The sequence below is a fragment of the Haloferax denitrificans ATCC 35960 genome (assembly GCF_000337795.1).
Lineage (GTDB): Archaea > Halobacteriota > Halobacteria > Halobacteriales > Haloferacaceae > Haloferax > Haloferax denitrificans.
This window is the reverse complement of the sequence record NZ_AOLP01000012.1, coordinates 55309-166335: the sequence shown is the minus strand read 5'-3', so window position 1 is coordinate 166335 and position 111027 is coordinate 55309. Positions and strand designations below refer to the sequence as shown.

Annotated in this window: 108 protein-coding genes and 3 tRNA genes (2 of these 111 cut by a window edge); 59 read left to right on the top strand and 52 right to left on the bottom strand. The window is 67.1% G+C overall.

Going from position 1 to position 111027, the window contains the following annotated elements:
- The 3 genes from C438_RS12630 to C438_RS12620 all read left to right on the top strand — a co-directional run.
- Positions 1 to 78: the 3' end of a DUF447 domain-containing protein gene (locus C438_RS12630; protein WP_004969842.1), read on the top strand. The gene continues 597 nt to the left of window position 1, outside the view; only the last 78 of its 675 coding nucleotides appear in the window; its start codon lies beyond the left edge, outside the window; its stop codon occupies positions 76 to 78.
- A gap of 24 nt (positions 79 to 102) precedes the next feature.
- Positions 103 to 291 carry a 30S ribosomal protein S17e gene (locus tag C438_RS12625; RefSeq protein ID WP_004042417.1) on the top strand — a complete coding sequence of 63 codons (189 nt, stop codon included), beginning with the start codon at positions 103 to 105 and terminating at the stop codon, positions 289 to 291.
- A 201-nt stretch (positions 292 to 492) separates the two neighbouring features.
- The gene (locus C438_RS12620) at positions 493 to 1149 is read left to right on the top strand and encodes a glycerophosphodiester phosphodiesterase (protein ID WP_004969841.1); all 657 of its coding nucleotides are present in this window, start codon (positions 493 to 495) and stop codon (positions 1147 to 1149) included.
- Between the two features lies 1 nt (position 1150).
- On the opposite strand, the gene C438_RS12615 is transcribed toward C438_RS12620, so the two are convergent.
- From C438_RS12615 to C438_RS12585, 7 genes are all read right to left on the bottom strand, one after another.
- A complete protein-coding gene (locus C438_RS12615; RefSeq protein ID WP_004969840.1) occupies positions 1151 to 1453 on the bottom strand; it encodes a hypothetical protein in 303 nt (100 codons plus the stop codon).
- 63 nt (positions 1454 to 1516) lie between these two features.
- Positions 1517 to 1786 (bottom strand): hypothetical protein, encoded by a 270-nt coding sequence (locus tag C438_RS12610; RefSeq protein WP_004969839.1) that lies wholly within the window; start codon positions 1784 to 1786, stop codon positions 1517 to 1519.
- A complete protein-coding gene (locus C438_RS12605; protein WP_004969838.1) occupies positions 1783 to 3327 on the bottom strand; it encodes an acyl-CoA carboxylase subunit beta in 1545 nt (514 codons plus the stop codon). Before C438_RS12605 ends, C438_RS12610 begins: the two co-directional genes overlap by 4 nt.
- A 198-nt stretch (positions 3328 to 3525) precedes the next feature.
- A complete protein-coding gene (locus C438_RS12600; RefSeq protein ID WP_004969837.1) occupies positions 3526 to 4944 on the bottom strand; it encodes a sodium-dependent transporter in 1419 nt (472 codons plus the stop codon).
- A 172-nt stretch (positions 4945 to 5116) separates the two neighbouring features.
- On the bottom strand, positions 5117 to 6454 hold the full coding sequence (locus C438_RS12595; RefSeq protein ID WP_004969836.1) for a sodium-dependent transporter: 1338 nt from the start codon (positions 6452 to 6454) through the stop codon (positions 5117 to 5119).
- A gap of 251 nt (positions 6455 to 6705) precedes the next feature.
- A complete protein-coding gene (locus tag C438_RS12590) occupies positions 6706 to 7413 on the bottom strand; it encodes an SDR family oxidoreductase (RefSeq protein WP_004969835.1) in 708 nt (235 codons plus the stop codon).
- Between the two features lie 99 nt (positions 7414 to 7512).
- The gene (locus tag C438_RS12585; protein ID WP_004969834.1) at positions 7513 to 8478 is read right to left on the bottom strand and encodes an NADPH:quinone reductase; all 966 of its coding nucleotides are present in this window, start codon (positions 8476 to 8478) and stop codon (positions 7513 to 7515) included.
- Positions 8479 to 8522: 44 nt separating this feature from the next.
- Between C438_RS12585 and C438_RS12580 the strand changes: the two genes are divergently transcribed.
- The 3 genes from C438_RS12580 (at position 8523) to sucD (ending at position 11699) form a co-directional block, all read left to right on the top strand.
- Positions 8523 to 9251 carry a hypothetical protein gene (locus C438_RS12580; RefSeq protein ID WP_239640677.1) on the top strand — a complete coding sequence of 243 codons (729 nt, stop codon included), beginning with the start codon at positions 8523 to 8525 and terminating at the stop codon, positions 9249 to 9251.
- 436 nt (positions 9252 to 9687) lie between these two features.
- Positions 9688 to 10833, top strand: coding sequence for an ADP-forming succinate--CoA ligase subunit beta (gene sucC / locus C438_RS12575; RefSeq protein ID WP_004969832.1), 1146 nt, complete (start codon positions 9688 to 9690; stop codon positions 10831 to 10833).
- Positions 10830 to 11699 (top strand): succinate--CoA ligase subunit alpha, encoded by an 870-nt coding sequence (sucD, locus tag C438_RS12570; protein WP_004969831.1) that lies wholly within the window; start codon positions 10830 to 10832, stop codon positions 11697 to 11699. Before sucC ends, sucD begins: the two co-directional genes overlap by 4 nt.
- A 53-nt stretch (positions 11700 to 11752) precedes the next feature.
- Here the strand turns inward: sucD and C438_RS12565 are convergent, their stop codons facing one another.
- Positions 11753 to 12046, bottom strand: a complete 294-nt coding sequence (locus tag C438_RS12565; protein WP_004969830.1) for a hypothetical protein — start codon at positions 12044 to 12046, stop codon at positions 11753 to 11755.
- 175 nt (positions 12047 to 12221) lie between these two features.
- Here C438_RS12565 and C438_RS12560 point away from each other — a divergent pair, with 175 nt between their 5' ends.
- The 3 genes from C438_RS12560 to C438_RS12550 all read left to right on the top strand — a co-directional run bounded on the left by C438_RS12560 (position 12222) and on the right by C438_RS12550 (position 15565).
- A complete protein-coding gene (locus C438_RS12560) occupies positions 12222 to 14519 on the top strand; it encodes a methyl-accepting chemotaxis protein (RefSeq protein WP_049918030.1) in 2298 nt (765 codons plus the stop codon).
- A 1-nt stretch (position 14520) separates the two neighbouring features.
- Positions 14521 to 14958 (top strand): CBS domain-containing protein, encoded by a 438-nt coding sequence (locus tag C438_RS12555; RefSeq protein WP_004969828.1) that lies wholly within the window; start codon positions 14521 to 14523, stop codon positions 14956 to 14958.
- A gap of 97 nt (positions 14959 to 15055) precedes the next feature.
- Positions 15056 to 15565, top strand: coding sequence for a DUF2062 domain-containing protein (locus tag C438_RS12550; RefSeq protein ID WP_004969827.1), 510 nt, complete (start codon positions 15056 to 15058; stop codon positions 15563 to 15565).
- Between the two features lie 2 nt (positions 15566 to 15567).
- Here C438_RS12550 and C438_RS19730 read toward each other — a convergent pair whose 3' ends face one another.
- The 3 genes from C438_RS19730 to C438_RS12540 all read right to left on the bottom strand — a co-directional run bounded on the left by C438_RS19730 (position 15568) and on the right by C438_RS12540 (position 16147).
- Positions 15568 to 15717: a hypothetical protein gene (locus C438_RS19730; RefSeq protein WP_004969826.1), complete on the bottom strand. Its 150-nt coding sequence runs from the start codon at positions 15715 to 15717 to the stop codon at positions 15568 to 15570.
- A 235-nt stretch (positions 15718 to 15952) separates the two neighbouring features.
- Positions 15953 to 16027, bottom strand: a tRNA-Val gene (locus tag C438_RS12545).
- Between the two features lie 45 nt (positions 16028 to 16072).
- A tRNA-Val gene (locus C438_RS12540) sits at positions 16073 to 16147 on the bottom strand.
- Positions 16148 to 16387: 240 nt separating this feature from the next.
- Between C438_RS12540 and trpD the strand changes: the two genes are divergently transcribed.
- From trpD to trpG, 4 genes are read left to right on the top strand one after another with little or no spacing between them, the layout of a single operon-like run.
- Complete coding sequence (gene trpD / locus C438_RS12535; protein ID WP_049918029.1) at positions 16388 to 17383, top strand: anthranilate phosphoribosyltransferase; 996 nt, start codon at positions 16388 to 16390, stop codon at positions 17381 to 17383.
- 1 nt (position 17384) lies between these two features.
- Complete coding sequence (trpF, locus tag C438_RS12530; protein WP_004969824.1) at positions 17385 to 18050, top strand: phosphoribosylanthranilate isomerase; 666 nt, start codon at positions 17385 to 17387, stop codon at positions 18048 to 18050.
- Complete coding sequence (gene trpE, locus C438_RS12525) at positions 18047 to 19621, top strand: anthranilate synthase component I (protein WP_004969823.1); 1575 nt, start codon at positions 18047 to 18049, stop codon at positions 19619 to 19621. Before trpF ends, trpE begins: the two co-directional genes overlap by 4 nt.
- Positions 19618 to 20232 carry an anthranilate synthase component II gene (gene trpG / locus C438_RS12520; RefSeq protein ID WP_004969821.1) on the top strand — a complete coding sequence of 205 codons (615 nt, stop codon included), beginning with the start codon at positions 19618 to 19620 and terminating at the stop codon, positions 20230 to 20232. The genes trpE and trpG overlap by 4 nt, the downstream gene beginning before the upstream one ends.
- 97 nt (positions 20233 to 20329) lie before the next feature.
- On the opposite strand, the gene C438_RS12515 is transcribed toward trpG, so the two are convergent.
- The gene (locus C438_RS12515; protein WP_004969819.1) at positions 20330 to 20542 is read right to left on the bottom strand and encodes a hypothetical protein; all 213 of its coding nucleotides are present in this window, start codon (positions 20540 to 20542) and stop codon (positions 20330 to 20332) included.
- A 536-nt stretch (positions 20543 to 21078) separates the two neighbouring features.
- On the opposite strand from C438_RS12515, the gene C438_RS12510 reads away from it, so the two are divergent.
- The 3 genes from C438_RS12510 to C438_RS12500 all read left to right on the top strand — a co-directional run bounded on the left by C438_RS12510 (position 21079) and on the right by C438_RS12500 (position 25473).
- The gene (locus C438_RS12510; RefSeq protein WP_004969817.1) at positions 21079 to 24171 is read left to right on the top strand and encodes an adenosylcobalamin-dependent ribonucleoside-diphosphate reductase; all 3093 of its coding nucleotides are present in this window, start codon (positions 21079 to 21081) and stop codon (positions 24169 to 24171) included.
- Between the two features lie 399 nt (positions 24172 to 24570).
- The gene (locus C438_RS12505; RefSeq protein ID WP_004969815.1) at positions 24571 to 25002 is read left to right on the top strand and encodes a type IV pilin; all 432 of its coding nucleotides are present in this window, start codon (positions 24571 to 24573) and stop codon (positions 25000 to 25002) included.
- Positions 25003 to 25473 (top strand): type IV pilin, encoded by a 471-nt coding sequence (locus C438_RS12500; protein WP_004969814.1) that lies wholly within the window; start codon positions 25003 to 25005, stop codon positions 25471 to 25473.
- Between the two features lie 176 nt (positions 25474 to 25649).
- Here the strand turns inward: C438_RS12500 and C438_RS12495 are convergent, their stop codons facing one another.
- The 4 genes from C438_RS12495 to C438_RS12480 form a co-directional block, all read right to left on the bottom strand.
- Positions 25650 to 25838, bottom strand: coding sequence for a hypothetical protein (locus tag C438_RS12495; RefSeq protein WP_004969811.1), 189 nt, complete (start codon positions 25836 to 25838; stop codon positions 25650 to 25652).
- Positions 25839 to 25888: 50 nt separating this feature from the next.
- The gene (locus C438_RS12490) at positions 25889 to 26449 is read right to left on the bottom strand and encodes a DUF1684 domain-containing protein (RefSeq protein WP_004969810.1); all 561 of its coding nucleotides are present in this window, start codon (positions 26447 to 26449) and stop codon (positions 25889 to 25891) included.
- 62 nt (positions 26450 to 26511) lie between these two features.
- Positions 26512 to 27495 (bottom strand): aldo/keto reductase, encoded by a 984-nt coding sequence (locus tag C438_RS12485; protein WP_004969808.1) that lies wholly within the window; start codon positions 27493 to 27495, stop codon positions 26512 to 26514.
- 270 nt (positions 27496 to 27765) lie between these two features.
- The gene (locus C438_RS12480) at positions 27766 to 28032 is read right to left on the bottom strand and encodes a hypothetical protein (RefSeq protein WP_004969806.1); all 267 of its coding nucleotides are present in this window, start codon (positions 28030 to 28032) and stop codon (positions 27766 to 27768) included.
- A 346-nt stretch (positions 28033 to 28378) separates the two neighbouring features.
- On the opposite strand from C438_RS12480, the gene C438_RS12475 reads away from it, so the two are divergent.
- Positions 28379 to 28696, top strand: a complete 318-nt coding sequence (locus tag C438_RS12475) for a hypothetical protein (protein ID WP_004969804.1) — start codon at positions 28379 to 28381, stop codon at positions 28694 to 28696.
- 19 nt (positions 28697 to 28715) lie between these two features.
- Here the strand turns inward: C438_RS12475 and C438_RS12470 are convergent, their stop codons facing one another.
- Complete coding sequence (locus C438_RS12470; protein WP_004969801.1) at positions 28716 to 29651, bottom strand: DMT family transporter; 936 nt, start codon at positions 29649 to 29651, stop codon at positions 28716 to 28718.
- 115 nt (positions 29652 to 29766) lie between these two features.
- Here C438_RS12470 and C438_RS12465 point away from each other — a divergent pair, with 115 nt between their 5' ends.
- Together C438_RS12465 and C438_RS12460 are read left to right on the top strand one after the other, a co-directional pair.
- Positions 29767 to 30405, top strand: a complete 639-nt coding sequence (locus C438_RS12465; RefSeq protein WP_004969798.1) for a hypothetical protein — start codon at positions 29767 to 29769, stop codon at positions 30403 to 30405.
- A 176-nt stretch (positions 30406 to 30581) separates the two neighbouring features.
- The gene (locus C438_RS12460) at positions 30582 to 31307 is read left to right on the top strand and encodes a hypothetical protein (RefSeq protein ID WP_004969797.1); all 726 of its coding nucleotides are present in this window, start codon (positions 30582 to 30584) and stop codon (positions 31305 to 31307) included.
- Between the two features lie 163 nt (positions 31308 to 31470).
- Here C438_RS12460 and C438_RS12455 read toward each other — a convergent pair whose 3' ends face one another.
- Together C438_RS12455 and C438_RS12450 are read right to left on the bottom strand one after the other, a co-directional pair.
- Positions 31471 to 33729 (bottom strand): NADP-dependent malic enzyme, encoded by a 2259-nt coding sequence (locus C438_RS12455; protein ID WP_004969795.1) that lies wholly within the window; start codon positions 33727 to 33729, stop codon positions 31471 to 31473.
- A gap of 131 nt (positions 33730 to 33860) precedes the next feature.
- Complete coding sequence (locus tag C438_RS12450) at positions 33861 to 34967, bottom strand: M24 family metallopeptidase (protein ID WP_004969792.1); 1107 nt, start codon at positions 34965 to 34967, stop codon at positions 33861 to 33863.
- A gap of 234 nt (positions 34968 to 35201) precedes the next feature.
- On the opposite strand from C438_RS12450, the gene C438_RS12445 reads away from it, so the two are divergent.
- The 5 genes from C438_RS12445 (at position 35202) to C438_RS12425 (ending at position 38979) form a co-directional block, all read left to right on the top strand.
- Positions 35202 to 35993: a COX15/CtaA family protein gene (locus C438_RS12445; protein ID WP_004969790.1), complete on the top strand. Its 792-nt coding sequence runs from the start codon at positions 35202 to 35204 to the stop codon at positions 35991 to 35993.
- A gap of 264 nt (positions 35994 to 36257) precedes the next feature.
- On the top strand, positions 36258 to 37067 hold the full coding sequence (locus tag C438_RS12440) for a basic amino acid ABC transporter substrate-binding protein (RefSeq protein WP_004969788.1): 810 nt from the start codon (positions 36258 to 36260) through the stop codon (positions 37065 to 37067).
- A gap of 49 nt (positions 37068 to 37116) precedes the next feature.
- Positions 37117 to 37950: an amino acid ABC transporter permease gene (locus C438_RS12435; protein ID WP_004969786.1), complete on the top strand. Its 834-nt coding sequence runs from the start codon at positions 37117 to 37119 to the stop codon at positions 37948 to 37950.
- Entirely contained in the window at positions 37947 to 38675 is a 729-nt protein-coding gene (locus tag C438_RS12430; RefSeq protein ID WP_004969783.1) for an amino acid ABC transporter ATP-binding protein, read from the top strand. Before C438_RS12435 ends, C438_RS12430 begins: the two co-directional genes overlap by 4 nt.
- 70 nt (positions 38676 to 38745) lie before the next feature.
- Positions 38746 to 38979 (top strand): hypothetical protein, encoded by a 234-nt coding sequence (locus C438_RS12425; RefSeq protein WP_004969781.1) that lies wholly within the window; start codon positions 38746 to 38748, stop codon positions 38977 to 38979.
- 44 nt (positions 38980 to 39023) lie between these two features.
- Here C438_RS12425 and C438_RS12420 read toward each other — a convergent pair whose 3' ends face one another.
- From C438_RS12420 to C438_RS12410, 3 genes are all read right to left on the bottom strand, one after another.
- The gene (locus C438_RS12420) at positions 39024 to 40085 is read right to left on the bottom strand and encodes a zinc-dependent alcohol dehydrogenase family protein (protein ID WP_004969780.1); all 1062 of its coding nucleotides are present in this window, start codon (positions 40083 to 40085) and stop codon (positions 39024 to 39026) included.
- A 111-nt stretch (positions 40086 to 40196) separates the two neighbouring features.
- Positions 40197 to 41666: a replication factor C large subunit gene (locus C438_RS12415; protein WP_004969778.1), complete on the bottom strand. Its 1470-nt coding sequence runs from the start codon at positions 41664 to 41666 to the stop codon at positions 40197 to 40199.
- Positions 41667 to 41790: 124 nt separating this feature from the next.
- Positions 41791 to 42183: a hypothetical protein gene (locus C438_RS12410; protein ID WP_004969776.1), complete on the bottom strand. Its 393-nt coding sequence runs from the start codon at positions 42181 to 42183 to the stop codon at positions 41791 to 41793.
- Positions 42184 to 42396: 213 nt separating this feature from the next.
- On the opposite strand from C438_RS12410, the gene C438_RS12405 reads away from it, so the two are divergent.
- The 4 genes from C438_RS12405 to C438_RS12390 all read left to right on the top strand — a co-directional run bounded on the left by C438_RS12405 (position 42397) and on the right by C438_RS12390 (position 45831).
- Positions 42397 to 43701, top strand: a complete 1305-nt coding sequence (locus tag C438_RS12405) for an MFS transporter (RefSeq protein WP_004969774.1) — start codon at positions 42397 to 42399, stop codon at positions 43699 to 43701.
- Positions 43702 to 43783: 82 nt separating this feature from the next.
- Entirely contained in the window at positions 43784 to 44422 is a 639-nt protein-coding gene (locus C438_RS12400; RefSeq protein WP_004969772.1) for a GNAT family N-acetyltransferase, read from the top strand.
- The gene (locus tag C438_RS12395; RefSeq protein WP_004969770.1) at positions 44419 to 45066 is read left to right on the top strand and encodes a GNAT family N-acetyltransferase; all 648 of its coding nucleotides are present in this window, start codon (positions 44419 to 44421) and stop codon (positions 45064 to 45066) included. Before C438_RS12400 ends, C438_RS12395 begins: the two co-directional genes overlap by 4 nt.
- Positions 45067 to 45249: 183 nt before the next feature.
- A complete protein-coding gene (locus C438_RS12390; protein ID WP_004969768.1) occupies positions 45250 to 45831 on the top strand; it encodes a hypothetical protein in 582 nt (193 codons plus the stop codon).
- 48 nt (positions 45832 to 45879) lie between these two features.
- On the opposite strand, the gene C438_RS12385 is transcribed toward C438_RS12390, so the two are convergent.
- Both C438_RS12385 and C438_RS12380 read right to left on the bottom strand, forming a co-directional pair.
- The gene (locus C438_RS12385; RefSeq protein WP_004969766.1) at positions 45880 to 46401 is read right to left on the bottom strand and encodes a GNAT family N-acetyltransferase; all 522 of its coding nucleotides are present in this window, start codon (positions 46399 to 46401) and stop codon (positions 45880 to 45882) included.
- A gap of 86 nt (positions 46402 to 46487) precedes the next feature.
- Positions 46488 to 47132: a metal-dependent hydrolase gene (locus C438_RS12380; RefSeq protein ID WP_004969765.1), complete on the bottom strand. Its 645-nt coding sequence runs from the start codon at positions 47130 to 47132 to the stop codon at positions 46488 to 46490.
- 140 nt (positions 47133 to 47272) lie between these two features.
- Between C438_RS12380 and C438_RS12375 the strand changes: the two genes are divergently transcribed.
- Positions 47273 to 47980: a helix-turn-helix domain-containing protein gene (locus C438_RS12375; protein ID WP_004969763.1), complete on the top strand. Its 708-nt coding sequence runs from the start codon at positions 47273 to 47275 to the stop codon at positions 47978 to 47980.
- Positions 47981 to 48106: 126 nt separating this feature from the next.
- A complete protein-coding gene (locus C438_RS12370) occupies positions 48107 to 48409 on the top strand; it encodes a DUF5789 family protein (protein ID WP_004969762.1) in 303 nt (100 codons plus the stop codon).
- Positions 48410 to 48463: 54 nt separating this feature from the next.
- Here the strand turns inward: C438_RS12370 and hmgB are convergent, their stop codons facing one another.
- Together hmgB and C438_RS12360 are read right to left on the bottom strand one after the other, a co-directional pair.
- Entirely contained in the window at positions 48464 to 49801 is a 1338-nt protein-coding gene (gene hmgB / locus C438_RS12365; RefSeq protein ID WP_004969760.1) for a hydroxymethylglutaryl-CoA synthase, read from the bottom strand.
- A gap of 79 nt (positions 49802 to 49880) precedes the next feature.
- A complete protein-coding gene (locus C438_RS12360) occupies positions 49881 to 51752 on the bottom strand; it encodes a type IV pilin (protein ID WP_004969758.1) in 1872 nt (623 codons plus the stop codon).
- 77 nt (positions 51753 to 51829) lie between these two features.
- Here C438_RS12360 and C438_RS12355 point away from each other — a divergent pair, with 77 nt between their 5' ends.
- Positions 51830 to 53458, top strand: a complete 1629-nt coding sequence (locus C438_RS12355) for an Ig-like domain-containing protein (RefSeq protein ID WP_004969756.1) — start codon at positions 51830 to 51832, stop codon at positions 53456 to 53458.
- A 101-nt stretch (positions 53459 to 53559) separates the two neighbouring features.
- On the opposite strand, the gene C438_RS12350 is transcribed toward C438_RS12355, so the two are convergent.
- From C438_RS12350 to C438_RS12340, 3 genes are all read right to left on the bottom strand, one after another.
- Complete coding sequence (locus C438_RS12350) at positions 53560 to 54150, bottom strand: DUF2150 family protein (RefSeq protein ID WP_004969751.1); 591 nt, start codon at positions 54148 to 54150, stop codon at positions 53560 to 53562.
- Between the two features lie 149 nt (positions 54151 to 54299).
- Positions 54300 to 55148: a TatD family hydrolase gene (locus C438_RS12345; protein WP_004969749.1), complete on the bottom strand. Its 849-nt coding sequence runs from the start codon at positions 55146 to 55148 to the stop codon at positions 54300 to 54302.
- A gap of 86 nt (positions 55149 to 55234) precedes the next feature.
- Positions 55235 to 55711 carry an NYN domain-containing protein gene (locus C438_RS12340; protein WP_004969747.1) on the bottom strand — a complete coding sequence of 159 codons (477 nt, stop codon included), beginning with the start codon at positions 55709 to 55711 and terminating at the stop codon, positions 55235 to 55237.
- Between the two features lie 144 nt (positions 55712 to 55855).
- Between C438_RS12340 and C438_RS12335 the strand changes: the two genes are divergently transcribed.
- Together C438_RS12335 and C438_RS12330 are read left to right on the top strand one after the other, a co-directional pair.
- The gene (locus C438_RS12335) at positions 55856 to 57148 is read left to right on the top strand and encodes an ATP-grasp domain-containing protein (RefSeq protein ID WP_004969745.1); all 1293 of its coding nucleotides are present in this window, start codon (positions 55856 to 55858) and stop codon (positions 57146 to 57148) included.
- Between the two features lie 338 nt (positions 57149 to 57486).
- Positions 57487 to 57738 carry a hypothetical protein gene (locus C438_RS12330; RefSeq protein WP_004969743.1) on the top strand — a complete coding sequence of 84 codons (252 nt, stop codon included), beginning with the start codon at positions 57487 to 57489 and terminating at the stop codon, positions 57736 to 57738.
- A gap of 120 nt (positions 57739 to 57858) precedes the next feature.
- On the opposite strand, the gene tuf is transcribed toward C438_RS12330, so the two are convergent.
- The gene (gene tuf / locus C438_RS12325) at positions 57859 to 59121 is read right to left on the bottom strand and encodes a translation elongation factor EF-1 subunit alpha (RefSeq protein ID WP_004969741.1); all 1263 of its coding nucleotides are present in this window, start codon (positions 59119 to 59121) and stop codon (positions 57859 to 57861) included.
- Between the two features lie 425 nt (positions 59122 to 59546).
- On the opposite strand from tuf, the gene C438_RS12320 reads away from it, so the two are divergent.
- The 3 genes from C438_RS12320 (at position 59547) to C438_RS12310 (ending at position 64322) form a co-directional block, all read left to right on the top strand.
- Complete coding sequence (locus C438_RS12320) at positions 59547 to 60032, top strand: Lrp/AsnC family transcriptional regulator (RefSeq protein ID WP_004969739.1); 486 nt, start codon at positions 59547 to 59549, stop codon at positions 60030 to 60032.
- A 395-nt stretch (positions 60033 to 60427) separates the two neighbouring features.
- A complete protein-coding gene (locus C438_RS12315; protein ID WP_004969737.1) occupies positions 60428 to 61912 on the top strand; it encodes a proton-conducting transporter transmembrane domain-containing protein in 1485 nt (494 codons plus the stop codon).
- On the top strand, positions 61902 to 64322 hold the full coding sequence (locus tag C438_RS12310; RefSeq protein WP_004969736.1) for a DUF2309 domain-containing protein: 2421 nt from the start codon (positions 61902 to 61904) through the stop codon (positions 64320 to 64322). The genes C438_RS12315 and C438_RS12310 overlap by 11 nt, the downstream gene beginning before the upstream one ends.
- Positions 64323 to 64430: 108 nt before the next feature.
- On the opposite strand, the gene C438_RS12305 is transcribed toward C438_RS12310, so the two are convergent.
- Entirely contained in the window at positions 64431 to 64847 is a 417-nt protein-coding gene (locus tag C438_RS12305) for a CopG family ribbon-helix-helix protein (RefSeq protein ID WP_004969735.1), read from the bottom strand.
- Positions 64848 to 64974: 127 nt separating this feature from the next.
- On the opposite strand from C438_RS12305, the gene C438_RS12300 reads away from it, so the two are divergent.
- From C438_RS12300 to gcvPB, 8 genes are all read left to right on the top strand, one after another.
- Entirely contained in the window at positions 64975 to 65631 is a 657-nt protein-coding gene (locus C438_RS12300) for an energy-coupling factor ABC transporter permease (protein WP_004969734.1), read from the top strand.
- The gene (locus C438_RS12295) at positions 65628 to 65927 is read left to right on the top strand and encodes a PDGLE domain-containing protein (RefSeq protein WP_004969733.1); all 300 of its coding nucleotides are present in this window, start codon (positions 65628 to 65630) and stop codon (positions 65925 to 65927) included. The genes C438_RS12300 and C438_RS12295 overlap by 4 nt, the downstream gene beginning before the upstream one ends.
- The gene (cbiQ, locus tag C438_RS12290) at positions 65924 to 66736 is read left to right on the top strand and encodes a cobalt ECF transporter T component CbiQ (RefSeq protein WP_004969732.1); all 813 of its coding nucleotides are present in this window, start codon (positions 65924 to 65926) and stop codon (positions 66734 to 66736) included. The genes C438_RS12295 and cbiQ overlap by 4 nt, the downstream gene beginning before the upstream one ends.
- Complete coding sequence (locus tag C438_RS12285) at positions 66724 to 67524, top strand: energy-coupling factor ABC transporter ATP-binding protein (RefSeq protein ID WP_004969730.1); 801 nt, start codon at positions 66724 to 66726, stop codon at positions 67522 to 67524. Before cbiQ ends, C438_RS12285 begins: the two co-directional genes overlap by 13 nt.
- Positions 67525 to 67753: 229 nt before the next feature.
- Entirely contained in the window at positions 67754 to 68845 is a 1092-nt protein-coding gene (gene gcvT, locus C438_RS12280) for a glycine cleavage system aminomethyltransferase GcvT (protein ID WP_004969729.1), read from the top strand.
- Between the two features lie 2 nt (positions 68846 to 68847).
- Positions 68848 to 69228 (top strand): glycine cleavage system protein GcvH, encoded by a 381-nt coding sequence (gcvH, locus tag C438_RS12275; protein ID WP_004969728.1) that lies wholly within the window; start codon positions 68848 to 68850, stop codon positions 69226 to 69228.
- 1 nt (position 69229) lies between these two features.
- Positions 69230 to 70573 (top strand): aminomethyl-transferring glycine dehydrogenase subunit GcvPA, encoded by a 1344-nt coding sequence (gcvPA, locus tag C438_RS12270; protein WP_004969727.1) that lies wholly within the window; start codon positions 69230 to 69232, stop codon positions 70571 to 70573.
- Positions 70573 to 71994, top strand: coding sequence for an aminomethyl-transferring glycine dehydrogenase subunit GcvPB (gcvPB, locus tag C438_RS12265; protein WP_004969726.1), 1422 nt, complete (start codon positions 70573 to 70575; stop codon positions 71992 to 71994). Before gcvPA ends, gcvPB begins: the two co-directional genes overlap by 1 nt.
- 22 nt (positions 71995 to 72016) lie before the next feature.
- Here the strand turns inward: gcvPB and C438_RS19725 are convergent, their stop codons facing one another.
- The 4 genes from C438_RS19725 to C438_RS12250 all read right to left on the bottom strand — a co-directional run bounded on the left by C438_RS19725 (position 72017) and on the right by C438_RS12250 (position 75323).
- Positions 72017 to 72193 (bottom strand): DUF7838 family putative zinc beta-ribbon protein, encoded by a 177-nt coding sequence (locus tag C438_RS19725; protein WP_004969725.1) that lies wholly within the window; start codon positions 72191 to 72193, stop codon positions 72017 to 72019.
- 189 nt (positions 72194 to 72382) lie between these two features.
- Positions 72383 to 73378, bottom strand: coding sequence for a metal ABC transporter permease (locus tag C438_RS12260; RefSeq protein WP_004969724.1), 996 nt, complete (start codon positions 73376 to 73378; stop codon positions 72383 to 72385).
- The gene (locus C438_RS12255; RefSeq protein ID WP_004969723.1) at positions 73378 to 74220 is read right to left on the bottom strand and encodes a metal ABC transporter ATP-binding protein; all 843 of its coding nucleotides are present in this window, start codon (positions 74218 to 74220) and stop codon (positions 73378 to 73380) included. Before C438_RS12255 ends, C438_RS12260 begins: the two co-directional genes overlap by 1 nt.
- Complete coding sequence (locus C438_RS12250) at positions 74217 to 75323, bottom strand: metal ABC transporter substrate-binding protein (protein ID WP_004969722.1); 1107 nt, start codon at positions 75321 to 75323, stop codon at positions 74217 to 74219. The genes C438_RS12255 and C438_RS12250 overlap by 4 nt, the downstream gene beginning before the upstream one ends.
- A gap of 192 nt (positions 75324 to 75515) precedes the next feature.
- Between C438_RS12250 and C438_RS12245 the strand changes: the two genes are divergently transcribed.
- From C438_RS12245 to C438_RS19380, 5 genes are all read left to right on the top strand, one after another.
- Positions 75516 to 75755, top strand: a complete 240-nt coding sequence (locus C438_RS12245) for a glutaredoxin family protein (protein WP_004969721.1) — start codon at positions 75516 to 75518, stop codon at positions 75753 to 75755.
- On the top strand, positions 75752 to 76285 hold the full coding sequence (locus C438_RS12240; RefSeq protein ID WP_004969720.1) for a cob(I)yrinic acid a,c-diamide adenosyltransferase: 534 nt from the start codon (positions 75752 to 75754) through the stop codon (positions 76283 to 76285). The genes C438_RS12245 and C438_RS12240 overlap by 4 nt, the downstream gene beginning before the upstream one ends.
- A gap of 262 nt (positions 76286 to 76547) precedes the next feature.
- Positions 76548 to 76799 carry a hypothetical protein gene (locus C438_RS12235; protein WP_004969719.1) on the top strand — a complete coding sequence of 84 codons (252 nt, stop codon included), beginning with the start codon at positions 76548 to 76550 and terminating at the stop codon, positions 76797 to 76799.
- A gap of 73 nt (positions 76800 to 76872) precedes the next feature.
- A tRNA-Val gene (locus tag C438_RS12230) sits at positions 76873 to 76947 on the top strand.
- Between the two features lie 399 nt (positions 76948 to 77346).
- Entirely contained in the window at positions 77347 to 78303 is a 957-nt protein-coding gene (locus C438_RS19380) for a hypothetical protein (RefSeq protein WP_152421771.1), read from the top strand.
- Between the two features lie 333 nt (positions 78304 to 78636).
- Here C438_RS19380 and C438_RS12225 read toward each other — a convergent pair whose 3' ends face one another.
- Positions 78637 to 78825, bottom strand: coding sequence for a DUF7511 domain-containing protein (locus C438_RS12225; protein WP_004969718.1), 189 nt, complete (start codon positions 78823 to 78825; stop codon positions 78637 to 78639).
- 649 nt (positions 78826 to 79474) lie between these two features.
- On the opposite strand from C438_RS12225, the gene C438_RS12215 reads away from it, so the two are divergent.
- On the top strand, positions 79475 to 80638 hold the full coding sequence (locus tag C438_RS12215; RefSeq protein WP_004969716.1) for a DUF7282 domain-containing protein: 1164 nt from the start codon (positions 79475 to 79477) through the stop codon (positions 80636 to 80638).
- A gap of 90 nt (positions 80639 to 80728) precedes the next feature.
- Here the strand turns inward: C438_RS12215 and C438_RS12210 are convergent, their stop codons facing one another.
- From C438_RS12210 to C438_RS12185, 6 genes are all read right to left on the bottom strand, one after another.
- On the bottom strand, positions 80729 to 81100 hold the full coding sequence (locus C438_RS12210; protein WP_004969715.1) for a hypothetical protein: 372 nt from the start codon (positions 81098 to 81100) through the stop codon (positions 80729 to 80731).
- 78 nt (positions 81101 to 81178) lie between these two features.
- Positions 81179 to 81883: a haloacid dehalogenase type II gene (locus tag C438_RS12205; protein ID WP_004969714.1), complete on the bottom strand. Its 705-nt coding sequence runs from the start codon at positions 81881 to 81883 to the stop codon at positions 81179 to 81181.
- Between the two features lie 120 nt (positions 81884 to 82003).
- Positions 82004 to 83731 (bottom strand): Ig-like domain-containing protein, encoded by a 1728-nt coding sequence (locus C438_RS12200; protein ID WP_004969713.1) that lies wholly within the window; start codon positions 83729 to 83731, stop codon positions 82004 to 82006.
- A gap of 3 nt (positions 83732 to 83734) precedes the next feature.
- The gene (locus C438_RS12195; RefSeq protein WP_004969712.1) at positions 83735 to 85912 is read right to left on the bottom strand and encodes a hypothetical protein; all 2178 of its coding nucleotides are present in this window, start codon (positions 85910 to 85912) and stop codon (positions 83735 to 83737) included.
- A gap of 4 nt (positions 85913 to 85916) precedes the next feature.
- Positions 85917 to 88043, bottom strand: coding sequence for a type II secretion system F family protein (locus C438_RS12190; RefSeq protein WP_004969711.1), 2127 nt, complete (start codon positions 88041 to 88043; stop codon positions 85917 to 85919).
- Positions 88033 to 90309 (bottom strand): type II/IV secretion system ATPase subunit, encoded by a 2277-nt coding sequence (locus C438_RS12185; RefSeq protein WP_049918021.1) that lies wholly within the window; start codon positions 90307 to 90309, stop codon positions 88033 to 88035. Before C438_RS12185 ends, C438_RS12190 begins: the two co-directional genes overlap by 11 nt.
- A gap of 390 nt (positions 90310 to 90699) precedes the next feature.
- On the opposite strand from C438_RS12185, the gene C438_RS12180 reads away from it, so the two are divergent.
- Positions 90700 to 91842: a CBS domain-containing protein gene (locus tag C438_RS12180; protein WP_004969709.1), complete on the top strand. Its 1143-nt coding sequence runs from the start codon at positions 90700 to 90702 to the stop codon at positions 91840 to 91842.
- Between the two features lie 101 nt (positions 91843 to 91943).
- On the opposite strand, the gene radB is transcribed toward C438_RS12180, so the two are convergent.
- Positions 91944 to 92633: a DNA repair and recombination protein RadB gene (gene radB / locus C438_RS12175; protein WP_004969708.1), complete on the bottom strand. Its 690-nt coding sequence runs from the start codon at positions 92631 to 92633 to the stop codon at positions 91944 to 91946.
- 84 nt (positions 92634 to 92717) lie between these two features.
- Here radB and C438_RS12170 point away from each other — a divergent pair, with 84 nt between their 5' ends.
- Together C438_RS12170 and C438_RS12165 are read left to right on the top strand one after the other, a co-directional pair.
- Positions 92718 to 93458, top strand: coding sequence for a hypothetical protein (locus C438_RS12170; protein ID WP_004969707.1), 741 nt, complete (start codon positions 92718 to 92720; stop codon positions 93456 to 93458).
- Between the two features lie 193 nt (positions 93459 to 93651).
- Complete coding sequence (locus tag C438_RS12165; protein ID WP_004969706.1) at positions 93652 to 94191, top strand: hypothetical protein; 540 nt, start codon at positions 93652 to 93654, stop codon at positions 94189 to 94191.
- Between the two features lie 66 nt (positions 94192 to 94257).
- Here C438_RS12165 and larC read toward each other — a convergent pair whose 3' ends face one another.
- Positions 94258 to 95769 (bottom strand): nickel pincer cofactor biosynthesis protein LarC, encoded by a 1512-nt coding sequence (gene larC, locus C438_RS12160; RefSeq protein ID WP_004969705.1) that lies wholly within the window; start codon positions 95767 to 95769, stop codon positions 94258 to 94260.
- Between the two features lie 193 nt (positions 95770 to 95962).
- Between larC and C438_RS12155 the strand changes: the two genes are divergently transcribed.
- Positions 95963 to 98194: a CDC48 family AAA ATPase gene (locus C438_RS12155; RefSeq protein ID WP_004969704.1), complete on the top strand. Its 2232-nt coding sequence runs from the start codon at positions 95963 to 95965 to the stop codon at positions 98192 to 98194.
- 99 nt (positions 98195 to 98293) lie between these two features.
- Here the strand turns inward: C438_RS12155 and phoU are convergent, their stop codons facing one another.
- The 5 genes from phoU to C438_RS12130 all read right to left on the bottom strand — a co-directional run bounded on the left by phoU (position 98294) and on the right by C438_RS12130 (position 103759).
- Entirely contained in the window at positions 98294 to 98974 is a 681-nt protein-coding gene (gene phoU, locus C438_RS12150) for a phosphate signaling complex protein PhoU (RefSeq protein WP_004969703.1), read from the bottom strand.
- A gap of 176 nt (positions 98975 to 99150) precedes the next feature.
- Positions 99151 to 99999 carry a phosphate ABC transporter ATP-binding protein PstB gene (gene pstB, locus C438_RS12145; RefSeq protein ID WP_004969702.1) on the bottom strand — a complete coding sequence of 283 codons (849 nt, stop codon included), beginning with the start codon at positions 99997 to 99999 and terminating at the stop codon, positions 99151 to 99153.
- Between the two features lie 51 nt (positions 100000 to 100050).
- Positions 100051 to 101679: a phosphate ABC transporter permease PstA gene (gene pstA, locus C438_RS12140; protein WP_004969701.1), complete on the bottom strand. Its 1629-nt coding sequence runs from the start codon at positions 101677 to 101679 to the stop codon at positions 100051 to 100053.
- Between the two features lies 1 nt (position 101680).
- Entirely contained in the window at positions 101681 to 102640 is a 960-nt protein-coding gene (gene pstC, locus C438_RS12135) for a phosphate ABC transporter permease subunit PstC (RefSeq protein ID WP_004969700.1), read from the bottom strand.
- Between the two features lie 63 nt (positions 102641 to 102703).
- Positions 102704 to 103759 (bottom strand): PstS family phosphate ABC transporter substrate-binding protein, encoded by a 1056-nt coding sequence (locus C438_RS12130; protein ID WP_004969699.1) that lies wholly within the window; start codon positions 103757 to 103759, stop codon positions 102704 to 102706.
- 346 nt (positions 103760 to 104105) lie between these two features.
- On the opposite strand from C438_RS12130, the gene C438_RS12125 reads away from it, so the two are divergent.
- Positions 104106 to 105107 carry a phosphate uptake regulator PhoU gene (locus tag C438_RS12125; RefSeq protein ID WP_004969697.1) on the top strand — a complete coding sequence of 334 codons (1002 nt, stop codon included), beginning with the start codon at positions 104106 to 104108 and terminating at the stop codon, positions 105105 to 105107.
- A gap of 159 nt (positions 105108 to 105266) precedes the next feature.
- On the opposite strand, the gene C438_RS12120 is transcribed toward C438_RS12125, so the two are convergent.
- A complete protein-coding gene (locus C438_RS12120) occupies positions 105267 to 105644 on the bottom strand; it encodes a 30S ribosomal protein S8e (protein WP_004969695.1) in 378 nt (125 codons plus the stop codon).
- 129 nt (positions 105645 to 105773) lie between these two features.
- On the opposite strand from C438_RS12120, the gene C438_RS12115 reads away from it, so the two are divergent.
- Together C438_RS12115 and C438_RS12110 are read left to right on the top strand one after the other, a co-directional pair.
- On the top strand, positions 105774 to 106220 hold the full coding sequence (locus C438_RS12115; protein ID WP_004969694.1) for a DUF2240 family protein: 447 nt from the start codon (positions 105774 to 105776) through the stop codon (positions 106218 to 106220).
- Positions 106221 to 106296: 76 nt separating this feature from the next.
- The gene (locus tag C438_RS12110) at positions 106297 to 106701 is read left to right on the top strand and encodes a hypothetical protein (RefSeq protein ID WP_004969692.1); all 405 of its coding nucleotides are present in this window, start codon (positions 106297 to 106299) and stop codon (positions 106699 to 106701) included.
- A gap of 20 nt (positions 106702 to 106721) precedes the next feature.
- On the opposite strand, the gene C438_RS12105 is transcribed toward C438_RS12110, so the two are convergent.
- Positions 106722 to 107381: an HAD family hydrolase gene (locus tag C438_RS12105; protein WP_004969691.1), complete on the bottom strand. Its 660-nt coding sequence runs from the start codon at positions 107379 to 107381 to the stop codon at positions 106722 to 106724.
- 149 nt (positions 107382 to 107530) lie between these two features.
- Between C438_RS12105 and C438_RS12100 the strand changes: the two genes are divergently transcribed.
- Positions 107531 to 108805: a DNA double-strand break repair nuclease NurA gene (locus C438_RS12100; protein WP_004969690.1), complete on the top strand. Its 1275-nt coding sequence runs from the start codon at positions 107531 to 107533 to the stop codon at positions 108803 to 108805.
- 39 nt (positions 108806 to 108844) lie between these two features.
- On the opposite strand, the gene C438_RS12095 is transcribed toward C438_RS12100, so the two are convergent.
- A complete protein-coding gene (locus C438_RS12095; protein WP_004969689.1) occupies positions 108845 to 109267 on the bottom strand; it encodes a DUF7113 family protein in 423 nt (140 codons plus the stop codon).
- 134 nt (positions 109268 to 109401) lie between these two features.
- On the opposite strand from C438_RS12095, the gene C438_RS12090 reads away from it, so the two are divergent.
- Positions 109402 to 111027, top strand: the 5' portion of a protein-coding gene (locus tag C438_RS12090) for an ATP-binding protein (RefSeq protein WP_004969688.1). It continues 360 nt past the right edge of the window; only the first 1626 of its 1986 coding nucleotides appear in the window; its start codon is at positions 109402 to 109404; the stop codon falls past the right edge of the window.

Genomic DNA, 111027 nt, shown 5'->3' with positions numbered 1-111027 from the left:
CGCGAGGCGTTCGCGCGAATCGACGAGTTGGCGGGCTGGCGCGAGCGGGCGGCCGCGAGACGGAACGAATCGTTTTAGTGTTCGTCCGGGGAATCTTCCGACATGGCAATCAAGCCCAAGTACGTCAAGCAGCTTGGTAACATCCTGCTGGAGCGATACCCGCAGGCGTTCAACACGGACTTCGAGACGAACAAGGACAGCGTCGAGGAACTGACCACGGTCGAGTCGAAGGGCGTCCGCAACCGCATCGCCGGCTACATCACGCGCAAGAAGGGCGGCCAGGGCGCGTAAGTTCGAGTCAGTCGATTCTCTCTGCGAACACATCTTCTCCAGCCCGCGCGGAGCGGCCGCGCCGGTCCGCGCGCCGGGGACCGCGGGCGCGTGGCCCCGCACGCGTCGGTCCCCAGTACACTATACCCGAACGAACCCCTCCCGAGCGCTTTCGACCGGTCCGGAGGAAGCGTTTAGGCCGCCCTCCCGCGACGTACCGACATGCGCGTCATCGGTCACCGCGGCTGTCCCGCCCTCGCCCCCGAGAACACGCTCGCCGCCTTCGACGCGGCCGCGACGCGACTCGACTGGGTCGAACTCGACGTCCGACGCTGTGGCTCCGGCGAACTCGTCGTCTTCCACGACGAGACGCTCGACCGCCTGACCGACGCGGCCGGCCGCGTCGCCGAGACGAGCCTCGCGGACCTCCAAGAACTCACAATCGGCGACTCCGAGGAGTCGGTTCCGACGCTCGCCGCGGTGTTCGACGCCCTCCCCGCCCGCGTCGCGGTCAACGTCGAACTGAAGGAACGCGGCCTCGCAGACGACCTCGCGGCCGTGGTCGGCGACGCGGGAAACGAGATACTCGTCTCGTCGTTCGACGCCGAGGCGCTCCGCGAGGTGCGCGAGACGAGCGCGCTCCCGGTCGCGTTCCTCTTCGCGTCCGACTGGGCGGAGTCGCTGTCGGTCGCTTCCGACCTCGACTGCGCGGCCGTCCACCCGCACTACGACCTCCTCTCGTCGGCGCGGGTCGAGGAGGCCCACGACCGCGGCTTCGAGGTCAACGCGTGGACGGTTCCCGACCGCGAGATAGTTCGGCGACTCCGGGAGTACGGCGTCGACGGCGTCGTCGTCGACGACCCGGCGCTCGCGGAGTGAACTACCGAGCCCGACGCTCGCCGCGGAACGCCTGAAACGCCGTCTGGTCGCGTTTCACGCCGAGCGCGACCGAGACGAGGGCGACGGCGATGCAGACGCCGACGGCGACAGTCGGGAGGACGCCGTCGGGGAGGTAGCCGTTCGCCATTCCGAGTTCGATGCAGGTCCCCGCGAAGACGGCGGTGAGCGCCGCGGAGACGAAGTCGGGTTCGCCCTCGTCGGCGTAGTGTGCCGCGACCGCGACGGCGGCGAAGCCGGCGAGAACGGCGTTGAGAAACAGCCAGACGAGCGCGGATTGGACCATATCGGACGAACGAACGTCGGAAGAGAATGTGAATTTTCTGCCGTGAAATCCCAGCGCCCGGACTCAGAACCGGTCGACGCGGCCCGAGGCGGCCCACCCGTCGGTCGGCGCGCCGGCGGGGACGCGGCGGCCACAGCCCGTGACCGATTCGAGGCGGCCGGCGTACCGCCAGCGCTTTTCGTTCCACGTCTCCTCGCCGTCGTCTGCGGCCGCGGCGGCCGCGGCGACCGACTGGTCGTGGAGATGCGCGCCGACGGCGGCGGCGATGGCCGCGGCCTCCTCGGCGTCGGCGTCGTCCGGAATCGACAGCCCCGACAGCAGTTCGCCGCTCATAGCGGGATGTTGCCGTGTTTCTTGTCGGGTTGGGACTTGCGCTTGGAGTTCAGCATCCGGAGGTCGGAGATGAGGCGCTCGCGGGTCTCGCCGGGTTCGATGACGTCGTCGATGAAGCCGCGGTCCGCGGCGGTGTAGGGGTTGGCGAACTCCTCGCGGTACTCCTCGATGAGTTCGTCGCGGCGGGCGTCGGGGTCGTCCGCGGCGTCGAGTTCGTCGCGGTAGAGGATGTTGACCGCGCCCTGCGGGCCCATCACGGCGATTTCGGCGGTCGGCCACGCGTAGTTCACGTCCGCGCCGAGGTGCTTCGAGGCCATCACGTCGTACGCGCCGCCGTAGGCCTTGCGCGTGATGACGGTCATGAGGGGGACCGTCGCCTCGGAGTAGGCATAGAGGAGCTTCGCGCCGTGGCGGATGATGCCGTTGTGTTCTTGGTCGGTGCCGGGCAGGAAGCCGGGCACGTCCACGAACGAGAGGATGGGGATGTTGAAGGAGTCGCAAAAGCGGATGAAGCGCGCGCCCTTCTCGGAGGCCTCGATGTTGAGGGTGCCGGCGTTCACGCGGGGCTGGTTGGCGACGATGCCGACCGAGCGGCCGTCGAGGCGGCCGAAGCCGACGACGATGTTCTTCGCGAAGTCCTCCTGGACGCCGAAGAAGGAGCCCTCGTCGAGGACGCCGTCGAGCACGTCGTGGATGTCGTAGGGCTTGCGGGGCTGGTCGGGCACGACCTCGGCGAGGCCGTCGTCGACGCGCTCGGGGTCGTCCCACGGCTCGACGCGCGGCGGGTCCTCGACGTTGTTCTGCGGGAGATACGAAAGCAGGTGGCGGATGTCGTCGAGCGCCTGTTCCTCGGTGTCGGTGGCGAAGTGGGCGACCCCGCTGGTCGAGGTGTGGGTCGTCGCGCCGCCGAGCTCGTCGAAGGTGACCTCCTCGCCCGTGACCGTCTTGATGACGTCCGGGCCGGTGATGAACATGTGGCTCGTGTCGCGGACCATGAAGGTGAAGTCCGTCAGCGCGGGGGAGTACACCGCGCCGCCCGCGCAGGGGCCCATGATGGCCGAAATCTGCGGGATGACGCCCGACGCCTCGGTGTTGCGGCGGAAGATTTCGCCGAAGCCGCCGAGCGACTGGACGCCCTCCTGAATCCGCGCGCCGGCGGAGTCGTTGAGGCCGACGACGGGCGCGCCGACCTCCATCGCCTTGTCCATCACCTTACAGACCTTCTCGGCGAACACCTCGCCGAGCGAGCCGCCGAAGACGGTGAAGTCGTGGGCGAAGACGAAGACGGTTCGGCCGTCGACCTCGCCGTAGCCGGTGATGACGCCGTCGCCGGGGAGCTTCGTCTCCTCCATGCCGAACTTGTGGTTGCGGTGGGTCCGGAACTGGTCGAACTCGCGGAAGGTGCCGTCGTCGAGGAAGTAGTCGATGCGCTCGCGGGCGGTCATCTTGCCCTTGTCGTGCTGGGAGGCGATTCGGTCCTCGCCGCCGCCCTTCAGGGCTTCCTCGCGCTTCTCGCGGAGTTCGTCGATCCGGTCTTCCATCGTCATGCCAGACCACCTTCGCTCATTGAAACATCGGTCCGCAGTCCTCGGTCAAAGGAGTTCCGCAATCCGGCAACCCTTACTTCGACAGTTGTCGAATAATAGATGGAACAATCATCACAGTTGGTGGCGCGGGGACGGGCCGCTCCTCGCGGTTTCGTCGGTGGAAAACAAGGAGTTCGGGGGTCGAGTCGCCGCTCAGACGACCGAGTCGGGCTGTCGAAGCCCGAAGAAGGCGGCGGCGGACGCGACGACGGCGACCGCGACGGTCGGCCAGAAGCCGATGGTCGTGTCCACGCCGAAGTGCGTGAGGAGCGTGAAGACGAGGAACAGCGGGAGGACGACGCCGACGGCGAAGAGCCACGGCGTGCCGAGGGACTTCCCGAAGTCGCCCGCGCCCGCGGCGAACTCTTCGAGCGCCTCGCGGCCCATGACCCAGCCGACGAACAGGAGGAACGCGGCGAGGCCGGCGGTCAGGAGGACGTTCACGAGCGGCCCGGCGACGAAGCCGAAGATGCTCGGGTTGAACGCGCAGACGGTCCCGGTGACGGCGACGAGCGCGGTCATCCCGGAAACGGCGCGTCTTCGGGAGACGCCGTACTCGTCGACGAGGAACGCGACGGGGATTTCGAGCATGCTGATGGAGCTCGACAGCGCCGCGAGCGTCACGACGGCGAAGAACGCGGTGGCGATGAGCGTCCCCGCGGGGAGTTGCGAGAACGCCCCGGCGAGGCCGACGAACAGCGCGCCCGGCCCGGTGCCGGTCTCGGTCGGGTTGATGCCCTGCGAGAACAGAAGCGGGAAGACGACGAGGCCGGTGACGACCCCGACCGCCGTGTTGAGGATGGCGATGGCGCTCCCGTCGAAGGGGAGAGAGCGGTCCTCGCCGAGGTACGAGGAGTACGTTATCATCGTGCCCGCGCCGAGCGAGAGAGTGAAAAGCGCCTGCCCGGCGGCGGGACCGAGGATGGCGAAGAAGTTCTCGGAGATGACCGAGGGGTCGAATCGGAGGAAGAAGGCGTAGCCCGCGGCCGCGTTGGGCTGGGTCGCGGCCCAGCCGGCGAGGCCGACGAGGAGGACGAGCACGGCGGGCATCATGACCTTCGTGCCGAGTTCGATGCCCTTGCGGACGCCCGCGAAGACGATGAGCGCGGTCAGGCCGAGAAACAGGAGATGGTAGAGCGCCGCGTCGACGCCGGCGGAGACGCCGCCGAAGTACTGGCCCGGATTCGTGAAGTACGCGGGACTCCCGCCGACGACCGCGGCCCCGCTTTCGAGGAGATAGCGGATAATCCACCCGCCGACGACGCTGTAGAACGAGAGCAACGAGATGCCGGTGACGACCGAGAACGCGCCGACGATACCCCACTTGTTCGACCCCGAGAGGTCCCGGAGCGCGCCGACCGGCGACTTCTTCGCGCGGCGGCCGATGACGAACTCGCCGAGCAGTCCGGGGACGCCGACGAGGAGGACGATACCGAGGTACACGACGAGGAACGCACTGCCGCCGTTTTCGGCGGTCTGCCACGGGAACCGCCAGATGTTCCCGAGGCCGACCGCGCTACCGACGGCCGCGAGGATGAACCCGAGCCGTGTTGCCCATGTTTCTCGTGTCATTGCCACCCATTGCCAGTCCACCGGTAAAAGGGCTTTCGGACCGACGATACGTCATCGGAGAAATTTAACGGTTTTGAGTGGTCTACGCGTGAAAATTGCCGTCGAATAGTCGGAGAATACGCGTCGCTACCGATGATTCCTAACCGCTCGAAAAGCGGGACCGTCAGCCGCCTCAGAGGGGCGGGATGATAGCCGGGCTCTCGCCGAGGAACAGCGTCTGGAGGCCGAGGGCGAGCGTCGCCACGACGGCGACGATAACGAGCGTGCGGGCGAGCCAGAGCCACGTCAGGCCGACGCCCTCGCCGAGTCCGCTCCCCTTCATCAGTTCGTCGATGGCGGGCGCGCCGTAGACCCACGCCGCGAAGACGAGGATGCCGAGGACCGAAAGCGGGAGGAGAAGCTGGTAGGCGAGCGTGTCGAACCAGCCGAGCCACGCGGTGTCGATGGCCGAGGGGACGCCGAGCAGGAAGATGACGCCGCCGAGGCCGACGGCCATCTGCGGGCGGGACACGTCGTAGTTGTCGATGGCCCACGAGACGACGACTTCGAGCAGGCTAATCGCCGACGAGAGCGCCGCGATGAGCACGACCGCGAAGAAGACGAGGCCGACTATCTGGCCGCCGGGGATGTCGCCGAACGCGCCGGCGACGCTGATGAACACCGCGCCCGCCCCGCTCGTGTTGGGGTCGATGCCCTGCGCGAACAGGAGCGGGAGGACGACGAGCCCGGCGAGGATGCCGACGAAGCTGTTCAGGAAGACGATGGTGATACCGTCGCCGAACAGGCTCTGGTCGCCGTCGATGTAGGAGGCGTAGGTAATCATCGCGCCCATGCCGAGCGACAGCGAGAAGAACGCCTGGCCGACGGCGAAGGGGACGATTTCGGCGAAGTTCTCCGACAGCGCGTTGAAGTCGGGCGAGAGGAAGTACGCGTAGCCCGCCGACGCGCCGGGGAGCGTGAAGGCGAAGACGGCGAGCGCGGCGAGGATGACGACGATGCTCGGCACCATCAGCTTCGTCGCCTTCTCGATGCCGTCTTCGATGCCCGCGGCGACGATGCCGACGACGAGCGCCATGAAGACGGCGTGGAGCGCGAGCGCGTCCATCCCGGCGGACACCTGACCGAAGTACTCCGCGGGAGCGGCGAAGTACGCGCCCGTCAGGCTCCCGCCGATGTACCGGAGGACCCAGCCGCCGACGACGCTGTAGTACGACAGAATCCAGAAGCCGGTGAACAGGCCGACGGCACCGACGACGCGCCACTCCTTGTAGCCGAGTTTCTCGAAGGCGCTGATGGTGTTCAGGTTGGCTTTGCGTCCGATGACGAACTCGGCGAGGATGGCCGGGAGGCCGATGCCGAGCGCCGCGACGAGGTAGACGATCAGGAAGGAGGCACCGCCGAACTCGGCGGTCTTGAACGGGAACTGCCAGATGTTCCCGAGGCCGACCGCACTGCCGACGGCCGCGAGGATGAACCCTGCCCTGGTTGCCCACGTTTCACGTTCGGTCATGTCTATCACCCTGTTGCCGATGTGGGCCTGATAAATGACGCGGTATGCCGTCGCATATCGGAGCGAAAATCAACATAATTCTCCAACCAACTATAGTCTGTGTCGCGTTCGTCCGAATTTATCCCCTAAGTATCCTCATTTTTCTAACGAGTGTCGTGTTCGTGAATCCCTTGCGTACCGCGTAAAAATTCGTGCGCACCGAAACGAATGCCATACCCTCTCGTGGCGAATGTTGCCACGAGTCAGGCGACTCAGGCCTCGCCGTACACCGGGACGGCCGCGCCGCTCGTCACGGGAGTCGCGTCCGAACAGAGCGCGAGAACGGTTCGGGCGATTTCCTCGGGTTTCACCCACGCGTCGAAGTCGGCGTCGGCCATCATCTCGCGGTTCATCGGCGTGTCGATGACGCTCGGCATGACCGCGTTCGCGCGCACGATCCCGCGGTTCTCCTCGGCGATGGTTTCGGTGAGCAGGCGCACGCCGGCCTTCGACGCCCGGTAGACGCCGTCGCCCTCGCCGCCCGAAAGCGACGAGCGGGCCGAGACGCTCACGACGGACCCCTCGGTCTCGCGGAGGTGCGGAATCGCGTGTTTCGACGCGAGGAACATCGTCTTGAGGTTCACGTCGAACAGGAAGTCGAAGGTGTCCGCGTCCGTCTCGTCGACCGGCGTCCCGCCGCGCCACGTCCCGGCGATGTTGGCGAGGTGGTCGAGGCGGCCGAAGTCGGAGACGACGCTGTCGACGACGCGTGCCACGTCGTCCTCGTCGGTGAAATCGCCCTCGTAGAACCGAACCTCCTCGGACTCGAAGAAGCCGTCCTCGTCGTCGGGTTCGACCACGTCCGCGGCCGCGACCGACGCGCCCGCTTCGTAGAACGCGCGGGCGACCGCGCCACCGAGCGCGCCGCTCGCACCGGTCACGAGAGCTACGGTTCCGTCGAAATCGAATACCACGTCCATGTCCGTGCGGTAAGTGCGCACGGAACATAATTCGGTCGCGGCTGTGCGCCCGCAGGCGACCGGCCGCCACCGACCGCAGTAGTGCGGGGAGACGGCCCGTCAGGGCGTGATGACCAACTTGCCGAGGAAGCTGTCTTCCATGACGGCGCGGTGGGCCTCGGCGGCCTCGTCGAGGTCGTAGGTCCGCGCCACGTCGATTTCGAACTCGCCCGCGCCCATTTGCCCGGCGAGTTCGCGCAGGGGCGCGGAGAGGTCGGGCGTGTTGAACATGCTCATCATCGTCAGCGAGAGGTCCTTCCCCCGGGCCGACGACGACAGGTCGAAGCCGACTTCGGGGTCGTTCTCGCCGATGCCGACGATGCGACCGCCGTGAGCGGCCACGTCGGCGTCGAACTGGAGGTAGTCGTCCAGCCGGTGGTCGAGCGTCAGGTCCACGCCGTCGCCCGTCGCGGCCTCCAGGACGGCGTCCGCGAGGTCGTCGCGGTCGTAGTCGAGGACCACGTCCGCGCCGAGTTCGGCCACCCGGTCGTGGTAGTCGGGCGCGGCGGTGGCGATGACGCGGGCCCCGGACGCCGCGGCGAGCTGGACCGCGGCGTGGCCGACGCCGCCGGAGCCGCCGTGAATCAGCACCGTGTCGCCGAGTTGCATCCCGCCGTGGTCGACGAGGGCGCGCCACGCGGTGACGCCGGCGACGCCCGCGCCGCCGGCCGCGACGAGGTCCACGTCGTCCGAGAGGACCGCGAGCCGGTCGGTCGGGACGGCCGCGAACTCGGCGTAGCCGCCGTAGTGGTCCTTGCCGATGCCGGTGCCGACGACGTGGTCGCCCTCCGCGAATCCCGTCACGTCGGCCCCGACCGCCGCGACCGTTCCGGCCACGTCGACGCCGGGAATCATCGGCATCGCAAACGGCTGGTACGAGCCCTCGCGGAAGTACGTGTCAACCGGGTTGACGCCCGCGGCCGCGACGTCGACGAGGACCTCGCCCGCCGCCGGCTCGGGCGTGTCGATGTCGTCTACCTGAAGCACGTCGCGTCCGCCGTGGTCGTGGAATCTGACAGCGCGCATAGTTACACAGAAGTTCTTATCCTATTACGTATTTTCCCTACACCATGGACCGAAACCTCGCGCCGTGGCAGAAACGAGGCGGTCCGATGTACCTCTCTGAGAAACAACTCTTGAGCCGGCTAGTAGAGCGTGGGGTTTCCACGCCCGAGGACCTCGCGGAGGACCGGTTTCGAGAGAACGTAATTCGGCTTCAATGCCGCTTGCTCGCCCGTGTGGGGGCAGTCGTGGAAGTCGCTGAAGATACATTCGAAGCGACCGCATCTGGCGAGGCCGTCTTCGCCGAGGAGGGTTGTTCTCCCTGGTTCTCTGGGGAGGATCTCGTCATCGATGAGGGACTCTGTGTCTCCGACTGGCGTCTCACCGACTTTTCGAAGTTAGACCCGACAGACATCAAGCAGATTAACCTCCAGTTCTTCAGAGATCCGGAGAACGACTATCGAATCCTCAACGAGTCGCCAACATACACCCAACAAAAGATTCTCGGAGCTACCGATTGGAAACTAAACCGCTTGCTCCGCGAGTTCCCACGGACAGAATCACTCTCACAGCAGTGTACTCATTGGATGCGTGCGTTTGCTGGAATTCACACGTTTCCGGATGCGAACCACCGAACAGGCATGGCCTCTTTGTACGGTTTACTGAAGCAGAACGATGTCGATTTCCCCGACGAGGAGTGGCCCGGAGATCACATCGAGCGTGCCGTACTGCATTCCAAGATAATTCGTGGCCTCCATTCGGATGTGAAATACAATTCTCTGTGGCTGAAAGACTAACTATACGTTAGTTGGCATCGATATTTCAGAAATTTCCTCTTGGACTGCGAGAATCGCCTGCCGATGAAGCCGACGCTCGAACAGTTACGAAGCGTGATCAATCACGGCCGGGAGAACGGGTTTTAGCTCAGGCTTTGTCCTCGGTGACCTCACCGGGAGAACCCATCGCCACGTATTTATCGTGGTTTCTCTCGATGTTCTTGCTGATTAGATCCAGCGTATCTGGGTTCATCTCTGTGTACCATAGAGGGTTGCATATATGCAAAAGTGTTTTCCTATCCAGAGCTTCGGGTTCATTTGACCCTACGCGTACCGTTCAGCCCTCATAGAACGCATATATGCAAAACGAGTTATCTATTAGGAGAGTCTGACACCGTCGACCCTGAACGTAGATGAATGGGATTTAAGCGCGTGCCTTCCCCTCCCACGCATGGTAATGAAGCTTCACGAATACCAGGCGAAGGACATCTTCGCAGAGGCTGGGATTCCGGTGCCAGAGTCCCGTCTCGCGTCGTCGGTAGAGGAGGTCATGGAGGCGGTCGAGGAGATCGGATACCCCGCCGCCATCAAGGCGCAGGTACACGTCGGTGGGCGTGGCAAGGCCGGTGGCATCAAAATCGCCACGAACGAAGACGAGGCTCGACAGGCCGCAGAGGACATCCTCGGGATGGACCTCAAGGGCTACACGGTCGACCGAGTGCTCGTCGAGGCCGGCGTCGACTTCGAGAACGAACTGTACGTCGGCGTCACGATGGACCGAAGCGAGGGCAAGCCCGTCGCGATGGTCTCGACGGAGGGTGGCGTCAACATCGAGGAAGTCGCAGAGGAGAACCCGGACGCAATCGCCCGCGAGCACATCGACCCCGCGTTCGGCCTGCATCCCTATCAGGCCCGGAAGGTCGTCTTCGAGGCGGGCATCCCCCGCGACGTCGCCTTCGACGTCGCCTCGTTCCTCACGACGCTGTACGACCTCTACGAGTCGAACGACGCGTCGGACATCGAAATCAACCCCGTCATGATTACCTCGGACCGCGACATCGTCGCCGCGGACGCCGTCATGAACATCGACGACGACGCCCTGTTCCGTCACGACGACCTCGCGGCGATGGAAGAGGACGCCTACGAGAACGACCTCGAAGCCAAGGCCGGCGAGTACGGCTTCGACTACGTCCGCCTGTCGGGTAACGTCGGCATCATCGGCAACGGTGCCGGGCTCGTCATGACGACGCTCGACCTCGTGGACTACTTCGGCGGCGAACCCGCCAACTTCCTCGACATCGGCGGCGGCGCGAAGGCCGAGCGCGTGGCGAACGCGCTGGACATGGTCTTCTCCGACGAGAACGTCGACTCCGTCGTGTTCAACATCTTCGGCGGCATCACCCGCGGCGACGAGGTCGCCAAGGGTATCAACGAGGCGCTGGAGAGCTTCGACGAGATTCCCAAGCCGGTCGTCGTCCGCCTCGCGGGCACGAACGCCGAGGAGGGCATGGAGATTCTGAACACGGACCTCGTACAGGTCGAGGGGACGCTGGAGGACGCCGTCCAGCGTGCCGTCAAGAACGCACAGGAGGTGTCCCAATGAGCATTTTCGTCGACGACGACACGCGAGTGGTTGTACAGGGTATCACGGGTGGCGAAGGTAAGTTCCACACCCGCCAGATGGTCGAATACGGCACGAACGTCGTCGCCGGGACCTCCCCCGGAAAGGGCGGTCAGGACGTCGACGGCATCCCCGTCTACGACACCGTCGAAGAGGCGGTCGACGAGGAAGACGCCAACGCCTCGGTCGTGTTCGTCCCGCCGGCGTTCGCCGCTGACGCCATCTTCGAGGCGCTCGACACGGACCTCGACCTCGTCGTCGCCATCACCGAGGGCGTCCCGACGCAGGACATGGCCAAGGTCAACAAGCGCCTGTCGGAGACCGACACGCGCCTCATCGGTCCCAACTGCCCGGGCATCATCACGCCCGGCGAGTCCAAGCTCGGCATCCTCCCCGGAAACATCTTCGAGGAGGGGAACGTCGGCCTCGTCTCCCGCTCCGGCACCCTCACCTATCAGGTCGTCTCGAACCTGACCGAGCGCGGCATCGGCCAGACCACCGCCATCGGCATCGGCGGCGACCCCATCATCGGCACGTCGTTCGTCGACGCCCTCGAAGCGTTCGAGAACGACCCCGACACGCACGCGGTCGTCATGTGCGGCGAAATCGGCGGCGAGGACGAAGAGCAGGCCGCGAAGTTCATCGCGGAGAACATGGACACGCCCGTCGCCGGCTTCATCGCCGGCCGCACGGCACCGCCGGGCAAGCGCATGGGTCACGCCGGCGCTATCGTCTCCGGGTCGGGCACGGGCACCGCGGAGTCCAAGATTTCCGCCCTCAACGACGCGGGCGTCCCCGTCGGCGACACCCCCAACGAGGTCGCCGACCACATCGAAGACTTCCTCTAACGCCGCCTCGAACGCGGCTTTCCGTTTTCTTCGATTCTTTTTTCGCGCCCGCGCTATCGCAACGCCGCCCCGCACAGCCCACAGCGCCCGCCGTCGGTCGCGTTCGGCGCGCCGCACTCCCGGCAGACCGCCGTCCGCCGACGCGACTTCTCCCCTGCGGACCGCAGGAACGTCGTCGGGTCGAGCGCCGTCCCGGTCGGCCCGCCTCCCTCGTCGACCCTGTCGAGGACGCGCTCGACGAGGTCGTCCTCGCGCATGGCGTCGAGCAGTCTGACGAACCCGACGAACAACAGCGACGGCGCGACGATGCAGAAGCCCGCCACGAGCAGGCGGAACTCGGTTTCCATGTGGGTTGCTAGCGTTCAACAGCCGTATGGTTGACGCTCGGGGCGGACTGGTCGGGGCCGCCCGGCCCGCGGTCCGCAGTCGTCGAAGCCCGTTCGACCGTCGCCGCGTCGACTTATTATCTCGTTTGATACTCGAAGGCACGGATTTATGCACCGCATTCGGGTCGGTACGGTAATGGCCGAGAATCTCGTTTTGGAGGCCGAATCACGGCTTCCTGATGCGATTACGGAGAGCTACATGCGGCGGCTCGTCGCCGCGATGCTACTCGTCTCAGTCCTCGTCGCCGGCGTCGGAGCCGTCCAGTATCAACAGACGGCATCCACGATAGACGAGAACGCCCGCGCCAACCTCCTCACCGAGGCCGAACGCGAGGCCCTGCAGGTGGACACGTGGTTCGACGAGCGCGAACGCCTCGCCACCATCGTCGCGGACGACCCCGCCGCCGGGAGCACGCTCGACGGCCGGTCTTCGGCGACCCTGACGGCCGCGAAAGCGGACATGCCCGCGGACGTGGCCGCGCTCCACTTCGTCGACACCGAGACGACGACCGTCATCGGCTCCTCCGAGGAGGGCGCGGTCGGGACGACGCTGTTCGAAGGCGGGTCGCTTCCGCTCCCCGCGAGCGCCGACCTCTCGGACGACGGCGTCGAGCGGACCACCGTCTACGTCGAAGACGGCGTCGCCTACATGGGCTTCGTCGCGCCGCTTCCGTCCATCGAACCGCGCGCAATCGTCCTCGTCGCCGAGGCGTCCTCGCTCGGGGCCGCGCTCGACGGCAACCGCATCGACGGCGGCTTCACCCAACTCGTGACGACCGACGGGAACGTCCTCTACGACGGCGGCGGCGGCCAGTCGAACGTCGCTTATCCCGCCGCCGAGGCGTCCGAACTCGACGACGCCTTCGCCGGCGAGACGGGGGTCGCCCGCCTCGACCCGGTCGAGGGCTTCGTCTCCTCGCCGCACGTCGTCGCGCACGTCCCCGTCTCCGGCGGCGTGCTCCTCCTGCACGCCCCCGCGAGCCACGTCTTCGCGCTCTCCCGAAGCGTCGGTCTGGGGATTGCGACACTGCTGGCGCTCTCGATACTCGGCTTCGTCGCCTTCGCGCTCATCGTCCGCGGCAACACCGCGCTCCCGCTCGTCGACCTCGCGTCGACCGTCGCCGCGCTCCGCGACGGCGACCTCGACGTCGACCTCGAAACCGACCGGAGAGACGAGTTCGGACAGGTCGTCCGCGGCATCGGCAACCTCCGGGACGACCTCCGCGACCAGCGGACCGACGCCCGGACCTACAGCGAGGCGATGACCCGCGCGGCCGACGGCGACCTGCGCGTCCGCCTCCCGACCGACTCCGAGAGCCGCGACATGGCGACCGTCGCCGCCGCGTACAACGAGATGATGGACGACATCGAACAGACCGTCGGCACGGTCAAGACGTTCGGCGAGGACGTGGCGACGCTCGCCGACCGCGTGGCCGACCGCGCCGACGACGTGTCCGCCGCGAGCGAGGAGGTGTCGGCGTCGGTCCAGCAGATTTCCGAGGGCGCGAGCGAGCAGACCGACAGCCTCGTCGCCGCCGCCGACGAGATTAACGACCTCTCTGCGTCCATCCAGCAGATCGCCTCGTCGGCCGACGAGCTCGTCCGGCTCACCGAGGAGGCAGAGGCGCGCTCGCTGGACGGCCAGACCGCCGCCACCGACGCCCTCGACGACATCGACGCCGTGCGCGCCGAGACGGAGGCGACCGTGGGCGAGGTCCGCGAACTCGACGACCGCCTCGCCCAAATCGAGGAAATCGTCGAGGTCATCACCGACATCGCCGAACAGACCGACATCCTCGCGCTCAACGCGAACATCGAGGCCGCCCGCGCGGGCGAGGCCGGCGAGGGGTTCGCCGTCGTCTCCAACGAGGTCAAACAGCTCGCACAGGAGACGAAGTCCTCGGCGGGCGACATCGAGTCGCTCGTCGCCGAAATCGAGAGCCAGCGCGACGCCGTCGTCTCCCGCATCGAACGCATGCAGGCGCAGGTCGAAGAGAGCGCCACCTCGGTCGACGAGGCGCTTTCCTCCTTCGACGGCATCGTCGAGCGCGTCGAGGAGACGACCGCGAGCGTCCACGAGATTTCGGACGCCACGGGCAGTCAGGCCGACTCCTCCCAAGAGGTGCTCTCGATGACCGACGAAATCGCGGGCATCTCCGAGGAGACCGCCGCCGAGGCCGAGAACGTCTCCGCGACCGCCGAAGAACAGAGCGCCGCGCTCGTGGACGTCAACGGAGACGTGCGCGAGCTCTCGTCGCACGTGAGCCACCTCGACGACCTCCTCGACGCGTTCGAGGTCGACGACGGCGGCGACGTGGCCGCGACCGTCGACGACGTGCTCGGCGAGGAGGCGACGGCGGGAACCGACCCGGACCGGACCCGCGCCGCGTCCGAGTCGCGCCCCGAGCGAGAGCCCTCGCCCGCGGACGACTGAGATGCGCGTCGACGACATCATGACCGAGGAGGTTGCGACCGTCGAACTGGGGTCGAGCGTCGCCGACTGCGCGCGAACCATGCTCCGCGGGGGCGCGGGGAGCGTCGTCGTGATGGCCGACGGCGGTCCCGCGGGCATCGTCACCGAGTCGGACGCGCTCCGCGCCGGCGTGGCGAGCGGGAAGCCGCTGTCCGCGGTCCCGACCCGCGCGGTCATGTCGAGTCCCATCAAGTGGGTCCGACCGGACTCCACGACGCGCGTGGCCGCCGAGAAGATGCGCGACCGAGGGGTGAAAAAGCTCGTCGTCGTCGACGGCTCGGAGATGGTCGGCATCGTGACCGCCACGGACATCGCCTTCCATCTCTCGGACGTGGCCCGCGGCGTCGGCCAGATGATAGAACTCAAGGACAAATGGGAGTCGGACCGCCGGTTCCGCTGACCGCCGCCCGCCGGTCGCCGGGCGTTCCACGCCGATTGCTATCACGAACCAAATCGGCGAAGCGTTGATAACGACGTCTCGCTTCTAGTCGCGACGAGTGTACGACCGTCTCGCGTCGATTCGTCCCCGCGTCAGGTCCGGCCTCGAACGAGCGTTCGCGGCGGACCACACACCTCACGAGGTGGCCGCCAGCTTCGCGTTCGGCGTCTTCTTCGTGGCCATGCCGACCGCAGGGACCGCCCTCGCGCTGTTCGCCCTCATCGGCTACTTCGTCGAGCGGGCGAGCCGACTCGCGCTCGTCGCCACGCTCGTCGTGTTCAACCCGCCCGTCAAGTGGGCGGTCTACGGCGCGAGCTTCTGGCTCGGCTCGCACCTGCTCGGCCCGGTTCCGGGGGCCTCGGTCGCAGACGTGTCGCTCAGCGCCGGTCTCGATATCCTGTTTCGACAGCTCGTCGGCAACACGATTCTCGCCGTCGCCCTCGCCGTCGTCGGCTACGCGGTGACGCTCCAACTGGCGCGTCTGCACCACCGGCGACAGCGGTTGGCGTCGCCGGCGGGAGCCGCCGAGAGTCGAAGCGACGACGCCCGACCCGACGTATCGTCGTGACGCTACCGCTGTGACTGCTCGTTTCTGCCCTCTTCGAACGCCCGGAGCGACTGGATGAGCTTGTAGCCCAGATAGACGACCGCGAGCGGGATGAGGAGCAACAGCGCGAGGATGACGAGTTCCGGACCGCCGGGAATCTGCAGGAGGGTCATGGGCGGAGTTCGCGGGGGGAAAACATAGTGGTTGGGTGGTGTGGGAGACTGTATGGTCGGTGAGTGGTGCGGTGGGCTGTGTCGGGTGACACGCTCGCTCCGCTCGCGTGAACCTCACTCGCTCACTGCGTTCGCTCGCTGGTTCAAATCTGCCCCGCGGCACGATTGCACGCGACTCGTGGCACCGAGCACACGCTACGCGGTGCTCGGTAGATAACTCGTCGCGAGAAAGTAGTGGGTTGGGGCAGATTTGAACTGCCGGCCTCCTCCATGTCAAGGAGGTGTCATAACCAGACTAGACCACCAACCCGGTGTGTTGCGAACATCGCCGAACGCCGAAACGCGGGAAGAGGAGTGGGTTGGGGCAGATTTGAACTGCCGGCCTCCTCCATGTCAAGGAGGTGTCATAACCAGACTAGACCACCAACCCGGTTACGGAGCTTCCCGCGCCCGTTCGGACGCATCTCTCCGTTGTCCGGGGTTACAATTTAAGCTTTCGAATCTGACTACGTGCGGCGATTCGGGTCACAGCGCGGTCCCGCCGTCCGTCGCGGTCGATTCGCCCCGAGCGGCGACCGCCCGATGGCGGCGATTTTCGCCAGCCCGACACGCTTAAGCCGATGTACGAATTTGTACATCATAACCCGAAGAAGTACATCGGTGATTACCAATGCAGGATTATATCGAACGTGTGACCGGCGGTGCGGACCTGACTATCGAGGAGGCGCGCGACGCCGCGCGGGCGGTCTTCGAGGACGCGACCGAGGCGCAAATCGGCGCGCTCCTCGCCGCGCTCCGGTCGAAAGGCGAGACCGAGGCCGAAATCGCGGGGTTCGCGCAGGGGATGCGCGACGCCGCCCTGACCATCGAACCCGACCGCGGCCCGCTCGTCGACACCTGCGGCACCGGCGGCGACGACTACAACACCATCAACGTCTCGACCACGAGCGCGCTCGTCGCGGCCGGCGCGGGCGCGGCGGTGGCCAAGCACGGCAACTACTCCGTCTCTTCGTCTTCTGGGAGCGCCGACGTGCTGGAGGTTGCCGGCGTGAACGTCGAGGCCGACCCCGAGTCCGTCGAAGCCTGTATCGAGGACAACGGCGTCGGCTTCATGCTCGCGCCCGTGTTCCACCCCGCGATGAAGGCCGTCATCGGCCCGCGGAAGGAACTCGGCATGCGGACCATCTTCAACGTCCTCGGGCCGCTGACGAACCCCGCCGGGGCCGACGCGCAGGTCCTCGGCGTCTACGACGCCGACCTCGTCCCGCTCATCGCCGAGTCGCTGTCGCACATGCCCGTCGAGCGCGCCCTCGTCGTCCACGGCTCCGGCATGGACGAAATCGCGCTCCACGACGCGACCACAGTCGCCGAAATCGACGGCGACGAAATCACCGAGTACACCCTCACGCCCGCCGACCTCGGCCTCGAACAGGCCCCCATCGAGGACGTCGCCGGCGGCACCCCGCAGGAGAACGCCGACGACCTCGAAGGCATCCTCACCGGCGACGTGACCGGGCCGAAGCGCGACCTCATCCTCGCCAACGCCGGCGCGGCCGTCTACGTCGCCGACCTCGCGGACTCGCTGGAGGAGGGCGTCGAAGTCGCCCGCGACGCCATCGAGTCCGGCGCCGCGAAAGCCAAGCTCGACGCGCTCCGGGAGGCGTGAGATGACCCGCGTCAAAGTGTGCGGCGTCACCGACGAAACCGACCTCGCCGCCGTCGACGCGGCCGGTGCCGACGCCGTCGGTGCCATCTGCGACGTGCCCGTGGACACGCCCCGCGAGATCCCTCGCGAGCGCGCCCGCGAGCTGTTCGCCGCCGCGCCGCCGTTCCTCACGACCGTCCTCGTGACCATGCCCGACTCCATCGACCACGCCCGCGACCTCGCGCGCGAGGTCGGTCCCGACGTGCTCCAACTCCACGGCGACTTCGCGGCCGACGACCTCGACTCGCTCCGCGCGACGGGCGTCCGGGTCGTCCCCGTCGTCGACGCGACCGACCTCGACCGCGCACGGGCCGTCGCGCCCGTCGTCGACGCCGTCCTCGTGGACACGCCTTCCGCGTCCGGCGCGGGCGGCACCGGCGAGACTCACGACTGGGACGCCTCGCGCGAACTCGTCGACGCGGTCGATATCCCCGTGGTGCTCGCGGGCGGCCTGACACCCGACAACGTCGCCGAGGCGGTTCGCACGGTCGAACCCTACGGCGTCGACGTCGCGAGCGGCGTCGAGTCGTCCGGCGGCGTCAAGGACCACGACGCGGTCCGCGCGTTCGTCGCCGCGGCGAAGGCGGCCCGCGGAGCGTCCGGCGACCACGAGGAGGTCGTCGCGTGACGGCCCCCGACACCGACCGCGAGGAGTTCGTCGACCTCGTCGGCGACGCGGACGAACCGGTCGTGACGCACCTCGTTTCCGACCTCGACGTGTCCGTGGACCCGCTGGCCGCGTACACGACGCTCGCCGACAGAAGCGACTACGGCTTCCTCCTGGAGAGCGCCGAGAAGGTCTCCTCCAGTAACCCGCAGGGCGCGTTCTCCGCGCCCGCGACGGCCGCCGACTCCCACGCGCGCTTTTCGTTCGTCGGCTACGACCCCGAGGCGGTCGTGACGGTCGGCCCCGACGGCGTCGACGTGACCGACCTCGGCGGCCCCGCCGCCGAGTTCGTCGGCGCGGGCGACGGCGACGTGCTCGACTCCCTGCGCGGCGCGCTCCCGGACCTCCCGCGCGTCAACTTCCCCGAGACGGACCGGCAGACGCTCACCGGCGGGCTGGTCGGCTTCCTCGCCTACGAGGCCGTCTACGACCTCTGGCTCGACGAGGTCGGCCGCGACCGCCCCGACACCGACGACCCGGACGCCGAGTTCGTCCTCACGACGCGCACCCTCTCGTTCGACCACCGCGAGGACGCCGTCCGCCTCGTCTGTACCCCCGTCGTCTCGCCCGACGACGACCCCGGCGAGGTGTACGACGGCGTCGTCGCCGAGGCCGAACGCGTCGCGGAAAAGCTCCGGGCGGCGGCCGACCCCTCGCCCGGCGGCTTCGAGCGGACCGGCGAGGACGCCGGCTCCCGCGAGGAGTACGAGACCGCGGTCAGGAAGACGAAAGAACACGTCCGCGACGGCGACATCTATCAGGGCGTCATCTCGCGCACCCGGAAGCTCCACGGACAGGTCGACCCGGTCGGCCTGTACGCCTCGCTCCGCGAGGTGAACCCCTCGCCGTACATGTACCTGCTCCGGCACGGCGACCGACGCGTCGTCGGCGCGAGCCCCGAGACGCTCGTCTCCGTCAGGGGCGACCGCGTCGTCGTCAACCCCATCGCGGGGACGTGCCAGCGCGGCTCCGGCCCGGTCGAGGACCGCCGCCTCGCCGGCGAACTCCTCGCGGACGCGAAAGAGCGCGCCGAGCACACGATGCTCGTCGACCTCGGCCGCAACGACGTGCGCCGGGTCTCGACGCCCGGGAGCGTCCGCGTCGAGGACTTCATGAGCATCATCAAATACAGCCACGTCCAGCACATCGAATCGACCGTCTCGGGGACGCTCGACCCCGACTCGGACGCCTTCGACGCCACCCGCGCGACGTTCCCCGCGGGGACGCTCACGGGCGCGCCGAAGGTCCGCGCGATGGAGATTATCGACGACCTCGAAGACGAGCCTCGCGGCGTCTACGGCGGCGGCGTCGGCTACTACTCGTGGACCGGCGACGCCGACATGGCAATCGTCATCCGAACCGCGACGGTCGACTCCGGCGGCTCGGAGGACGCCATCACCGTCCGCGCGGGGGCCGGCATCGTCGCCGACTCCGACCCGACCGCGGAGTACGAGGAGACAGAACAGAAGATGGGCGGGGTGCTCGACGCCGTCCACCGCATCGAGTACGGGACCGAGGAGGCGTCGCAATGATTCGGCTCGTCGTCGTCGACAACTTCGATTCGTTCACGTACAACCTCGTGGAGTACTTCTCCGAACAGACCGTCGAGGGCGAACCGCTCGACATCGAGGTGCGGAAGAACACCGCCTCGCTCGACGAGATACGCGACCTGAACCCCGACGCCATCGTCATCTCGCCGGGGCCGGGCCACCCGAAGAACGACCGCGACGTGGGCGTGACCAACGACGTGCTCACGGAGCTGTCGCCCGAGATTCCGACGCTCGGGGTCTGTCTCGGCCTCGAAGCCGCCGTGTACGCCTACGGCGGCACCATCGGCCACGCGCCGGAGCCGATTCACGGCAAGGCGTTCCCGGTCGACCACGACGGCGAGGGCGTCTTCGCCGGCCTCGAAGACGGCTTCCCGGCCGGGCGCTACCACTCGCTCGTCGCCACGGAAGTCCCCGACTGCTTCGACGTCTCGGCGACGACCGACCACGACGGCGAGGCGCTCGTGATGGGCGTCCGCCACCGCGAGTACCCCATCGAGTGCGTCCAGTTCCACCCCGAGAGCGTGCTCACGGGGTCCGGACACGGCGTCGTCAGAAACTTCCTCGCGTCGGTCGCCGGCTTCGACGTGGCCTGAATCGAGGGCGCGTCAGCCACGTCAGTACGTCGGTGCGTCGGTGCGACCGCGACCGCGGCCTTCGCGTGGTCGCGGTCCGGAGCCTGTTCTCCCGCGGTTACAGGACGTTGATGCCGAAAAACGAGAGCAACAACAGCGCGCCCACGACGATGGCGGCGATGGTGACCAGTCGCCACGCGACTTTGAGGAACAGCCGGCCGACGAGGATGACGACGGCGACGGCCGCGAGCACCACGAGCATCTGACCGAGCGGGCCGGAGAGGAGACCGCCGAGCTGTAACGGGGTGAGCGCGAGGGGAGTCAGTACCATACCCCGATATGACACCCGTAGAGCGGATAAGCTTGTGGGCGGTCCCGTCGCGCGGTTCCGGCGCGATTCCCCCGCCGAAACGACCGATTTCGGCACCCCTGAGCGACTGCGAAATTCGTGCATACGAATTCTGATAGTTATGTGGCTGTCGACTGTCCGGGGTTCCTTTATATCCTCTCCGGCGATGCGGGACAGTTCACCATGTGACGGTTTCAGACGTTCCGTCTCCCCCCCTCACGTTCTACTGGATATAACCGCTATGTCTTGCGATTTCCGGCGTCGCTATTTCACTTCCGCTCCGCTCTACCTACGGTTATGTGGTTTCCGTCCGTCCTATGAATCCGTGCAGTTCGAACCCGGTCGCCGGCCGTCGGCGTAATTGAACTAAACCTGATACGTTCGGCGGTCGGACCTCCGAGTTCGAAGCCCTTAACCAACCACGCAACACACACCAATATCGTCACCAATGAGCGGAATTTCCGGACACTATCGACGCGACCTCGCCCGAACGCGGCTCGGGCGGGAGGGACAGTAAGATGAGCGACGCGAACCTCTCGACGGACGAACTCGTGCTTCCGGTCAAGCGGACCGAAGGCGAGACCCTCGAAGCGCGGATGACGGGCAACGCCTACAACAACATTCTCCCGGCCCGTTACCTCCGCAAGGACGCCGACGGCGACCTCGTCGAGACGCAGGAGGACCTGTTCCCCCGCGTCGCGAAGAACATCGCGCTCGCCGAGGCCGTCTTCGAGGCCGAAAAGCGCGACATCGAACTCACGGTCACCCCCGACCTCATCAAGCCGGACCACCCGCGCCGCGACGAACTCGCCGCGGAGGTCTTCGGCACGGGCGTCACCGCCGACGACGAGGCCGAGACGACGCTTTCGGTGTACAACGTCAACAAGTTCGCCTACGACACCCTCGTCCCCGAACTCCCCGAGGAGGTACGCGACGTCGTCGTCGAGAAGCGCGAGACGTTCGAGGAGCTGATGGAACAGCTCTCCTTCATGCCGAACTCGCCGACGCTCATGAACGCCGGCGACGAACTCCAACAGCTTTCGGCCTGTTTCGTCGACTCCCCCGGCGACGACATCACCGACATCCACCAGACGGCCAAGGAGGCCGCCGAGGTGTTCCAGTCCGGCGGCGGCATGGGCTACGCGTTCTGGAAGCTCCGCCCCTACGGCGACGCGGTCGGCTCGACCGGCGGCATCGCCTCCGGCCCCATCACGTTCATGCGGACGTTCGACCAGATGTGCGAGACCATCGCGCAGGGCGGCGCGCGCCGCGGCGCGCAGATGGGCGTCATGCGCGTCAGCCACCCCGACGTCATCCAGTTCCTCCACGCGAAGAACAAGGACGTCTCGCTCGCGCACACGCTCCGCCTGAACGACCCCGACGACTTCACGCACACCAAGTTCGTCGACGCGCTCGACGAGGCGCGCGAACTCATCGACGAGGACGGTCGCGTCCCCAAGCACCTCCGCAACGCCGTCGAGGGCCACCTCTCGAACTTCAACATCTCCGTCGGCATCACCGACGGCTTCATGGAGGCGCTGTACAACGACGAGGAGTTCGTCTTCACGAACCCCCGCACCGAAGAGCCGCACGTCGCCACGCCCCAGACGAAGGAGATCTACGACATGTTCGGTCTCGGCGAGCACGTCGAGGTCGGCGAGGTGCTTTCGGTCCCCGCGAAGGAACTCTGGGACCAGATTATCGAGGGCGCGTGGGAGAACGGCGAACCCGGCGTCGTCTACCTCGAACGCGCGAACAAACAGCACTCCTTCGACGTCGAAAAGCACCCCGACCACCAGATTCTCGCGACCAACCCCTGCGGCGAACAGCCGCTGGAGGAGTACGAGGCGTGTAACCTCGGCCACATCAATCTCTCGACGCTCGTCGCCGAGGATTCGCCCGACTGGCGCGTCTGGTACGACGCCCACGGCGACGAGTACGACTCGCTGGAGGCCGCGACCGAGGCGTTCCTCGAAGACGCCGTCGACTGGGAGGAGTTCAACCACCGCATCGAAAGCGGCACGCGCTTCCTCGAAAACGTCGTCACGATGTCGGACTTCCCGGTCGAGAAAATCGAGGAGAAGGTCCGCGAACTCCGCAAAATCGGCCTCGGCATCATGGGTCTCGCCCAGCTGTACATCCAGCTCGGCGTCCGCTACGGCTCCGACGAGGGCAACGAAATCGCCCAGCAACTCATGACCCACATCAACCACGGGTCCAAGCGGGCCTCCCACGAACTCGCCGCAGAGCGCGGCCCGTTCGAGGCGTGGGAAGACTCGAAGTACGCGAACCCGACCGAGTACCGCGAGTGGTTCGAACACCACACCGGCGAGGACGCCGACGACTGGGAAGACGGCTACCCCATCCGCAACCACAACACGACGACCATCGCCCCGACGGGCACCACGTCGATGGTGTCGAACACCACCGGCGGCTGTGAGCCCATCTACAACGTCGCCTACTACAAGAACGTCTCCGACGACGTGCAGGGCGACGAGATGCTCGTCGAGTTCGACGACTACTTCCTCCGCGTGCTGGAGGCCAACGACATCGACGTCGAGGCCGTGAAGGAAGAGGCACAAGAGCAGATGGCGAGCAACCAGTTCGACGGCCTCGCCTCGCTGTCGACGGTTCCGGACGCCATCTCCGAGCTGTTCGTCGTGACCTCCGACCTCGCGGGTATCGAGCACGCGGGCGTCCAGTGCGCCCTTCAGAGCGGCGTCGACTCCGCCATCTCGAAGACCTGTAACTTCCCGAACAGCGCCTCGAAAGAGGACATGGACGAGGTCTACCGCTACATCTACGACCACGGCGGCAAGGGCGTCACCGTCTACCGCGACGGCACCCGATCGAAGCAGGTGCTCACCACGCGCGCGAAGAACACCGAGTTCTCCGACGACGAGGAGGCCGCCGAGGCCATCGTCTCGCAGATTCGCGACGTGTTCGGCGACGTGGAGGCGTTCCTCGAATCCGAGGAGGTCTCGGACCTCATCGGAAGCGAACTCGAACTCGCCTTCGCCGACTCCCCGAGCGACGTGGGCAAAAAGCGCCCCCGCCCGGACGTGCTGTACGGCGTCACCCAGCGCATCGACACCGGCTACGGGAAGCTCTACGTCAACATCAACGAGGACGAACACGGCGAGCCGTTCGAGCTGTTCGCCAACATCGGCAACTCCGGCGGCTTCACCGCCTCCTTCACCGAGGCGCTCGCCAAGACCGTCTCGACGTCGCTCCGCTCGGGCGTCGACCCCGAGGAGATTGCGAACGAGCTGAAGGGCATCCGGAGCCCGAAGGTCGCGTGGGACAAAGGAGAGCAGATCAACTCCATCCCGGACGCCATCGGCACCGCCATGCGGCGGTACCTCGACGGCGACATCGACAAGGGCTACCCGCAACAGCAGAACCTGACCGAGGTCGAAGCCGAGGCCGCCGCGGCCGAGGACGCGGACACCGACGGCGGCGTCGCCGTCGACGACGGCTCCGACAACGACGCCGTCGCGGACCTGCTCGCGGCGGGCGAGAGCCCCGAGTGTCCCGAGTGCGGCGAGATGGACCTCTACTACTCCGAGGGCTGTAAGACCTGTCAGAACTGCGGCTGGTCCGAGTGCTGAACGCGGGGCGGTAACTCCCCGCAGTCGCGGTCTCGTCTCTCTTCCGCTCTGTTCTTTTGTCCTCTCCGGAGGTCCGTACTGTTCGTCTCACGGTGCGTTCGAAACCGTTGCATGAGCCCGTCGGAATCGAGGGGAACTCCGAGACACATCAAATATTCTTCAAAACTGTCTCTCGCAGAGGGTAGTTAGGGACTTAAACACCATATAAACACTATATTAATGCCTAAATCACGGGGTGAAATAACACATTAATCTGGCACGTAGATTTAAGTTATCCCGGAGATACCGGTCGGGTGGACACACCGCGACGGGTGCCGGGCAGGGATGCTGGTCGCGCGACAGCGACGCGCCACCGGTGTCTTCGGCGAGCTGATACCGTCCGGGTGTCGGACATAACGCATGCAACTCAAACATCTCTTCACGGAAGACCGTGCAGTCAGTCCCGTCATCGGGGTTATCCTGATGGTGGCGATCACAGTCATCCTCGCGGCCGTCATCGGGACGTTCGTCCTCGGCCTCGGCGACCAAGTCAGCGAGACCGCTCCGCAGGCGAGCTTTAGCTTCGATTACAACGGAGAAGGAAACCTCACCATCACCCACGAGAGCGGTGAACAGATCGCCGCAAATCAGGTGACGGTGACTGGCGACATCGACAGTCCGGACGGGAACTGGACCGATTACGGTGGAACGGACCCCATTAGCGCAGGAGACTCCGCTGTCGTTAATTCCACGGGAGCCGCGTTCGCTGACGGCGACACCGTTCGCGTCGTCTGGAACTCGCAGAGTGGAAGCACGTCCTCCACGCTCCAGCAGTGGACCTACAACGGATAGATGAATTTCAAACAACTCCTCGCCGAGGACGACGCGGTCTCGCCGGTCATCGGCGTCATCCTCATGGTCGCCATCACGGTGATTCTCGCGGCCGTTATCGGGACGTTCGTCCTCGGTCTCGGTGACCAGGTCGGCGACACCGCCCCGCAGGCGAGCTTCGGGTTCGACTACAACGGCACCGCCCTCACGGTCACCCACGAGAGCGGGTCTTCCATCGACGCCGCGCAGGTCAACATCACCTCGTCGGTCGCACTTGACAACACCTCGGGTACGGAACTCCCAGGGTCGAGCGGCACGACCGCGACTTGGGAATGGATATCCACGGATACGGAAATCACCGCCGGGAGCCAAGTGACGGTCGTCGAGCAGAACGCCGACGACCTCTCGACCGCGACTGTTCGAGTCATCTGGACCTCCGAGAGCGGCAGTAACTCCGCGACGCTCCAGAGCTGGTCCGGACCCGACGCCTGAACGCAACACCGCCTTCGCGGCATCGTTTTCTTCCGACCGACCGACTCCGCGAGCCGCGGGTGATTCGACTCCCGCGGAGCGTGTCCGGCGGCGTCGCTGACGCGCGCTCAGACAGACGAACTACGCCGTCGCGAGAACAGACGGTTCTTCGCCGTTACAACGGGGATGCGCCGGTCTCAGACCGGGCGGCCCTCTTCGGACGTGCCGACCAGCCACGTTCCGAGGGTGAGCGCACCGGCACCGACAACGACCGCGTAGGACATCACCTGTGCGGAGTTCGGTAGCGTTCCCGGCAGCATCGCGAGCGTCCCGACGATCATCAGCGCCATCCCGATGACGGCTTTCTTCGAACTGAGCAGTCCCATGTCGGTCTCTCCGGAAGCGTCCGATATGGAACTTGCGCTTTTGCTCGGGGTTACTCGTAGTCCTGTTCGCCGGCGGGGACGACCACGTCGAGCCAGTTCTCCTCCGGCGGAAGCGGGCATTCGAAGGCCTCGGTGAACGCGCAAAACGGGTTGTACGCGAGGTTGAAGTCGACGACGACCTCGTCTAACTCGTCGAGGGGCGCGTCGGGCGTGAGTTCCATGTACCGACCGCCGTTGTAGGTCTGCTGGCCCGTCGTCTTGTCGCGGAAGGGGACGAAAAGCGTCGGCGAGTCGTCGTGTTCCTGGCGGTACGCGCCGAGGGTGAGGTCGGTGTCGCGGAGTTCGAAGTGGAACGTGGCGACGCGGAGATACCGGACCTCGCCGTCCGTCGAGGTGTTCATCGTCACCGGCTCGGGGTCGGCGTGCGTCTCGACCGACGCGGTCACGCGGTAGTCGGGGTCGGGGTCGAAGTAGTCGAGGCCGTCGAAGTCGTCGCGCTTCTCCGGCGGAATCGGCGACTGCGGGTGCGACCCGAAGAAGTCGTCTTTCTCCTCGCGCTTCGCCCGGAGTTCGGAGACGTAGGCGTCGGCGTCGAACGCGTCGTCGGTCATACGCGCCGATACCCGCCGGCGACACCTACACCTGACGGTTCGGGGCCGCGGCGACGAACGCGTTAGGCGGACACGTGACGCTTGGCGACCGAGATTCGTTCGAACTGGTCGGGCGTGAGGTCGATGTCCGCGGCCGCGACGTTCTCGCCGAGTTGGTCGACCGTGCGCGCGCCGACAATCGGCGCGGTGACCTGCGGGTGATGCATGAGCCACGCGAGGCTGACCTGCGCGGGCGACGCGCCGACCGCCTCGGCGACCTCCTCGACCCGTTCGAGCGCGTCGAAGTTCGACGGCGTGAGATACGAGTCGGCGAACCGCTGGTCGTTCGCCGCGCGGGAGTCCGCGGGCGGGCGCTCGTCGCGGGCGTACTTGCCCGTGAGAAAGCCGCCGGCCAAGGGCGACCACGGGACGACGCCGATGTCGTAGTCGGCGCACATGTCGAGGTAGTTGCCCTCTATCTCGCGGTTGACGGCGTTGTACCGCGGCTGGGCGACTTTGAACGGCTCGTAGCCCCGCTTGTCGGCGAGTTCGTTCGCCTTGACGACCTTCCACGCGTTGGGTTCGAGCGTCGAGGTGCCGAGGTAGTTCACCTTGCCGTCGCGGACGAAGCCGTCGAGCGTCCGCATGAACTCCTCGACCGGCGTCTCGTCGTCCCACCGATGGATGTACAGCAGGTCGACGTAGTCGGTGCCGAGGCGGTCGAGGATGCGGTCCATCTGGCGGCGGAGGTGTTTCCGGTTGAGCCCGCGGCCGTTGGCGTCCTCGCGCGTGGGCCAAAAGATTTTGGACGCGACGACGAAGTCCTCGCGGTCGCGTTCACCGAGCCATTCGCCGATGTACCGCTCGCTCGCGCCGTCGCCGTACATGTCGGCGGTGTCGATGAAGTTCCCGCCGGCGGCGGCGTACGCGTCGAGCAGTTCGTGGGCGCGGTCGCGGCCGACTTCGACCTCGCCGTCGTCGTTCTGCCGACCGAACCGCCACGTCCCGAACGCGAGTTCGGAGACCGTCGTTCCCGTCCGTCCGAGTGGAACCATCGCGAGCGACATACCGACCCCGAAGACCGGACCGCGCTAAAGCGACTCGATTCCCGACGGTCGAAAATGAGGGACGTGCGTGGGTGGGCGGGCGAACGCACAGAGTCCGAGAGACGTGTGAAAATCGCGGGAGGTGCGGTTGAGGCGCGATGGAGGCGCGCCGGAAGCGTAGGGGGAGGGAAGAAAGACGGGAGACATGAGCGGATGGGGGCGCGGAAGTGGAGGGAAAACGCAGGCCGTGTCGGTGTGAGCCGCGGACGCGCGACTACACGACCGCGTCGTCTACGACCGAGCGTAGTTGTGGCCGACTACGAGCGCGAGCGCGTTGAGCGCGAGAAGCGCGCCGAAGACGGTGAACTCGCTCGCTTCGAGGCCGCCGAACAGCAGGGGAAGATACAGGAACGGGAGGGCGACTGCGGCCCAGAAGCCGACGAACCGAAGCGGTGCGGCGACGAGTTCGAAGCCGAAGCGAAGCGACTGTTCTTCCGTTAGGAGCTCGCGGAGTTGGGAGAGGCGTTCACGGGGGACCGTAGATGGGGAGTTCGACATTGGTTGGGGGGCACCTACGACTACGACATGGAGCGGAGGGGTCATAATTAGGTGCGAGAATTCGACTCGTTTCATACTCGTTTACCTGCGACTATCAGGTAAATGTGAAGTTTCATCGCTAGACGAGCGCCCATCTAATACTTCATAATCGTATCTAACTCTTTTATTCACGGGATAGTCACGCGTTCTTGAACGGTCGTCGAACCCTGAATTTCCGCGGGTTTTCTCCGATGCGAACGTGGCGCTCGATACAGTCGGTAACTCGACACGTCGTCCGCGGTCTGGCGAGTGATTCGGTCGGCGTCGCTCCCGCAGGGATTTAGCCCGCGAGCGCAACTGTCGGGGTATGCCCGACCTCAATCGCGTCGCAAAGCGCATGTACAACATCCACCCGAACGCCATGCGCCTCGTCGTCGGCGAGGAGATAGACGGCACGTTCACGCTGGACAGCGCGGAGTTCTTCCAGACCGATTTTCAGGCCGAAGGCCGACTCAACGGCGACGGCGCGGTCTATCGGTTCGCGACGACGGAGAACAACGACGCCGTCGTCGTCGGTCGACAGCGCCCCGGCGAGGACGGCTGGACGATGGTCGGAGAAGTGGAGTCGGTCGAGCGGGCGGACGCGACGGACGAGACGGACGAGACGGACACGACAGACGCGTAGCCGCGTATGGCCGCGTGCGTCAGTCGGCCGCGCCGGTCCCGTCACCGAACCGATAGCGGAGTTCGCGCCGAATCGCCCCGCGCTTCAGGAGGACGAACCCGAGGAAGATGAGCGCGAACCCGCCGACCGTGGACGAGGTGGGGACCTCGCTCAGGAACGCCCAGCCGGCGAGCGCCGCGAAGACGGGTGCGACGTACGAGACGAGGTTGATTTCGATGGGACCGAGCCGCGCGAGCAGGTCGAAGTAGATGAGGAAGCCGAGCGCGCTCGCCGCGAGTGAGAGATACGCGAGCGCGGCGACGGACTGGACGTTGAGAACGACCGAGCCGACGCGCTCGCCGAGCCCGACGGACGCGACGTGCATCAGCCCCGCGCCGAGGAGCATCGACCACGCCTCCATCGTCTCGATGGGCATCTCGGAGTCGACCCGACGGGTCAGGACGGAGCCGAGGGCGAACGCGGCGGCCGCACCGAAGATGAGGAGTTTCGCGACCGTGCCGCCGGCGAGGAGGTTGCCCGGGTCGAGCTCCGAGAGGACCGCGACGCCGACGAGGCCGAGGAGGAGACCGACGACGCCGAGCGCGGTGAGTCGCTCGCTCGGGAGCAGGAGTCGCGCGAATCCGGTGGTGAGAACCGGGCTGAGGCTCACGATGACAGCCGCGGCGGCGCTCGTCACGTTGGGGTCGGTCTCGCCGATGAACAGAAGCGCGTGGTACGCGGCGATGAGGAACACCGCGCCGATGGCGATTTCGGTCCACTCGGACCTGCCGCGCGGGAGCGGCGAGTCGGTGGCGTACAGCGCGTAGGCGAGCATCACGACCCCCGCCACGTCGTACCGGAGCGCCGCGAACAGCACCGGCGGGAAGAACTCCAGCCCGGCTTTGATGGCCATAAACGCGGACCCCCAGACGGCGGCGAGGACGACGAACAGACCGACGTTTCGGTACCGTGTCACAGCGATGGTGCGCCGGGGAGGTGCCTGAACGTTTCGTTACGGCCCGGTCGCAGGTTCCCGACTCGCCCCCCGAATACGGGGTACGTTTATTACGTCCCATCTCCGAAACGTTCGTATGGCCGTGACCGGCCGTCCCACACTTCGGGACTTGTTCGACGAGTCGCCGACGCCTCACATCGCACACCCGCCGCGCACGCACCAACGGCACTTCTACGTCGCGACGGACGGGTCGTACCGCCCGAACGGCGGTGGACTCGGTGCAGTGATAGAGACCCGCGACGGCGAGCGAGTCGCCCGTATCGCACTCCCTGACGTGCCGCCGGACAACAACGTCTCGGAGTATCGCGCACTTCACCTCGGACTGGACGTGCTCGCCCATCGCGCGCCGCCGGGCGCTCGCGTGGGCGTCCTCGTCGACCACGACGACCTCGCCGCGAACGTCAACAACGCCGTTCTCGCCGGCGACCACCCCGACTGGAAGTCGCCGAAGCGAATCGTCGTTCCCGCCGGGAGCGAACACCACTGGCGGGGGATTCAGGCCCGCATCGCCGGATTCGGCGAGCTTCGCGCCGCGCGAATCGACAGCCGCGAGAACCCCGCGCACCCGCTGGCGAACGCGCCGAGCGAGTACGAACACGTCAACCGTCGCGCCGACCGCTGTGTGCTCCCTGACCCCCCGGAGTTCGAAGCCGACTCCGGCACGGACGTGAGCTACCTCCCGCCCTCGCGGTTCGAAGGGCGCGCGAGCGACTGAGCGCGAGGCGTCTGAGACCCGTCCCCGTTCGCCCCGCCCATCGCGCGGGCCGCCGAGCGCGAGCAGTCCCACCGGGGCGTCGCTTCCCGGGCCGCAACCATCGGGCGGTCGTCCCGTCTCCGGCCGGTCACTCCACTGTCAAAAAGTTGACAACGCGGAGCGGCGACGCCGGACGTATGGACCCCACGGAGACCGCCGACGCGTTCGACCCGCGGCGACGCGGACGCTCGCCGCTCGGTGTGACCGCGCGTCGCCATGCGCGCCGACTCGTCGTCACCGCCCTCTTGACGGCCGTCTTCGTCTTCGCCGCCGTCCGCGACCCCGGGCTCCTCGCGCCGACCGCCGGCGTTTCGCCGACTGCCGGTATCTCTCTGACACCCGGTGTTTCGACAGCTGTCGTCGGAGTCGGCGACCCGACTTTCATCGTCCGGCTCGAACTGGGCGTGCTCGCTGGATTCCTCGCCGCCGGCGTCTCGCTCCTCCCCCTCGCCGACCGCGACCCCGCGGTCGACCTCCGCGCCGCCTCGGGGTGGCTCGCGCTCGCCGCCGCGGGCTTCCTCGTCGGAACTCTCGTCGCGCGGCAGTTCGCGCCGGCCCTCGCTGACCTGCTGGTCGAATGGGGCCGGGTCGCGGCCGACTCCCGCCAGTCGGCGCTCGAACTCGAACTGTTCTTCCCGGTCGCGGTCGGCGGCGGCGCGGCCGTCGCCCCGCTCCTGCTCGGGTTACGCCGCGCCGGCGCGCTCTCCCGGCGACTCGCCGGGCGGACGAGAGGGCTGTCGCTCCTCTGTCTCGTCGTCTTCGCCGCGTGCTTCTCGCCGCCGGACTCGACGACGTTCGCGCTCTACGCGGCCCCGCCGGCGGTCGGGCTGGGCGTCGCCGTCGCGTGGGTCGAGTTCGGGTAAAAAAGAATAATCGAGAGTCGGACTGCGCGTTACGCTTCTTCCTGTGCGTCCACGACCGCCGTCGCCGCCAGGTCGCACGACCATCTTTTTCCGGTTCGGGTTCGCTCCGCTCACCCTCTCCGCAAAAAGCTGGACCAAAAAGGCCCTCGCTCCGCTCGGGAGCTTACTCCTCTTCCTGCGCGTCCACGACTGCCGTCGCCGCCAAGTTCACGATGTCCTTGACTTCGTCGCCGCGCTGGAGGACGTGAACCGGTTTGTCCATGCCGACGAGCATCGGGCCGATGGCCTCCGCGCCGCCGAGACGCTGGAGCAGTTTGTAGCCGATGTTGCCCGCTTCGAGGTTCGGGAACACGAGGACGTTCGCGGGGCCGTCGAGTTCCGCGAAGTCGTAGGTGCCTTCGAGGATGTCCTCGACGAGGGCGGTGTCGGCCTGCATCTCGCCGTCGACCGGGAAGTCGACCTCGGGGTCGCCCTGCAGGAGCGCCGCGGCGTCGCGGGGCTTGCGCGTCCCCTCGTTCGTGACGCTCCCGAAGTTGGAGTACGAGAGGAGCGCCGCGCGCGGCTCGACGTTGAACTGGCGGGCGAGGTCCGCGGTGTGCTTCGTAATCTCCGCGAGAATCTCCTCGTCGGGGTCGAGGTTGACCGTCGTGTCGGCGCAGAAGACGACGCGGTTCTTGAACGTCATCATGTAGACGCCGGCCGCGTAGTTGGCGTCGGCGGCGGTGCCGATAATCTGGAGCGGCGGGCGGAGCGCCGACGGGTAGTGGTGGGTCAGCCCCGTCAGCATCGCGTCCGCGTCGCCGACTTCGACCATCACGCTGGCGAAGTAGTTCGAGTCGCGGCGGACGAGTTCCTCGGCCTCGGACTTCGTGACGCCCTTGCGCTGTCGAAGCTCGTAGAGGCGGTCGACGTAGTGGTCCCACTCGCCGTCGCGGGGGTTGGCGATGGTCGGGTCGAAGTCGAGACCCAGCTCCTCGGCCTTCCGCAGAATCGTCGTCGTCTTCCCGACGAGGATGGGTTCGGCGATGCCCTCCTCCTGCATCTGGTAGGCGGCGCGAATCATCTTCTCGTCTTCGCCCTCGGCGAGGGCGACCCGCTTGGGGTTCGACTTCGCCTTGTTGAGGACGACGCGCATCATCTCGCGGGACTTCCCGAGGCGGGCTTCGAGGCGCTCGCGGTACGCGTTCATGTCGAGGCGCTCGCGGGCCGCGCCGGAGGTCATCGCCGCCTGCGCGACCGCGGGGGCGACCTCGAACAGCACGCGGGGGTCCAGCGGCTTGGGGATGACGTAGTCGGGGCCGAACTGGAGCGGGTGGTCGCCGTAGGCCTTGACGACCGCGTCGGGCACGTCCTGCCTGGCGAGTTCGGCGAGCGCCTCGGCGGCCGCGCGCTTCATCGCCTCGTTGATTTCGGTCGCGCGCACGTCGAGCGCGCCGCGGAAGATGAACGGGAACCCGAGCACGTTGTTCACCTGATTCGGGTAGTCGGAGCGCCCCGTCGCCATGATGACCGTGTCCTCGCGGGCGTCCTTCGCGTCCTCGTAGGTGATTTCGGGGTCGGGGTTCGCCATGGCGAAGATGATGGGGTCGTCGGCCATCGACCGCACCATCTCCTGACTGACAATGCCGCCGACCGAGAGGCCGGCGAACACGTCCGCGCCCTCTATCGCGTCCGACAGCGACCCCTCGTCGACCGGCTGTGCGAACTCGGCTTTGTACTTGTTGACGTCACCTTCCTCGACGCGCGACTCGGTGATGATGCCCGAGGAGTCGCACATCGTGATGTTCTCCTTTTTCGCGCCGAGAGAGACGTAGAACCGCGCCGTCGCGAGCGCGGACGCGCCCGCCCCGGAGAAGACGATGTCGAGGTCGTCGAGGTCTTTGTCGGTGACGTCGGCGGCGTTCAAAAGCGCCGCGCCGGAGATGATAGCCGTGCCGTGCTGGTCGTCGTGGAACACGGGGATGTCCATCTGTTCGCGGAGCTGTCGTTCGATTTCGAAGCACTCGGGGGCCTTGATGTCCTCCAAGTTGATGCCGCCGAACGTCGGCTCCATCGCCTTCGTCGCCGCCACGAACTCGTCCACGTTCGTGATGTCGAGTTCGACGTCGAACACGTCGATGTCGGCGAAGCGCTTGAACAGCACGCCCTTGCCCTCCATCACCGGTTTCGACGCCTGCGCTCCGATGTTCCCCAGCCCGAGGACGGCGGAGCCGTTGGAGACGACGCCGACGAGGTTGCCCTTCGCGGTGTACTCGTAGGCGGCGTCTTCGTCGTCCGCGATGTCGAGACACGGCGCGGCCACGCCCGGCGAGTACGCCAGGCTCAGGTCGCGTTGGGTGTTCGTCGGCTTCGTCGTCGCGATTTCGATTTTTCCGGGCGGGTCCTGTCTGTGATATTCCCGTGAGTCGTCGTCCAGTCCCATGAACCACACCTCCTCGCGCAGGGGGCAAAAAGCTATTCAACAACGTCGAATTTTGACTTCGACAATAGTCGAACCCTCGGCGGACGGCGGCGAGGTCGGAACGCCGAATCGACGCCGCTCCGCTCGAAAAATTACTCCGTTTCGATGTGAAGAATTTCCGGGCGTTCGAGTTCGACCGTCTCGTCGGCGTCGGTCACGGTCCGGGTCGGCCAGCGGCCGGTCGCGGTCAGCACCTCGACGCCCTCGTCGGTGACGAGCGCGGTGTCCTCGCTCTTTGCGCCCTGAATGGTCGGGTTGTAGGCGTAGCCCATCGGCACGCGGACCTCGTCGTCGGCGTCGGGCGCGGCGAACCACTCCCGGCCGGCGAACCCTGCCGCGCCGCCCTGATGATGATTCAGCCACTCCTCGGACTCGCCGACCGCGTCGTAGGCGTCGCGGATGGCGTCGAACACGTCGCCCGCGGTGCCGCCCGCCGCGGCCGCCTTCCGGGTCGCCGCCAGCGCCTCGGTCTCGACCCGCATCGCGCCCTCGTGGCGGGTTTCGAGCCACTCGGGCGCGTCGAACGCGACGGTCCGCGTGCAACTCGCGTAGAGGCCGCCGCGCTGGGCCGTCACCGAGACGAGGGCGTAGTCGCCGAGTTCCTCCTGTTTGGGCGTGTAGTGGCGGTACTTCTGGGCGCGCCGCCCGCCGCCGACGAGCACCACCGGCGCTTCGATGCCCATCGCGCTGAGCGTGACCTTCAGACCGGAGGCGACCTCGTGTTCGGTGTCGCCCGGCGCGAGTTCGCGGCAGACCCGCTCGACCGCGCTCGCCGCGTCGCGGCCGAGTTCGCGGTAGGCCTCGATGTCGGCGTCCGAAAGCGGCTGGCGGACGGCCGCGGCGTCCACGTCCGCGAAGCCGGGCACGTCGAAGTCGGCGGCGGCGGGGGTCGGCGAGACCGCCTCGACGCCGGACGCCAGCGACCCCTCGTACCACTGGAAGCGGTGGACGCGGACGTCCTCGTGGGGCACTTCCTCGTGGAGCAGGCGGGTCGCTTCGATGTTGTCCGTCACGACGTGGAACTCGTCGCCGTCGTAGCCGGCGGCGGCGACGCCCAAAGGCGAGTCGCGGTCGACGACGTTGTCGCCGCCGAGGAGCCACGCGAAGGAGTTCGGTCGGGCGAACCAGACCGCTTCGAGGTCGCGGTCCGCGAGATATGCGTTGAGTCGGTCCGCCCGGGAGTCGAGTCGCTCGTCCATGTTCGCGCGTCCAACCGAATCGACTTGAATGGGACGGCTCGGACGACCCGGACGAACCGGTCCGACGCGACCGAGACGACCCAGTCCGACGCGACCCGGCCGGCCGGACCCGGCGCACGAGGCGGTCGCGCGGTGACACCTTCGAGGACCATACCGACGAGATATAAGTTCGCGCGGTTCTGACCCACGCGTATGACACCTCGGCTTCGCCGCCTCCTCGCGGGGGCCGCCGCGATGACCGGCGTCCTGATGGTCCTCGGCGTGTACACCGCCGCCGCGGGCGCTGGGCTCACCTGCGCCGGCCGCTGGCCGTTCTGCGACGGCTTCCTCGGGCTGTTCCCGGCCAACTGGGGCAGTTTCCTCGAATGGTTCCACCGCCTCGTCGCCATGCTCACCGGCTTCCTCATCCTCGGGACGACCGTGCAGGCGTGGCGCGAGGGCGTCGCGAAAGGAGTCCGCTACGCGCTCGTCGTCGCCACGGTCATCCTCCCGTTCCAAATCGTCCTCGGGGCGCTCACCGTCACCGAGTACGAGTGGGTCATCCTCACCGCCCACTACGTGGTCGCGACCTCCATCTTCACCGCCGTCGTCGCCGCCGCCGCGTGGGGGCTCGCCGACCGCGGCATCCCCCGCATCGCCGACGCGGTCAGACTGGCGCTCGTCGGCGCGCCCGTCATGCTCGTCCTCGCGCCCCATGCGTTCGTCTCCTTCGGCCCGACGACGCAGGCCGTCTACTACGTCGTCGGCCTCACGACCTACGCCGCGCTCGTCGCGGTCACTCTCTGGGCGAACGCCGCTCACGGCCCGCGGGCGGACGCCTACGACCGGCTCAGATTCGTCACCGCGCCCGCGAGCGTCGTGGTCGTCGCGCTCCTCATCGCCGGTCGACAGGTGTACGGGCCGGCGCTCGAACTCGCCCACCTCGGCGGGACGGTCCTCGCGCTCGTCCTCGTCGTCGGCGCGGCGGTCCTCGTCCGCGGCGGCCTCCCGATACCGCAGGCCGGCGCGACGAACGACGCCGACTGACGGCGGAGCGTGACTTCGGGTTGGGGCGCACTCCGTTTAACAACTAAAATACAAGAAATGAGATAACTATCGGCAATATCCACAACTTTCGCAATTCGAGTTGCATACTACTCCGATAAAACGACGATATGGCGAATCCGTTTCACGGTTAGAGATATATCCCACCCATCCACACAATTCCCGGATATTTTTCGTCAATATCGGAACGAATTGACGAACGGACCGAAGAAGTGTTATACGGGGCTGTGCTACCTGATGGCTGTTATGGAACGTCGCACCTTTCTGAAGGGCTCCGCCGGGGCCGCGGCCGCGTTCACGCTGGCCGGCTGTCTCGGCGGCGGCGGCAGTAGTAGCGAGACGATTACCATCGGCTCGGACATCCCGTACCGGCCGTTCGAGTACGAGACGACCGAGGGCGAACTCGTCGGCTTCGACGTCGACATCGCCGAGGCGGTCTTCGGCGAGCTCGGCTACGAACACGAGTTCCAGAAGACGAGCTTCGACAGCATCATCCCCTCGCTCAACAACGGGAACTTCCGCGTCATCATGTCCGCGATGACCATCACCGAGGACCGCGCGGAGCAGATCGACTTCTCGGACCCGTACTTCACCGCCTACCAGACGGTCATCGTCCTCAACAGCAGTGATATCTCCTCGAAGGAGGACCTCCGGGGCGTCACCGTGGGCGTCCAGAAGGGGACGACCGGCGAGAGCGCCGCGACCAGCCTCAAAGAGGAGTTCGACGGCGACCTGACGATTCAGAGCTACGACCAGGTGACCGGCGCGTTCGACGCGCTCCGGAACAACCAGGTCAGCGCGGTCGTCAACGACAACACCGTCAACGCCGCCTTCGTCGACCAGAGCGACAACGTCCGGTTCCTCGAAGGTCCCGGTGCCGCCGAGGAACAGGGCAAGGAGAACGCCCCGCCGTACCTCACCCTCACCGTCGAGGAGTACGGCATCGGCTTCCGGCAGGACGACGACGACCTGCGCGAGGAGGTCAACGGCGCGCTCCAGACCATCCGCGACAACGGCACGTACGACGAGATTTACTCGGAGTACTTCTCCGGATAAGCCGAACCAGGACGCGTTTTTTATCCCACCACTGTGAGAAACACTACCAATGGCTGAATCCTACTCCGAGGGACGAACCGGTGACGGTGAGTACCAAGAGCAGTTCTTGAACGACAAAACGCTCAGGCGGCTGGGCGCGGCCATCGCGGGACTATTCACGCTCGGAGTCGGCGGGTTCATCGCGGCGATTATCTTCACCCAGGTCGATTTCGAACTCCTCGTCGAGATTATCCACCCGCAGTTCGTCAACGCGTTCCTGCGAGTGCTCGGTATCGTCCTCGTCGGGAGTCTGTTTTCCGTCACCGCGGGCGTCTTCGTCGGACTCGGTCGGGTGTCGAACACGAGGTTCACGAACACCGTTGCGACCGCCTACGTCGAGTTCTTCCGCGGGACGCCGCTTCTGTTCCAGTTGCTCGTCATCTACGTCGGGATTCCGGCGTTCTGGCCGCCGGGGCAGTTCCCCATCTCCAACTGGGCGATTCCGACCGCGATTATCGGACTGACGCTCAACCACGCCGCCTACGTCGGCGAGGCCGTCCGCGGCGGTATCGACGCCGTCCCGGAGGGCCAGATGGAGGCCGCCCGCTCGCTCGGGATGTCTTACGTGCAGGGCATGCGCGAGGTCGTCCTCCCGCAGGCGTGGCGCAACGCGCTCGCCGCAATCGGCAACGACCAGGTCATCCTCGTGAAGGACACCTCGCTCCTGACGGTCATCGCCATCCCGGAGCTCATCAGCGCGTTCCGCAACGTCAACTCGACCACGTTCGACCCGTGGACGCCAATCCTCCTCGTCGCCATCGCCTACCTCATGATTACGATTCCGCTCGGTAAAATCGTCAGTTACCTCGAAGCCCGCTCCGACTGGGGAGGTGACCGCCGATGAGCCTCCTCGAATTCGACGAAGTGGACAAGTACTTCGGCGAGACGCACGTCCTGAAGGACGTCGACCTCGACGTCGAAGAGGGCGAAGTGTGCGTCGTCATCGGCCCCTCGGGGTCCGGGAAATCGACGCTCCTCCGCTGTGCGAACCGCCTCGAAGAGATTCAGGGCGGCGAGATTCGGCTCGAAGGCCAGTCCATCTCCGCGGAGGACGCGGACATCAACCGCCTGCGCCAGCGCATCGGCATGGTGTTCCAGAGCTTCAACCTCTTTCCCCACAAGACGGCGCGGGAGAACGTGACGCTCGCGCCGACGAAGGTCAAGGGCCTCAAAGAAGGAGACGCCACGCGGCGCGCCGACGAACTGCTCGACCGCGTCGGCCTCGGCGCGCAGTCGGACTCCTACCCGAACCAACTGTCCGGCGGCCAGCAACAGCGCGTCGCCATCGCCCGCGCGCTCGCCATGGACCCCCACGTGATGCTGTTCGACGAGGTCACGAGCGCGCTCGACCCCGAACTCGTCGGGGAAGTGCTCGACGTGATGCACGACCTCGCCGACGAGGGCATGACAATGCTCGTCGTCACCCACGAGATGGGGTTCGCCCGCGAGGTCGGCGACCGAATCGTCCTCATGGCCGACGGCCGCGTCGTCGAGGACTCGCCGCCCGAGGTGTTCTTCGAGAACCCGAAGACCGACCGCGGCAAGCAGTTCCTCTCGAAACTGCTCTGAGCCGGGGTAGCCGGGCACACACCCGGAATCTTCCAACAAGCTTATCCCCCGAAACGCCGCTTCCTGCGGCATGAACTACGCTCCCCGCGAATTCAGTCACGAACCGCCCGATAGCGAACGCACCAAGGCCGTCCTCTTCTGTCAGACCTGCGGCCGCGCCGCCGGCATCGACGCGTGGCCCGAGCGGACGCGCGACGGCCGGACGGTCCGACTCGACTGTCCCGACTGCGGCGAGGTCGTCTGGCGCGGCCTCGCGGACGACGAGGCGTCCGAGGAGCGTCGAACGCCGACGCCGACGCCCTGAGCCGGCAACGAGCCAACGAGCGTCCCAACCGCCGAACTCCGCTTTTACGGGACCATCACTTCGACGCCGACGGTGTCGTAGTCGGTCATCGCGGCCAGCCGTTCCGGAACCTCGTCGAGCGAGACGGTCTTCGTCACGAGCGAGCCGGGGTCGACCGCGTCCGACGCGAGTAGCGACAGCAGGTCGTCCGCGCTCGTCGGCGGCATCCCGCGCGCGCCGAGGAACGACACCTCGTGTCTCGTCATCCAGTCGGTCGGCAGGGACACGTTCCCCTTTTCGGCCTCGGTCGTCAGGCCGACCTGCACGTGCGAGCCCCGCGGCCGGACCGAGCGGACCGAGTTCCGGCAGGTCTCGGCGACGCCGAGCGCGTCGAGCGAGACGTGCGCCCCGCCGTCGGTCAGCCCCCGGATGGCGTCCACCGGGTCCTCCGCGGAGCCGTCGACGACGGCGTCAGCGCCGAGGTCGGTCGCGGCGTCGAGCGCGGACTCGCGCACGTCGACCGCGACGACGCGCGCGCCGAGGACGTTCGCCACCTGAATCGCCGACAGGCCGACGCCGCCACAGCCGTGGACGGCGACCCACTGGCCCGCGCGGAGGCCGGCGCGGGCGTCGAGGGCGTTGTAGGCCGTCATGAACCGACAGCCGAGCGCGGCCACGTCGGTCGGCGAGACGTCCTCTGGGAGCTGAATCGCGTTGTAATCAGCGGACGGGAGATGTACCAACTCCGCGAACGCGCCCTGCGCGGACGGTTCGAAGCCGAGGGCGTGCGGATGGTCGCCCGTGCAGACGTTGCCGTGGCCGGTCTGGCAGTAGCCGCACGAGCCGCAGGCGAGGTTGAACGGCAAGGCGACGCGGTCGCCCTCTCGAATCGTCTCGACGCGGTCGCCGACCTCGACGACGCGGCCGGCGGGCTCGTGGCCGAGAATCTGGCCGGCGGGGACCGCGTCGTCGGCCCACTCGCCGTGGCCCATCCACGAGTGCCAGTCGCTCCGGCAGATGCCGCAGGCCTCGACCTCGACGACGACGCCGTCGGGGTCGCACGTCGGGTCGGGGAGTTCCGTCACGTCGAGCGGTTCACCGTGTTCGCGGAGGACTGCGGCTCTCATAGGCGCGGTTCGTCGGGCGGCCCCAAAAAGCTCCGCGTGGCGTCAATCCCCGGGCATCGGTGCGGCGGAAACGAGGCAGAGACAGGGCGGAAACGCGGCGCGCAGTCCCGCTCAGAAGAAGTCGTCGAGGCCGGACTGCCCGTCGTCGGTCGAGGCGTCAGAGTCGTCGCTCTCGGCCGACTCGTCGGCGTCGGCGTCGGCGTCGCGGTCGAGCACGTCGTCTGTGGCGTCGCCGTCGCCGTCGGCGGCCGCGTCGTCGCCCTCGATAGACACGCCTTCCATGCCGGCGAACGCGCCGCCGGCGTGTTCCTCGACCAGTTCCTCGCGGAGTTCGCCGGCGTCCTCGACGATGGACTGGACCTTGTTCGTCGTCTCGCCGCTCCCGGTGACGAAGGAGACGTGCGACTCGTCGAACTCGTAGTAGGCGGCCATGGCGACGGTCAGTTCGCGGGGCTTGCAGTGGTGGGTGATGGCCGAGAGGTACGGGAGGACCTCGCGGCGGGCGGTCGCCATGCTGAAGCCGCCGTTCTGCGCGATTTTCCGGACGACGGTGTCGCGGGTCTTGTCGCGGGTCGAGCGGTAGGGCGCGCCGCCGTAGCGGGTCCACCCGCCGCGGGTCCGGTCGCGGGAGGCCGCGACGCCGGCGGCGAGGTTGTCGGTCGCGTAGCGCCAGTAAGAGTAGTTCTGCGTGGCGCGCACGCGGCCGAGCCAGCGGTCGGCGTTGGCGAGGAAGTCGTAGGCGCGGGCGAGTTCGTCGGGTTCGTAGACGAGCGACACCTTGTCCTCGACCCACTTCGTGAGGTCGTCGGGCGTCTCGTCCACGTCGTAGGCGGTGTACAGCGCGTCCTGTGCGGACTCCTCTTTGAGGACGGCGTCGAGGAACTCGAACAGGCCGACAGAGCGGTCGCGGTCGCCCATGACCACGTCCTCCTCGGTGATTTTCTCGCGGCCCTCGGCGACGGCCTGCAGGTCGTTGACGGCCGAGCGAAGGTCGCCGCTGTTCATCTCGGCGATGCGGTCGAGCGCGTCGGACTCGAACTCCAGTCCCTCCTTGCGGCAGATGTCGCGGAGGACGGGGACGATAGAGCGGGCGGACACGTCGCGGAACTCGATTTCCTGACAGGCGTTCCGGAGCCCGCGGCTCATGTCGTAGAACTCGTTGGCGATGAGGACGATGGGCTGGCTCGACGACTTGACGAGGCGGGTGACGGCGCTGGCCCCGCCGCGGTCGTAGTTGCCGTGGATGTTGTCGGCCTCGTCGAGGATGACCAACTGCCGGGTGGACGTGCCCGTCGACGAGCCGGCGAGCGTCGCGTTCTTCGCGGCGCGGCCGGCGAAGCGCTCGATGACGTCGCCGGTCCGCTGGTCCGACGCGTTCAACTCGACCGTCTCCCAGCCCATGTCGGCGGCGAGCGCGTGGGCCGCGGAGGTCTTTCCGATGCCCGGGCTCCCGTGGACGACGACCGCCTCCCGGTGGTCGTCCCACGTCTTGGCCCACTCCGCGAGGGCGTCGCGGGCCTTGTTGTTGCCGCGGACCTCGGAGAGCGTCGATGGGCGGTACTTCTCCGTCCAGTCTACCATTACCGGAAGGAGGACCGAGGCGCGTTTAGTGGTTGCGGAGCGCCCCGCGCCGGCCGGACGCGCCGCCGGAACCGCTCGAAGTTCCGGGCGGCTCACCGACGCAGACGCCGACGCAGACGCTGACTCACCACGCCGCCCGCCGCGCCCGGTTCCGGGCGTCGACGAGCGACCACCCGAGCGCCGCGAGCGTGGTGAGGCAGACGACGAACAGCGCCACGACGACGCCGACTCGCCCGACCGCGGCGTAGTAGCCGGCGCTGTCGATGACGCCGGCGAAAAGCAGGCCGAAGGCGACGAGACTGAGCGGACGCGCCCACAACTGCCGGCGGACGAGTCCCGCACCCGCCGCCAGAAGCGACACGCCGGTCAGCCCGCCCAACACGAGCGACGCGAACAGCGAAAACGGGTCGGCCCGCGGCTCCATCACCGGGCCGCCGTCGACGGTCAACACCCAGATGACGAGCGTCACGGCTCCCATGACGAGCGCGTAGCCGCCCACCGTTCGCTCCCAGTCCATCTCGTTGCACTCCGTTCCGTCCTCGCTAGACGCGCTCCCGCCACAAATACGCATCTCCGGGTTCTCGCGCCGGAGAGTGTATGCGAGACCGGACAGTAGTCGCGTCCGACACGCCGCGCACGGTGCGGGCGGATCGAAGTCGAATCAAAGATTGTTGCAGAGTAATTCCATAACCGTACAATATTAATGTGGGCGGCCCGGAACACCACCAGAATGGGTCACATCGAACAGGGCATCCGCGAGAACTGGCGGCAGTTCGCCCTGCAACTGCTGATGGTGTTCGCGGTCGGATTGACCATCGGGTCGGAGAGGAACGTCGTCCCGCTCCTCGGGCGGGACGTTCTCGGCGTCGAATCTGTGCTCGTCATCGGCTCGTTCGTCGTCAGCTTCGGCTTCGTGAAGGCGATTCTCAACCTCTACGGCGGTAAGTGGGCCGAAACCTACGGGCGCAAACCCATCCTCGTCGCCGGGTGGGTCGTCGCGCTTCCGATTCCGCTGATTCTCGTCTTCGCGCCGAACTGGTGGTGGGTCACGGTCGGGAACGTCCTTCTCGGCGTCAATCAGGGGCTCGCCTGGAGCATGAGCGTCAACGCGAAGCTCGACCTCGCCGGGAGCGACCGCCGCGGTCTGGCGGTGGGGCTGGACGAGGCGTTCGGTTACGGCGGCGTCGCGGTCGGGTCGTGGGTGACCGGCGTCATCGCCGGCGGTTACGGCCTCCGCCCCGCTCCCTTCGTCTTCCTCGCCGCGGTCGTCGTTCTCGGGCTCATCGTCTCCGCGCTGTTCGTCGAGGAGACGCTCCCGTACGCCGAAGCCGAGGCGGAGGCGGAGGCGACCGCCGCAGACGACGCCGGCGCCGACGCCGATGCGGACCTCCCGTTTCGCGAAATCGTCCGGCGCGCGACCTGGGGAGACCGGACGCTGTTCGCGGCCGCCCAAGCCGGGAGCGTCGAGAAGTTCGTGGACGCGCTCGTCTGGATAGCCTACCCGCTGTACCTCACCTCGGCCGGACTCTCGGTCGCCGAGGTGGGCGTCGTCGTCGGCGTCTACGGCGGGGTCTGGGGCGTCCTCCAACTCTACACCGGACCGCTCGCGGACGACATCGGCCGCCGCCCGCCCGTGGTCGCCGGCATGTTCCTCGCCGGCGCGGGCGTCCTCGCGACGGCGCTCGGGTCGGGCTACTGGTGGTGGGTCGGCACCGCCGCGGCGACCGGCGTCGGGATGGCGCTCTTGTATCCGAACCTCATTACCGTCGTCGGCGACGCCGCCCATCCGACGTGGCGTGCGACCGGCCTCGGCGTCTACCGCATGTGGCGCGACGCAGGCTACGGCTTCGGCGCAGTCGCAATCGGACTCGCGGCGGACCTCGTGTCGGTGCGGGCGGCGTTCTACCTGACCGCCGCCGCGATGTTCCTCTCCGGCGGCGTCGCACTCGCGTGGATGCGCGAGACGCACCCCGAGTTCGGTGACTACCGGACCTCGACGACCGAACAGCGCGCCAGTCCACGGGCGGACGACTGAACCGCGCGACCCGGGTCGTTCCGTGCTGACACGTGTCAATGCTCAGAAAACTTATTAGCGCCCTCCGAGTGGACACCGTCCCATGTTCCCCGACGAAATCGTGACCCCGCGGCTCAGGCTCCGGGCCCTGTCGCGGGCGGTCGTCGACCCGTTGGACGCCTACGACCACTTCGCCGCCTCGCGGTCGGACACAATCGAGGAGGAGACCGAGTTCGTCACGTGGAACCCCCACGAGACGCCCAAGGAGACGCTGGGGTTCATCGAACAGGCCGAAAAGGGCCACGAATCGGCCGAAAACGCCATTTACGCCGTCTTCCCCCGTGACGGCGAGGACGGCGCGGGCGAGTTCGCCGGCACCGCCGGCTTCAACCCCGAGTGGGACAAGCGCCGGGCGGTTTTCGGCATGTGGCTCCGCACGGAGTTCTGGGGCCGCGGTTACTCGGGCGAGCGGGCGGCCGCCTTCTTCGCCGCCGTCTTCGACGTGCTCGACCTCGACGTCGCGCTCGCGTACGCCATGCCCGAAAACGAGGCGTCGTGTCGCGCCATCGAGAAGTACACCGACCGCTTCGGCGGGCGGGAAGACGGTCTGTTTCCCAACGAGACCGTCGACGCCGACGGGACGCCGCGCGACGTTCGCGGCTGGTCCGTGACCCGCGAACAGTGGGAAGCCGCCACCGGCGGCGACTACGACGCCGAGTTCCGCTGGGAGGGCCGCGAGTGAGCGACCTCTACCCCGCCGTCGTCGAGACGCCGCGGCTCCGACTGGTTTCCCGCCGCCCGAAGCACGTCGGCGTCCACGAGGCGTACGACCTGTGTTCGGCCCCCGAGATGGACGACGTGACCCGGTACATGCCGTGGTCGCGCCACGAGACGCCGAAAGTGACGAAGGAGTTCCTCGACCGCGGGGAGTCGAGTTGGACCGACGCCGAGAGCGCCGACTACGCGATTATCCCGCGCGAGGGCGAAGACGGCGCGGGCGAGATTGCGGGGTTCGGCGGCCTCCACACCGACTGGGACCGCCGCGTCGGAGAACTCGGCCTGTGGCTCCGCCCGCGCTACTGGGGCCGCGGGTACTCGGGCGAGCGCGCCGCGGCGCTGGCGGCGCTCGCGTTCGACGCGCTGGACCTCGAAGTCGTCTCGGTGTCGCACGTCGCGACGAACGAGAAATCCAAGCGAGCGATAGAGAAGTACATGGCGGCGCTCGGCGGCGGCCTCGACGGCCGCGAGCCAAACAGCATCATCATCGACGGCGACCCGACCGACGAACTCCGCTACAGCGTCTCCCGCGAGGACTGGCTGGCGACGACCGGCGGCGACTTCGACGCCGAGTTCCGCTGGGACGCCGACCCCGACGGCGTTCGCTGAGCCGCCCGTATTCGCCACCCGGGACCGCACCGGGGACCGCGCCGGAGACGACGCGGCCGCCCTTCAGACCGCCGTGAACGTGGGTGGCTATGTGGACGCCTCATCTGCCACATCGTACCGCGAGACACCCACGCACGGCGGCCACGAGACATTTAGGGGAGAGCGACAATCGCTTCCGACACGATGTCAACGACACCTGAATCGACGCCCGGTTCCACACCATCGACGCTTCGGTCGGTCGGCGGCGGCGGCGTCGCCGGTCTCGGGGCGGCCCTGTTCGGCTACCTCGTCACCTATCTGCTGTCCTCCTCGACTATCGAGAACTCGACGGCCAGCCAAGTGCTCGAAGCCTTCGGCTCCGACATCTCGACGTGGAAGGTCGTCGGCTGGGTGTTCATGAGCGCCCACGGCGTGACGACGCGGTTCCCCGGCCTGTTCGGAACGACCTCCAGCGCGAACCTCATCGAGAACGTCGAGGCGTTCTCGCCGGTGCTCTACGTCGTGCCCGTGGTCGCGCTCCTCGCCGCGGGCGCGCTCGCGGCCGTCCTCAGCGGCGCGTCCTCGCCGCGGGAAGGCGCGCTGGCCGGCGTGGGAACGACCGTCGGCTACTTCGTCTTTGCACTCGCCGGTATCGCGCTGTTCACCGTGTCCGTCGGCGACGCGGCTATCAGTCCCGACCCGGTCACGTCCGCGCTCCTCGCGGGCGTCGCCTACCCCGCCGTTCTCGGTACCGTCGGCGGCGTCGCGGCCACGGCGCTCCGGTAGTCACTGGCGTCCGCTCGCTCGGTTCTCCGGTTCCTCGGTTTCCCGACCTCAGAGGTCGCGCGCGACGAGTTCGCCCCAGTGGTCGAAGCCGTAGCGCTCGTAGAACGCCCGCGCCCGACCGTTCGCCTCGTCCACGTCGAGGACGATTCGGTCCAGAGGGAGGTCCTGAGAGCGCGCGTGGTCCAACACGGCCGCCATGAGTTCGTCTGCGACGCCCGTGCCGCGGTAGTCGGCGTCGAGGAACAGTTCGTTGAGGACGGCGGCGTCCCAGATGAACGTCATCTCCTCGGGGAGCGCGAAAGCGTAGCCCACCAGATTAGCGTCGCCATCACCCGACGACGCCTCCGCGACGACGACGCACCCGGGGTCGTCGGTCGCACAGCGCTCGACCCACGAGAGGTATCGCTCGCGGTAGTCGTCGGTGAGTTTGGCCTCGTAGGTCGACAGTTTGTCGTCGCCGCCGGTCCCCGCGCCGAGGCCGAGTTCGAACCCGCGTTTCAGTTCCCAGAACGCGGCCTCGTCGCCCGGTTCGTACGGCCGCACCTCGACGCCGTCCGGTGTCTCGCTCATGGACGCGGATGCGTCGCCATCCGTTATGAACGCTCGGAGTCGCGGCCGCGTTTTCGGCTCGTTCCACGCCGATTCACCGCGCCGGCTCACTCCGACGAGCCGCGAAGCCGCTCCGACAGGAGTCGACCGCCGACCACGCCCGCTCCGAGCACGATGAGCATCAGCTCCGTCCCCGACGAGGCCAGCGGGGCGATTCGCTCGACGTTCTCGGGTTCCGCGCCCGGCGACGGGTCGACCACGGTGCTGTAGTGGAGCGTCTCCGTCGTCGGCGGCGGCGACGCGGGCCGTAGCTCGACGAACGTCTGGACGAACCCGCGCGTGCTCGACCACTCGGCGCGCCCGCTAATCGAGTAGAACGCGTCGTGAATCGGGTAGAAAGCGTTGACGCCGTTGGTGAACAGGTCGGGGAAGACGCCGCCGCAGAGGAGCGCCGCGATGCCCACCCACGCGACTGCGACCCCACGGGCCCCCCAGCGACCGCGAATCGCGGAGCGCTCGGGCTCTCGAATCCGCGTGTCGTAGACCACGAGCGCGGCGAGCGCGAGCGGGAGCAACAGCGTGTGGAGGAGCGCGCGGTGGCTCCCCGGCAGGAGCGTGCTGGTGAACGAATCGAGGTCGGGGACCGCGGCGGCGACGAGCGCGACGCCGACCGACCGGGCGTCGAACCAGCGACCGAGGAGGGCGGCACCGACGAGTCCGCCGACCGCGACGTGGACGAGGGTCGATGGCATACCGCGTAGTGGTCGGCCGACGACCTTCAGGGTTCCCACGGGGTTCGTCACGCGACGACTACCACTTTCGACACGCTTTTGCGGGACACTCGCGCAGATTGTCCCATGATTCACTCGTCGGCCGGACCGAGGTGCTCGCGATGACCGCGGCACCGCGCGACGACCTCGCCCGCCGCATCGCGGGCGAGATTACCCTCTCGGACGACCCCGGCGCGACGCTCCGCAAGTGGCGGACCGACTTCGACATCTCCCAGACGGCGCTCGCCGAGCAGTTGGACGTGTCGTCGTCGGTCGTCTCCGACTACGAGAGCGGCCGCCGCGAGAGCCCCGGCATCGGCGTCATCCGCCGGATGGTCGAGGCGCTCCTCGACATCGACGAGGCCCGCGGCGGCAGTCGCATCCGGCAGTACGCCCGCGTCCTCTCGGCCGGCTTCGAGAGCGACATCGTCCAGGACCTCCGGGAGTACCCCACGTCGATTCCGCTGGACAGCTTCTACGACGCCATCGGCGCGACCCCCATCGTCGACGGCGACCAAGACCGCATCAGCGGCCACACCGTCATCAACAGCATTCAGGCCATCACGCGGCTCTCCTCGGAGGAGTTCTACCGGCTCTACGGGCAGTCGACGAGCCGGGCGCTCGTCTTCACCGGCGTCACCCGCGGCGAGTCGCCGCTCGTCGCCATGCGCGTCGTCACGCCGACGCCGAACGCCGTCGTCCTCCACGGGCTCACGGAGGACGACCTCTGGGAGCACGCGCCCGCGCTCGCCACCATCGACGGCTTCGCTCTCGCCGTGACCGACCGCGACTTAGACGAGATGCTCGAAGACCTGCGGAAGCTCCCCTGAGTTCGCCGCCGTCTCCCGCTTTTTCGGACCCCTCGATTCGGAACTGTCCGCTCGTTCGGTTCGAATGTCCAGAGTGTCCGCCAGAGGGCGAAAAAAGCCGAAGGGCGGCCGCGACGATGTCCGACCATGGACATTCGCGCCCTCCACTCACACCTCGAAACGGCGTTCGAGTACCCGGTCACGACCGAGCGCGTGTTGGAACGCGCCGGCGACATCGAAGTGGCCGCGCCGAACGTCGACGACGCGGAAACCGTCGAGACCATCCTCGCCCCGCTCGGAGCCGAGACCTACGAGTCGGCCACCGACCTGTACAACACGATACTCGGGAGCGTGAGCGACGACTACATCGGCAGAAAGTTCTACGACGACCGAGGGGCTGACCCGGCGGACTCGTGGTCGATACTGCCGGACCAAGCCCGTTCGTTCTGACGGCCCGGCGCGAACGCGGGCGCTCACACGTCGCCCGGTCGTGCAGTCGGGTTGTTATTCGACGTATTCGTAGCGGCGCTCGTTCATCCGGCCCCAGCCCGTGAAGACGAACTCGGCTTCGGGTTGGGTGAACTCCTCGACCTCGATCTCCTTTTCGTGGTTGTGCACGTCGTGGATGAGCTCGTAGTCGTCGAAGGATATCTCGGTGCGGGCCGCGAGCTGGTCGTCGACGTCCACGGCCTCGATCTCGTCGAGCCACGTCTCTTGGACCGTCTCGGCGTGGATTTCCGCCTGCGCGCCGGACCCGTAGGAGCCGACGAGCAGTTGCTTGCCGGTCATCTCCTTTCCTTCGTCCGCGGCGGCGATGAGCGCCGACAGCCGGGCGATGTGAACCGAGCCGGTGTACCAGTTGCCGACGCGACTGGAGATGTCGAGCGTCGGCTCGATGACGCGGCCGTACCAGTCGCGGTACTGCTCGGTCGTCTTCAGCTCGTCCATGTAGCCGCGGATGGCCTCCTCGTAGTCGTCCCACGTCTCGAAGTCCGCCTCGCGGGGCTGGCGACCGATTTCGCTTTCGAGGTCGTCTTCGATGTCGGTGTCGCGGGTCATGTGCCGGAAGCCCAGAAGCGCCGCCTTCCGGACCATGCCGGGGAACGGCGTGTGGAACGGGATGTACTCGAACAGGTCGGGGTGGGTGCGACCCGCGACGCTCTCGTAGTCTTCGAGCGCCTCGCGCATCCGAGCGAGATACACCTGCATGGAGCGCTTACCGTCCACGGAGGGGAACTGCTGGTTCGGCTTGAGGAAGTCCGTCTCGTCCATACTGCCGTAGCCCTGCTCGGTCGAGAGTTCGACGAGGTCCGGGTCCTCGTCGATGAGCATGGCGACCGCGCCCGCGCCCTGCGTCGCCTCGCCGGGGTCGCCGCGCTCGTAGAGGGCGGTGTCGGTGGCGATGACGAGCGCCGCGCGCCCGCGGTTGCGACCCGCCTTAATCCAGTTGTAGGCGTCGTCGAGGCTCTGGGTGCCGGCGATGCAGGCGAACTTGCGCTCGCCCTTGTTGGCGTGGCGGAAGTCGCCGTCGTACACCTGTTCGAGACAGCCGGCGATGTACGTCGACACCGGCTTGGAGTTGTCGAACGCGGACTCGGTGGCCACGTCGATGCGGCCGATGTCCGCGGGCGTGAGGCCCTTTCGGTCCATCAGTTTCTTGGCGGCGTTCGCCCCCATCGTGACGATGTCCTCGTACACGTCCGGGAACGACGACGTGTGGAGACCGAGACCCTTCGTGTACTTCTCCGGGTCTTCGCCCTTCACCGGCGCGAAGGTGTTGGGGAGGTCTAACACGAGTTTGCCCGTCCAAATCTCCATGGCGTCGATGCCGACGGAAGTCATGGTCGATGCTACAGAACCGAGGGATAAGGTTTTGTCGATGGGGAGTTACGTCGGTTGTCGAAGAATCGGATGAGAGCGGTCAGGCGTTCTTGTCGCCCGCAATATCCGAGAGGACGTACCGGTCGACCACGATGCCATCGTCGTCCACGACGCGGACCTCGATGTCGTAGGTGTCCCCGGTCCCGTAGGTCTCGGTGTATTCGAGGTTGTTCTCGCTCGTCGCGGTGCTTCGGACGACCCCGCTGGCCTGCGGTTGCTGGCGGTTGCGGAAGTACACTTCCACTTCGGCGAACTCGCCCGTACCGACGACGTCGTAGTCGACTCGATAGCGAACCCGATTCCGGTTCGTCTGCGAGTTGTCCGAAACCGACACCGAGTCGAGCGCGGGGCTTCCCGCACGGGAGAGACCGTCGTTTCCGGACGGGTCGGTCCAGTCCGCGTCGTCGGTCACGATGCGCTCGTCGACGACGACGCCGTCGGCGTCGAGCAACTGAAGCCGGATGTGATAGGCCATCCCGAACGTCCCGCCGTTGTCCTCGGCGGCGAAGTCGTCGATGGTGTTCCGCGGGTCCGTGCTCTCGTAGATACCCTCGGCGTACGACGCGTCCTCGTTCGAAATCCATAGCCTGACCCGGCCGAACTCGGCGCGGTCGGTGACGTTGTACGAGGCCTCGTAGTCGGCCTGCGTCATGCTCAGGTCGTCGATGATTGTACCCTCGAACGACGGGCTGGACGCCCGCGTCAGGTCGTCGTTGCCGGCGGGGTCGACACCGTCGGCCACGTCCGAGATGACCCGGCGGTCGACGAGCACGCCGTCCTCGTCGAAGACGCGGATGGTCGCCTCGTAGTCGTCGCCTTCGGTCCCGTCGTACGCCGAGTAGCCCGCGATGGTCCCGCGGGGTTCGGTTCCGCTGAGTTCCGCGGTCGTCGACGGCGCGTCGAGGTTGTCGAACTCGACGCGAATCTCCGAGAGGTTCGACGCGTTCGTCACGTTGTAGTTCAGTTCGTACGCCGCGCCCTCCTGCGTCAGGTCGATGAGCGCGGCACCGCGAATCGCGGGGTCGTTCGACTCGGGGAGTCCCGTATTCCCATCGGGGTTGTCGCCGTCGGCAACGTCCGAGATAGTCCGTGAGTCGAGGACGTTGCCGTCCGCGTCCAGCGCCGCCACCGTGATTCGGTAGCGGTCGCCGACGCCGGCGCCGATGTCGTAGGTCGCGTAGCCGCGGGCGTTCGTCTCGGTGACCGTCTGAGTCGCCCACGACGAATCGCGGTTCTCGAAGGTCACGCGGACGCGGTCGAAGTCCGGCCCCGCGGTCACGTCGTAGTCGACCCGGTAGCCGGCACCGCCGGCGTCGGTCGTCCGGTCTTCCACGTGCATCCCGTTGATTGCGGTCGATTCCGGGGGCGTCGAAGTGGTCGCGGTCGTCGTTGCGGTCGTCGAAGTTGTCGTCGCCGTGGACGTGGTGGTCGTCGTCGGCCGCGGCGTCGGCGCGGGCCCAGGCGTCTCCGTGACCGCGCCGAGCGTCCGCTCCGCGCGGTGGATGACGGTGTTGCTCGGTTCGTGAACGACCAACACGAGGTACGGGTCGGTCCCGTCGAATCCGACGGGGGTAGTCGGTCGCCAGCTATCGCCCGGACCGAACTGCGACTCGCTCGTCGTCGCTCGGCGGTTGATGTCGCCGTCGGCCCCGAGCGAGTACCGGGTCGTCGTGTCCTCGCTCCGAGTGACGACCGCCACGTCCCCGGCGCGGAGGCTGTCGCCGGCGCGGTGCGTGAGCGTCAGGTTCGACCCGTCGACAGTCACATCGAGTTCCACGAGCGGAGCGTCGTCTCGGTAGTCGTCGACAGCGGCGAGCGCGGCGACGCCGCCGACCGTGACGACCACGACGACGAGTCCTAACAGGAGGACCATCCCGACCGTCTCGCTCTGCGCACGCGAAGCGACCTGCACGACTGAACGCAGGAGGGTTCGATATAAAAACGTACGCGGCAACAGACCTTTATCAGTCGGACCAGTTGACCACCCCAATGGAACTCCTCGACAGCGAACGGGGGCAGGCGGTTCAGGTCGGCGCTATCCTCCTGTTCGGCTTCCTCGTTATCGGCCTGTCGCTCTACCAGGCGACGGTCGTTCCCCAGCAGACGAAAGCGACGGAGTTCGGGGCCTATCTGGACGCCTCGGACGACCTCGTGTCGCTCCACAACGACGTGCTGGTGACCGCGACGAGGGGAGTGCAGTCGGGGACCACGGTCCAAACCGGCGTCCAGTACCGTCCGCGCGCCGTCTTCATCAACCCCGGTCCGCCGACGGGGAGCCTGTCACTCACCGAGTCAAGAGAGATCAATATTACCGGGGCAAAAGCAGTTAACAGCGAACCCGAGGCCGTCCAGACGGTCTGGGACGGGAGTGAGCAAACTTACGAGAGCAAGGTCCTGCGCTACTCGCCGGACTACAACGAGTTCGACGGCACGCCGATTACGGTCTCCGGCGTGTCGGCCCAGCGCGAGGCCGGCGCGAACGTGGTCCCGATCAGTGGTCAGACGCTCATCTCAGGGAATCGAATTACCGTCGTCTCCATCGATGGGCGAATCGGTCAGACTTCGACTCGAACGTCACTGACCGTCGCTCCGATATCGTCAGCGACGCGGACGGTGACTGTCACCGGAAATGGAACCGACATCAGCCTCACCGTCCCGGTCGGGTCGAACGCGACGGCGTGGAATCGTTCCGTGATTGCCGAACAGATGGAAGAGGAGAACCGTCACGTGCTATCAACCACCGACCTCGGCGACGACGAGGATCCGACCAACAGTCTCGTCCGCGTCACCCTGAACGGCTCGTACACCTACGAACTCCGGCTCGCCAAGGTCGAACTGTCGTCCTCGTCCGCCGCGTCGACGGTCGCTAGCCCCGAAGGGAAGTATCTCGTCCCCGTCACGACGGGAGCGGCCGCCGCGCCCGGCGAGGCGACCGAGGTCGTCGTTGAGGCGCGTGACGGCTACAACAACCCCGTCGAAGGCAAGCTAATCGACTTCACCGTTACCGAAGGTGACGCGTCACCGACGAGTCGGACTATCACCACGGCCGACGATGGTCGGGCTGGGTTCACCTTCACGCCTGACGCCGACGCGGACGGGCCGATAACCGTCCGTGCCGGGAGCGACCTCGACGAAGACGGGTCGGTCGAGCCAATCGAGCAGACGACCTACACCATCCCGCTCGTCAACGGGAGCGGCGGCGGTGGAACGGGCGCGGGAGACGACGGGTCGACGGGAGAAATCAACCCGCCACAGGAAGATGAGGACGTTATCCTGTCCGGAGCAACTGCCGTGAATGGCAACGACGGCGCCCGTATCTCGCTCAATAATACGGGCACGGAGCGGGTCGTAACGAGTTTCCGCGTCTCGTTTTATTACCCCGACCAAGGAGGGAACGGCGCCGAGACCGCGTCGTTCAACGGTTCTCCGGCACAGAACGTAGGCGCAGACCAGTACACGCTCGGCCCGGACCAAGTCACGCTTCCATCGGACACGACGACGGACATCACCGTCGGCTTCGCGGCGAACAAGAACCTCGACACGCGCGGCGACTTCTTCATCCTCACCGTCCAGTTCGACGACGGCGAGTTCGCGACGTACTTCGTCGCGGTCCCGTAGCCGGCTCCCGCCGTCGGAAAACGGTCGGAGCGGGCCCGGGAGGTCCCGGCGCTCTCGACGGTCGAAAAGCGAAACGAAAAACAGCGTGAGAGAGGCCGAGCTCAGTCTTCTTCTTCGACGACCTCAGGCTCCGAGAGGCCGCTCTGGAGGCTGTCGAGGCCGTTGACCCACTCGGTGACGAGTCCGAATTCGAGTTCGTCGAGAACTTCGATGTCGAGTTCCTCGCCGTCGATGACGCGGGTGCCGACCTGGACGATGTAGCCGAGCGCGCTGTCGAGGTCGTCTGCGGCCTCGGCGTCAGCGGCGGCGCGGATGTAGGCGTCCATGTCGTCTTCGAGTTCGGCGGGACCGGCGACGATGAACTCCTCGGCGGCGAAGAAGGCACACGAGAGGCTCGTCTGGACGCTCCCGATGAGGATTTCGGCCTCCTCCTCGTTTTCGGACTCGAACTCGGGTTCGGCCATGACGATGTCGTGGACGGTCGACAGCTCGTCGAGCGCCTCCTCTTCGCCCAGCGTGTCGTCGTCGTAGGCGGTCAGAATCTTGGCGATGGCGATGGCCGCGTCGTTCTGGATGTTCATCAGGAGACGACCGGTCTCCTCGCTTTCGAGGTCCAGGTCCTCTTCTTCGACGCGCGTCAACCAGTTCTGCCAGCGTTCCGGCGAGTAGTATCGTTCCTCGGCCTCGGTCATACCTACAACCTCCCGTGCCGGACTCAAATGCCTTTCTTATCCTGCTTGTGACCGTGCGAGACGACGACGTGGGAGGAGACGGCGCGATTCGGCTCGTGCGCCGGTCTCGGCGGTGGGTCGCCGCGCCGCCTCTCGGTTCCTCTCGACCCCTATCGGTCGAGCGTCGCCTCGGTGTCGACGCCGTAGACCGACGCGGGCGTCTCGACGTGGGCGTTCCTGACGGCGGCGTCGCGGCCCTCGTCGAGGAGCCAGTCGACGCGCCGGGGGACGGTCTTCGGGCCCATCACCGCGCCGGGGCGGTCGGGGTCGTCGATGAAGTCGGTCTCCATGAGGAACGGGTCGCCCCGCTCGGCGGCGTCTTCGAGGCGGTCCTTGTCGCTCATGACGCTCGGCGTGCCGCCGGTCAGGTGGCCCTGCGCGTAGTGTTTGACCACGCGCTCGCCGGGGACGCCGCGTTCGTCGGCCCACTCGGCCACGTCCGAGAGGTCGGTGGTCGACTCCGTGTGGAGCTGGAGCGCGCAGTCGCAGTCCGCGGCGAGGTCGAGACCGTGTCTGAGGACGGCGTTCGACGCCTCCCAGACGGCGTCGGTGACCTCGTAGTGCGGGCGGCCGGACTTGAGCGCGAGCGCGTCGCCCTCGCGGACGAACTCGGCGGCGGTGTCGAGACCGGCGCACATCAGGTCGCGGGCGGCCTCGGGGTCGTAGCCGCGGTCGTCGACGAGTTTCGAGACGAGACCGGGGTGGACGCCGAGGACCGGCCACGCGCGCCCGGGAAGTATCTCGGTGGCCTCGCGGACGACCTCGACCGTCGTCTCGAAGACCGGGCGGAAGTCCTCGCCGGTCTCGACCTCGTGGCCGAGGAGCCACGAGGGCTTGTTGACGACGAGGAGGTGCGTGCCGCCGCTCCGGGCGAAATCCTTCACCGCCTCCAGCCCGCGCCCGTGGTCCGGGTCGAGGTGGAGGTGGTTGTCCACGACCGGCGTGTCGAACTCCTGCATGGGCGTGTGGTCGGTCGGGGGAGGAAAAAGCGAACCGTTCGCGGTCGGGTCGGGTTGGGTCGAGCGGGGTCGGGTCGTCGCCCGGCTCAATCGTCGCCGTCGTCGAGGTCGTCGAGCGTCATCGCGTGGGTCGCCGCGTTCTGGAGCGCGTCCGAGCGGCCGTAGCTCCCCGGCGCGATGGCGACCGTCCGCAGGCCGTAGGCGTTGGCCGTCTCCAAGGCGGGCTTGAAGTCGGTGTCCCGCGAGGCGACCGCGATAACGTCGGCGCGGTCTTCGACGGCGTAGCGCGTGAGGTCGACCGCGAGCTTCACGTCCACGTCGCCGCTCGTGACGACGACCTCGAACCCGCGCGCCTCCGCGGCCTGAATCAGCCCCGGCGTGGCGTGCTCGTCGAGGTAGAGCCGCGCCGCGCTCAGCTGATCGCCGAGGGAGCGCGCCGCCGCTCGGATGTCGTCTAAGTCCACGTCGAACTCGTCGCGGAGGACGTTCGGCCCGTCCACGAAGAGCGCCACTCGGCCCGAGGGAAGCCCGTCGGGGCCGACCAACCGCCGCAGGAGGTCCATACACCACCTCACCCGGTTTCGGGTTTATAAATTTCGAGGGAGTCTCACCGGGGTCCCCTCGCCCGCGACGCGTCGCGCGGCCGCACAGTCTCGTTTTCCGAGTCCTCGCGATGCGCTGATACGACCGGGACGCGTAGCTCACCCATGGGTGGGGATGCACAGACGGTCACGGTGGGGATTCTGGGGTTCCACGACAGCAGGGAGACGAAAGCCATCAGCAACGCGGTCACGGCGCTCGGTCACGAGGCCGTCTGGCTCCACGAGGAGGCGGTCGGCATCGACGTGTCGCGGGCGGGCGTCGCGCTGGACCCCGACGTCGACGTGGTGGTCAACCGACTCCTGCTGTCGAAATCGACGAGCCCGCTCGAAGACCTCTCTATCGCCAGTTGCTACGCCGCGGTTCGGCCCGTGCTCAACGACCCGCGGAGCGTCCTCGTGGCCGTCCACAAACACGCGACGTCGAGCAGGCTGGCCGCCGCGGGCGTCCCGGTGCCACACACGTACATGGCGACGGCGGACGCCAAGTTGAACGCCGCGCGCGACGGGTTCGGGACGCCGGTCGTCTACAAGACCGCAATCGGGACCAACGGCGGGGGGACGTGGCTGGTCGACCACGACCGGGCCGTCTCGGCGACCGTCGACGGCCGCCGGGCGTTCGTCCAGCAGTACGTCGACGCGGGCGAGCGCCACCGCGACCTCCGAATCTACGTCGTCGACGACGAGGTCGTCGGCGCGATGTACCGCTACGCCCCGGCGGGCGACTGGCGGACTAACGTCGCCCTCGGCGGCGACGTGGAGGACGCGTCCGAGGACCTCCCGCAGGGGGCCGCGGGGTCGGCGCTCCGGGCGACGCGGACGCTCGGTCTCGACTACGCCGGCGTCGACCTCATCGAGAGCGACGACGGCTGGGTCGTCCTCGAAGTCAACCCGACGGCGGGGTTCCGCGGGCTGTTCCGCGCCACCGGCCGGTCGCCCGCGGCGGCCATCGCCGGCCTCGCAATCGAGCGGGCCGGCGGGCGCGCCGACTCGGCGCTCGTCGAGCGCCTCGGTCGCGACCTCGACGGAACGCCGCCCGCGGACGCTCCCTCGCGGGTCCGCGACGAGCGGGTTCCGGTCGTCGGCCACGCCGAGCGCGTGACCGTCACCGGAATCAGCGGGTCGAAAGAGGTGCTCGCCCGCATCGACACCGCGGCGTCGGTGACTCGAATCGCTCCCGACTTGGCGGCGGACCTCGGCACCGAGCCGTCGGCCGCGGTCGAAGACGGCGCGCCCCCGCGGGTGGACATCGTGGTCGAACTCGCGGGCGAGCGGCGGACCGTGACCGCGGTGCTCGACGAGGAGATGGGACCGGAGACGCCGCTTCGAATCGGTCGGAACGTGCTCCGCGACTACTACGTCGACGTTCGTCGCGGGGTCCGCGGCGACGCGGGTGACTAATGAGACCGGATATATCAAGCCATTCGGTTAACTAGCTCTACTCCCTAGGTTGACTGCGCCCCGTCCCCGATTCGAGAAGCCGTACTTACGCGACACAGTTCGTTTCGACGACCCGCCCGCGCTCGACAGCGCGGCCGTGTCGCGTCACGTCCCACGTCGGTCACGACCCAACAGCCGGCGCACGGCCCGCCGAATCGACCACCGGACGCGGGCCATTCTCGGAGAACCGACAGACGGCGAGCGGACAGTCTCGTCCGAGCGACAATCATGGAATAGTTTATAATGATTTACTAAACGCAGTGGCGGGTTTTATGTGCCTAATTAACGTATAGTCGTGTATGTCCGAGACAGCGTCCAGAAATAGTCCGAATACATTTACAATCGTAAACGAGGTTAACGACCACGGTGCGGCGACGCTCCGCGGCGACAACGGCTCGACGTACCACGTCACCTCCTACGAGAACAGCAACTTCCGCGACTACCTCGCGAACCACCACGCCGGCGACCGCGTGCGGATGGACATCGTCAGGGCCGGCGTCCGCGCGAACGTCTGGCAGGTGTCGGCGCTCTACCCCGGCGCTGACGAGTGACGCCGGACGCGACGAACGCTCGCGCGCCGTTTGTGACCGATCGGTCACCGACCGTCCGCGTGGGCGACGCTGTCGCTGTCGCGGCGGTGACGCGAAAAAATCCGAGGTCGGGACCGGGCGCTACTCGTTGACTTCGAGCACTTTGCCGGCCGCGATGGTCTGTCCCATGTCGCGGATGGCGAAGCTCCCGAGTTCGGCGATTTCTGACGACGGTTCGATGCTGAGCGGCTTCTGCGGCCGGAGCGTGACGACGGCGGCGTCGCCGGCCTTGATGAAGTCCGGGTTCTCCTCTGCGACCTCACCCGACGCGGGGTCGAGCTTCTGGTCGATGGACTCGAACGTGCAGGCCACCTGCGCCGTGTGCGCGTGGATGACCGGCGTGTAGCCGGCGGTGATGACCGAGGGGTGTTGCATCACGACGATCTGCGCCTTGAACGTCTTGGCGACCGACGGCGGGTCGTCGGCCGGGCCGCAGACGTCGCCGCGGCGGATGTCGTCTTTGCCGACGCCGCGGACGTTGAAGCCGACGTTGTCGCCGGGGCCGGCCTCCGGGACCTCCTCGTGGTGCATCTCGATGGTCTTCACCTCGCCGCCGGCGTCAGAGGGCATGAACCGGACGTTGTCGCCGGTTTTGAGGATGCCCGTCTCGACGCGGCCGACCGGGACCGTCCCGATGCCGGAGATGGTGTACACGTCCTGAATCGGGACGCGAAGCGGGGCGTCGGTCGGCGGCGACGGCTCGGGGAGGTTGTTCAGGGCCTCTAGGACGGTCGGCCCGTCGAACCACGGCATGTTCTCCGAGGGCTCGGCGATGTTGTCGCCCTCGAACGCCGAGATGGGGATGAAGCCGGCGTCGTCGGAGTTGAACCGTACCTGGTTCAGGAGCTGTTGGACCTCCTCTTTGACCTGCTTGTAGGAGTCCTCGCTGTAGTCGACGACGTCCATCTTGTTGACCGCGATGATGAGTTCCTCGATGCCGAGGGTTCGGGCGAGGAAGACGTGCTCGCGGGTCTGCGGCGCGACGCCGTCGTCGGCGGCGACGACGAGAATCGCGTGGTCGGCCTGCGACGCGCCCGTAATCATGTTCTTGACGAAGTCGCGGTGACCGGGCGTGTCGACGATGGTGAAGTAGTACTTGTCCGTGTCGAAGCGCTGGTGGGCGATGTCGATGGTGACGCCGCGCTCGCGCTCCTCGGCGAGGTTGTCCATGACGTAGGCGAACTCGAAGCCCGACTTCCCCTTGGACGCCGCCTCCTCGCGGTGCTGTTCGATGATGTGTTCCGGGACGCTACCTGTCTCGAACAGAAGCCGGCCGACGAGGGTGGACTTCCCGTGGTCGACGTGTCCGATGATGGCCAGGTTCTGGTGTGGTTTGTCTGCCATGGGTATCAGGGCGGTGTCGCCCAGTTTGGTAAAATATGACACCCAAAGGTAAATCCGTTTTCCCGGGGCGAAGCGCGTCTCGCGCCGGCTCAGACGGGTCGCGGAAACGGGTTATCAGGAAACGCGAAAACTCAGGAACGCCGTCACGTTGCGACGCCGTCGGGCGAACCGAGCGAGAGTCGAGCGGGGAATCGAAGCGAGAGACGACGGGTCAGAACTGACGCATCGCGGCGGCCATGTCGGCGAAGGTGGCCGTGCGGCGAACGGACTGCTCGTGAGCGTGAGACGTATCGGCGTTATCCTTTACAACAATCATAGTAACTAATTCTATCGTTTGGGTAATAAATCTACCGCCGAGGTCGAGACGCGAGAGGGCGTCCGCGCGATATCAAAGGCTAAAGTGTGCTCCTCGCGGAGGTAGTGGTATGGCCCGCGAGGACATCGACGACGTGGACAGGGCGATTCTGTACGCACTCCAGGAGGACGCCCGGAACATGTCGTCCGGGGACATCGCAAAGCGAACGGGAACCTCGGACAGCACCGTTCGCAAGCGCATCCAACGGCTCGAATCCGAGGGCGTGGTCAAAGGCTACAGCGCGAGCGTCGACTATCAGAAGTCGGGCTATCCGCTCCGGATGTTGCTGTACTGCACCGCCTCGATTCCCAAGCGGGGCGAACTCGTCCCCGAGATTCTGGAGATGGACGGCGTCGTGGCGGTCCAGGAACTGGTCACCGGCGAACAGAACCTCCTCGTGACCGCCGTCTGCGAGACGGACGACGACATCACGTCCATCGCGCAGGAGCTTCTCGACATGGGCGTCACCGTCGCCGACGAAGTCCTCGTCCGCACGCACGAGACGACGCCGTTCGGCAAGTTCGATTCCGAGCGGCACGCCGAGAACGACTCCTGACCGGGCGCGCGCGATATTCATCGACGAACGGAGCGTTCACGAGACGAACGGAGCGTTCACGAATCGGGCACCGAGACAGGCGAGCGACCGCGGTCGCCGGTCGCCGCGGCGGGGCGACAGCCGCCGGGCCGGCGCACCCGATTCGTTCGCTCGCGTCGATTCACCGGGTATCAGGCCGCGAACGAGCTGTTCTACGCGGAATCGACTCTGAGAGTCGAGAGTCGACACCGCCCCGATGCCGCGAGACTATAATGTTCTATAATGGCTAATTTGCGAACGTTTTGTGAATGTAGATAGATTTAATAGACAATCTGTTCTCGGATGGGCGTAAGGACGACCAGTATCCGACCGGGATGCCGTCCCGGTGACCGAACTGGTCAACGACGAATCGAACGATGTCAGGACACAGCTCGAACCCGACGGTCGGAGCACTCCCGGACGCGGCGGCGGACTCGCCGCTCGCGCCCGTCGCACTAACGCGGCTCGTGTGGACGCTGTTCGCCGCGAGCGTCGCCGTGCTCTTCGCCCGAGTCCGACTCGGGGGCGCGTGGGAGGTCCCCGGCGTCGTCGCCGTCGACGGCCTGACCGTGCTTCTGTGGGTTGTCGTGACGTTCTTCAGCGGCATCGTCCACAGCTACTCGCGCCGCTACATGGCCGGTTCCGCCCACGAGACGGAGTTCTTCGCGACCGTGTTCGGCTTCACGGTGGCCGTGATGGGCCTCGTCGCGGCCGACCACCTCGCGCTGTTCTGGCTGTTCTGGCTCGCGATGGGACTCGCGATGGCGAACCTCATCGGCGTCGTCGACGGCTGGCCGCAGGCGCAGGCCGCCGCGAGCGTCGCCCGCAGGTACTTCCTCGCCAGTAGCGCGTTCCTCGGGGCCGCCCTCGCGGCGCTGTGGTGGGCGACCGACGCGACGACGGTCTCGGGCGTCGCCGCGAACGCCGACGGACTCGGCGGCCCGGCGTGGCTCGTCGCCGTCGTCGCGCTCGTGCTCGCGGCGATGATTCAGTCCGCGCTCGTCCCGTTCCACGGCTGGCTCCTCTCGTCGATGACCGCGCCGACGCCCGCCTCGGCGCTGATGCACGCCGGGTTCGTCAACGCCGGCGGCATCCTCCTGCTCCGGTTCGCCCCGGTCGTGACCCTCGACGCCACGCTCATGCTCGGTATCGTGGCGGTCGGCGCGACGAGCGCCCTCGTCGGAAAACTGCTCAAGAACGTCCAGTCGGACGTCAAGAGCGAGCTCGGCTGTTCGACCATCGGGCAGATGGGATTCATGATTATGCAGGCCGGCCTCGGCTTCTTCGGAGCCGCGATTACCCACCTCATCCTGCACGGCTTCTACAAGGCGTACCACTTCCTCAGCGCGGGCGGCGCGGTCGAACGGACCGCCCCGACCGATCACGAGGACCACGAGACCGGGGCCGTTGGTTCCGCGGTCATCGTGGCGACCGGACTGGCCGGCGGCGCGCTGTTCGCGGCGCTCACCGGGAAGGGCACGCACCTCGACAGCGGGCTCCTGCTCGTGGCGTTCGTCGTGCTCACCACGCTCCACGCGGCCCGCAACGTCGTCGCGCGCGCCGCGCTCCCCTCGACGGTCCGCTACGGCGCGGTCCCGCTCGTTTTTCTCCCCGCCATCGCCGTGTACGCCCTCGTCTATCAGGGGATTTCGAGCGTGCTGTCCGGACTGCCGGTCGTCGAGGCACCCGCCGAACTGAGCGCGTTCCACGCGCTCGTCGCCGGCGTCTTCCTCGTCGTCTACGTCGCGATAGAACTCGGCGTCCACGAGCGGAGTCGCCGCCTCTACGTCGCGCTGTTGAACGCGAGCCAACCCGCGTCCAGCACCATGCTGACCGCCACGGAGGACTACAATGAGTACTGAACACAGCATCGAAGACAGCATCGACAAAGCCGCGACCACCGTCGGCTCGGTCTGGCCGGTCCACTCGTTCGTGACGGCCAACCCGCTTTCGGGGTTCGAAGATATGCCGTTCAGCGAGGCGGTCACGCAGGCCGCGGACCTCGTCGGCGGCCGCGGCTACCCGACCCCCGAGACGTTCGAAGCGGCCCTCGAAGGGGGCCAAATCGACCCCGCGGTGCTCGACGCGGAACTGGCCGAGCGCGGCTACGAGGGCGACCCCGAGGCCCTGCTTGAGCGCATGGCCGCCGGCGACGAGTCCGCGGGCGCGGACGCCGAGACCGACGCCGACGCGGACGCCGCGCGGGTCGACCGCGTGCTGACGAAGTGGCTGTCGGCGTTCCTCGACGAGGGCCAAGCCCACTGGCCGATGCCGGACCGCGAGGACGGCTTCTACAGCGCCTTCCGGTCGATGGCCCCTCACGACGGCCGGATTCCCGACGACGGTCTCGTCGCCGACCTGCCCGAGTCGCCGGTCGAGGCCATCGAGGCCGCGGTAGCGTCGTACCCCGAGAGCCAGTGGGTGCCGATATTCGAAGAGCAACTCGCCGCGCTCCCCGGCTGGACCGGCTTCATCAAGCAACGCGCCGCCGACGGCGGCGAGTGGCAGTCCGCGTACCCGATTTCGCTCGTCGGCTACCTCGCGGCCCGCCTCGCGCTCCTCGACGCGTTCGGCGTCGACATCGCGCCGTCGACCGGGTCGAAGAGCGACGAGGCCGAGGCGGCCGACGAACTCGCCGAGGCGTTCCTGACCGCGTGGGAGGCGAGCTACCGCGACGAGGTGGTCGACCGCGTCGCCGCCGAGAGCGAGGCGCTCGAAAACGGAGACACCGCGGGTCGCCCGGACGCGCAACTGGTCTTCTGTATCGACACGCGCTCGGAGGTCATCCGCCGGCACATCGAGGACACCGGCGACTACGAGACCCACGGCTACGCCGGCTTCTTCGGCGTCCCGATGGAGTACCGCGGGTACGACGCCGAGGTGGCGGTCGACGCCTGCCCCCCGATTGTCGACCCGGAACACCGCGTCTCCGAGGTGCCGACCGGCGGCGAGGCCGAGGCGACCCACGACCGCTGGTCGCGCCTCCGCGAGGCGGCGGGCGAGGCCATCGAGGCGCTGAAGACCAACCCCGCGACCGCCTTCGGCTTCGTCGAGAGCGCGGGGAGCGGCTACGGGGTGGCCCTCGCGGCCCGCACGCTCGTCCCCGGCCGCGTCGCCGACCTGCTCGGAACCGCCGACGACGCGGTCCCCGACAACCACGAGTTCTGCGACCAAGTCGTCCACCACCAGCACTCCTACGCCGGCGACCTCCCGGTGGGGCTGACCGACGAGGAGAAAGTCGAGTACGCCGCGAACGCCTTCGGGCTGATGGGCTGGGAGGAGTTCGGCCGGCTCGTCGTGTTCGCCGGCCACGCCAGCGAGACGGCGAACAACCCCTACGATTCGAGTCTGGACTGCGGGGCCTGCGCCGGTAACCCCGGCGGCCCGAACGCCCGCGTCCTCGCGGCTATCTGCAACGACGAGACGGTCAAGGCGGAACTCCGCGACCGCGGGTTCGACATCCCCGAGGACACGGTGTTCGTCGCCGGCCAGCACAACACGACGACCGACGAAATCGAACTGTACGACGGCGACGTGCCCGAGAGCCACGCCGAGGACCTCGACCAGTTGCGCGCGGACCTCGCGGTCGCCCGCGAGCACGCGGCCGCCGAACGGACGGGCGCAGACGGCTCTGCGGCCGTCGGCGAGGCGGAGCGCCGCGCCGCCGACTGGGCCGAGACGCGCCCCGAGTGGGGGCTGGCCGGCAACGCCGGCTTCGTCATCGGCCCGCGCGAACTGACGAGCGACCTCGACCTCGACGGGCGCGCGTTCCTCCACTCCTACGACCACTCGACGGACCCCGACGGCGACGCGCTCGAAGCGATTCTCACGGGGCCGATGGTCGTCACCCAGTGGATTAACGCGCAGTACTACTTCTCGACGGTCGACAACGCCGTCTACGGGAGCGGGTCGAAGGTGACCCAAAACCCCGTCGGCAACGTCGGCGTCTATCAGGGCAACGGCGGCGACCTGATGACCGGCCTCCCGCTCCAGTCGCTGATGGCCGCCGACGACAGGCCGTACCACCAGCCGCTCCGCCTCTCGACGATTATCCACGCGCCGGTCGACCGCGTCACCGACGTGCTGGCCGACCACGCGGAACTGACCGAACTGCTCGACAACGACTGGCTCTCGCTGACGGTCGTCGACCCGACGCAGGACCACCGCGCGTTCCACTACGAGGAAGCACTGACGTGGACGCCGGCGTCCGAGCAAGTCGAAGCGCGCCCGGAACCGGAGACGCCGGCCGCGACCGCCGTCGCGGACGACTAAGCGCTCCGCACTCGTCCCGAACGCGCTCTCGGTCGAGCGCTGGTGGCTGGTGAGCGCGTCACCCGAAGCCCCCCGGAAGGCCGCCAAAAACCGCTCACGGCCCGTCCGCTACCGGTCTGCTTCGACGACGGTGAGTTTGACCTGATGGACGCCCTTCAGCGGCCGAATCCGCGAGAGCAACTCCTCGATTCGCTCGCCCGTCCCGTCGACGGCGATAGACTCCAGACAGAGGTGGTCGCCGAGGTGGACGTGATGGACCGCGATGATGGTCTCGGTGAAGTCGTGTTGCAGTTCGGTCATCTCCTCGCTCACGCCGCTGTGGTCGTGCTCGTAGAGGACGACGACGGTCCCGCTGAGGCTCCCGGAGAGCCCCGTCTGTTGATTGAACTCCGTGACGAACGCGCGAAGCGCGTCTCTGGTCGCCTCCGAGCGGCTGTCGTACTCGCCGTCGGCGACCACGTCGTCGAGTTCGGCGAGCAGACTCGGCGGGAGCGTGACGCTCATCCGGTCGACGTCCTGGCTCATACTCTCGCCTTTTCCCAGCAACCGTTTAGTCGTTGGCAGTGGCGCTTCCGAATCGGCAACATATCGCCCAGTATTACGATTTGGAAGAAAAGTATTATTGCTCGACCGAATCACACGTGTGATACGAATGCACATTCCGGACGGCTTTCTCGACCCCTGGGTGGCGGGTCTCTTCTGGCTCGGCTCCGGCATCGTAATCGGTTTCGCGGTCAGACGCGCCCGCGGCGAACTCGGCGACGAGCGAACGCCGCTTCTCGGCGTCGTCGCGGCGGGCATCTTCGCCGCGCAGATGCTGAACTGGCCGATTCCGGGCGGGACGAGCGCTCATTTCGTCGGCGGGGCGTTCGCCGGTATCCTCCTCGGACCGTATCTCGGCGTCCTCGCGATGACCGCCGTCGTGACGATACAGGCGCTCGTCTTCGGCGACGGCGGCATCATCGCGCTCGGTGCGAACCTCTTTGCGATGGCCGTCGTCGACGTCCTCGTCGGCTACGCCCTCTTCCGAGCGCTCCGAGGGGTTCACGAAACCGGCGGTTCGTTCGTCGCCGGGTGGGGAGCGATTACCGTCTCGGCGCTGGTCGTCGGCGTCGGCGTCGGCCTCTCGTCGGCGTTCGCCTACGAACTGAGCACGACCGTGGTAATCATGGTCGTCGGCCACGCGCTTTTGGGTCTCGTCGAGGGCGCGATTACGGCCGCGGTCTACGGCTACGTCGCGGACGCTCGGCCGGACCTCGTCCTCGGGCGATTCGACGACGACTCGCTTTCCCCGGAGGTGGGGCTGTGAACGCGCTCGTGTCCGATTCGTGGGGTCGGCGGGCGCTCTTCGGACTGCTCGTGCTCGTCGTCTTGGCCCCCGTGTTCGGCTGGGCGTCCGGCGTCGTCGGGTACGCCGAACCGCTCGAAAACGCCGCCGAAGAGACCGGGGCGGCCGACGCCGCCGAACCCATCTCCCCCGGACTGCTCCCGGACTACTCCGTCCCGGGGCTCAGTTCGCCGCTCGGAACGCTCGTCTCGGCGGTCGTCGGGACGGGAGTCACACTCGCGGTCGGGGTCGGAGTCGGTCGCCTCCTCGAACAGTGACCGGCGTCGTCGGCCGCTCGGTCGAATCCATCACCGGAGCGCTTCGGACCGTCTTCACGGCCGAACAGGTGGCCTCGGCCGACGGATTTCTCCAGCGACGGGACCCTCGCGTCTCCCTGTGTTCGGTCGCCGGCCTCGCGCTGGCGGTGATGCTCACGCGAACCGTCGCGGTCACCCTCTGTTTCGGTGTCGTGACCGTCCTCCTGGCGAGGCTGTCGGCCGTTCCGCTCCGACAGTTGCTCGCACGCTCGGCGGTCGTGCCGCTCGTCTCCGCCGTTATCGTCGTTCCCCAAGCCGTACTGCTCCCCGGGGACGCGCTCGTGCGGGCGTTCGGGCTCGCCGTCACTGACGGCGGCGTCGCGTACGTCGTGCTGTTCACGCTCCGCGTCGGCGTCGGCGTCGCGCTTCTGTCGCTCATCGTGATGACGACGCCGTTCTCGTCGGTGGTCGCGGCCATGCGTGAACTGCGCGTCCCGGTCGCGCTCGTGTGGGTCGTCGCCGTCACCTATCGCTACCTGTTCCTGTTTTTCGACGAGTTACAGCGACTCGTTCTCGCGCGGAACAGTCGCACGACCGGCCAGTCGAGTCTTCGCGACGGGTGGCGCGACGCGAAACGGCTCGTCGGGACGTTCCTGTTGCGGACGCTCGACCGCGGCGAACGGGTCGGCCGCGGGATGCGGGCCCGCGGCGGTTCCCGACCGCCGTCACCGTACAGCCGGTCGCGGGCCGTCGACGGGGGCGACTACGCGCTGGTCGCGCTCGCCGTCGTCGCCGTCGTCGGCTCGGGGGTGATTCGATGGGGCCTGTAATCGAAGCGCGGGGCCTGACACACGAGTACCCGGACGGAACGACGGCGCTCCGGGACGTGACGGTCGCAATCGAGGCGGGTGAGCGAGTCGCCGTCATCGGTGCGAACGGGTCGGGAAAGAGCACACTGCAACTCGTGCTCGGCGGCCTCGTCGAGCCGACGGCCGGCGCGGTCGAGTACTTCGGCGAGACGGCGGACGCCGAAGCCGTCAGGGACCGCCTCGGCGTGCTCCTGCAAGACCCCGACGACTACCTGTTCAATACGACCGTCCGCGAGGACATCGAATACGGGCCGGCCCAGCTCGGGATGTCACGGCGGGCGGCGACACAGCGGGTCGCGCACCTCGCGGCCGAACTCGGGTTGGAGTCCTTGCTGGACCGCCCGCCGTTCCGTCTGTCTGGGGGCGAGAAACAGCGGGCGGCGGTCGCGAGCGTCCTCGCGTTCGAGCCGGATGTGCTCCTCCTCGACGAGCCGTTCGGCGCTGTCGACGCCGGCTACCGAGAACGCATTCTGGAGCTTGTGACCGACCACGAGGGGACTGTGGTGCTGTTCACGCCGTCTGTGGACGTCGTGCCCGAGGTTGTCGACCGAGTACTCGTCGTCGGGCAGGATGGGTCGATAGCGGCGGACGGCCCCGTTCGAGACGTTCTGACGGATACCGCCCTGCTGAGGGAGAACGGTCTCCAGCCGCCGGCGACGGTGCAGTTGTTCGAGGGGATACTCGACGCTGACGACGTTCCGCTGACCGTCTCGGACGCGCGAGCCCATCTGCTGGACGAGACGCGGTAGCGAGGCGTACCCCGACTCACGCGCAGTATTTGCATTCGGTATCGCAATAATCGGTTTATCACTCTCGCAACCGTCCGGGTCGGTGCCGCACTCAGACGGCATATTTCGCCAACAGGTTGCGGGTTCGTGGTGTTTTACCCCGGACCGGAACCCGAATTAATGCAAGATTGTGGTCACACCGAGCGAACAGATACCAAAGCATTACTTATCGCAGTTCGCAGGGGCGTGTATGGGCCTTCGCAAGCCGCCGTTGTACGACGTCCACGCGGACGCCGGGGCGACGTTCACCGAGTTCGGCGGATGGGACATGCCTGTGGAGTACGACTCCATCAAGGCCGAACACGCGGCCGTCCGCGAGTCGGTCGGCATCTTCGACGTTTCGCACATGAGCGAACTCGAGGTGTCCGGCCCGGACGCGACCGCGCTGATGCAACGCCTGACGACGAACGACGTGACGGCCCTCGAACCGGGTGACTCGCAGTACTCGGCCATCGTGAACGACGAGGGCATCATCGTCGACGACACCGTCGTCTACCGACTCCCCGACCGCGACGAGCGGGTCTATCTCTTCATCCCGAACGCGGGCCACGACGAGGAGATGTACGACCGGTGGACCTCGTTCCGCGACGAGTGGGGCCTCGACGCCACCGTCGAAGACGTGACCGAGGAGTGGGCGATGTTCGCGGTACAGGGCCCCGACGCCCTCGACTCGGTCACCGCCGCCGCGCCCGACGCCGCCCTCGGCGACCTCTCGAAGTTCCAGGCGACGTTCGCCGACGTGGCGGGCGTCGAGTGCTGGGTGGCCCGGACGGGCTACACCGGCGAGGACGGCTTCGAGGTCCTCTGCCCGTGGGACGACGCCGAGACCGTCTGGGCGGCGCTCGACGCGACCCCCTGCGGACTCGGCTCCCGCGACACGCTCCGACTGGAGATGGGCTACCTGCTCTCGGGACAGGACTTCGACCCCGAGACGGAGCCCCGGACCCCCTACGAGGCCGGCATCGGGTTCGTCGTCGACCTCGACACCGAGTTCGTGGGCCGCGACGCCCTCGACCGACAGCGCGAGGCCGGCGTCGAAGAGACGTTCGTCGGCTTCGCCCTCCTCGACCGCGGCGTCCCGCGACACGGCTACGACATCGCCGACGCGGACGGCGAGGTCATCGGCGTCGTGACGAGCGGGACGATGAGCCCGACCCTGTCGGAGCCCATCGGCCTCGGCTACGTCCCCGTCGAGTACGCCGACGACGAGACCGAGATTTCGGTGCTCGTCCGCGGCCGCGAGAAGCGCGCAGTAATCGTGACACCCCCCTTCATCAACTGACAATGTTCGAAATTCCCGACGACCGGAAGTATCTGGAATCGCACGAATGGACCACCACCGAGGGCGACGCCGTCCGCATCGGCATCTCCGACTTCGCACAGGACGAACTGGGCGACGTCGTCTTCGTCGAACTCCCCGCCGAGGGCGACGAACTCGCCGCCGGCGAGGAGTTCGGCGTGGTCGAGAGCATCAAGGCCGTGTCGGACCTGTACGCCCCCATCTCGGGCACGGTCACGGCCGTCAACGAGGAGCTGTTCGACGCCCCAGAACTCCTCAACGACGACCCCTACGGCGACGGCTGGATGCTCGAAGTCGAGCCGGCCGACGAAAGCGAGTTCGACGACCTCCTCTCCCCCGAGGAGTACCGCGAGCAGACGGAGTGAGATGACGGCTGGAAACGGACGGCGGGTCGGAAGCCCGTACGCCCCACACACCGACGCCGACGAGGAAGCGATGCTGGACGCCGTCGGCGTCGACAGCGCGGAAGACCTCTTCGACATCCCCGACGAGGTCCGCTTCGACGGCGAGTTCGGCGTCGACAGCGCCGACGAACAGGAACTCAGGAACGCCATGGCCGACCTGTTTTCGCGAAACGAGGAGCTGACGGAGTTCCTCGGCCGCGGCCACCACGCCCACTACGTGCCGGCGTTGGTCGACGACCTCTCGCGGCGCTCGGAGTTCCTCACCTCGTACACGCAGTACCAGCCCGAAATCGCGCAGGGCTTCCTGCAGGTGCTGTTCGAGTACCAGTCGATGCTGGTCGAACTGACCGGGCTCCCGGTCGCCAACTGCTCGATGTACGACGCCGCGACGGCGCTCGCCGAGGCCGCGCTTCTCGCGAACCGCCTCCGGCGCGGCGCGAGCGGCCACCGCGTGCTCGTCCCCGAACACCTCCACGAGGGTCGCCTCGGCGTCCTCGAAAACTACCTCGACGGCGCGGCGATGGAAATCGGCGAGTACCCGATGACCGACGGCGCGGTCGACGTTGACGCCCTCGCGGACCTCGTCGACGACGAGACCGTGATGGTGTACGCCGAGACCCCGACGGTCCGCGGCGTCATCGAGGAGCGACTCGCCGACATCGGCGACCTCGCCCACGACAACGACGCGCTGTTCTGTCTCGGAAGCGACCTCGTCGCGCTCGCGCTCCTCGAAGAGCCCGCGAGCGTCGGTGCCGACGTGGTCGTCGGCGAGGCCGGCGCGCTCGGCCTCGGAACGGCCTACGGCATGGGGCTCGGCATCTTCGCCACCCGCGAGGAGTACCTCCGGCAGGTCCCCGGCCGCCTCGTCGGCGTCTCCGAGGACAGCGCGGACATGCGGGCGTTCACGCTGACGCTCCAGACCCGCGAACAGCACATCCGCAAGGAGCGCGCGACCTCGAACATCTGTACGAATCAGGCGTGGGTCGCGCTCCGCACCGCCATGCACATGGCGTGGCTCGGCCCCGACCGCCTCGTCGACCTCGCCGAGCGGGCCGTCACCGACGCCCGCGACCTCGCCGCCCGACTGGACGAGCTTTCGGGCGTCAAAGCGCCGCTGTACGACCGCCACCACTTCCGCGAGTTCGTCGTCCGGACGGACCAGCCCGCGCCCGCCATCACGAACGACCTCGCGGGCCGCGGCTTCGCGGTCCACGCCCTCACCGACCACCACCTGCAGGTCTGTATCACCGACGCGAACGCCGACGCCGCGGACGGACTGGTCGCGGCCTTCGAGGAGGTCATCTGATGAACTTCGACCAAGCCCGATTCAGCCGCGACGACGAGTACGAACCGCTCCTGTCCGAAAAGGACAGCACGACCGTCGAAGTCGATTCCGAGGGCGTCCTCCCGGACGACCTGACCCGCGACGAACTGACGCTCCCGGCGCTGTCGGAGCCGCAACTGGCGCGCCACTACACGCGCCTGTCGCAGATGAACTACAGCGTCGAACTCGGGCCGTACCCGCTGGGGTCGTGTACGATGAAGTACAACCCCTCGTTCACGGAGGACGTGGCCGCGGACCCCAACGCCGGGGTCCACCCCGACCGCTCCGACCGGACGATTCAGGGGACGCTCGGCCTCCTGCACGGTCTACAGGAGTACCTCGCGGACATCGGCGGCATGGACGCCGTGACGCTCCAGCCCCCGGCGGGCGCCGCGGGCGAGTTCACGGGCATCCTCGTCGCCAAGGCCTACCACGAGTCCCGCGGCGACGACCGCTCGGAGATTATCATCCCCTCGTCGGCCCACGGGACGAACTTCGCGTCGGCCGCGATGGCCGGCTACGACGTGGTCGAACTCCCCTCGGACGACGACGGCCGCGTCGACATGGAGGCGCTGGACGCCGCCGTCTCCGAGGAGACGGCCGCGCTCATGCTCACGAACCCCAACACGCTGGGGCTGTTCGAGCGCGATATCGTCGATATCGCCGAACTGGTCCACGACGCGGGTGGCCTGCTGTACTACGACGGCGCGAACCTCAACGCGCTCCTCGGCCGCGCTCGCCCCGGCGACATGGGCTTCGACATCATGCACTACAACGTCCACAAGACGTTCGCCACGCCCCACGGCGGCGGCGGTCCCGGTGCCGGCCCGGTCGGCGTGGTCGACGAACTCGCGGAGTTCCTCCCGAGTCCGATGGTGCGCGAGACGGCCGCCGGCTACGAGCAGTACGAACCCGAGTCGTCTATCGGCAAGGTCCACGGCTTCGCCGGCAACTGGCTCGTGCTCGTGAAGGCGTACGCCTACATCGCCCGCCTCGGCGACGCGGGCCTCGCGGACGCCAGCGCGAAGGCCGTCCTCAACGCCAACTACCTCGCCTCGCAGATAGACCTCGAAGTGCCCTACGGGCCGTTCCACCACGAGTTCGCGGCCACCTCGGGCGAGCGCGACGCCGCCGACGTGGCGAAGCGCATGCTCGACTACGGCGTCCACCCGCCGACGACGAAGTGGCCCGAACTCGTCTCGCAGGCGATGCTCACGGAACCGACGGAAGTCGAGGACAAGGCGTCGCTCGACGACCTCGCACACGCCTTCAACGCGGCGTACGCCGACTCCGACGAGGCGCTCGAAACCGCGCCCTCGAAGACCAGCGCCCGCCGCATCGACCAGGTGTCCGCCGCTCGGAACCCGCGGCTCTCGTGGCGGGCGCTCGGCGACGACGAATAACGAGAGAAATCCTTTTTCGCGGTTACGCTTCGGCCTTCGCGTACGTCTCGATGTCGTCCGTGATGTGGATGTAGCCGTAGTCGCACTCCGTGCAGTGCCACTTCGTCTTCGTGCCGAGGTGAATCTCCATGCTGGCGGCGAGGTAGAACGTGTCGTTGCCGCAAGCCGGGCATTCGCGCTGGATTTCGAGGTCGCTCATGGGGTCGAATCCGTGGTAGTCGTTGTTGAAGATATTGGTTCGCGGACGCTGTGGCGGACGCGATAAATTAAATATCGCGATATGAAATCGGGTTTTCGCCGCCGAACGCTTCGTCAGTCGGCGTGAGGGGCGGACCGTTGGGGATGCGGTACGGAGCGAGTGCGCGGCACGTCGGAGCGCGGCCACCGGCTACGCCTCGCGGGAGTCGATGCTCCCCAGTTCTGCGGCGGCGTCCTCGCCGGCGCGCGCCTGTACCTTCCCGATAGCGACGGCGACGACGTAGATGCCGACCGCGACGAGGACGATGACACCGCCCGCGGTCGCCTCGCCGTAGTAGGACGCGCCGATACCGAGGAGCACGGCGAGTTCGGCGAGGACGACGGAGACGAGAAGCGACTCCGAGAAGCTTCGGGAGACCTGCGCCGCGCCCGCGACGGGGACGACGAGCATGGCGGCGACGAGGATGACGCCCATGATCTGCATCGCGCCGACGACGACCAGCGCGGTCAGCATGACCATCACGCGGTTGTACCACGTGACCGAGATGCCCGAGACGGCGGCGGCCGTCTCGTCGAACGTCACGTAGAGCAGTTGGTTGCGCGTGAGCGCGACGGTGCCGACGATGACGGCGAACAGCACGAGCAGGATGGCCGCGTTCTCCGCCGAGACGGTCGAGAGGTTGCCGAAGAGATACTGGTTGATGCCGACCGCGAGGCCGCCCGCGTTGAGGCTGATGAGGACGGTCCCCAGCGCGAACCCGGTCGAGAGCACGATTGCCATCGACACGTCGTTGTAGGCGTCGGTCGCCTCGGAGATGAGTTCGATGAGGAGCGCCGCGATGACGGCGACGACGACGGCGGTCAGGTACGGCGAGACGCCGAGGCTGAACACGCCGTTGAGAAAGAGGCCGACGGCGACCCCGGCGAAGGCGGTGTGGGCGAGCGCGTCGCCGATGAGCGCGAGCTGGCGGTGGACGAGGAACGTCCCGATGAGGGGGGCCATCACGCCGATACAGAGGCCGACGAGGATGGCTCGATGCATGAACCGGTAGTCGAGGAAGCCGAGGCCGGTCGCGTCGCCGACGGCGAAAAGCAGGTCGGACCACAGCGCGAGGAGCCAGTAGACCGGCGCGAGGACGGCGTCTAACGGCCCCGCCTGCAACGCGGCGAACAGTTCGATGGCCATCACGCGCGGCCACCGCCCGAACCGCCCGCGAAGGAGGCCGCCGTGCCGAACGCCCGCGCGAGCGCGTCGCTCTCGACGAACTCGTCGGTCGGGCCGTCGAAGTAGACCTCGCGGTTGAGACAGACGACGCGCCGGGCGTGGTCGGTGACCGCACCGAGGTCGTGTTCGATGAGGAGAACCGTGATGCCCTCGTCGTTGAGCGCTTCGAGCAGGTCGTAGAAGGCGTCGACCGACTCGGCGTCGACGCCGACGGTCGGCTCGTCCAAGACGAGCAGGTCGGCCTCGCCGGCGAGCGCGCGGGCGATGAAGGCGCGCTGGCGCTGGCCGCCCGAGAGCTTCGTCACCCGGCGGTCGGCGAACTCGGACATCCCGACCGTGGCGAGCGCCTCGTCGACGATGCGGTGGTCCTCGGCGGAGAGCCGGCCGAAGCCGACGTGGGGGAACCGACCCATCCTCACGACCTCGCGGACGGTGATGGGCATCTCCTTGGAGGCGCTGGCGTGCTGGGCGACGTAGCCGATGCGCGCCCCGTCGTCGAAGGCGTGGGAGGGCTCGCCGAACAGCCGCGCAGACCCCTCGTCGGGACGGAGCAAGCCGAGGATGAGCTTCATCAGCGTCGACTTGCCGGAGCCGTTCGGCCCGACGATGGCGACGTACTCGCCGGGGTCGATGCGGAGCGAGATGTCCTCCACGACGGGCGTCGCGGTGTAGCCGAACTCGACGTCCGCGAGTTCGACGAGCGGGCCGGACGAGCCGCGGCCATCGGCGTCGTCGGCGTCGGCGACACCGGTGTCGGCGGACTCAGCTGACTCCGCGGATTCACCGTTGCGGAGGGCGCTCATTCGAAGTTCCTCCACTCGTCGGCCCAGCCGTCGTAGCCGACTTCCTCGGGCGACTTGTTGCCGAGGACGACCTCGAACGTCGGCATGTTGATGTTGTCGGCGATTTCCTCGTAGCCCCAGTCGTTTTCCACCCAGTCCTCGCGGACGCCCGCGTACGGGGTGACGGGGAAGTACGCCTCGACGGGCGTCTCGGCGATGAGCTGTTTCGCGGGGCGGCGCGTCTCGAAGACGCCCGCGCCGATGTATCGGATGTCGTTGTCCTCGATGACGCGCTTGGCCTCGGTGATGTCCGAGGGCTTCACGTCGCCGCTGGCGGCGAGGTTGACGACGAGCGGGCGCATCTCGACGCCGTAGCGGACGCCGATGTACTGGAAGGCGTTGTGGGCCGCCAACTGGACGACCTTGCGCGACGCCCGGTCGAAGATGTCCTGATAGTCCCGGTCGATGCGGTCGAGCACGTCGGTCTTGTACGCGTCGGCGTTGTCGCGGAACGTCTCCTCGTGCTCGGGTGCGAGTTCGACCAGCCCCTCGGTGATGTTGTCGACGGCGGTCTTGGCGCGCCGCGGGTCGAGCCAGAAGTGGGGGTCCTTCCCACGGCCCTGGCCGACGCCCTCCTCGTCGCGGTCGAGGCTCGCGGCGAGTTCCACGAGTTCGACGCCCTCGCGGACGTTGATGAGTTGGGTGTCCACGCCGTCGTCCTTCAGCGTCTGGATGGCGCGGTCGGCCCACGGCTGGAAGTCCTTTCCGACGTGGACGAACGCGTCGGCCTCGATGATGTCGCGCGTGACGCTCGCGTCCGGTTCCCAGCCGTGACCGTGAAGCCCGGTCGGGATGAGGTTCTTCAGCGTCACCGGGGTGTCGGCCGCGACCTCCCGCGCGAAGTCGTAGAAACTGAAGAACGAGGCGACCACGACGGGGCCGTCTTCCGACTCGGACCCGCCGGAGGCGTCGTTCGAGCCGGTGTTCGAGCCGTCGGTTCCGCCTCCCGCTCCGCCGCCACCGCCGAGACAACCGGCGAGCCCGGCCGTCAACAGACCGGAACCGGCCGCGACGACCGACCGCCGAGAGAGTTTGGGGACGGACGAATCTGGATTCGCGTTCATTACCATGCTAGATAGAGACAACACATTATATAGATGTGTTGCTCTAAGGTTCAAATTAGACGAGTCTAAAAACGGGTGGCGAGCCGCAACGGCTCACGGGGCACCGACGACGATGCCGCTGAACAGGAGTGCGCGGCGCTCGGACCCACCGGCGTGCAAATCTCTTTGGGTCGGCGCGCCCAACGGCCCGACATGGGAATCGAACTCTACGCGCTCGACGGCTGTCCGTACTGCGAGAAGGTCCACGACGCGCTCTCTGAGGCGGGCGTCGACTACGAGACGCAGTGGGTCGACGCGCTCCACTCGGACCGAAACGAGGTCAAGCGCGTGAGCGGCCAGCGCGGCGTTCCGGTCCTCGTCGACGGCGACCGCGGCGTGACGATGTCCGAGAGCGAGAACATCCTCAGGTACGTCGACCAGACGCTGGCATGAAGATATACACCGGGCGCGGCGACGAGGGGATGACCGACCTGCGGGACATGACCCGCGTGTCGAAGACGAGCCACCGCATCGAGGCCTACGGGACGGTCGACGAGGTGAACGCGCTCGTCGGCACCGTGCGCCCGACGGGCCACGACGACGTGGACGACGTGCTCGAAGCCGTCCAGAACCACCTCCACATCGTGCAGGCCGACCTCGCCAACCCCGACCCCGACGAGGACGACCCGCAGATAGCCGCCGACCACGTGGACGAACTCGAAGCGTGGATAGACGAGGCCGACGAGGAACTCGACCCGCTCACGTCGTTTATCCTCCCCGGCGGGAGCGAGACGGGGGCCAAACTCCACCACGCCCGCGCGGTGTCCCGGCGGGCCGAGCGCCGCGTAGTCTCGCTCGCGGCCGAAGAGCCCGTCAACGAGGAGGTCGTCGCCTACCTCAACCGCCTCTCGGACGCGCTTTTCGTCTTCGCGCGACTGGTCAACAAGCGCGACGGCGTCCCCGAGGAGTCGCCGACGTACTGAGTCCGAGCGCCCGCTTCGCCCGCCGACGCCGGCGGGCGAAGCGGGCGCTCACGAGGATAGTGGGACCAGGACGGACGAATCGTGCCCACGGTATCGCCGTCCCGGATGGGGCCAGACGCTGGGACCGACCACCAAGTGTGGCCTGCGTTCCCAGTTTTAGGTATGCCTAAGAATCACTAAAGTGTATCGCTCTTTCTCAGACATGTGATACTCGGTACCGCGCGACATAACCGTTTTCTCGTCGCCGGGACTATCCAGAGGTATGAACCGACATTTCACCGACGCGCGGTACTACTTCCGACGGGGGTTCGAGCACCTGTACGCGGGACTCGACGAGGAGACGGCACCGCTCCGTCGCCGCCTCATGGCGGCGCTCGGGCGCGAGGTCGAGGACGAACCGGAGCCGACGCCGCAGACGCGACGGGAGCGCGTCGAGTACGGGGCGCGCCGGGCGGCGACGCGGAGTCGCCGGGCCGCCGGGCGGGTTCGCCGTCGCGTGCGGCGACCCGAGTAGGCGCGTTCGCGCCCCCCGAATCGGGGCACAACGTAAGTCTTAATTGGCGGCGCGGGAAATCGAAATCGTAGCCGGGTTGGTGGTCTAGCCAGGTTATGACGGCTCCTTCACACGGAGCAGGCCGGCGGTTCGAATCCGCCCCAACCCACTTTCTGATTCCTCGCAACGACGAGCGACAGCGAGGAGTCCGTGGAATCGAAAGTGGTGACGGCGGATTCGAAGCAGGGAGCGAACGGAGTGAGCGACCGAGGTTCGAATCCGCCCCAACCCACTTCTCTCACTGGCTCACTTCAAAATCGATATTACAACCTCATAGTCTGAATCGACGGTTCGTGCGTCTGCGCCTTTCACAGAACTGTGAATGGGGAAGACCACACGCCCACCGCGAAAGCGAGCGCAAGGATTGGATCTAAAACGGGCATCGACTCTCCTGACAACATCGGTGTGACGGTGTGATGCGGACGCCACGAGGAACTATAGTACCAACCTCGTTTCTGCACGTTTGACCGAGAAAAACTGATACGGTTAGTATATAATCACTATGAGAATGGGATTAGCAGATTCGTTCCGTGAGCATATTTGGAAGGCAGTTGCTACCATTTTTGCCGCACTCCTCACTACTCCCCTCGCGCTCTACATCGGAGAATACTACGGGTTGCTAAATGTAGCAAGCTTCAACCCACCTATCTCAGTCACAGACTGGGCAAGAATCTATGGAGCAGTAGGTTCACTCATCCTCTCAGGGTCGCTTCTGACAGTCTATGTCCTTATGTCGCAAACGCAAGGACAGCAGGTGAAGGCAATGGTTCAACAGAGGGAATGGATGGAGGTACAGCATCGGCCAGACATACTCATCACGAGCTATGAAATAGAGGATACAGTCACACAAGCAAGAGAGAAAGTTCGTCTAGCGGTCGAAAATCTTGGTAATGGGGTAGCCAAGGACCTTTATCTCAGATGTGACGTTCGGGTATCAGGCAATGAATTAAGCTCTGAACCAGTGCAAAATGCCGAGTTCGAGATAGATGGGGACCGCTTTGGAATTAAGCCGCATTTTGGGTGGCTCAGACCATTGGGGCAAGCGAACAAAGTTCCTTTCCAACCATATTCTAAACAGACGAGTGGCGGTTATATTCATGCAGGGGAAGAGTCAAAAGAGCTTGAGGCGGAGGTTTGGCTGTATCTCTTAGAAGAGAACGATGATGGAGAGCTTCAACGAACAAAAGGTATTGGCGTTCAAGACGCCATGCTCTTACTCCATGAAGCAGGTATTGATAGGGCGATTGTGCAGGTGTCACTGATATATCGTGATATGGGAGGGAATATTGGTGGTGAAAAGGTGTTTGCGAACGGTGGCTCATTGGATTCGCTATACACGCTCAAAGGGATTCACGGTGCCTCTGGCGTTGCACACCTCAATATGTCAGACATACTCCGAGAAGTGGCGGAAGAGAATCCCTTCTCAGAAGATTCGGAGAAGTGGATAAGAACAGACAACAGATGAATATTCACGTGCTCCTTTGAAGAGCACTCGTGCTTTCTCAGTCCATGCTCAGCACACCACTTCCGAATGCTTGAGTCTGTATCTGTGGTTTTGAATGGTGCTGGTCGAAGCGTCTGACCCTCTCGAATCGAGGTACTGTTCTACGGCTTCTTCTGGCGCGAGTGTTCGAGTTCGCTCATATGGGTGTGCACTCGCTGACTTGCCAAGGTCTCGAATCCGCCCCAATCCACGTTCTGATACCTCACAACGCCGAGCGACAGCAAGGCATCTATGGAGCCGAATCCGAAACTATCAGTTGAACAATAAAAAACAAAAACGTCGCCCGCCGAACACCTACGCGATATCGTCCAGCGAGACGGCGCTCCCGCGGTCGACCGTAATCCACGAGGTGGTCAACTCCTCCGACTTCGGGGAGAAGACCGTCAGTTCGGTCGGGTTCTCCGGGTCGTCGTAGATGCATTCGAGGTCGAACACGGGTGCGTCCGCCAGTTCGCCGGAACTGTGGGGTGCGGCCGTACTCATCAGATGGATACGTCCGTCTTGCAACTCGCACACAGCGCGTCGCCGACCGCCTCCGTCGGGACCGAGGTCCCGCATCGAGGGCACCGAGAACGGGTGCGCGAGTACTCCGTGTACGGTGCGATCCGCGAATTCTCGTTGGATTCGCTCATACACGACCAAATACGACACGGGTACAAGAAGTTTTGGATATTGTGAGTGTGTTTTCTCGTATTCGACCCCGAATGTCACGTCAACACCGATTGTAGTTCGAACTACGCAACGTCAGGCGCAAATCGATACCCGAGTGGGAAGTCTGGAACGGCGGTTCGGGACGGTTCCCGAGACCGTCGCCGACGGGACACCGTCCCGGTTTCGAAACGCTCAGTCGCTCCCGTCACTCAAACTGTCAAGACGTTCGAATAAACGAGAGACTACCCCGTTAGCTTCGGCGACTTACTCGCTTTTCTGACAGTTAAGGAATAGCGTCTCGCGTGAAATGTCGTGTGTCGTGAACTGTTGCGAGAAAATCGGTCAAGAGGCCACCAGTATCGGAATCAGAGACAGACTAACCGTCTACACCGTCAGGTAAACTGACAGCCCGCGCGCGAAACTATTGAAACTATCTCGTCACCTTTTGCCGGCGGCGTCGGTAGATTGTCATTGCAGACACATGAGCACACGAACACGTATCGCCGGCGTCCTCGTCGTCGTCGCTCTCGTCGCGGCGGCGGCGACGGGGACCGGACTGGCGGCGGTCGACACACAGCAGGCACAGGTAGAACAACCGACCCAGACACAGACACAAACGCAGACGCAGACACAGACGCAGTACTGTACGTATCCGAGCAACGGGACCTACGAATCGTTCGGGGTGAGCAACCTCTCCGCGCCGTCCGACGTCGAACCCGGCGAGGAGGTGACGGTGTCGGCGGACATCACCAACCCGAACGACGTGCCGATGATTCAGTGCGTCGAGTTCCGACTCGAAGGCGACGTGGTCGTCCGAACCGGCTGGGCGCTGAACCCGAACGAGACGGAGACCATCGCGTTCGACGTCAACACGACGGGTCTCGAAGACGGGACGTACATCCACGGTATCGAGACGCGCGACTTCGGCGAGCTGACGACGCTCACCGTGGGCGAACAGCCCGAACCCGAGGAGCCGAACGCGACGCTCCAGTTCGACGACCAGGAGTCCGACGGCAGTAACGTGACCGTCGCGAGCGCGAACCTCTCCGAAGGTGGCTACATCGCCATCCTCGACGAGAACGGCTCGGTCATCGGCGCGACCGACTACCTCGAACCCGGTGAGCAGGAGAACGTCAGCGTGCCGCTCCTCGAACCGCTGAACGAGAGCGCCAATCTGACCGCGCAGGCGCACCTCGACACTAACGACAACCAGACGCTCGACTTCCTCACCTCCAACGGGACTGAGGACGGTCCGTACACGGTGAACGGGACGCCCGTCACCGACGACGCAGTCGTGACTGTCGGTGAGGAACCGACTACGGAGGAACCGACTACTGACGAACCGGAGACAACGACGACTGACGAGCCAGAGACCACGACGACCGACGAGCCAGAGACGACAACTGAAGAACCAGAGACGACGACTGAAGAACCAGAGACGACGACTGACGAGCCAGAGACCACGACTACTGAAGAACCAGAGACGACGACTACTGAAGAATCAGAGACCACGACTACTGACGACGAGACAACGACCACCGACGACGAGACAACGACCACCGACGACGAAACGACTACTGACGAACCGATGAGTGAGACTCCGCCACCGACGGAGACGCCCATCCACAACGAAACGGAGAACTGAACCGCCGACTACCGGCCGACTCGGACCCACCACCGGGTCGGCTCGGAGCTATTTTTGACGGCGAGCGCCGGCCCGACCGGCCGACCGAACTCAGCGACCGAGCGCCGCGAGCAGGCCGTCGGGAACGCTGAGGAAGCCGAACCATATCAAAAGCACCACGAGCGCGGTGTACCCGATGGAGATGGCGAAGTCCTTGGCGAATCGCCGGCGAGTGTACGGGTGTGATTCGGCCGATACCGCGTCGACCGCGCCCTTGTGGAGCAACACGAACCCGACCACGTTCGTCAGCCAGTAGCCCGCGACGACGCCCGGGAGAAACCAGCTTCGGGAGATGAGGCTCACCGCGACGCCGAACGCGTAGGCCAGCGGGAGGTTGACCACGAGGTCGTTCCACCACGAAAGCGGAGACAGAATGAACCCGATGGCGGCCAGAATCCCGCCTTTCACGCGCCGCCGTTCCATCCAGACAGATGGCTCGCCAGTAACATCAGTATTGTGAACAGATGGCATTGAACGCCGAGCGCGGGCGGGGACGCGGCGTCAGTCCGTCGTCTCGCGGTCGTCGCCGACGAGCGTGTCGACGAGCGTCGTGAGGTCGGAAACGGCGAGGTCGGGTTCCGGCCCGAACGGTTCCCACGGCGAGTCCTTGCGGTCGACCCAGACGCCCTGCATCCCGGCGTGTTGCGCCCCCATCACGTCGAACCAGCCGGCGGTCGCGTGGGCGATTTCGTCGATGGGCGTCCCGGTTCGGGCGGCCGCGTGGCGGTAGAGCTCCGCGTCGGGTTTGAACACCCCGACCTCGTCGGCGCTGACGACGCCGTCGAGGAGGTCGCGGATGTCGGCGTGGTCGACCATCGAGTCGAGCATCTCGGGGTTCCCGTTCGAGACGACGTAGCAGTCGTAGCCGGCGTCGCGGAGGCGGCCGACCGCGTCGCGCACGTCGTCGAACACGTCGAGTTCGTGATAGACCGAGAGAATCTCGTCGCGCTCGCCCGCCGAGACCGACACGTCGTGGGCGTCCAGCGCGTACTGGAGCGCCGCGCGGTTGACCTCGTAGAAGGGTTCGTACTCGTCGACGTGGTTGCCGACGAACGTGTATTCGAGCGACCGCGACCGCCACAGCTTCGAGACGGGTTCGGGGTCGGCGACGCGCGCGGCGAGCGCCTTCTCGGCGGCGTCGACGTCGACGAGGGTGCTGTACGAGTCGAACGTGACCGTCGAGACGCGGTCGGAGTCGAACGACATACGCGGCCCTACGGCGGCGCGGGTGTTAACGATACGGCGGTCGCGCGGACGCGACGGGAAAAAAGACCGAAAGAATGGGTCGGCGCTCCTGACGAGCGCGGCGGCGGTGGGTCGGCGTCCTCAGCGCTCACCTCCGTCTTCCCAGAGGGTCACGAGGATGACCACGTCCTGCATGTCGAAGGCCGGACTGTCCGTGTCGGTCGTTCCGAGTTCGAACAGGAAGATGGCCTGGTTGTCGGCGAGGTCCATGGTGCGCCCGTCGTCGCTGATGTAGGGGGCGACGAACTCGGCGGCGTCGTCCTGTCCGTTGTAGCCCCGTATCCTCGGGACCCGGTCGCCGTCGCGGAGGACCGCGACCTGTCTGTGGTCGACCGACGAGTCGGCCGTGACGTAGCCGTCGGTGGCGGCGACGATGGCGAGCGTGTCACCGGAGTCGCCAGTCACGCTGAACGAGTGGGACCGGCGGTCGTTCACGTTGTCCCAGTCCGCGGAGTGGTGCGGCTCGCCGTCGACGACGAAGGTGACGGAGACGGGGACGTCGCGCCACCCGTCCGAGATGGCGCTCCCGAGCAGTTTGAACTCGCCCGTGAAGTCGTCCGACGGGACGACCTCGCCGTCGTCGATGTCGAAGTCGTCTTCGGGCTCCGGCGTCGCCGGGGTGGTGTTTCTGACCTCGTAGGTCTCGCCCGTCCCGCGGACTTCCAGCGGGAGGGTGACCGTCGCACCGGGGCCGGACGCCCCGTCGAGGGTGACGGTGACGGAGTCGTGTTCGATATCGGTCACGTCGTCGGGCGCGGTGTACGTGAAGCTCGCGCGGCCGGACTCGTCGGTGACGGCGGTCGCCCCGGCGGTCGGGGCGACGGTGCCGCCGAGCGGGGTCGACGGGCTGACGGTCAGCGTCGCGCCCGCGGCGGGCGCGCCGTAGCGGTCGAACGCGCGGACGGCGAGCGTCTCGCGGCCGCCCGAGGGGACCGCGGCGTCCTCGCCTTCGACCGCGATGGCGTAGGCGGCGGGGTCGGGTTCGACGGCCTCGCCGACGCCGAGGCGGGCGACGCGGAAGTCGTAGCGGACGCCCGCGTCGAGTTCGATAGTGACGACCGCGTGGTCGCCGCTGGCGACGTGGGAGACGACCTGCGCGTGGGGTTCCTCGGCCATGAGGTCGACCCACGCGTCCTCCGAGAGGTAGGTCGGCACGGAGATGCGGACCGGGTCGGTGGCGTTGTACACCGGCAACGACTCGGAGCGCACGGAGACGGGCGCGAGCGCCACGGTGTCGCCGGCGGTCGTGTGGCCGTCGAGGTCGCCCTCGAAGAACACGAGCGTGACGGTCGTGCCGCGGACGAGCGACTGGCGGTGGACGACGGGGGTGCCGTCGGTGTCGAGGTACGAGACGCCGCTTTCGAGCACCATCCGCGCCTCGTCGCGCTCGGCGTAGTTGGCCTCGTAGACGATGGCACCGGTCTCGTAGGTGCGGGTCGTGCCGTCCCAGAACACCGCTTCGGGACCGACCGCGGAGACGCCCGTGACCGTCACGGTGTCCGCGCCGTCGACCCGGAAGGTCCCGACGCTGTCGGGCGGCGAGACCACGAGGTACCGCTCGGGGTACGACACGTCCGAGTCGACCGCGACGCGACTGCCGGACTCGTCGCCGGAGACGCGGAACACCTGCGAGTCGAGCGACGCGAGGTCGGTCGAGACGCTGGCGCTGTGGTCGGCCTCGTCGCCGGCGGTCCAGACGGGCGTGCCCGCGAGTTGGACCACCGCGATGACCGACACGACCAGCCCGAACGCGAAGACCAGCCCGAGGATTTCCGAGACGCCGCGGGAGTCGAGAGAGAGGCGAGACACGGCTCAGACCTCCTTTTCGGGCGCGTTCAGTTCGGGCGCGTCCTCGTCTTCGATAGAGGAGTCGGGCAGGTAGATGCGGACCGCCGCGGTGATGGTCACGTCGTCCTCGGCGGAGATGGCGGCCTCGCGGCCGCTGACCATCCCGCTGTCGGAGGTTATCACCACGTCCGTCTTGGTCGAGGCGATGTTCGCGCCGACGACGAAGACGTTGCCCTCGGCGTCGACGACGATGTCGCCGTCGCCGAGCATGACCACCCCGTTGAGGTTGACCCCGCCGCGCGCGGAGACGACGTCGAGCGCGCCGTTGTCCTTGACCCCCGAGAGGCCGGCTCCGGCGAGGTCGACGCCGTCCGTGCCGTCGATGCGGATGTCGCCCTTCCCGCTGATGTCGGCGCTCCGGGCGCTGACGAAGCCGTTCGTCGAGACGACGCGGAGGCTGTTGCTGTCCTGTGCGACCGTCACCCCGGCGTTGTCGAGGTCGATGTCGCCGCCGGCCTCGATAGAGAGGCTGGCTTTGCTTCCCTGCGTGACTGACGCGCCGGAGAGGTCGATTTCGTCGCCCGCGGTCACGGTGATGTCCTTGCCCGACACCGAGGTGACGCTGACGCCGACCGCGGCCAGCGAGCCGCTTCCGGCGTCGACGTCGATTTTGCTGTTCGAGCCGGTGGCGACGACGTCGACGTGGAGCGAGACGCCGTCGCCCGCGAGGGTGACGTCGCGGTCGGAGACGATGGTTCCGGTGCTCGGCGGGACGACGAGCCGGTCGGTGCCGGCGTCGTATTTCACGTCGCCGCCCGTGCCGGTGTTGTTGACGCGGTAGTCCGCGCCGTCGAACTCGCCGTTGCCGTCGACGTCGGCGTAGACGAAGCCGGGGTCGTCGACGGCGGCCACGAGCCCGCGGAGCGGGTCGGTGACGCCGCCCTCGCGGAGCTGTACGTCGAAGGTCACGCGGTCGACGGTCGCGCCCGCGGCGTTCTTGACGACCACGTCGAACTCGTCGTTGACGACGCCGTCGATGCTCCCGGTCGCGGTGTAGACGAACGTCGCGCGGCCGTCCGAATCGGTGACGGTCGAGACGGTGCCGGTGTCGCGCGCGACGACCCGGCCGCTTTCGGCGGTCAGGCCGGGGCTGGCCCTGACGACCGCGTTGGGGACGGGGTTGTTCTGCGCGTCGCGGACCTCGACGACGGCCCGGTGGCTCGCGCCCGGCGGGACGACGGCGTTGTCGCCCTCGACGTCGACGATGTAGGCGGGCGCTTGGAGCGCGCCGGGTGTGTCGATGCCGACCCGCGAGAGCCGCAGGTCGTAGGTCTTGCCGGGTTCGAGTTCGACCGTCAGGGTGTTGGAGTCGGTGCCGGTCGCGTAGGCGATAGAGCGGACGTTCGGCTCGTCGGCCAGCAGGTCGCGCCACGCGTCTTCGGAGAGCTGAGTGGGGACCGAGATGGTGATTGGCGTGCCCGCGTCGGTGACCGTGATGTAGTCGGTGCCGGCGCTCAGGGGCACGACGCCGAAGGTGGTCGCCTCGCTCGTCGCGGTGTCGATGTCGCCTTCGAGGAAGACGAGAGAGACCTTGGTTCCGTCGACGAGCGACTGGGTCGCGCCGACCTCGCTCCCCGCGTAGGCGGTGTACTGTGCGGTCCCCTCGTGGACGAGCGAGGGCTCGCTCTGGAGGTACCGGTAGTCGGGGCGGTAGACGAACTGCTGGGTGTCGAACGCGTGTTCGGAGCCGTCCCAGTAGGTGCCGGTCTCGCCGGTCGCGACCGCCCCGGAGATGCGGGCCGTCGCGGGGTCGGTCGTCCGGAGGCTTCCGGAGCCGGCGGCGGGCGAGACGAACAGCGCGCGGGTCGGGTAGTCGACGCCGGCGTCGAGGGTCGCGCGGGTCTGCCGGCCGTCGACGGCCTTCGCGACGCTCTCGTCGAACGCGGCGAAGTCGGTCTCGGCGGCCGTGAGGTGTTCGAACTCGGTCTGTTGGTTCCACGCGGGGACCGCCGAGACCTGCACCATCGCGACGAGCGAGACGACGAGCGCGAACGCGAGCATCGTGCCGAGGATGGCCGAGGCCCCGCGGCGGTCACCGCGGAGGTGCGAGCCGCGGCGGGCTTCGCCCGCGACGAGCCCGCGCAGTACGTGCCTGAGGGGCGATTGTGTGTATTGGGTGTTGTTGGGAGTGTTGTGAGTCATGGCCTTACACCAGTGCGAAGGCGACGAGCGCCAGCGCGGACAGTCCGAGGGCGTACTTCAACCCGCTGAGGGCGCTGTTGTCGGCGAGTTTGCCGGCGAGGAGCCCGCTTCCGACCGCCTGAATCAGCGCGGAGTGGAAGAACACCACGTGGAAGTTCGCCAGCGGGACGGAGCCGATACCGATGGGGAGCGCCTGCCCGTTCGACGCCGTCGTGGGCGCGGTCATCTCGGCGAGCGGGGCGAGGTAGCTCGCACCGAGCATCAGGATGACGAACAGGTAGACGAAGTACCCGATGACGACGATGGCGATGTACGAACCCATCGCGCGACGGCGGGACTTCTCCAGTTTGTAGCGGTTGCGGGTGTCCTCCGCGGCGACGCTGAGGACGCGCGAGAGGTCGCCGCTGGTGCGGCCGCCGCTGGCGATGAGCCGGATGACCCGCGAGAGTTGCGGGACGTTGAGCCGGGTGGCGAACGCCATGAGCGCCGCGTGGGCGTCGTGGTTCCAGCGGATGTCGTTGCGGAGCGCGCGGAGTTCGTCCGCGAGCGCGCCGTTCGACCAGCGGGAGACGAGCGCGAGCGACTCGACCAGCGAGATGCCCATCTGGTTGGCGCTCGACAGCAGGTTCAGCGTGTCGGGGAAGCGCCGTTCGAGGGTGCGCTCGCGGCGGGTCCGAAGCTCGTGGAACACCGTCAGCGGGACCGCCACGATGGCGAACGGGAGGACGACGTACCAGACCGTCGTGTTGTACGGGTTCGTGAGCATGGCGTCGAGGCTCGGCGTCGCGAGGCCGAGCACGTAGACGGCGACGACCGACAGGAGCGCGACGGGCACCGTGAAGGCCGCCGAGAGGTACGGCTGGCGGCGCATGATGTCGAGCGGGTCGCCGATGAGCGTCCGAAGCTCGTACACCGCGTTTTCGAGGCGGTAGTCGTCGAGTCGCTCGTCGACGAAGCCGCCGTCGGAGGCGATTCCGTCGCTCCCCCAGCGGGCCTCGCGGGCGCGCTGGACCTCGCGGCGCATCGCGCCGAGGAAGTCGACCACGACCGTCCGAATCTCTTCGAGGACGGTCACGTCGTGTTTCGTCCGGACCGTGTCCTGGGTGTACGGCGAGGAGAGCACGTCCACGAGGAGCAAGAACAGCCCCATCCCGAGCGGGAAGATGAGGTAGTTCAGCGCGTACAGCTGGACGAGCGTGTCGCCGCCGAGGAAGCTGATGACCATCAGGGTGACGATGAGCAGGAGCGGCGCGGCGACGAACGCGGCGACGAACACCTCCGAGAGCATCGACAGCGTCTCGATGAAGTCCTCCTGTTCGTCGCGGGCCTCTTCGAGGTACGTCGCGGACTCGCGGTCGAGGAAGGCGGTCACGTCGCCGCCGGAGTCGAGGACCGACAGCAAGTCGTCGAGGAACTGCTCGAAGTTGATCGAGGGCGTCAGGTTCCGGGAGTTGCGGAGCGCCGTGAACAGGTCGTTACCGAACAGGTCCATGTCGCGGGCGATCATCTCGAACTCGCGGGACACCTCGCCGTAGTCGGGCGCGTCGGCGACGGAGCGGATGACTTCGAGGAAGCTCATCCCGCCGTGGCTGAGCGCGTACATGTAGACGATGGCGTGCGGGAGCAGGATGTCGATGCTCCGGCCGCGCATCTCGGCGCGGCTCTTGGGGAGGTAGTACCGGGCGTAGTAGGTCCCGGCGGCCGCCAACCCGCCGACGAGGCCGACGAGGACCACGCCGAGGATGGGCACCTTGTAGGGGGAAAGCGGGGCGACGTATCGCGCCGCGATGCCGAGGCTCACGGGGCTCGACGCGTTCGCCAGCACGCCCGTGCGGGCGAGGACGAACGTGAGCGCGAGCCCGACGAGCGAGCCGAACGCCGCGGTGACGACCGCCAGCTTAATCGACTGGGTGAGATACAGGTCGTAGGTCGTGCCCACGCGGGTCTGGTTCAGCCAGCGCTGGAGGTCGCGGTGGCCCGCCGGGTGGCGCTTGAAGTACGTGCGGACGTAGCCGTAGCGCTGGCGGAGTCGCTCGACCTCCTCGGGCGACTCGTCGAAGTGTTCGCGCGGGAAGTACTGCTCGACCTCGTAGTCGGGCAGGGGAACCGACGCCGACGAGTCAGCGGGCATCGTCGGCCTCCCGGTCGTCGTCGTCGGTCACGGTTTCGGCGTCGTCGGGTTCGTCGGCGACCGAGCCATCTGAGGCGTCGGAAGCGTCCGAAGCGTCGGAAGCGTCCGAAGCGTCCGAGGCGTCATCGGCCGGCGCGGGGCCGGCCTCCGCGATATCGTCGAACTCGACGGCGTCTGCGACGACAGCGGAATCGGCTTCCGCGTCGTCTGCGCCGACATCAGCGTCGTCGCTTTCGGCGGCGGGCGCGGGTTCGGGGGCGGCCTCCGCCTCGGCGGCGTCGGGCGTTTCGTCGCCGTCAGCGTCGTCGTCTAACTCGATGTCGAACAGGTCCGCGAGGAGCCGCTCGGTCTCGGGCGAGACCTCGATTTCGTCGTCGTCGAGGTCGTCGGCCGGGGCGTCAGCCTCGTCGGCCGCGTCGTCGCCGTGTTCGTCGGCCTCGTCGTCGACGGAGACCAGCGAGGTCTCGGCGTAGACGTGCGCGAGGAGGCCCTCGCGGTCGCGCTCGAAGCGGCGAATCATCGCCGACACCGTCAGGTAGTCGTCGACGCCCGAGGCGGCGATGTACCGGAGCACGTCGGCGCGGATGTCGAGTTCGTACTTGAGGTCGGCCTTCGTCCAGCCGCGCTCGGCGGCGATTTCGTCGAGGACGACGGAGTCGCCGACGCGCTCGTGGGCGTCGTTTTCGGGGTTGCGCTTGAACACGTCGCGGAGTTCGACCTCGCCGTCGTCGTCGACGCCGGCGATTTCGGTGACGGCGATGTTCCGGCGGGTCCGGTCGCCGTCGAGGTGAATCTGCTTTTGGACCGAGATGATGTCGAGGTCCGAGAGCATCTGGGCGGGCACGCCGAGGGGCTCGTTGCGCATGCGGTGGACCACGCCCTCCGAGGAGTCTGCGTGGAACGTCGTGTACGCGGTGTGGCCCGTGGCGATGGAGTGGAAGAACGTCAGGGCGACGCGCTCTTCCGTGCGAATCTCGCCGACCAGCAGGTACTCGGGGCGCTGTCGGAGCGCGGCCTGCAGGAGCGCGTACATCGACACCTCGCCGCGGCCGTCGGCAGTGAACGTGTCGCGGGTGACCGACTGAATCCAGTTGTCGTGCGGGAGGGTGATTTCGCGGGTGTCCTCGATGGAGACGACCTTCGCGTGGCCGGGGACGAAGAAGGACACCGCGTTCATCGAGGTGGTCTTCCCGGAGCCCGTGCCGCCCGCGAAGATGAGCGAGCGGTTGTTCTCGATGGCGAGCCAGAAGTACGCCATCTGCTCGACGCTGAAGGTGTTCCAGCGCACGAGGTCGACCGGCGACAGCGGCACGTCCGAGAACTTCCGGATGGTGAAGTTCGACCCGCGGGTGGCGATGTCGGAGCCGAGGGTCAACTGGACGCGCGAGCCGTCCGGGAGGCTCGCGTCCACGAGCGGGTCGGAGACCGTCACTTGCTTGCCCGCGCGTTGCGCGAGGCGGATGGTGAACGACGAGAGGTCGCCGTCGTCGAAGACGACGTTCGTCGGCACGTCCCGGTAGACGCTGTGGAAGACGTAGACGGGCACGTCGTCGCCGTCACAGGAGATGTCTTCGATGCCGGGGTCGCGCATCACGGGGTCGATGCGGCCGAAGTGGATGAAGTCCCGAAGCAGGAAGTAAAACAGCTTCCAGAGCGACCCCTCTTCGACCGTCGCGGCGTGTTCGGAGATTATCTCGCGGGCCTCCTCGTCGAAGACGTCCTCGCGGTCGCCGTCGGCGTCGAGGTCGCGGTACAGCAGGCTGTTGCGCAGAATCTTCGTCAGGTCCTCGCGCACGAAGTCCTCGAAGGGGTCGAGGAGCGGCTCGCTCACGTGGTACCGGTGTTCGCGCTTCTCGTGGTCGTACAGGATGGAGACGAACGCGAAGGGCTTGTTCACCCAGTAGTGTTCGATGGCCTCGACGCCGTCGAGGAACGCGAAGTCGAAGAACTTGTCTTCGATGAACGCCTCGGAGGGCGCGGGCGCGAACGCCGTCTCGTCGTCGATGGCGGCGAAGAACGCCTTCACCTCGCGGAGGACGGCCTCCCGGAGCGTTTCCGGGCGGTCTTCGTCTTCCGCCTCGTCTTCGACGGGGTCGGCGGGGCCGTACTCGATGCGGTCCGACGCGGGGACCGGGAGTTCACTCGCGCGGGCGGCCATCGCCTCCGGACCGGTCGTGGGGACCAGTTCGGCGGTGCCACCGTCTGCTCGGAACGATTCTTCGCCATCGCGGCGGTCAGTCTGGGAATTCTTGTCAGGAGACGCCATTCTCTGGAAATACTGAACGGTAGGAACTACTGTAAGTATGGAGCGACTAGATGTCCGAATTCGGCAGGTTAGGCCGGGACTACCGCCGAATTCAGGGATATAACTGGGCCGCGTTCGGCGGGGGAGTTAGACCGGAACGCCCCCGAAATGACCCGGCGAGGGCTGACAACCGACTGAGAGTACTGCCCCTCGCGGCCGGCGTCCCCGGCCGGCGCGTCGGCGAGAAACGGCGACATTCAGCGGAATTGGAGTGTTAACAATAGACATAGGCCGTCTGCCGGCGGAATTCGCCCCTTCAGCCCCGTCGTGGCCTTGCGATTTCGGTCCTTCCTAGCGGGTGGAAACGGGACGAACCTTCAAGAGACGAGGCGTTGTATGTAAGGATGTATTATGGATATTGCTGATATCGCCACTCCTGATTTCATCGAGGTCGACGTTGACGAGCGATTAGGCAAAGTCCGCTCCATCTTCGAGCGGGAAAACCCTAAGGGCATCATCGTTCAGGACGACGGCGAGTACGCGGGCGTCATCGGTGAGAAACAGCTCATCAACTCGCACGTCGAGGACAACACCAAAGCGGCCGCGCTGACGAAGGCCGTCCCCAAGATAGACCGTCACGAGAACGTGCGCGAGGTCGCGCGCATGCTCGTCGAGGGCGACACGAAGGTCGCGCCGGTCTACGAGGGCGAAAAACAGTACGGCATCATCACGCAGGACGCCATCCTCGAAGCCGTCCTCGACAACCTCGACGCGCTGACCGTCGAGCAGATTTACACCGACGACGTGGTCACCGTCGGCGAGCGCGACCACCTCGGGCAGGCCATCAACCGCCTCCGCGAACACGGCGTCTCGCGGTTGCCGGTCGTCAACGACGAGGGCCGCCTCGAAGGTATCCTGACCACCTACGACCTCGTCGAGTTCATGGTGCGCGACGAGGGTCGGCAGGGCAAACAGGACCGCCGCGGCGACACCGACCGGATGCTCGACCTCCCGGTCTACGACCTGATGACCAGCCCGGCGCGCACGGCGACGCCCGAAGAGAGCGTCCGCGACGCGGTCGCGCGCATGCTGGAACACAACATCGCCGGGCTGGTCGTCACGCCCGCCGCCGACGACGGCGAGGTCCTCGGCGTGGTGACCAAGACCGACGTGCTCCGCGCGCTCACCTACACCGAAGAAGAGCAGATGGACGTGCAGGTCACGAACATCGGCCTCCTCGAAACGCTGAGCCGCGCCGACATCAACTCGGCTATCACCGAGGTCGCGGACAAGTACCAGCGGATGAGCGTGCTCCACGCCCACGTCCGCTTCCACGAGCACAAAGAGAAGCTCCGCGGCACGCCGCTCATCCAGTGCCAGATTCGGCTCCGCACGAGCCACGGCCAACTGGCCGGTAGCGGCGAGGGCTACGGCGCCGAACACGCGTTCCACGTCGCGCTCGACAAACTCGAACGCAACGTGCTCGAAGTCAAGGGCTTCGAGGCCGACGAGCGCTACCGCGGCCAACTGCTCCGCAAGCTCAACGACCTGTAACGCAGTCGCCCGGCGCTCATCGGCGCGCCCGAGACGAAGCAGAAACTGAAGACAGGAGCGGGATTCGGCCGGGTCGTCCGCCCGGCCGCGTCGACCTTTTTCTACACGTCCGCCGCGGAGAGCCCGCGGTCCGTTATCTTGAACGTCGCCGTCTCCCCGGCGGGTTTCGCGCGGTGTTTCTCCAGCGTCGCCCGGCGGTTGCCGCCGCGGAAGCGGTCGAGACGGACGACGGTCCCGGTCCAGTGTTCGAGAGTGTGGCCGCCGAGCGCGCGCGTCCGGTCGGTGTCTGGGTCAGAGTACACCTGGTTCGTCAGGACGACCGCGAGGTCGTGTTTGCGCGCGAGCGACAGCAGGTGCGTGACCTGCCGTGCCACCCGGCGAAGCGCCTCGCCGCCGTCGCCCTCGGCGGTCCGTTCGAGCCGGTAGAACCCGGTCGCGGAGTCGAGGACGATGAGGTCGGCGCTGGCGGCGAACTCCTCGGCGTCGCGGACGGCCTGTTCTTGGTCCTCGAAATCGTACGCCTCGCTTATCATCAGCCGCGAGGTCACAGACTCCACGTCCTCGGGGGCGACCGCCTCCGCGAGCTGTTGGAAGCGGTCGACCGACAGGCCCTCGGTGTCGATGTAGACGACGGTGCCGCCCGCGGCGGCGACCCGGACCGCCGCCGAGAGCGCGACGTTGGTCTTGCCGGCCGCGGAGGGACCGTACACCTGCGTGACGGTGCCGCGTTCGAACCCGCCGTCGAGGAGGTCGTCGAGCGCGTCACAGCCGGTGGAGACTGACTCTGTCACGTCTGGTGGTGCGAGCCACCGGCCGAAAAAGACCCCGGTCGCCGCGCACGACGCTTTATTCGTCGCCGCCGCCAAAGACCGCCCGTGATAGTCGTCGCCACCGCGGACTTCGACCTCTACCACGAGGCCGTGTCCGAACTGCGGAGCCGAGGAGTCGCGTTCACGACCGTCGAGCCGGGCGACCCCCTGCCCGAACGGGCGGAGGTCCTCCTCACCGGCCCCGACGACGATGTTGGCGGCGTCGACGCCGACGTGACCCGCGTGACCGCCACGGGCGACGACGTGCGCCGCGCCGTCGACGAGGCGCTCGCGAGCCTCCGCGGCGACGGCGGACAGACCGTCGTCGGCGTCGACCCCGGAACCAGACCGGGTATCGCGGTCCTCTCGGGCGAGACGGTCGTCGCCGCGTTCCACGTCCCGCTTTCGGACGCCGTCGAGGTCATCCGAGAAGAGACCGACGACGCGGTCGACCCCGTGGTCCGCATCGGCGACGGCGCGCGCTTACAGGGCGCGAAGCTCATCAACGAACTCGACGGCGTCGCGGTCGAACTCGTCGACGAGACCGGGACGACGCCGTACCTCGGAAGCGGCGCGCGCGGCATGGGCGACGTGCTCGCCGCGGTGAACATCGCCCGCCGGGACGGCGAGCGCATCGAGTCCCGCGAGATAGAGCCGACCGAGGGCGAGCTCACGCGCATCAAGGCGCGCTCGCGGGAGGCGTCCGAGGACAACCGCACCATCGACGAGGCGCTCGCCCGGCGCGTCGCCGGCGGCGAGCTGAGCATCGACGAGGCGCTGGACGAACACCGCTCGCGCGAGGAGTGAGTGTCCGCGGCGGCCCGCGGCGACGGTTTCGACGCCGTTAACGGCCGCCTAACGTGGCGCTCCGCGACCGGCGGAGGGTGCCCGCGCGTCGAGTGGTCGGACCGAAAAGAACGCTCGTAACGCGACTCTCAGTTTATGAGACGCGCCGTGCCCGATTCATACCTACCTTCTCCCGGTGCGTATTGTGTGTCGCATGAGCACATCACGCACCCCTCCGGTCGGGCGACGAACGTATCTGAAGGCACTCGGCGTCGGTGCGCTCTCGGTCGGCGCGTTCGCCGCGCCCGCGGCGGCGCACCGCGGGGCGCTCCAGCGCGAACTCGCGTCGGTCCGGGCGGCCACGTCGAAGTACGCCGACGTTCGGAAGGCCATCGAAGACGGATACGTCCTCGAAAGTCCGTTTATCCCGGGCATGGGCTACCACTACGTGAACCACGACTACGTCATCGAGAACTACGACGACGAGGTCGACCTCACGAAACCCGCCGCGCTCGTCTACGGGAAAAACGAGGGCAACGGCAGGGAAACGCTCGTCCTCGGCGCGGCCGAGTACCTGTTCGACGAGATAGAGACGTACGCCGGCCCGTTCCCGGACCTGTTCCACGGCGATAGCGACGACGGCATGTGGGGCTTCGCGGCGGGCCACTGGGGCCTCCACGCGTGGGTCCACGTGAACAACCCCGCGGGGACGTTCGCGCCGTTCAACTCCCGGCCGCAGTTCAACGAGAAGTGACCTGACGGGGCGGCCGCGAACGGTTTTTTCGGCGAAGCGTCCCGGGCGAAGAGCCCCGCGAACCGCTCAGTCGCTGGCTTCCGACGCCACCGCGTTGACGGCGCGGCGCATGACCTCGCGGACCGGAAGCCCCGTCTCGTTCGCCACCGCCAACGCGTCGTCGTACTCGGCGCTCCGGTCGTAGACGACGCCGTCGGCGTCGCTTCCGACCTTCACGCTCACCTCGTAGTCGTCGCCGTCGACGTCGAGCGTCGCCGTCTCGAACTCGCGGCGGGCGGTCCAGCGGTGGCCCGCGCCGTGCTCGCGGATGCCGAGCGTGCCCGTTTCGACCGCGAGGCGGTAGGCGACGCGCTCGGCGTCTTCCGGCCTGACGACGACCTTGACGAGGTGGCCGGGGCGGGACTTCTTCATCGTCGTCGGGACGATGGTCACGTCGCGCGCGCCGGCGTCCTTCAGGGTCTCCTGAAGCCCGCCGAGGACCTCGGGCGTCGCGTCGTCGAGGTTCGTTTCGAGGACGGAGATATCGTCGCGGACGAGCCGTGAGCCGCCGTCGCCGACGACCGCGCGGAGGACGTTCGGGTGGTCCGAAAAGTCCCGACCGCCGGCCCCGTAGCCGGACGACTCGACCGACATCGACGGGAGCGACTCGACGCCCTCGGCGAGGTGCGCGAGGATGGCCGCGCCCGTGGGGGTGAGCAGTTCGGATTCGACGGGACCGCCGCGGACCGACCAGTCGGCCGCCGCGGTGATGTTGACCACGGCGGGCGCGGGGACCGGGTAGGTTCCGTGGCTCATCTCCGCCTCGCCGCCGCCGACGGCGACCGGGGCGGTGACGACGCGGTCCACGTCGAGGTCGTCGAGGAGGAGACAGACCCCGACCACGTCGGCGATGGCGTCGTCCGCGCCGACCTCGTGGAAGTGCGTCGCGTCGAGGTCGGTGCCGTGAACCTCGGCCTCGGCCTCGCCGAGCACGCGGAAGATGGCCGTCGCGTCCGCGACGACGCCCGCGGGCAGGTCCATCGACTCGACGAGGTCGACGACCTCGGGATAGGTCCGATGCGGGCCGTGGCCCTCGGCGTGGGTGTGGTCGTGGTCGTGGTCGTGCGAATGGTCGTGGTCGTGGTCGTGCGAATGGTCGTGGTCGTGGTCGTGCGAATGGTCGTGTCCCTCGGCGTGGGAGTCGTCGTGGGAGTGCGTGTGGTCGGGCGCGCTCTCGCCGCGGGCGCGGTCGTGACGGCGGTACTGGTGCTGGTGGCTGTGGCCGGCGTCGACGTCATCCCCGTCGTCTCGGTCGCCCTCGTCGCGCTCGTCACCGGTTCCGTCCTCGGGTTCGGGCTGGTGTCGGTGGTCGTCGCCGTGGCCCTCGCCGCGGGGGTCGCCCCCGTCGGCCTCCGCGAGGAGCACGTCCACCTTGGTCGCGAGGATGCCGTTTTTGTCGACCTCGTGGACGCGGTAGGTCACGTCGAGGGCGTCTTCGACGGGCGAGAGGACGGACGGGTCGGCACCGGCGGCGACGAGCGCGCCGAGGAGCATGTCGCCGCTGGCACCCATCCGGCCGTCGAACGCGAGGAGTCGCATGCGTGAACCGTCGTGTCCGAGCCTAAAAACGCCAGCCATCGACGCGCCGTCCCCTGTCCAGTCGGTAGGGATTAGTAGCCGCCCGCCCTACGGTGTGCTAGGCTGTAACCACGAGAGGACGTCGCCTCGGGCAGACCGGGGAAGGACTTATCCGATGGCCTCTCACAGGTATCAGCATCCCCGCGAGGTAATCATGAACGAAGTCCAACTCGAAGTGGCGAAAGCGTACCCGAACGACTCGGGGCGCGGCATCGCCCGTCTTGATCCGGACACCTTGCTCCATCTCAAGCTCTCGCCGGGAGACATCATCGAGATAGAGGGAGGAAAAACGACCGCCGCGAAGGTGTGGCGGGCAGACCGGCAGGACTGGAACACGGATACGGTCCGCATCGACGGGTTCACGCGGCAGAACGCCGACGTGGGTATCGGAGAGCGGGTCACCATCCGCAAGGCAGAGGCCACGAAGGCCGACAAACTCGTGCTTGCGCCGCCGGAGGAGGCGAGCGTGCAGTTCGGGTCCGACGCGGCCGGCATGGTCAAACGGCAGATTCTCAAGCGGCCCGTGGTCGAACGCGACATCGTCCCGGTGATGTCGAGTACGAACCACCCGTTTATGCGGTCGCCCGGACAGGCGATTCCGCTCATCGCCGTCGAGACGAAGCCCGACGGCGTCGTCCTCGTCACAGAGGACACCGACGTCGAGCTCCGTGAGGAGCCCATCTCCGGCTTCGAGAAGGCCGGCGGCGGCATCACCTACGAGGACATCGGCGGCCTGACCAACGAGATTCAGCGCGTCCGCGAGATGGTCGAACTGCCGATGAAACACCCCCAGATATTCAAGAAACTGGGCATCGAGCCCCCGCAGGGGGTGTTGCTCCACGGGCCGCCGGGCACCGGGAAGACGCTTCTCGCCCGCGCGGTCGCCAACGAGACCTCCGCGAGTTTCTTCTCTATCGCAGGGCCGGAAATCATCTCGAAGTACTACGGCGAGTCCGAACAACAGCTCCGCGAGATATTCGAGGACGCCAAAGAGGAGTCGCCGAGCATCATCTTCATCGACGAGCTCGACTCCATCGCGCCCAAGCGCGAGGACGTGACCGGCGAGGTCGAACGCCGGGTCGTCGCCCAACTCTTGACGATGATGGACGGGCTCGAAGCCCGCGGTCAGGTCATCGTCATCGCGGCGACGAACCGCGTCGACTCGGTGGACCCCGCGCTCCGCCGGCCCGGTCGGTTCGACCGCGAAATCGAAATCGGCGTGCCTGACGAGGAGGGCCGCAAGGAAATCCTCCAGATTCACACCCGCGGCATGCCGCTTTCGGACGACGTGGACCTCGACGACCTCGCCGACGACACCCACGGCTTCGTCGGCGCGGACATCGAGGCGCTGACGAAGGAGGCCGCGATGAAGGCGCTCCGGCGCTACCTCCCCGAAATCGACCTCGACAGGGAGGACATCCCGCCGAGCCTCATCGACCGCATGGTCGTCAAGAACGACGACTTCGGCGGGGCGCTCGGCGAGGTCGAACCCTCGGCGATGCGCGAGGTGCTCGTCGAGATTCCGAAGGTCACGTGGGAGGACGTGGGCGGTCTCGAAGGGCCCAAACAGAAGGTCCAAGAGAGCGTCGAGTGGCCGCTGACCACGCCCGAGAAGTTCCAGCGGATGGGCATCGAGGCCCCGAAGGGCGTGCTCCTCTACGGGCCGCCCGGCACGGGCAAGACCCTGATAGCGAAGGCCGTCGCCAACGAGACGAACGCGAACTTCATCTCGGTGCGCGGCCCGCAACTGCTGTCGAAGTGGGTCGGCGAGTCGGAGAAGGCGATTCGGCAGACGTTCCGCAAGGCGCGGCAGGTCTCGCCGACCATCATCTTCTTCGACGAGCTCGACGCGCTCGCCCCGGCCCGCGGCAACGACATGGGCAACAACGTCTCCGAGCGCGTCGTCAACCAACTCCTGACGGAGTTAGACGGCCTCGAAGACGCGGGCAACGTCATGGTCATCGCGGCGACCAACCGCCCGGACATGATCGACCCCGCGCTCATCCGCTCGGGCCGGTTCGACCGCCTCGTGCTCATCGGCCAGCCCGCAGAGGAGGGCCGCGAGCAGATTCTCGACATCCACACCCAGCAGAGCCCGCTCGCCCCCGACGTGAGCCTCCGCGAAATCGCGGAGATAACCGACGGCTACGTCGGCTCCGACCTCGAATCCATCTGCCGCGAGGCGGCCATCGAGGCGCTCCGCGAGGACTCCGACGCCGAGGAAATCGAGATGCGCCACTTCCGCAAGGCGATGGAGTCGGTCCGCCCGACCATCACCGAGGAACTGATGCGCTACTACGAGGACATCCAAGACCAGTTCAAAGGCGGCGCCCGCGAGGGGCTGTCGCCCGACACCCGCGACGGCGGCCGCATCGGCTTCCAGTAAGCCCGACGGTCGGCGCTCTGCGGTCGTGTCTTTCTCTTAATTTTCGATTTTCGAAGGGGACAGCGACGCGTCAGCGACGCGTCGGGTCGAGACGCCCGCTCAGAACAGCAGTGAGTCGTCGTTGTCTATCATGTAGAGCGTCCGCGCCGCGACGTTGACGGCGTGGTCGCCGATGCGTTCGAGGTCGCGCACCGTGAGCAGGAGTCGGCGCACGTCGACGAGGGCGGTCTCGGGGTCGAGGTCGCCGTCGCCCTCGAAGTCGTCGCCGGTCATGAGGTCGCGGACGATGCTCTCCGAGGCGCTGTCGCACATCGCGTCGAGGTCGTCGTCGCGCTCGGCCACGGAGCGACAGAGATCGGTGTCTTCGGTCTCGTAGGCGTCCATCGCCTGGTCGACCATGTCGAGGGCGGCGTCGCCGATGCGGCGGATGTCGACTTCCGCGTACACGTCGTTTTCGGCGTCGATGGCGTACTGCGCGAGGTTGGTCGCGAGGTCGCCGATGCGTTCGAGGTCGGTGATAATCTTGAACGACGCCGCGATGAACCGCAGGTCGCCAGCGACCGGCTGTTGGAGCGCCAGCAGGTCGATGCAGTCCTGTTCTAAGTCGAGGTAGATGCGGTTGATCTCGTGGTCTCCCTCGATGACTTCCTGTGCCTTCCGCTCGTCTTTGTCTTCGAGCGCGTCGAGGGCGAACCGGACCCGTTCGGCGGCGAGTTCGCTGAGATACAACACGTCCTCTTCGAGCTGATTGAGGCGAGACTGGTACGTGTTTCTGGCCATACGTGACGTTCCGACAGGCGAAGTGAAATTCCTTGTGATGGTTCCGGTGGTCGAGTCGGCGATACGTCCCGAACGACCGTGTCGAATGTGCGACGGCGGGGCGCGGGCGTCGCTCCGGGGGCGCGAATCGAACGGCTCGCAGAAGCGACCCGAGAGCGCGCGAGCGGGGACGAGGACTATCCGAACTTGCCGGTGATGTAGTCTTCGACGCGCTGGCTGTCGGGGTTCTCGAAGATTTTCTGGGTGTCGTCGAACTCGACGAGTTCGCCGCCGGTGAGGAAGACGGCGGTCTTGTCGGAGATGCGCGCCGCCTGTTGCATGTTGTGCGTGACGATGACGACCGTGTAGTCCTCGGCGAGCTCTTCGACGAGGTCTTCGATCTGGGAGGTCGCCACGGGGTCGAGCGCCGACGCGGGCTCGTCCATGAGGAGCACCTCGGGGTCGGTGGCGATGGCGCGGGCGATACAGAGGCGCTGTTGTTGGCCGCCGGAGAGGTCGAGTCCGGACTCGTGGAGGCGGTCTTTCACCTCGTCCCAGAGGGCGGCGCGCTTGAGCGACTCCTCGACGACCTCGTCGTAGTCGGCGTCGATGCCCTGAATCTTCAGGCCGTAGACGACGTTCTCGTAGATGCTCTTCGGGAACGGGTTCGGCTTCTGGAACACCATGCCGACGCGGCGGCGGAGAGCGACGGGGTCGACGTCGTCGTCGTAGACGTTCTTGCCGCGGAGCGTGAGCCGACCCTCGACGCGGGCGACGTCGATGAGGTCGTTCATGCGGTTGATACAGCGAAGGAACGTGGACTTCCCACAGCCGGAGGGACCGATCATGGCGGTCACGCTGTTTTCGGGGATATCCATCGTGATGTCGGTGAGCGCGTGGTCGTCACCGTACCAGACGTTGATGTTCTCCGAGCTGATGACGGTCTCGGCGTCCCGACTCACCGAGTTCGCCGACGCAGAGAGCCCGTCGCTCACGTCGGTTTCGACGAGCATCTCGTCGTTCGTCGGGTCCTCTGTTCCGTTCATGGCTTGCTGTTCTCCCTCGGGTGTTTTGTCTCTTTGGCTCATTGGTAACGTTCAGTTTCCACTTTCGAACTTGTTGCGCAGGACGATGGCGATGGAGTTCATCGCGAGGAGGACCGCCAGGAGGACGACGACGCCCGCCGGGACGGCCTTCGTGTAGAAGTCCTCGCTGGCGAACAGGCTGGACCACGCGTACACCTGCAGGGGCATCGCGCTCACCTTCGAGGTGAGCTCGGTCGGCAGGGTGAAAAGGACGTTCGGCGCGCCGATCATGATGAGCGGCGCGGTCTCGCCGATGGCGCGGCCGAGCGCGAGGATGGTCCCGGTCAGGATTCCGGGGAACGCCTCCGGGAGGACGACGTTCTTCACGGTCTGCCAGCGCGTCGCGCCCATGCCGTAGGACGCCTGCCGCATATCGCTGGGGACCGAGCGAATCGCCTCGCGCGAGGAGATGATGACGATGGGCAGGATGAGGAGCGCGAGCGTCGCGCCGCCGATGATGACCGTTCCCGTGGGCTGGCCGAGGTAGGTGACGAACACGCCGAGCCCGAGCAGGCCGTAGACGACCGAGGGGACGCCGGCGAGGTTCGAGATGTTCACGTCGATAAACCGGGTGAAGGCGTTGTCGGGGGCGTACTCTTCGAGGTACACCGCCGCGCCGACGCCGAGCGGGAACGAGAGGGCGGCGACCGTCGCCATCAGCAGGATGGAGCCGCCGATGGCCGGGTAGAGACCGGCGTTCTCCGCGGACCCGCTGTGGGCGCTCGTGAGGAACTGCCAGTCGACCCACGACTGCGGGCCGGCGAAGCCGAGCGCGTCGACCGCGGCCGCGCCGACGAGCGAACCGCCGATGACGACGGCCGCGAGCAGGAGGCCGATTCGCTCCCGCTCGCGGGTGACCGCCGCGCCCCCGGCGTAGGCCACCGTGGGAACGAACGCGACCGACGTGACGACGGCGGCGGCGTTCGCGTCGACGCCCAGCGCCGGGCCGACGACGGCCGCGAGGCCGGTCAGGAGGAGCGCGGACGCGCCCGCCGCGAGGCCGGCCGTGGTGTCTTCGCGGATTCGAGCGACGTACTGGCCGACGACGACCGCGGCCACGCCGCCGAGGACGAGCGTCAGAATCATCCAGTCGGCGGGGACCACGGGAAGTTGGCGGACGATTTCGGGGATGCTGTGGAAGTAGCCCGGAACGCCGACGAGCGAGAGGACGAACGCGGCCCCGGTCGCGGCGACGCGGAGGGTGAACGGAATCTGCTGTTCGTACTTCGTCAGGACGACGACGAGCGCCGCCGGCACGAGGAGGCCGACGACGTACGACAGACCGGTCAGCGGCGGGATGATGTCGACGAAGACGATTGCCACGCCGCCGCTGAACAGCAGGGAGACGGCGAGCATCCCGACGACCATGCCGCCGAGTTTGAGCGCCGGCACGTTGCGCCGGGCGAGGTAGCCGCCGACGACCGCCGTGGGGACGACGAGCGTCAGGAAGAAGGTGAGATGCCAGCCGAGGTCGGCGGTGAGCGGGCGAATCGCGTCGTTTGCGACGTAGACGAGGAGGACGGCGAGCGTGACGATGCCGAACATCGTCGCGGCCAAAAGCAGGTACCGGAAGATGGTTCCGGTGGTTCGACTGACCTGTCCGAAGCCGTCGATGTAGCCGGAGTCGGTGTCGGTCGCCATCTCAGTAGGCCTCCCGGTAGCGCCGCGAGACGTAGTCGCTGATAACGTTCATGATGAGTGTGATGACGAAGAGCACGAGGCCGATGGCGAACAGACTGCGGTAGGCCAGCCCGCCGCCGGTGATGTCACCGGTGAGAAGCTGGACCATCGCGGCGGTCATCGGGAGCGCGCCTTCGAGGTACGACGCGGGGTTCAGCGGGTTGAGGAACTTCGCCTGCGCGCCCGCGGCGACGGTGACGGCCATCGTCTCGCCGATGGCGCGCGAGATTGCGAGGATGAACGAAGAGAAGATGCCGGACAGCGCGGCGGGAACGACGATGCCGGTCGACACGTCGAACTTCGTCGCGCCCATGCCGTAGCCCGCCTGCCGGAGTTCGTCGGGGACGGCGGACATCGCGTCTTCGCTGATGGAGGCGACCATCGGGATAATCATGATGCCGACGACGATGCTCGCAGACAGCATGTTGAACGTCCCGATGTCGGGGAAGACGACTTCCAGCGCCGGCGTGATGTAGATGAGCGCGAAGAAGCCGTAGACGACGGTCGGGACGCCGGCGAGGATTTCGAGCGCGGGCTTGAGAACCGACCGAGCCTGCGCGCTCGCGTACTCGCTGAGGTAGATGGCGGTCGCGACGCCGAGCGGGAGCGCGATGACGGCCGACCCGATAGTGACCATCAGCGTCGCCGACACGAGCGCCAGCACGCCGAACTCTTGGCTGTGTATCTGCCACGTGGTTCCGGTGAGGAAGTCGACGATAGACGCCGTCTCTCCCGTCACTCCCATCAGCGAGGCTGTCAGCGTGAAGAACTTGGACGCCTCCGTGATGAGGAGCCCGACGATACTGAGGGTCGTCACGACGGACAACGCCGCGCACAGGAAGAAGAACGACCGCGTCAGTAGCTCACGCGGCGCGTTCTCCGTGTTCCGCGTGAGGTCGGTTTCGAGGTCATCTGTGCTCATTGGTTGGATTGAATCGTGGTGTATGAAAAAGCGCTTCGTTAGCTGATTCTGTCGAGAAAGCGGCTAGTTAGCTTCCTCGATGGCGGCGTTGAGGGTGTCGAGCATCTCCTGTTGCTCGTCCTCGCCGAGCGGGACGTAGCCGACCTCGTCGGCGACGATTTCGCGGCTGGTGGAGTTCTCCATCCAGTAGCGGGCGAACTCGGCGACGTGGTCCTCCGCGAGCGACTCGCGGGCGGGGTAGGTGAAAAGCGGGCGGGAAAGCGGGTTGTACTCGCCGGACAGCGCCGTGTCGAGCGACGGTTCGACGAACTCGCCGGCGTCGTTCTCGATGGGGACCGCCTGCACGGAGTCGGTGCTCTCGCTGTAGTACGCGAAGCCGAGATAGCCAATCGCGTACTCCGAGCCCTGGACGCCCTGGATGATGGTGCGGTCCTGCTCGGTCGCGGAGTAGTCCTGGCGGTGACCCGGACCCTCCTCGCCGATGATGGCCTCGATGAAGTAGTCGTACGTACCGGAGGCGTCGGTGGGGCCGTAGATTTCGATTTCCTCGTCGGGCCACTCGGAGTTGACGTCCGCCCACGTCGTCGGGGCCGACTCGGCCGAGAAGATGGTCTGAAGCTGTTCGGTGGTGAGGCCCTCGCCGATGAACTCGTTGTCGTTGTTGACGACGACCGTCAGGGCGTCGGTGGCGACCTTGAGTTCGACGGGCGTCACGTCGTTGCTCGCACACTGTTCTTCCTCGTCGGGCTGAATCGGTCGCGAGGCGTTGTTGAAGTCGGTCTGGCCCGTACAGAAGTAGTTCGCGAAGCCGCCACCGGAGCCGGTGGACTGGAGGTTGATGTTGACCTCGGAGTGCTCACTCTGGAAGCGCTCGCCCATCGCGGTCGCGAGCGGGAACACCGTCGAGGAGCCGGCGATGTCGATGGTTCCCGAGAGCTCGTTGCTCCCGTCGCCCGACGAGTCAGTTCCCTCGGAGTCGCCGCCGGAATCGCCGCCGGAGTCTCCACCGGAGTCGCCGGTGTTGTTCTCCGTACACCCGGCGAGTCCAGCGAGACCGGTCGCGCCCGAGGCAATCAGGAACTTACGCCGCGAAAGAACGCTGTCCGAGTTACGCGTCATCGATTTTGAGGAGCCGATTTTTGCGTAAATACCCTGCTATGACGACTATATAGTGGTACGTTCCGGTATGTCCCCAATGAATGGTAACGTGTGACAAGAACGGGGTGAAACCGACGAAAACAGACGATTCCCCTGTCATAGGCCGTTTCGTGTGCGAACTTTCTCCGATATGTCAGGAAATTCGGGGCTCGCGGGCCGACGGACACGGCGCGAGATGACTACTGAGTGAGCGTCGTTTCGCGTCCGAACCGTCACGAGTCGCGTTCGGTCACGTCCACCACATAAAAACGGAGTTCGATATATAGAGATAGACAGTTTTATTGTGTATTGAGAACCACCCACGGACATGGTCGAAACCCGAAAGGTGCAGGTGACGGGCGGTTCCACCTACACCGTCTCGATTCCCAAGGACTGGGCGACGGACAACGGCGTCTCGGCGGGGAGCGAAGTCGAGTTCTACCCGGAGGGCGACTCGCTGTTCTTGACGCCCCGCTCGGAAGAAGAACGCACCGAGGGCACCCTCGACATCGCGACCCTCGAAGGCGACGAACTCACGCGCGCCGTCATGACGATGTACGTGAGCGGGTTCGACATCATCGCCCTGGAGAGTTCGCGCATCACGACCGACCAGCGCCGGACCATCCGCGAGGCCACCCAGAGCCTCGTCGGCCTCGAAGTGCTCGAAGAGACGCGCGACCGGGTCGTCATCCGCGACCTGCTCGACTCCTCCGAGCTCTCCATCCACAACGCGGTCACCCGGATGCGGCTCATCTCGCTTTCGATGCTCGAAGACGCCATCGCGGCCATCGCCGAACAGGACGACGACATGGCCCGCGACGTCATCCAGCGCGACGACGACGTCGACCGCCTCTGGATGGTCGTCTCCCGCATCTTCCGGGCGACGCTCCGGACCCCGAAGGCCGCCGAGGAACTCGGCCTCCCCCGCGAAATCTGCTTCGACTACCAGTCCGCCGCCCGGCAACTGGAGCGCATCGGCGACCACGCGACCAAAATCGCCCACCTCTCTTTGAACTTCGAGGAGCCGGTCGACGACGAAATCGTCGAGGCGATTCAGGCGCTGTTCGAGGAGGCGAAGGCCGTCGTCAACGGCGGGATGGACGCGCTGTTCGCCGAGGAAAGCGACGAGGCGAGCCGCCTCGCCAACGAGTCCCGCGAGGCCGTCCAGGCCATCGACGCGAGCGCCCGCGGCATCGACGAACTCCTCCGGGACCTCGACCCGGCGCGCGCGCAACTGCTCGGCCTCATCGTCGACTCCGTCTCGCGGAGCGCCGACTACGGCGGTAACATCGCCGAGACCGCGCTTCAGAAGGCCGCGCCGACGCCCTGACGCCCTGACCGGCCGACCCGCCGGTTCGTCGCGCGGTTCGATTCGGTATCGTCCAGTCTCGTTTTCGATTTCGACCACACACGCCCGCGAGCGACGGCCGCGGGGCTCGCGGGGATAAACAGTCGGACCGCGCCGAAACGACGGCGCGGGGAGAGAAAGTTACTCTTCGTCGACGACGACGGCGTTGACCTGCCCGTCCTGACCGGGGCGGGAGGTGACGCGGGCGCGGCCGGCGCTCGTGTCGATGATGGAGCCCTTCGTGATGATGTTCCGGCGGGCGTAGTTGACGTTCGACGGGTTGTCGACGACGCCTTCGATGTCGGCCTGCGTCACGTCGGCACCGTCTGCGACCTGCGCGACGTTCGTCGAGAGGGCGCGGAGCTTCTCGTTGTTCCCGCGGGAGTCGATAATCTGGAACCGGGGCTCGCCGACCGTCGTGGCGGCGGGTTCGCGGCCCAGCTGGTATCGCTTCTTGTTTCGGGACGGCTTGCGCCGACCGCCGGTCCGCTTCCGCTTGGAGCGTCCTTGGTCCTTCATACGGGGTAAAAACCTCGGTGACTACTTGAATCGCTCGAATCGGTGCTCGGCGGAGACGGGTGCCACCACGTCTCTCGGGGGCGATGGCAACGCAAACCGTTTAGTTCGCCCGCGCCCGCCGTCGAACCGATGAGTCTCGACGTCACCGTCGCCGTCCCCTTCCGGCAACACGGCTCGACCCGCCTCGGCGAAGGCGAGTTCGTCGTCGCCCTGTCGCTCGACCGCGACTGGTTCTCCCCGGACCAGGCCAAGCGCCTCATCGACCTCGCGGCGGGCCGCGGCCTCGTCGAACGCGACGACGGCGAGGTCGTCGCGACGTTCGACCCCGCCGAGGTGCAGATACCCGAGGAGTTCGAACCCGACGCCTCCGTCCTCCGCGAGCAGTCGGCGTTCGAGCAGATTCTCGACGCCTGCGTCGCCGCCGGCGTCGAAAAGCAGGCCGCCGTCGCCGGCATCAACGAGCGGCAGTCGCGCCTCGGTATCACCGCCGAGGCCGCCGCGGTCCTCTTCGCGCGCGCGAACGACGTGAACGTCGACGACGCGGCCGAGAAGGCAAAGCGGTCGCTGGCCGAGTAGCGGCGTCCCATCTCTCTTTTCTCTCCGCCCGCCAGCAAAGCGACACCCCGAAACCGTCCGGGCGCGAACGCCCGGCATGGTCGTCGATTCGCTCTCCGACGGGACACGCATCGCCCAACTGCTCGCCTCGGAGGTCACGGGCCACGAGGACGCCTTTTCGGTTCTCTCCGTCGTCGACGCCGACGCCGACGTGGAGCCGACCGACGACGGCGCGCTCGCCTACGCGGTCGCCGCCGACGGCGAGCGCGTCGCCGAGGTGTACGTCCAACCGGACCGCGCCCGCGTCGAGTTCCTCGCCCACCCCGACGTGACCGCCGAAGCCGCCTCCGAAGAGGGGCTTCGCGTGCGCCCGAAGGCGGTCCGCCCCCCGCGGACGCTCGTGTTCGTCGAGGACGGCGCGCAGGTGAAGTGGACGCTTCCGGCGTTCCGCGCGCTGGTCGCGGCGCTCGACGCCGAGGAGCGAGGCGAAGACGAAGAATAGACGCCCGTCGCGCGACCGACTCAGAGGTCCGCGACGAGTTCCGGAAGCGCCGTCGGCAGGTCGTCGTGGTGGATGTGCGCGACCGCCCGCGGGTCGGGGTCGTCACAGCCCTCGCCGAGCACCTGCACCGGGACCATCCCGGCGTCGTGCGCGCCGGCGATGTCGTGGTGGACGCTGTCGCCGACGTAGACGGTCTCGTCGGGCGCGGTTCCGAGGTTGTCGAGCAGGGCTTGGAACGCTCGTTCGTCCGGCTTGCCGGCGGGGAGCGCCCCCGTCACGAGGGCCGTGTCGAAGTGGTCGCGCCACCCGAGTTTGTCGATTTTCGCCTCCTGGGCCACGACCGGCCCGTTGGTGAGGAGGCCGACGCGGTAGGTCGTCCGCAGGCCGGCGAGCATCGCCTCGACGCCCTCGACGGGGACGACCGCGTCGGTGATTCGCTCTCTGTACGCCGTCGCGACGCGCTCCGGGTCGACGGGGGAGCCGTGCTCGTCGAGGAGGGCCTCGAAGATGGGCTCGCGCGTCTCGCGCGTGAGGTTCTCTTGGTGTGCCCGGAGATACGCCTCTCGGGTCAGCGGGGGCGCGCCCGCCGCCGCCGCCGCCTCCGAGAGAATCGTCTCGCGGTCCCGCGTCGGCACCGCGAGTGTGTAGTCGAGGTCGAACCCGACCGCGCTGACTGACATCGTCGGTGAAGCGTTGGCAACGGAGCGGTATGAGCGTGCCGGGACCTGTCGAGGGGACGAGCCGTCCCGCGCCTGCTCGCGTCGGCCCCGTCGGGGTGGCTCCCACCGACGACGACAACCACTATACTTGTCGGCGACGACGCCGAGGTATGACCCTCGACCCCGTCCACGTGGACGACATCGCGTCCATGGCGAGCACCATCGCGGACTCGGTCGACGACGCCGACTACGACGACCTCGCGCGGACGGTCTGGGAGTCGTGGCTCGACCCCCTCGAATCGCCCGACGGGGGACTCCCAATCGTCGAGCCGCTCGGCGAGAAACAGCTCCACGCCGCCGATATCGACGACGTGGCGCTCACGGAGTCGCCGTTCCCGACCGTCCACGGCCTCGACTCGGGGACCATCAACCCGACGACGTTCAAAAACGGGCTCGTCCTCGACGTGGCCCACGCGGCGATGGCCGCCGAACCCTCTGACCTCGACCTCCACCGCCACCGCTCTATCGTCATGGCGGCCCACACCCACGACCCGGTTCCCTTCTTCGACACCGACGACTGGCTCCACTCCGACGAGGGCTACGGCCGCAGGCGCGTGTTGAGCGTCCCGCGGGTCAACCGCTACGCCGAGGGCGTCGTCCACGCGCTCGCGCTCTACCTCGCCGAGAGCGCCCACGCGCTCGAACACGCCGACGCCGTCGCCGACCTGCTCATCCTCGACGGGCCGGTGTACCCGAAGGAACTCCTGAACTGGCGCGACCGCGACGCCGAACTGAAGGACCTCGCTCGCGACGCGAAGCCGAAGGCCGTCGTGGAGAACTACATTCGACTCGTCGAGCGCTTCGTCGAGCGCGACGTGCCCCTCGCCGGCTTCGTGAAGAACCCCGGCGCGAAACACGTCGTCCGCACGGTCAGAAAACAGCTCGACGGGAGCGACGCCGGCAGGCGGCCGTGGGTCGACGACGCCGCCTTCTTCGTCAACCTGCTCGAACGCCGGGAGGGTCCCGACGGCGACGAGCGCCGCACCGACGAACTCACGTTCACGAGCTGGTTCGTCTCGCGCGGCGGGTCGGACCGCCAACTGAGCGCCGAGGGCGAGGCGTTCGGCATCGAGCGGAAGCTCGACCCCGAGGCGTACACGGTGACGTTCTTCGTGCTGTACGACCCCCGGACCGACGTGTGCTACCGGGTCGAAGCGCCCTACGCGTTCACGAAGGACCCGGAGACTCGGGCGGACCTGATGCACCACGTCGTCCGCGACGTGGCCGCCACGCGCGGGCCGCCGCTGGCGGTCGAGAAGGCGGACGAACTCGCGCGGGTGAGCATCGGCGAGAAGGCCGCGCTCAGGCGCAAACTCTCAGAAAAGCTCGACTCGGACCCGATGAAGAGCTACGACAACATCCGCTGGGTCGACGCCGACGAGTGACGGAGAGGGCGAGGGTGAGCGTGGGGAGCGTCGGCCGACTCAGCGCGACGCGTCCGACGCGTCGCCCTCGGGAGACCCCTCGTCGGCGGAGCGGTCCGCCGGGGCCGGCTGTTCGTCCTCCGGCGTTCCCTCCTCTTCTGGCCTGACGACCTCGACCCGCACGTCGTCGGCGGGGACGCCGACCCGCGCGAACTGCGTCCTGACGTGTTCTTTCGCCGCCGACAGCGCCTGCTCGCGGGTGTCGAAGCCGCGGGGAAGCGGCGTGTCGAAGGCGACCCGAATCGTCCGCCCGTCGATTTCGGTCTCCGAGCCGCCGCTTTCGACCTCGTAGAACTCGTCGCAGACCCAGACGTAGGGGGCGTCCTCGTTCGGCGCGCCGCGGTAGGTCGGCGCTTGCTCCCCCCGTTCGAATATCGTGCCGGTGAGTGCCGTGCCGCCGCCGTGACCGCGGACCAATAACATAGCCGGGCTAGGGGCGCGACACGGAAAAGTCGTACGCGACGGCCCGAGACCGCGGGATACGGGACCGCGGGTCACGGGACCGAGCGCCGTCGCCGACGCGTGGCTTTTTACTCGCCGCCCGCAAGCGTTGGAACATGACCGACCTGGGGGACTTCAGCGACTTCGCCGGCGACGACTCCGACGACTCGTCGGACGCGGGTCGAGACGAGCAGGCGGGGACCGCCGCCGGGAACGGAGGCTCCGCGCGTTCCGACTCCGTCTCGGAACCCGACGCGACCGCCGCGAGTTCGGCCGACGGCGACGGCGTCGATGCCGGCCGCGACGGGCGCGACGAACGCCGCGACGGCGGTTCGACCGATGCGACCAGCGCGGCCGGCGCGACCGGCGCGACCGACGACGCGGACGACCTGCAGTTCGACGAGTACGACGCCGACCCCGTCGGCGACGAGCGGGGCGTCGGCGCGATTGCGGTCTCGCCGGGCCTGCGCGTGTCGGAGGACCCCGAGCGGACGGCGCTCCGGGCGTTCGTGACCGCGGGCAACCGCGAGCGCGTCCGCCTCGGGAAGTACCTCGTCGTCCCCTACCCCGACGACGAACTGCTGTTCTGCCGCATCGTCGGCCTGGAGTACGCCCAGGAGTTTCAGGCCGACGACGCGACGGAGATTCACGCCCGCCGGGCCATGCGCCGCCCGGCCGACGAGTTCGAGGAGCGCGATTTCAAGTTCATGGCCGAACTCGAACCCATCGCCGTGCTGTTTTCCGACCGCGGCGAACTCAAGCGCCGGATGGTCGACCGCGTGCCGAAACCGCAGGCGACGGTCGGCGAGGCCACCGACGCGACCCAGATTAAGACCGGCCTGAAGATACCCGAGGCGGGCGTCTTCCTCGGCCACCTCTCGGTCGGCGGCGAGAAGGTCCGGACCGCGGCCCGGCCGCCGACCATCGACTACCGGCTGAAAGACGACTACACCGACGGCGACCCGCTCGTGTTCCGCCACACGCTCGTCGCCGGCGGCACGGGGTCGGGCAAGACCCACGCCTCGAAGAACATCCTGCGGCAGTACCTCTCGGGGGAGCGGAGCTACGAGATGGACGACGGCCGCGAGGTCCAGACCGCGGTCGTCCAGTTCGACCCGCAGGACGAGTACGCCCAGATGCACGACGACAACCCCGACATGGACGCCGAGACGGCCCGACGCTACGAGCGCGAGGGCGTCGCCCACGGCGGCCACGACGACACCGTCGCGCTCGTCCCCAAGATGGCCGGGTCGTCGTATCCGGGCGCGAACCACCGCGCCGAGCAGTTGGAGTTCACCATCCCCTTCTCGATGGCGCGGGACCTCCCGTGGCTCGTCGCCGGGAGTAGTCTCAACGACAACCAGTACCCGGCGCTCATCGAACTCCTGAACCGCTTCTTCCGGAACTACGGCGACTCGGGGACGTACAAGCAGTTCCTCCAGTTCCTCGACGACCCGGCGCTGAAAGAGGAACTGCACGAGTCGGGACGGGTCCACGAGGCCACCTTCGACGCGGTGAAACGCCGGGTCCGCGGCGTGCCGAGCGGCGTGTTCGACCAGGACGCCCGGCCGATAACCGAACTCGACCACCAGCTCGTCCGCCCCGGCGGGCTGACGGTCGTGCCGACCTACCACCTCTCGTCGAGCCGGGCGAAAGAGCTGTTCGTCCTCGCGGTGTCGGCGCTTCTCATCGACGACAAGCTCTCGAACGACCCGTCGAGCGACCGCATCAAGGAGACGCCG

What these genes read in the sequence shown, in the direction of transcription:
- C438_RS12580 (WP_239640677.1), top strand. Translation starts at nt 8,523, where the DNA reads ATGGACCGAAACCTCGCGCCGTGGCAGAAACGAGGCGGTCCGATGTAC.
- C438_RS12255 (WP_004969723.1), bottom strand. Translation starts at nt 74,220, where the DNA reads ATGAGCGCCCTCCGCAACGGTGAATCCGCGGAGTCAGCTGAGTCCGCC.
- C438_RS12165 (WP_004969706.1), top strand. Translation starts at nt 93,652, where the DNA reads ATGAGCACATCACGCACCCCTCCGGTCGGGCGACGAACGTATCTGAAG.
- C438_RS12185 (WP_049918021.1), bottom strand. Translation starts at nt 90,309, where the DNA reads ATGGCGTCTCCTGACAAGAATTCCCAGACTGACCGCCGCGATGGCGAA.
- C438_RS12400 (WP_004969772.1), top strand. Translation starts at nt 43,784, where the DNA reads ATGTTCCCCGACGAAATCGTGACCCCGCGGCTCAGGCTCCGGGCCCTG.
- C438_RS12590 (WP_004969835.1), bottom strand. Translation starts at nt 7,413, where the DNA reads ATGGACGTGGTATTCGATTTCGACGGAACCGTAGCTCTCGTGACCGGT.
- C438_RS12225 (WP_004969718.1), bottom strand. Translation starts at nt 78,825, where the DNA reads ATGAGTACGGCCGCACCCCACAGTTCCGGCGAACTGGCGGACGCACCC.
- C438_RS12385 (WP_004969766.1), bottom strand. Translation starts at nt 46,401, where the DNA reads ATGAGCGAGACACCGGACGGCGTCGAGGTGCGGCCGTACGAACCGGGC.
- C438_RS12505 (WP_004969815.1), top strand. Translation starts at nt 24,571, where the DNA reads ATGCAACTCAAACATCTCTTCACGGAAGACCGTGCAGTCAGTCCCGTC.
- C438_RS19725 (WP_004969725.1), bottom strand. Translation starts at nt 72,193, where the DNA reads ATGAGCGACCTCGAAATCCAGCGCGAATGCCCGGCTTGCGGCAACGAC.
- C438_RS12105 (WP_004969691.1), bottom strand. Translation starts at nt 107,381, where the DNA reads ATGTCAGTCAGCGCGGTCGGGTTCGACCTCGACTACACACTCGCGGTG.
- C438_RS12305 (WP_004969735.1), bottom strand. Translation starts at nt 64,847, where the DNA reads ATGAGCCAGGACGTCGACCGGATGAGCGTCACGCTCCCGCCGAGTCTG.
- gcvT (WP_004969729.1), top strand. Translation starts at nt 67,754, where the DNA reads ATGGGCCTTCGCAAGCCGCCGTTGTACGACGTCCACGCGGACGCCGGG.
- phoU (WP_004969703.1), bottom strand. Translation starts at nt 98,974, where the DNA reads ATGGCCAGAAACACGTACCAGTCTCGCCTCAATCAGCTCGAAGAGGAC.
- C438_RS12500 (WP_004969814.1), top strand. Translation starts at nt 25,003, where the DNA reads ATGAATTTCAAACAACTCCTCGCCGAGGACGACGCGGTCTCGCCGGTC.
- pstC (WP_004969700.1), bottom strand. Translation starts at nt 102,640, where the DNA reads ATGAGCACAGATGACCTCGAAACCGACCTCACGCGGAACACGGAGAAC.
- C438_RS12585 (WP_004969834.1), bottom strand. Translation starts at nt 8,478, where the DNA reads ATGCGCGCTGTCAGATTCCACGACCACGGCGGACGCGACGTGCTTCAG.
- C438_RS12370 (WP_004969762.1), top strand. Translation starts at nt 48,107, where the DNA reads ATGGACATTCGCGCCCTCCACTCACACCTCGAAACGGCGTTCGAGTAC.
- C438_RS12125 (WP_004969697.1), top strand. Translation starts at nt 104,106, where the DNA reads ATGGTCGAAACCCGAAAGGTGCAGGTGACGGGCGGTTCCACCTACACC.
- hmgB (WP_004969760.1), bottom strand. Translation starts at nt 49,801, where the DNA reads ATGACTTCCGTCGGCATCGACGCCATGGAGATTTGGACGGGCAAACTC.
- trpD (WP_049918029.1), top strand. Translation starts at nt 16,388, where the DNA reads ATGCAGGATTATATCGAACGTGTGACCGGCGGTGCGGACCTGACTATC.
- C438_RS12355 (WP_004969756.1), top strand. Translation starts at nt 51,830, where the DNA reads ATGGAACTCCTCGACAGCGAACGGGGGCAGGCGGTTCAGGTCGGCGCT.
- trpG (WP_004969821.1), top strand. Translation starts at nt 19,618, where the DNA reads ATGATTCGGCTCGTCGTCGTCGACAACTTCGATTCGTTCACGTACAAC.
- C438_RS12260 (WP_004969724.1), bottom strand. Translation starts at nt 73,378, where the DNA reads ATGGCCATCGAACTGTTCGCCGCGTTGCAGGCGGGGCCGTTAGACGCC.
- C438_RS12460 (WP_004969797.1), top strand. Translation starts at nt 30,582, where the DNA reads ATGGACCCCACGGAGACCGCCGACGCGTTCGACCCGCGGCGACGCGGA.
- C438_RS12250 (WP_004969722.1), bottom strand. Translation starts at nt 75,323, where the DNA reads ATGAACGCGAATCCAGATTCGTCCGTCCCCAAACTCTCTCGGCGGTCG.
- gcvPA (WP_004969727.1), top strand. Translation starts at nt 69,230, where the DNA reads ATGACGGCTGGAAACGGACGGCGGGTCGGAAGCCCGTACGCCCCACAC.
- C438_RS12130 (WP_004969699.1), bottom strand. Translation starts at nt 103,759, where the DNA reads ATGACGCGTAACTCGGACAGCGTTCTTTCGCGGCGTAAGTTCCTGATT.
- C438_RS12410 (WP_004969776.1), bottom strand. Translation starts at nt 42,183, where the DNA reads ATGGACTGGGAGCGAACGGTGGGCGGCTACGCGCTCGTCATGGGAGCC.
- C438_RS12375 (WP_004969763.1), top strand. Translation starts at nt 47,273, where the DNA reads ATGACCGCGGCACCGCGCGACGACCTCGCCCGCCGCATCGCGGGCGAG.
- C438_RS12345 (WP_004969749.1), bottom strand. Translation starts at nt 55,148, where the DNA reads ATGCAGGAGTTCGACACGCCGGTCGTGGACAACCACCTCCACCTCGAC.
- C438_RS12430 (WP_004969783.1), top strand. Translation starts at nt 37,947, where the DNA reads ATGAGCCTCCTCGAATTCGACGAAGTGGACAAGTACTTCGGCGAGACG.
- C438_RS12440 (WP_004969788.1), top strand. Translation starts at nt 36,258, where the DNA reads ATGGAACGTCGCACCTTTCTGAAGGGCTCCGCCGGGGCCGCGGCCGCG.
- sucC (WP_004969832.1), top strand. Translation starts at nt 9,688, where the DNA reads ATGAAGCTTCACGAATACCAGGCGAAGGACATCTTCGCAGAGGCTGGG.
- C438_RS12420 (WP_004969780.1), bottom strand. Translation starts at nt 40,085, where the DNA reads ATGAGAGCCGCAGTCCTCCGCGAACACGGTGAACCGCTCGACGTGACG.
- pstB (WP_004969702.1), bottom strand. Translation starts at nt 99,999, where the DNA reads ATGAACGGAACAGAGGACCCGACGAACGACGAGATGCTCGTCGAAACC.
- C438_RS12320 (WP_004969739.1), top strand. Translation starts at nt 59,547, where the DNA reads ATGGCCCGCGAGGACATCGACGACGTGGACAGGGCGATTCTGTACGCA.
- pstA (WP_004969701.1), bottom strand. Translation starts at nt 101,679, where the DNA reads ATGGCGACCGACACCGACTCCGGCTACATCGACGGCTTCGGACAGGTC.
- C438_RS12240 (WP_004969720.1), top strand. Translation starts at nt 75,752, where the DNA reads ATGAAGATATACACCGGGCGCGGCGACGAGGGGATGACCGACCTGCGG.
- C438_RS12390 (WP_004969768.1), top strand. Translation starts at nt 45,250, where the DNA reads ATGTCAACGACACCTGAATCGACGCCCGGTTCCACACCATCGACGCTT.
- larC (WP_004969705.1), bottom strand. Translation starts at nt 95,769, where the DNA reads ATGCGACTCCTCGCGTTCGACGGCCGGATGGGTGCCAGCGGCGACATG.
- C438_RS12595 (WP_004969836.1), bottom strand. Translation starts at nt 6,454, where the DNA reads ATGACCGAACGTGAAACGTGGGCAACCAGGGCAGGGTTCATCCTCGCG.
- C438_RS12115 (WP_004969694.1), top strand. Translation starts at nt 105,774, where the DNA reads ATGAGTCTCGACGTCACCGTCGCCGTCCCCTTCCGGCAACACGGCTCG.
- C438_RS12565 (WP_004969830.1), bottom strand. Translation starts at nt 12,046, where the DNA reads ATGGAAACCGAGTTCCGCCTGCTCGTGGCGGGCTTCTGCATCGTCGCG.
- C438_RS12455 (WP_004969795.1), bottom strand. Translation starts at nt 33,729, where the DNA reads ATGGGACTGGACGACGACTCACGGGAATATCACAGACAGGACCCGCCC.
- C438_RS12315 (WP_004969737.1), top strand. Translation starts at nt 60,428, where the DNA reads ATGTCAGGACACAGCTCGAACCCGACGGTCGGAGCACTCCCGGACGCG.
- C438_RS12425 (WP_004969781.1), top strand. Translation starts at nt 38,746, where the DNA reads ATGAACTACGCTCCCCGCGAATTCAGTCACGAACCGCCCGATAGCGAA.
- C438_RS12475 (WP_004969804.1), top strand. Translation starts at nt 28,379, where the DNA reads ATGCCCGACCTCAATCGCGTCGCAAAGCGCATGTACAACATCCACCCG.
- gcvPB (WP_004969726.1), top strand. Translation starts at nt 70,573, where the DNA reads ATGAACTTCGACCAAGCCCGATTCAGCCGCGACGACGAGTACGAACCG.
- C438_RS12415 (WP_004969778.1), bottom strand. Translation starts at nt 41,666, where the DNA reads ATGGTAGACTGGACGGAGAAGTACCGCCCATCGACGCTCTCCGAGGTC.
- C438_RS12285 (WP_004969730.1), top strand. Translation starts at nt 66,724, where the DNA reads ATGGGGCCTGTAATCGAAGCGCGGGGCCTGACACACGAGTACCCGGAC.
- C438_RS12405 (WP_004969774.1), top strand. Translation starts at nt 42,397, where the DNA reads ATGGGTCACATCGAACAGGGCATCCGCGAGAACTGGCGGCAGTTCGCC.
- C438_RS12450 (WP_004969792.1), bottom strand. Translation starts at nt 34,967, where the DNA reads ATGGACGAGCGACTCGACTCCCGGGCGGACCGACTCAACGCATATCTC.
- trpF (WP_004969824.1), top strand. Translation starts at nt 17,385, where the DNA reads ATGACCCGCGTCAAAGTGTGCGGCGTCACCGACGAAACCGACCTCGCC.
- C438_RS12560 (WP_049918030.1), top strand. Translation starts at nt 12,222, where the DNA reads ATGGCCGAGAATCTCGTTTTGGAGGCCGAATCACGGCTTCCTGATGCG.
- C438_RS12350 (WP_004969751.1), bottom strand. Translation starts at nt 54,150, where the DNA reads ATGACCGAGGCCGAGGAACGATACTACTCGCCGGAACGCTGGCAGAAC.
- C438_RS12195 (WP_004969712.1), bottom strand. Translation starts at nt 85,912, where the DNA reads ATGACTCACAACACTCCCAACAACACCCAATACACACAATCGCCCCTC.
- C438_RS12435 (WP_004969786.1), top strand. Translation starts at nt 37,117, where the DNA reads ATGGCTGAATCCTACTCCGAGGGACGAACCGGTGACGGTGAGTACCAA.
- tuf (WP_004969741.1), bottom strand. Translation starts at nt 59,121, where the DNA reads ATGGCAGACAAACCACACCAGAACCTGGCCATCATCGGACACGTCGAC.
- C438_RS12095 (WP_004969689.1), bottom strand. Translation starts at nt 109,267, where the DNA reads ATGTTATTGGTCCGCGGTCACGGCGGCGGCACGGCACTCACCGGCACG.
- C438_RS12555 (WP_004969828.1), top strand. Translation starts at nt 14,521, where the DNA reads ATGCGCGTCGACGACATCATGACCGAGGAGGTTGCGACCGTCGAACTG.
- C438_RS12510 (WP_004969817.1), top strand. Translation starts at nt 21,079, where the DNA reads ATGAGCGACGCGAACCTCTCGACGGACGAACTCGTGCTTCCGGTCAAG.
- C438_RS12380 (WP_004969765.1), bottom strand. Translation starts at nt 47,132, where the DNA reads ATGCCATCGACCCTCGTCCACGTCGCGGTCGGCGGACTCGTCGGTGCC.
- C438_RS12490 (WP_004969810.1), bottom strand. Translation starts at nt 26,449, where the DNA reads ATGACCGACGACGCGTTCGACGCCGACGCCTACGTCTCCGAACTCCGG.
- C438_RS12330 (WP_004969743.1), top strand. Translation starts at nt 57,487, where the DNA reads ATGTCCGAGACAGCGTCCAGAAATAGTCCGAATACATTTACAATCGTA.
- C438_RS12600 (WP_004969837.1), bottom strand. Translation starts at nt 4,944, where the DNA reads ATGACACGAGAAACATGGGCAACACGGCTCGGGTTCATCCTCGCGGCC.
- C438_RS12495 (WP_004969811.1), bottom strand. Translation starts at nt 25,838, where the DNA reads ATGGGACTGCTCAGTTCGAAGAAAGCCGTCATCGGGATGGCGCTGATG.
- C438_RS19380 (WP_152421771.1), top strand. Translation starts at nt 77,347, where the DNA reads ATGGGATTAGCAGATTCGTTCCGTGAGCATATTTGGAAGGCAGTTGCT.
- C438_RS12335 (WP_004969745.1), top strand. Translation starts at nt 55,856, where the DNA reads ATGGGTGGGGATGCACAGACGGTCACGGTGGGGATTCTGGGGTTCCAC.
- C438_RS12625 (WP_004042417.1), top strand. Translation starts at nt 103, where the DNA reads ATGGCAATCAAGCCCAAGTACGTCAAGCAGCTTGGTAACATCCTGCTG.
- C438_RS12245 (WP_004969721.1), top strand. Translation starts at nt 75,516, where the DNA reads ATGGGAATCGAACTCTACGCGCTCGACGGCTGTCCGTACTGCGAGAAG.
- C438_RS12615 (WP_004969840.1), bottom strand. Translation starts at nt 1,453, where the DNA reads ATGGTCCAATCCGCGCTCGTCTGGCTGTTTCTCAACGCCGTTCTCGCC.
- C438_RS12465 (WP_004969798.1), top strand. Translation starts at nt 29,767, where the DNA reads ATGGCCGTGACCGGCCGTCCCACACTTCGGGACTTGTTCGACGAGTCG.
- C438_RS12610 (WP_004969839.1), bottom strand. Translation starts at nt 1,786, where the DNA reads ATGAGCGGCGAACTGCTGTCGGGGCTGTCGATTCCGGACGACGCCGAC.
- C438_RS12100 (WP_004969690.1), top strand. Translation starts at nt 107,531, where the DNA reads ATGACCCTCGACCCCGTCCACGTGGACGACATCGCGTCCATGGCGAGC.
- C438_RS12340 (WP_004969747.1), bottom strand. Translation starts at nt 55,711, where the DNA reads ATGGACCTCCTGCGGCGGTTGGTCGGCCCCGACGGGCTTCCCTCGGGC.
- sucD (WP_004969831.1), top strand. Translation starts at nt 10,830, where the DNA reads ATGAGCATTTTCGTCGACGACGACACGCGAGTGGTTGTACAGGGTATC.
- C438_RS12235 (WP_004969719.1), top strand. Translation starts at nt 76,548, where the DNA reads ATGAACCGACATTTCACCGACGCGCGGTACTACTTCCGACGGGGGTTC.
- C438_RS12480 (WP_004969806.1), bottom strand. Translation starts at nt 28,032, where the DNA reads ATGTCGAACTCCCCATCTACGGTCCCCCGTGAACGCCTCTCCCAACTC.
- C438_RS12445 (WP_004969790.1), top strand. Translation starts at nt 35,202, where the DNA reads ATGACCGGCGTCCTGATGGTCCTCGGCGTGTACACCGCCGCCGCGGGC.
- C438_RS19730 (WP_004969826.1), bottom strand. Translation starts at nt 15,717, where the DNA reads ATGACCCTCCTGCAGATTCCCGGCGGTCCGGAACTCGTCATCCTCGCG.
- C438_RS12310 (WP_004969736.1), top strand. Translation starts at nt 61,902, where the DNA reads ATGAGTACTGAACACAGCATCGAAGACAGCATCGACAAAGCCGCGACC.
- gcvH (WP_004969728.1), top strand. Translation starts at nt 68,848, where the DNA reads ATGTTCGAAATTCCCGACGACCGGAAGTATCTGGAATCGCACGAATGG.
- C438_RS12190 (WP_004969711.1), bottom strand. Translation starts at nt 88,043, where the DNA reads ATGCCCGCTGACTCGTCGGCGTCGGTTCCCCTGCCCGACTACGAGGTC.
- C438_RS12215 (WP_004969716.1), top strand. Translation starts at nt 79,475, where the DNA reads ATGAGCACACGAACACGTATCGCCGGCGTCCTCGTCGTCGTCGCTCTC.
- C438_RS12620 (WP_004969841.1), top strand. Translation starts at nt 493, where the DNA reads ATGCGCGTCATCGGTCACCGCGGCTGTCCCGCCCTCGCCCCCGAGAAC.
- C438_RS12110 (WP_004969692.1), top strand. Translation starts at nt 106,297, where the DNA reads ATGGTCGTCGATTCGCTCTCCGACGGGACACGCATCGCCCAACTGCTC.
- C438_RS12205 (WP_004969714.1), bottom strand. Translation starts at nt 81,883, where the DNA reads ATGTCGTTCGACTCCGACCGCGTCTCGACGGTCACGTTCGACTCGTAC.
- C438_RS12120 (WP_004969695.1), bottom strand. Translation starts at nt 105,644, where the DNA reads ATGAAGGACCAAGGACGCTCCAAGCGGAAGCGGACCGGCGGTCGGCGC.
- C438_RS12210 (WP_004969715.1), bottom strand. Translation starts at nt 81,100, where the DNA reads ATGGAACGGCGGCGCGTGAAAGGCGGGATTCTGGCCGCCATCGGGTTC.
- C438_RS12515 (WP_004969819.1), bottom strand. Translation starts at nt 20,542, where the DNA reads ATGGTACTGACTCCCCTCGCGCTCACCCCGTTACAGCTCGGCGGTCTC.
- C438_RS12180 (WP_004969709.1), top strand. Translation starts at nt 90,700, where the DNA reads ATGGATATTGCTGATATCGCCACTCCTGATTTCATCGAGGTCGACGTT.
- C438_RS12605 (WP_004969838.1), bottom strand. Translation starts at nt 3,327, where the DNA reads ATGGAAGACCGGATCGACGAACTCCGCGAGAAGCGCGAGGAAGCCCTG.
- C438_RS12300 (WP_004969734.1), top strand. Translation starts at nt 64,975, where the DNA reads ATGCACATTCCGGACGGCTTTCTCGACCCCTGGGTGGCGGGTCTCTTC.
- C438_RS12155 (WP_004969704.1), top strand. Translation starts at nt 95,963, where the DNA reads ATGAACGAAGTCCAACTCGAAGTGGCGAAAGCGTACCCGAACGACTCG.
- C438_RS12485 (WP_004969808.1), bottom strand. Translation starts at nt 27,495, where the DNA reads ATGTCGCTCGCGATGGTTCCACTCGGACGGACGGGAACGACGGTCTCC.